Below are 115,343 nucleotides of genomic sequence, written 5' to 3' on the forward strand. Positions count from 1 at the left end.
AGGATGAATATTCAATACGGATAGAAGCATATAACGCTAAAAAAAGTAATCAAAATAAATAATTTATTCGAATGAAACAACTAATAATATATATCCTATTCCTACTGACAGCCACTTCGTGTGGTATGTCAGAGGACTCGGACATAATGCAAGAAGGAGATGTTGAACTTAAATTTGCTCTGGAGGTTCACGAAAATCAACTGGTTACTGCGGGTTTGAGGTCTTATGATGATAATTCGGTTCGCTGTATTGATCTCTTGATATTTAATGAAAACAATCAATTTATAGAAAGAGTCAAGGTCAATAATATTTCAGGAGGCGGAAATACGAAAACTTTTAGTCTTAGAATGAAAGCGACATCTTTATCGCGTACTTTTCATATTATTGCCAATGGCAGAAACGAAAATGATGCTGATATTGTAAACTTTAGCTCTGTTACAACTAATATGTTGGAAAGTGTTGCCATTCCTTCTCTAAAGACTAATATTTTGGCTGCACTAACATCTCCACAATTACCTCTGGTTATGTGGGGAAGAGTTTCTTCACCAAGTATAGCCTCAAATACTACTCTGGGAACAATAAATATGCTTAGAGCAGTTGCAGCTGTCTCTGTTGAATGTATTCCAGGTAATGCAAACAATGGTCTGAATGATTTTACTCTTACAGGTTTTACAATTCTGAAGAGTTCTAATCAGGCAAGAGTTGCTCCTACGGCCTATACAGTTCCCGCTACAACGCCATCAACTGTTAGTCTTATTGCCGGTTCAAGTTATATTGACTATGTAAATACTTCAGGAACGGGTGTTTGGTCATATGCAGCAGGTAGTACCACTCCCGACTTATATTTGTATGAAAGGACAAATATTTTGGATAATACAGGTTTGTCTGTAATTCTCAGAGCTAAATATAAAGGGATTGATGGGTATTATAAGGTTTGGCTGAAGAATGATACAGGGCAAGTTATTCATATAGTTCGTAATCACCGTTACCTTATTCAGATTACCAAAGTATTTGGTGCAGGCTATGACTCTCTGGAGAAAGCTATAACAGCAGATTACTCTGCAAATATTTTTACAGATATTATTGACAATGATAATGATATTGTGGATATGATTGCAGATGGGAAACATGAATTAGGGGTTTCGTCACCTTTTACAATATATGACAGTGGCTCAGCTACTATTGGAACTGTATTGAATACTAATACAGCAGCAACTGTAACAGTTACGGGCGATGTTGCATGGTTAACAAATCTAGCACTTACGGGTTCAGGAAATCGTAGGACAATAACAGGCACATTTGCTACTATTGAACTGCCGACATATAATCGTACAGGAACTATTACGGTCAGAGCCGGTAGTTTAACCCGAAAAATTACAGTGACACAATATCTTAGCTTATTTTAAACCCTCAATATGTTTTGTAGAATAACATAGTTTAATCTTATTGAGTATTGTTACTCGTGTTTCGTAAAAAATAAACAAAAACAGGTTCATGGAGAATATACAACAGATTTTGAAAAACGAAAAGTATAATGATAATCAGATCTACCTATATAAAGAGGATGAATATTGGTATGCATACGAACGTTCGGCATTTTATATGTTTTCGATCTGTTGTGTTGATGGTCTTTTTAAAGTAAAAGATTCAAGGATAGAAAATGTGATGCTTATTGCTGTATTGCTGAAAAGGATTCATAGCATGGAGAATCCTCATCTAACAATTCTTGAAGAATCAGAAAATCGGATGGTTATAAAATGCAGTACAACCTGCAAAGGCTTTTTACATTGGAAAGATCGGTTTTTGCCATTAATTAACCCATTGAAAGAAATGAATGAATATAATGAACATACAAACTATAGTTATGAAAATTAAAACTTTTTTACTTTTAGTCATATTGATCTCTTTAAGCTCTGTCAATGCACAACAATTAGGGGTAAGAGCAGGTGTGAACTTAAGTAATACTCAAGTCGAATTAAATGGGATCGATACAAAGTCATATGTCGGATTTAATATAGGTGCGATATCGGATTTTAATCTGCCGTTTGATGGCTGGAAAATAAATGCAGGGTTGTTGTTCTCTAATCAAGGGTTTGCATTGAAACAAGATTACGGAAATAATAGCGGGCTTACCTATAACTTTATAACTAACACTATTGAGGTACCAGTGAATGTGAGAAAGGAGTTTAATTTGCTTATAGTTAAACAGTATATTCAAGCAGGCCTATATTCCTCCTATGTCTTATCAGGGCGAGTAAAGGATGGAGATACTTCACATTCACTGGATTTCAAAAATAACTCCGATCGTTTTGATACCGGGTTTAGTGTGGGAATCGGTTCTTATCTGACTAAGAATATTCAGATATTAATTAATTACGATCATGGATTTACAAAGAGCGAAATAAATTTCGGAGATCAGGTTATAGCATCGAAGAATCGTAGATGGGGGCTTTCGGCAGGATACATGTTTTAAGTAAAAAAGAAGTAAAATTATAATGTTAGAATAATGTTTAATAAAAAAGCAAAAACAGAAACAATACTGGCAGATCGCACATACAGTGTCCTTTCTCAAGGGTTAACTCTTTCCGGAGAAATAAACACGAAGGATGATTTACGAATTGATGGGACTGTAGATGGCAATATATATTGTGAAGGAAAAGTAATAGTAGGACCCACAGGTTGTGTTACCGGCAATATCGAAAGCGAAAGTATCGAGCTGATGGGTAAAGTTAATGGCAATATAGTTGTACATGATATAATTATGCTCAAATCCTCATCTTACTATGACGGTGACATTACGGCTGTAAGTATCGATATTGAAGCCGGTGCTAATTTCTTCGGAAATTGTAGAATGAGTGATGCTTCGAAGCATGAACCAAAGCCAATACTTATCAACTCATAAGATATTGGTCATATATAAAGATATAGCATAAAATATTGTGCTGAAAAATAAGATCAAGTAGTGAAGAGTAGGGTAATTTAGAGTTTATCCTAGGTAGAGCCATGCCGACTGAGAAGTTAGCATGGCTTGTTTAAACACATAGTAATGTATCATATTAACAAATGGGTCAGAGACCTTAAAATAAGAAAAATGAAATTGTCCGATTTATTTATCCGATTTACCCTTTATATAAAGTTATTAAATAAAATCTCTTTCCAGAGATCATTAGCTATTCTCGTGATCGTTCTTTTGATTGCATCTTCTTGCTCTACATCAGATCATAAGTTTATGACACAGAATTTATTTATGCAAACAAAACGTGCCAATATAGTACTTCCTGATGATCAGATGAACAATAAAAGCAAGTCTTCTATTGCTTCAGAAAGGGTTACTTTTAGAAACTCAGGTTCAAGTGGTATAAATGGAGAGGTTGCTCTTAAAGATGGTCAAAATAAATTAGATACAAGTGCTGTTTATCGCTTGCCCGAAGTGGAAGTGAAAGCTCAGGGACGTTTTACAGCAGAACGTGACGGGCGTATAAATGTCGACTTTAAAATCATTGTACCTAAAGAAATACTATCAGATAACTGGCGTTTAGTTTTAAATCCCAAACTTCTGCATAACGATTCGGTTGTTTCTTTACAGAAAGTAATCCTAAATGGGCGAGGGTTCGTCGATAAGCAAAAACAAGACTATGATGACTATGATAAATTCCTGAAATCTATTGTTGATAAGTCGCAATATGACAGCATCTATCTGGATAGAGATAATATCTCAAGAGACATAAGGAAACGTCAGGAGTATTATTTTAATATCTATAAAAAAGATATGAAAGAGCAGATGGATTATGAGAAGTGGAAAACTAAGCGTGAGGAAGAGGATGCTTACATGGATGCTATGAAAATCAGATATAAAACAGAGCAATATCACCGTTATGCCCGTAAAGCCATAGACCATACTGTGCGAAATATGGTGGAGAATAAAGATACAACAGGCTTACATGCAAAGTATATGAAAGACTATGAACGGAAGACAAAGAAGCATATTTCCAGATATCTGGATGATTTTAGTTTTCACGGAGATAAAGATTCCTTAGAGTCTTTCAAAAAAGAAATGGAGCTGATGCGGGTTCCCAAGAAATACAGGGAATTATATGAAACAAATCGACAGATTGCTGATATTAATAATCATGTGTTTACATTAAAGGATTCTATTGAAATATCTAAGCACAGATATTTTTTTGATGAGATAGTACTCAATGAGCTTGCAGCAACAAGAAAAGATGAAATGTTCGAAAAGATGGTGAAGTTTCCTTATATAGAAAATAAAGCCGAAATCCGTCTGGATACTATAATTCCATCGGGCAGTAATTTTGTTTTTTATTATACACAAGAATATCCCGTAGTTGAAGGATTAAAAAAAATCCGTCTCACCATGGATAGTAAAATACAAGCTATTGATCGGAGTGAATATAAGCTACAAGGTGCCGATACTCTTTCATATTTTATAGCATCTTTGGCACAATTGGCAGATGTATCCCTGATAAGCAAGCGTACCGAACTGCATCGAAATCTATATGACCGTATAAGTGTATATACGAGGTATAAAACCGCTAAATCTGCGATGTTGGTTTATGAAATCGATTATCAGGATAATAGAGCTAATATGGATAAGTTTTTGGACTCATACCGTAAGTATATCAATTCTCCCGAATTTACAATTGACAGTGTTACTCTGATTGTGACAACGTCTCTAGAGGGAGATTATGAAGATAATTATGAGTTGACCTCTAAACGTGCCTTATCTGTAAAAAACTATTTGAAAGGAGCTTTACCCGATTCAGATGTTGAAAGTTTGTTTAAAATTAAACATAAAGGTGAAGATTGGAATACATTATTGGCTCAGATTAGGAAAACAGATGATATTGTAAATAAGGAAGATATTCAGACTATGTTGACAAATGCTGTATATCCCGATCAATGTGAGGAGGATATTAAGAAGCAGTTTCCTGCGGACTATCGAATAATGAAGGATTCTATTTATCCGTTACTGAGAAGAGCTGATTTTGTCATTGATTTGCATCGTACAGGATTAGTTTCGGATACGGTGAAAATTGAATATCGGTCGGATTATGAAGAGGGAATCCGCTTGTTGCAAGACCGCGAGTATTGGAAAGCAATTGAGATACTGGCTAATTATCCGGATTATAATACTGCTTTATGCTTAGTTTGTTTAGGATATAACAGTAAGGCATACGATCTGTTGACTAATTTAACTCCAACAGGTAACACCGAGTATTTACTGGCCATTCTTTGCAGCCGTATGCAGAAAGAGCGGGAGGCAGTAAGTCATTTGTTAAAATCATATGAACTAGATCCATCTAAAATATATCGTTCTAAACTAGATCCCGAAGTCACTGCTTTGATTCGCAAGCATAACTTGCAATCTCATGTAGACCGGATTCTTGAAAAGGAAAATCAGAAGACAGAAACTATCGATATAAAATGATTGATAAGACCAAGTTCCAATTAAAAATTAAGGAGGATACCAATTATTGGTATCCTCCTTAATTTTTAATCGAACTGCATATCTAAAATATAACTAGGATCTTATAAGTAAAAGAAAATATTTAATGACACATTTTAAAGGCATAACAACCTATCGCTGTTTTGCTTGCCAAAGCAATAAATAGTTCTGCGAACTTAGTTTCGAAAGGATTATAAAGTTTGGGCGTAATTTTGCTAATTTTGTATATGGTAAATAACTACCATGTAATAGACAGGTAAAAGCAATGAAACTTCTTCATACGGCAGACTGGCATATAGGACAAAACTTCTTTGGTTACGATCGTAAAGAAGAACATATATTTTTTCTTAACTGGCTCAAAGATCAGGTTAGGGAAACTCAGGCAGATGTTCTTTTGGTGTCGGGTGATGTATTCGATAGCCCCAACCCTTCGGCTGAATCTCAAAAGATATACTATAAATTCCTCCATCAGGTTTCGCTGGCAAATTCACATTTGCAAATTGTAATTGTGGCAGGTAATCACGATTCTGCAGGACGCCTAGAAGCTCCCAGCCCATTATTGGAAGAAATGAATGTTTCCATTAAAGGAATCGTAAAACGAACACCTGAGGGTGAAATAGATTATAATAATCTGTTAGTTCCATTAAAGAAAAACGGTATTACCGAGGCTTGGTGTATTGCTGTGCCTTACTTGCGGCAGGGAGATTATCCGCCTTCGGAGACTTACAGCAAAGGAGTGGCTGCTATGTATGCCGCACTTTATGATGAATTGGTGAAAGTTAAAGAACCCGCTCATCCTGTGATTGCTATGGGGCATTTGCAGGCGACAGGATCGGAGCTATCAGATAATGATCGTTCGGAACGGACTATTATAGGTGGTTTGGAATGTATATCGCCCGAAATTTTTGATAAACAGGATATTGTTTATACTGCTTTGGGACACTTGCATAAAGCACAGCGGGTGTCGGGTCGAGAAAATGTACGTTATGCAGGCAGTCCGTTGCCCATGTCTTTTGCTGAAAAAAATTACAAACAAGGAGTTAACCTGTTGGAATTGAATAATGGAAAACTCGAAAATATAGAAAGGATAGAATTTATTCCTCCTGTGAAACTGCTTAGTTTACCTAAAGAACCCAAATCTTTATCGGAGGTATTGGATGAATTGGAACTTCTGCCCGATGGTGAGATTACATTACAATCGCCTTATCTCGAAATAAAAGTGTCGATCACAGAACCCGAACCCTCGATGCGTCATCAGATAGAAGAATCATTGAAAGGAAAATCGGTTCGTTTGACTCGTATTGCCGCCATCACCACACGGAGAGAACGGGAAAGCCAGATAATGACTTATGAAGAATTACAAGCCGTTAATCCCTTAGAAATGGCACAAGAAGTTTTTCGCAGTCGATATGATAATGAGATGCCCGAAGAAATGGCGAAACTTTTGCAATCGGTAATAAGGGAGGTACAATCATGAAAATACTGGCTATACGAGGAAAAAATCTGGCATCGCTGGAAGGCGAGTTCGAAATAGACTTTGCATCTGATCCCCTAAAATCGGCAGGGATATTTGCCATAACAGGAAGTACAGGAGCAGGAAAATCAACCATTCTGGATGCTCTTTGCCTCTCGCTCTTTGATGATACCCCGCGTACCAACAATGCAGGCGAGAATATTCAGATTAAAGATGTTCAAGATAATACCATTAATCAGAAAGACAGCCGTAATATTTTGCGTAGAGGAACCATAGAAGGGTATGCCGAAGTTGATTTCATGGCTCTCAGTGGCGATAAGTACCGTTCGAAATGGATGGTGCGCCGTGCTCGTGGACGGGCTGACGGTGCTTTGCAAAAGACTGAGGTGCGACTCGAAAATCTATCTACAGGTGTAGAAGAACAAGGAACAAAAACCGAAATTCTTTTGAAAATAGTGGAACTTATCGGACTGAGTTTCGATCAGTTTACCCGTGCCGTTTTATTGGCTCAGGGCGATTTTGCCACTTTCCTGAAAGCTAAGCAAAGCGATAAGGCTGAACTTTTAGAGAAACTTACAGGAACAGAAATCTATTCTAAAATATCATCTCAGATCTATCAACGGACGAAGGAAGCCGAACAGGCTCTGAATCTGCTGAATGAGCGAATTAAAGATGTGAGCTTATTGACTGATGAAGAATTGGAAGCTTTGATTCAGGAGAAAATAATGCTCAATAAAGATTTAATTCCTCTAAAAAGCCAATCGTCAGCTATTGATAAAAAGCTGGCATGGATTAAGCAAGATGAACAGATCAGGCAAGAGGTGCTGCAAGCAGAGAATGAATTGAAAAAAGTGCATAGCCTTATCGAAGAAGCTAAGCCTCGTTACGAGTATATTTCGAAGATTGATCTTTCTCAGGAAATCAGAGATACTTATATTGAACTTTCTAATAAGCAGAAACATCTGGTCTTACAACAGTCTAATCTTTTTGAAAGAGAAAAAGAGCAGGCTGTTATTTCGGATCAATTGAAGCAAGCTGAGCAAAATCTGGCAACTTCGAAAATAGCTTTAGAGGAGCATGAGCAGAAATATACAACCACTAAGCCGGATATAGCAAAAGCAAGGGAATTGGATATTAAGATTCAGTCGGGAAAGGAAAAATTAGTTGAAGCGCAGAAAGAATTTGCAGTACAATCGGAACTGAAAACTAAGTTGGAACACCAGATTCAGGCATTTCAGAAAGATTTGAAAACAGGCGAGCAAATTTTAAATACTCTCACTCAATGGTTCGAGAAACATGACTCATATAAAGAGATTGTACCACGAATAGATTTGATTGTGAATCTGTTGAGTGATGCACAAGTCTCGAAATCACAATCTGTAAAAGCTTCCAATAGTTTGGAGGCGAATCTATCCATACTAAAGACCCGAAAAGAAAAGTTGGAGAAATCGGAAAAAGAATACGAAAGGCTAAACAATCTTTTGCCCGGTGAGATTCTGGCTTTACGTCTGAAATTAGAAGATAATGTACCCTGCCCTGTATGTGGAAGTACTCATCATCCGATGAAAAAGGCAGATTCTGAGAACGATGGTAATCTTCAGGAGAAAGAGTTAGAGCAAGCAAAAAAACTTCTGTTGGAAGCTATTTCTGTGGATAAAGAGCAGATCGAGGTTATACAAAAGGAAATAACTCAGTTAGAAACTTTAATCAAAAATTACAAGTCTCAATACAATGAGGCGGTTTCTAAATTGAGTGGGTATTTGCAGCATGTATCGGATTGGGAAATTAAATTAGAACAAAATAGTTTTCAATCGGAACTTTCGGAGATAGCCAATCAATGGAATCAAAGCAAGGAAAGATTAGATAAGGGCACTAAATACATCGAATCTACCACATTAAAGTTAGAATCTGAAAATAAGAATCTAGTAACCATTGTTGACGAGTTTAGTCGAAGAGAAGAGTTATTCAAGAATGTCACTTTGCTTCAAGAAGAATTAATCAAAGAACGAAGCACACTCTTGGAAGGAAAAAGTGTAGAGGAAGTTGAAACACTTTTTGAAACTTTACAGAAACAATTCTCCTCAAAATATGAGGAGCTGAGAACTCAAAAAGATAAACTGGAATCGGATAACGCCAAGATCGGAGGATTTATATCTCAAATAAAAGGTGAGATACATACCGAATCGGAACAAGTATTGAGTTTACAGGAATCGGTGCAGGATTGGATTAATCATAACGACTATCAGATATCATCTGAAATTCTAAATGACTTGATGGCTAAATCAAGGGAGTGGATTGCACTAGAAAAAGCATCTCTTTCTGATCTTAAAAATCAAGAACTGACGCTTAATGCAACTCTAAAAGAAAGGAATACCCGACAAACTAAACATGGGGAGGAAAAAGATAAACCCGAAGAGGGGCAAAATAAAGAAACTCTGACAGAACAGTTGTCCGAGATTGAAAATAAATCAGTTGCAATAAACAAACGCCTTACTGAGATTGAGGTGGCATTTGCTACCCACAATACAGGGAAAGAGCGTATAAAAGCTTTTGAGAAAGAGCTAAACGAAAAAGCTGCACTCTGCGAAAACTGGAAAAAGCTGAATGTTTTGCTCGGTTCTGCTGACGGAGGCAAATTTAAAGCCATTGCACAGGGTTATACTCTAGATATTCTATTGGTATATGCCAATAAGCATCTGGAGGAATTGAGCAAGCGGTATAAGTTGCAACGTATCCCGGATACTTTGGCTTTGCAGGTGGTAGACAATGATATGTTGGGCGAAATTCGCACGGTGCATTCTTTGTCGGGAGGAGAATCGTTTCTGATTTCTTTATCCTTGGCACTAGGTTTGTCGTCCTTATCGTCTAATCGGATGAAAATAGAATCTTTATTTATTGATGAAGGCTTTGGCTCATTAGATATAGATACTCTGAGTATTGCTATGGATGCTCTGGAAAATTTGCAAACACAAGGGCGAAAAATTGGCGTAATTTCGCACGTTGCAGAAATGACCGAACGAATTACTACACGTGTACAAGTTATAAAATCGGCTAACGGCAGAAGTAAAATAAGTGTGGTAGGGTAAAAGAAAATTCTAAAGGTATTATATAATAAAATCGAGATGCAAAATGATCTATAATAGATGTTTGCATCTTTTTTTTGTTGTGTCTCGTATCTGAAATTTTATTTAAATACTTCGTGTTGATTTGACAAATATAAAATTAATCCTATATTTGTTTATGTATGGGAACTTAGTTTTTATATGTGAATTTATTGGTGTTTCGTTCACATATAGAAACGTGAAAAATCTATTTTATGCGTGAAGAGGAAAAGCAAATTTCGATGATTACAAAATCATTTGAAGTATTGGAATTACTATCAAAGAATCCGTGTGGATTGACTTTGCAGGAGGTTGTCACACAATTGCAATATCCAAAGTCGTCACTTTATAAAATTGTATCTAATCTTCAGGAACTCGGTTATCTGGGGAGGGAGATGGATAGCTCTCGTTATTTTTTGTCTCGTAAACTACTGACTCTGGGGGTAACTGCTTTCAATAGCAGTAATATTATTGAACGTTCCAAAGAATACATGAAACTCTTACGTGATGAGGTGGGCGAGTCGGTAATGATAGGTACTCTTATTGATGACGAAGTTGTCTTGCTGGAACAAATAACAGGATCGCTGGACTTTGTGTTTACATTAAAGCAAGGAATGAAATTCAATCTTTATTCAACAGCACCCGGTAAGGTAATATTGGCTTTTTTAGATAAAAGCAAGCAAAATGAGATAGTCGATAATTTGCAACTCGAAGCGATAAATGAATACACAATCACAGATAAGGAATTACTAAAGCAAGAACTTGAAATTATTCGTCAACAAGGATATGCAGCAGATATCAATGAAACGGTGGAAGGTGTGCATTGTATTGCGGCTCCTATCTGGGATGAAACCAAGAAAGCTATTGCCTGTGTGTGGACGTCGGGGCCTGCGGGGCGTTTGCCAAAGAAAAATATAGAAACGATAGCTCAGCAAATCATAGAATGTGGACTGTCGATTTCGCATAACATTGGATATAGAAAAGTATAATAAATAAACATAACACGTAAAACATGAAAAAGAAAATCGCACTTTTAGGATGCTTAGTTGCATTAGCAGGTCAATCGGTTTTGGCTCAGAGTTTAGACAAAATGCAATGGTTTAATGAGCCTGAAAAATGGGAGGTTAAAAATAATACTCTCAATATGGAGGTAACCCCCAAATCTGATTATTGGAGAGTTTCACATTATGGGTTTACGGTAGACGATGCTCCGTTTTATTATGCAACGTATGGTGGCGAGTTTGAAGTAAAAGTGAAAATTACTGGAAATTATAAAACCCGATTCGATCAAATGGGCTTAATGCTTCGTATCGACAGTGAGAGATGGATTAAAGCAGGAGTTGAATTTGTAGATAATAAATTCAATATAAGTGCTGTGGTTACCGATAAGAAAAGTGATTGGAGTGTTCTTCAATTAGAGAAAACACCTTCGTTTGTTTGGATCAAAGCTGTAAGAAGACTCGATGCAGTAGAGTTTTTCTACTCATTGGATGATAAGAATTACATTATGATACGTAATGCTCCGTTTCAGGATAATATCCCTGTTATGGTTGGTTTAATGGCTGCAAGCCCCGATGGTGATGGCTTCAATGCGAAGTTTGAGAACTTCAAAGTGAATCAATTACCGGATATGCGTCGTCAGGAGTGGTTAAAGAATAATCAATGATTATTTATTGATATAACACGAAAAAAGGTAGAGCATAAAACTCTACCTTTTTCATTTTATATGGATTGAAAATTTACTCTTCTACTGGTACTATCAGATTATCGATATCTACACCCTCTATGGCTAGACTATCAACAGCTGTTGAATCTATCTCTACTCGCTTAGGAGTTTGGCACTGATAATTACGACTTATTGGCTGTTTAGGTTTTGGAAACTGACCTCTGTAAGCTGCCAAGTTTTTATCGGCTAGAACTTTTTCCATAAAATAACCGAATATAGGGAGGGCTGTTCTGCTTCCTTGACCCAAAGCCCCTGTTCTGAAATGGATGCTTCGATGTTCGCCACCTACCCATGCACCGCCCACTAATTTTGGGGTAACACCTACAAACCATGCATCGGAATGATTGGATGAGGTTCCTGTTTTTCCTCCAAAGTCGGTATCGAAGTTAAAGAGATTAAAACCCCATAGAGCTTGCGATGTTCCTCCCGGTTCAGAAAGTCCCGATCTAAGCATTTCTGTCATTAAGAAAGCTGTTTCGTAAGGTAGTGCCTGAGTTTGTTTCGGATCGTATTTATAAATGACTTTTCCGTTTCGATCCTCTATACGGGTAATCAGTACAGGATCGTGTGTCATACCATCGTTTATAACAGTACAATATGAGTTAACCAATTCCAATAGGGAAACATCCGATGCACCCAATGATACGGACGGTGTTTCGTTCAACGGAGTTTTTATACCCATTGCATGAGCTGTTTTAATCACGGCATCTATCCCTACCTCTTTGGCAAGCTGTACGGCAATTGTATTTATCGAACGGGCAAAGGCTGCTTTCAGATACATGGTATCGCCTGTATAGGTTGCATCCGCATTGCGAGGAACCCATTTTGTTGGCTTACCTTTATCTATTACATCCCAATCTGTATATTGATCGATGCGGGTATCACATGGCGAGAGTCCGTTATTGAATGCCGCAGCATATACAAATAGTTTGAATGTAGAACCCGGCTGGCGTTCAGAAGTAACTTTGTCATACTTCCACGATCCGAAATTTATATCGCCTACCCATGCTTTTACAAAACCAGTTTGAGGTTCCATAGCTACAAAGCCTGTGTGCATGAAATGTTCCATATATCGGATAGAGTCCATTGTACTGATGGTAGTATCACGTGTACCTGTTTCATAATCAAATACTTTGAGGCGATGAGGTTTATTCAGATAAAAATCAATAGAATCGGGTTGATTAGGAAACTTTCTTTTCAAATCTTTATAGGCTGATGTTTTCTTGGCAATATTTTCAATGAAACCGGGAATTTCTTTATGATTTTCGTCCTGCCAAGGGTTTTCATTCCCCCAATGACTATTAAAATTACGTTGTATAATACGCATTTGCTTGTCTACAGCTTCCTCTGCATATTGCTGCATCTGGTAGTCAACCGTAGTATATATCTTCAGTCCGTCACCATACAGGTCAACATCGTTCTCTTTACACCAGTCACTCAAGAAACTGGCAACCGCATCCTTAAAGTAAAGAGCCATACCGTTGGTATTTGTTTCCGTATTATTAGCCAGAATAATTGGAATCTGTTTCAACGAGTCGAATTCTACTTTTGTAATATACTTATTCTTTAATAGGTTACTTAGTACCACATTGCGGCGTTCCATACTATTCTCGGGATTTATACGAGGGTTGTATGTGGTGGTTGCTTTCAGTAATCCGACTAATGTGGCTGCTTGTTCTATGGTTATATCCTGAGGCGTAGTGTTGAAATAACTTTTACTCGCCGTCTTTATGCCGTATGTATTACTGCCGAAATCAACGGTATTGAAATACATGGTTAGTATCTCATCTTTGCTATAAAACATTTCCAGCTTTACTGCTAAAATCCATTCCTTGGATTTCATGATCACCATTTTTATTCCCGGTATATATCCTAATAATCCTGTCGAATATTGTGATCTTACCTTGAACATATTCTTTGCAAGCTGCTGAGTTATAGTACTCGCCCCACGAGCATTGCCTTTAAACATATCTTTAACGGCTGCAAATAATCCTTGCACATCTATACCGAAATGACGGTAAAAACGTTCGTCTTCTGTTGAGATTAATGACTCTCTCAGTACCGGAGATATTTCTTCGAACTTAACCGGAGTTCGGTTCTCTCTGAAATATTTACCCAGCAATTTACCGTCGGAACTGTACAATTCCGATGCAACATTTTGTATGGGAGCATTCACCTCCGATAATCCGGGGGATTTACCGAATAACCAAAGGAAGTTTATATCAACTAAAAAGAGGAATCCAAAAAGAGCTGCGATAAATGTAGCAAAGAGGATTGCAATTTTTTTATACCAGCGTGATTTTTTATAATAGGCAATATAATTGGCTACCCATTTTTTGATCTTGCCTTTTGTTGTAGAGAAAATATCTTTCGATATCTTAGTAAGTTTCTGAAAATCAAATTTTTTCATGAATTTTTTGATCGTAGTAATAAGACTGTAAATGTAATAAAATTTACTTCTGTATAATCATGCTTCTCTATTTTCTTGATTATATCAGTAGTTTTTAGATAAACACTTATAAGCGTGATATGTTGTACTTATTGTATCTTTACTCCATATTTTAGGTAGTATGATGTATATTATACTTTACAAAGCAATAAACAGGGTTTGAGACCTTGCTAAACAGTATGATTATGGAATTACGGACGGTTAATGTTACACGATATATTACTCCTTTGCGAGAAGGGGGGTCGTTACCTGCTTTGGCTGAGGCCGATGATGGGTTTAAATACGTTGTCAAATTCAGGGGGGCAGGGCATGGAACAAAGGCGTTGATTTCGGAGCTGATTGGTGGACAGGTTGCACAAACATTGGGTTTCCGTATCCCCGAGCTTGTTTTTGTGAATCTGGATGAAGCTTTTGGACGCAGCGAAGGGGATGAAGAGATTCAAGACCTGCTTCAGAATAGCAAAGGACTTAATCTGGGATTGCATTTTCTTTCGGGAGCATTTACATTTGATCCGGTGGTTACGCACGTTGATCCGAAACTGGCTTCACAAATTGTCTGGATGGATGCTTTCCTTACTAATGTCGATCGTACTGTCCGGAATACCAATATGCTTATCTGGCATAAAGAATTGTGGCTTATCGATCATGGTGCTACTCTGTATTTTCACCATTCTTGGGTCAATTGGGAGAAATATGCGGTAAGTCCTTTCCTTCAGATTAAAGATCATGTACTATTACCCTATGCCAGCCGGTTAGACGAGGTAGATGTTGAATTTAAAAAGATACTGACATCTGAAAAAATAGGTGAGATTGTAGATCTCATTCCAGACGAATGGTTGGAGTGGGGCGATGAAGGCGAAACGCCCGGTGATATAAAAAAGATTTATCTTCAGTTTTTAATTGAAAGGATAAATAATTCTCAAATCTTTGTAAAAGAGGCTCAAAATGCAAGAAAAGCACTTATATGAATATGCTGTAATTCGAGTTTTACCCAAGGTTGAGCGCGAAGAATTTATTAATGTAGGTATTATCTTATTCTCGAAACGAGCTAAGTATATTAAAGTACTTTATAAGATAGATGAGAACAAACTGAAAATGTTTTCGGATGATGTAGATATTGAAGAGATTGACTCTATTCTGAAAGCTTTTGAGAAAATTAGCTCCGGATCGAAGGATGGCGGAGTTATTGCCACATTCGATGTTCCGGAACGATTCAGGTGGTTGACTGCTGTAAGAAGTTCGTGTATTCAGACCTCAAGACCTCATTCGGGTTTTTCGTCCGATTTAGATCAGACGATTCAATGTCTTTTTCAGGAGTTAGTACTGTAAAGAACACTATTATTCCGATTGAGAGCCGATTGATATTGTGCATCTTTTAAGTATAAATCTTTTATAATACCATCTGCTACACCTATTATTGGGGTCTCTATTACTAAAGCTCTCGAAAGTTTCATTATTTTGAGATAAATATGAATGGCAGGCATAATCACTTCAGCTCTATCAAGACTTACTTTCAGGTTGATAACACGTTCCTCGTAACTCATACTGCGTAATTTACGATAGTAAGCTATAAGTTCTTCACGTTTGATGCGACCACAGCGGCGAAGTAACGAGTCGAGCTTGTTTATGTTACCTCCCGATCCTATTAAAGATACTTTCGGGAAATTCTTACAATGCTCCTCCATCCAATCTTTCATCGCATCCCATTCATTTTGCTCCAGTTCCGGTGTTAAAGTTCTTAGCGTTCCTAATCGAAACGATCCTGTAGCTATTTGTTCGTTTTTGTAAAATAAAATCAATTCGGTACTACCACCACCTACATCTGTGAAAATATATGCTCTGTCTTCATCTAAATATTCATCCATATTATTCAGTCTGATGTAGTGTGCTTCTTCTATCGGATCGATAATCTCGATATGTACGCCTGTTTTATTTTCTACATAATTAAGTACCTCTCTTGCATTTTCGGCTTCCCTTATCGCTGAAGTAGCACAGGCTCTCCATACTTCCACATCATTTACCGATATAAGCCCCTGTAAAGACTGCATCAGTACCATTAGCTTTTCTTTTTTCTGATCGCCTATAAATCCGGTCGAAAAAGTGTCTTCTCCTAATTTTAAAGGAATGCGTATCAGTTGATTTTTCTTAAAGTATGGTTTTCCTTTATAATCAATCACATCTGTAATTAAAAGTCGTACGGAATTTGATCCTATATCGATTGCTCCAAAACGTTTTGTATCCATATTTATGTTTTATTTTTTTACAACCGAAAATTACTCTTCTCAGATTACGTTCTAATTACTTTTTGATTGCAAGTATATGAAGTATTGTGCATGAATACGAGCAACGTATATAACGAAAAACAAGCGACTAATCACTAGGCACTTGTTCTTGAAATAAAAGTAGTATTTTATGATCTTATAATAATCTGCGTATCGAAAACCTAAAACAATCTAGGAACTAGTAATTGTAACCATCTGATACAAAAGTCCGGAATAATTATTACAAGCTTCCATCTATACAGTTAATATAAGGTGAAGTATCACTTTTTGATTAGAAAGGATTTTACCTGCTTGAAGCGTCCATCGTTAGGTGCCGGTTGTACACCCAGCAAATGTGCTAAAAGTGGATATATGGCTGTATTGTCGAATGTTTTTCCTTTATAGTTTTCTTTAAAATCGGGCCCGAAAGCAAAAAAGATGACTTGCATATCAGGGTAACTCGGATCGTATCCATGAGCTCCGATATTAGGCGATGGTTTAAAACCGAATTGCCAACCACAAGCAGGAATAACTACAATATCTCCTATATTTGGATTTGTTCCGTATTTGAGATTTTTAGGAACCTTATTCTTTCTATATACTTTTATATGGTCAATTTTAGACAGAGCTTGGAAGATAGAGTCCTGATTTTCTTTACCGGCAAATATAGATGTCGGATTATTTCCTACCGCTCGTTCATACCAAGAAGGCTTTAAATAATCATTGATGTTTATAAATCGCTCTTTCGACACATAAGTCATTCCGTGATCGGCTGTAACTATGAGGTTCACTTTATCGCTGAAAGGCAATTTTTCAATACCCTCAATCAATCTACCGATAAGACTATCTATGTGGTTTACCATCAATTTGGTTTCTTGTCCTGTAGGTCCAAAATGATGTCCCGAAGCATCAGGCTCATCCATATATAAAGTAATTAGACGAGGGCGATCATCTTCCTTTTTATTGAGCATGGCTAAAGCTGTATCAACCCTTTGTTCGAAAGTAAGCCGGGGTTGATCTGCCCATTCTTTGTAATAAGTAGGGTATGAGTTTTTGATATCTATATCCGAACCTACCCAATAAATACTGGCGGCCTTTACTCCTTGTCGCTGAGCCGTTGTCCAGATCGGTTCACCTTTATAATAATCGCGATTGTATCGGGTGAGAGAATCTCCCATACTGTATTGACGTTGGTTTGCTCTGTCCCAGAATACATTATTGACAATACCATTATGATCGGGTACAAGACCCGTAATCAGTGTATAATGATTAGGGAATGTAGAGGCAGGGTAGGATGGGCGCATAACAGCACTTACGCCTTTTTGAGCCATTTTATCGAAATTAGGTGTTCCGTGTATTTGGGGATAATCCCATCTGAAGCCATCCAGAGAGACTATTATTGTATAGTGATCATTGTTCTGAGAGTTAAGATTAGAACTGAAGTTTAAAATAAATAGAGTAATTAATAATGTGAAAAATCTGTTCATGATTTATTTATTTTTATTCGAAGCGATGATGAATTTCTTTTCTGCTGTAATAGGTCTGTTATTGCAAAAGTAATGAATAGAAAAGAACTGCCTTTAAAGAATAAGACAGAAAAAACGAATATTCGATTCTTCTGTCTTATTGATTAAGTATCGAGTATATCTCTTATTAGAAAATATATCTAACTCCTATTTGTGAACGCCAGCGTGAATTATAATCAGAGATGTTGTATAATTTATCGCCTGCTGGTTTTGAGAATTGGAATGTTGGTACCCCTTCTGCACTAACACTAGATACAGTTATAGGAGAGTATGAGTATCCAGGAGAGTTATATATTCCCCAAGCATGATTCAACAGATTTCCAACATTCAAGATGTCGAAGTTTACTTGTAAAGTATGACGTCTTCCAGAAACGTTGATGTAGAAATCTTGTGCAATATGAAAATCAAAGTGGTGTTCGAAAGCACTTCTCAATCCATTTCTTTCTACATAATGTCCTTTTTTATCTCTGATGTCTTTATTACTGTTGATCCATTCGCCTAATGCTGTGCGTTGTTGATCGGCTGAACTGGTAACAGCTCCGTTGGCGGTTATATCTTTAAATTTCATATTTGCCAACTCTGCATCGGTTGGGATGTATAACACGTCGTTACCTGATGCTCCATCGTTATTGATGTTATTTTTGTAAGTTACCGAGTAATTCGATCCCGATTGACCATTGTAGAATAAGCTCACTGTTGTAGCAAAATGTTTTGCATATTCTTTTCTGTATGAAACTGTTCCGATAATACGGTGAGGAGTATCAAAATCAGAATAAGATAATTCAGGGTTATTAGGACCTTGCCAGTTTTCGTTATATTGCCAGTTAGAAAGAGCTTGGCTGGATGTACCGTCATTTATACCTTTAGAGCGTCCGAAGGTATAAGCTACCATTGCATTTAATCCGAAATCAAATTCTTTTTCCAGTTTTCCTGTAATACTGTACGTATATCCTTTACTCGAATTGGTTAGATAAACGATACCTGTATATTCCTTAGTGTATGCTGTATTAGTTGCAGGATTTATGGTCGGTTGATATAAAGGTCTTTGGTCACCACCATTATTTAAGAACTTACCGCTTTCTTCAACAACTAAGTTTTTGTACATTATATTATTCATCGTTTTAGAATACAATCCTTCTATCGAAGCCCTGAATCCTGCACCTAAATTTTGGTCTACAGCTAAATTGACCCGGAATACTTGTGGAAATTTGAAATCTTTATCTACTACATCAATTTCTGACGTTACAGTTTTTGAAGGAGTATATTGCTTAGTCGGGTCTATTTGGAATCTGAACCCGTCTGCCATTGCTGCTGCCATATCTGCCGATTGTAGTCTGGTACGACTATATTCTACTCCTGTATTAGAGAAACTATTTGATATCCAAACAAAAGGCACACGTCCGGTGAAAATACCCAATCCTCCGCGAAGTAGGGTGTGCTTTTCTTCATCAGCATTCCATCTGAAACCTACACGAGGCGAGAACATTACTTGTGTCTTAGGCATTTGGTCTGTTGCTACTCCATATTCTTTGGCAATTGCAGAAGAATTGAAGGCCTCGTTTTTACCCGGTTTATCAAGAAATATAGGTAAATCAATTCTTAAACCATAAGTTAAGTTGAATCTGTCGCTTACAGTCCAGTCGTCTTGTGCGTATAATCCTATCTGTGCAGCACTGAAAGAGGGTGCCCAATTTTTACTTCCGGTAATGTCTTCGCGAGAGAATGAATAGTTATACTCATAAGGAGCCTTTTCGTTAGCAGTACCTACCGATAAGAAGTCTTCCATAGAGTTATATGTATAAGATCCGAAGTTTTCTCTGATGAAAAGGTTCTTCATTTTGAATAACTCATTATGTGTACCGAAGGTAATGGTGTGATTACCTCTATACCAGGTAGTATTATTGGTCAATGTCCATACATCCTGATCTAGTGAATTGGCAGGAGAATAGCGTTCGGTCCCCAGTTCAATACTGCGAGAGTTCTCAAGATTTATTTTTACATAGGGTAATGCCTGACCCGAAAATTCACGGTAATCACGCACACGGGTATATCCTACACGAAATTCATTGAACCATTCTTGAGATAATCTGGAGTTTAATTCGGCTACAAATGAATTTGTTTTGTTATTCATATTGTATCCGTTGTCATTTAAACGAAGTGCATTTGCCGAGTTTGAGAAGTTAAGCTGAGAAGCTTCCAGATAACTGTATCGTATAGTTGCCTTGTGTACTTTATTGATATTCCAATCTAATCTGGCTAATAATTTAGTCGCTTTGGTGTTTATGTCTTGCTGACCATATCCTCCTCCGTTGTATCCGCCTGTCAATGACGATAGTTTTTGAATAACCTGATCCGCTTCCGCTTTAGTAATATTAGAACCTTCTCCTACATTATAAGAAGATGGATAAGTTTTTTCTACTTTTTCAGCATTCGCGAAGATGAATAACTTATCTTTTACGATAGGTCCGCCAACTGTAAAACCATAAGTCTTTTCTGACTGATTAGTTAATTTAGTTCTGTTTTCAACATCTTTTCCGGCAGTTTTACCAACAAGATCCTGATTGTTGAAGTATCCGTAAAGAGATCCGTGTACAGTATTTGTTCCCGATTTTGTGATCGCGTTGATACCGCCCCCTGTAAATCCGCTTTGACGTACATCAAAAGGTGCGATAACGACTTGAATTTCTTCAATTGCATCAAGTGAAATAGGATTTGCACCCGATTGTCCCCCGTTAGTACCGCTTGAAGCAAGTCCGAAAGCATCATTATTAACAGCACCGTCAATCTGAAAACTGTTGTAACGATTGTTACTTCCTGCAAAAGAAAGTCCCGATCCTGATACAACTGCCTGAGGTGTCAGTTTTGCCACATCATATATACTACGAGATACAGTTGGCATGTTTTCGATTTGTTGCCTATTGAAATTGCTTGCTGCTCCTGTTTTGTTTGCGTTAAATTGAGATACCCCTGTAATTACCACCTCATTCAGCAGTTTGCTATCCTGATCAAGTTTTATTTGTACATCGAAGGTTTCTCCCAAGCGTAAATTAATTCCCGATTGAACATACTTATTAAATCCTAGTAATGAAACTTCTAAAGTATATGGCCCGCCTGTTCTCATTCCCTGAATAAGAAAACGTCCATTTTCATTAGCTGTACCATAATAAGTGGTTCCCGAAGGTGTATGAGTTGCAGTTACGACAGCTCCGGGTAAAACGTCTGTTTCATCAAAAACTTTTCCCGATAGAGAAGCTGTTGTTACTTGTGCAGATATAAATGAATTTATACCTGTTAAGAGGATGATGAGTAAAAGAATAAATTTTTTCATACATTAATTTAATTTATACATTTTGTTAGTACAAAAGAATAGCATAACTATTTCGTTAATGCGAACGATTGGTTACGTTCCAGTTAATTAACGTTGTAGTTAGTCTGTCTGTATGAGAAATATTCGGTCCTTATTTACGTAGTTAAGATGCAAAGATCTGTAAAAAAAATGAGTAATATTTAACTTTGATTAGTAAAATATAGGGTAATTTTAAAAATTAAGAATTCAACTTCTTTTGAACTTTTTTGATTCGGAAAAACATATTGACAACCTTCAATTCTGATCGTTTTTAAGATGTTGATTATTAGTATTCTGTGTGACTTTTGAACAATAAGAGTGCTTTTAATATTTTTTGAGCTAATCTCTCATTTGAAATAATTTTCTTTGTAGTGCAATGAATGAAAATGTACTCGAAAAGTTAAAAACGTTAGCCGAATCAGCAAAATACGATGTATCTTGCTCTTCGAGCGGTACTGTCCGTAAAAATATTCCGGGTGGTATTGGAAATACTGTTGGAGGGATGGGCATTTGCCATAGTTTTACCGAAGATGGCAGATGCGTTTCTTTGCTGAAAATAATGTTGACAAATAACTGTATTTACGATTGTGCTTATTGCATCAACCGAAGAAGTAATGATATCAGGCGTGCAACTTTTACAGTACAGGAACTTGTCGATTTGACGATTGAGTTTTATCGTCGTAACTATATAGAAGGGTTGTTTCTCAGTTCGGGAGTTATAAATAATCCAGATTATACCATGGAACGTATGGTGCGTGTTGTAAAAGAACTACGTACTGTTCATCGGTATAATGGATATATCCACATGAAAAGTATTCCCGGAGCCAGTCAAGAATTGGTGAATACTGCCGGTCTGTATGCCGATCGTATGAGCGTTAACATAGAAATTCCCACCGAGACTAATTTGAAATTGCTTGCTCCTGAGAAAGATCACCTGAGTGTATATCAACCCATGCGGTTTATTCAGCAGGGTATGCTTCAGAATATCGAAGATCGTCAAAAATTCCGCTCTGCTCCACGTTTTGTGCCTGCGGGACAGAGTACACAAATGATTGTAGGGGCAACCAACGAAACGGATAAGGATATTCTAATTTTGTCTTCAAAATTATATAAACGTCCTAGTATGAAGCGAGTCTACTATTCGGGTTTCATTCCTGTTAATAGTTATGATAATCGTCTTCCGGCATTAAAGCAAGCACCTCTGGTGCGTGAGAATAGATTATATCAGGCCGATTGGCTGATGCGTTTTTATCAGTTCAGAGCCGACGAAATTGTAGATGATGCTTATCCTGATTTGGATCTTGAAATAGACCCTAAATTATCGTGGGCATTACGCCATCCCGAAATGTTCCCTGTTGATATCAATAAGGCAGACTATGCTTTAATTCTTCGTATTCCGGGAATTGGCGTGAAATCGGCTAAATTGATTGTTACTTCCCGAAGATACGGAAAGCTAAATGCATATCAGTTGAAAAAAATGGGTATAGTAATGAAAAAGGCTCAGTATTTTATCACCTGCAATGAATTGGCGATGCATAATACCATTAATGAAGTGAAGCCCGAATATCTACGGAAAATACTAACAGAACCCAAAAAGAAAAAAGGAGAAGATGACCAGCAGCTTTCTATAATTTTTCCCGATTAAAATTACAGTTCTCTAGATGTTTATTTTATGATTGTATTTTTCTACGATAAAACATTTGAAGGTTTACTTACTGCTGTATTTGATGCTTACAGTAGAAAAACTTTTCCTGATAAAATATTAGGTGAGGGGAGTATTGCTCCTATGTTTTTAGAAGAAAGTTATACCGTGATAACTCAGGATGATAAGTCGACAAGAGTATGGGAATCTCTGCAAAAGAAGTTGTCGAAGATGGCGTGCAATATGCTCAATTACGTATGGCTTTCGGAAGAAGAGGGCAGTGATGATTTATTGTTTCGATATATTCGCAAGGTCTTTGATAATACCTATTCTATTGAGATGAATTTTGGCGATGCTGATGTACTTCAAATTCATCAACTAGCAAAAAAAGTATCTAAAGAGAAGCATTATTTGATTCAGTTTATCCGTTTTCAAAAAGCGGCTGACGGAATCTATTTTGCACCTGTATCTCCTATTTACAATGCCTTACCCTTAACTATAAATCACCTGAAAGACCGTTTTTCCGGTCAAAAATGGGTGGTTTATGATTTGAAACGGAAGTATGGTTATTACTATGACCTGCATACGGTTGTTGAAATAACATTGAGTGACGACGAACATTTGTTAAGTGGAAAGTTGGATGATGCTCTTATGGCAGAAGATGAAAAGCTTTTTCAGGAATTGTGGAAAGGTTATTTCAAGTCTATGACGATCAAAGAGCGGATTAATCCGAAATTACATCGTCAGCATATGCCTAAACGTTTTTGGAAATATCTTACAGAGAAACAATAGACCTTAGAATCAAATAACCGCTCTATTTTATAAGAAATAGGGCGGTTGTTTGCTATTATATATAAACTGAATATTATTATTCAGTTTTTATTTTTTCATTGCAATTGCTGATATCTACATCTCCACGGTAAGCATGTAAATGTTCAGATTCAGATTTTTTTTTGTCGCTGCATAGACCTTCGCTTTTTTTCATTGGAGCTCCTAGTCTACTGTCTAAGTCAGCTTTGGCAGTATAATCTTTTTCTTGAGCCATAACAGTGTTTTTTAGTTAGATGGTAAACGTCTGATTTTTATTCTAAACCGTACCAATTAAAACAAAATAGGAGTGTAAATTGTTTAATAAGAAATGATTATATAGATCAAGTTTCAGCAAATTCGATAGATCTGTATATAAATACTAACTTAAAACTTATGGCTATGATTAAAGGAAATGCATTACAAATATTACAAGATAGGTATAGTGAAATTGAAGAGGATATGACTTTCAGAGAATTTGTAGAACAACAAGCTGATATAGATCCTGATTTTTATAGAACTTTATTTACTGAAAATTCAGGTAGTGCAGCCGGAAGTTCTTTAAACGAGAGACAACTTCAAGCTTATAAAGATTTTCTGGATAGTATATAATTAAATAATCTTTTATACTTGCTAAAAAAAGAAAGCCCTGAAATTTTCATTTACAGGACTCTCTCGGCTTGCGGATATTATGAAATACTACTTTATGCGTCTATCAGTTTTGGATTCCAAGCCAATAGGCTTGCACCCAGAATTACTGCATCTGAGTCCTCTATATTCGAAGTAAGTATCTTTGTTTTTCCGGAATATATTTTCAATACATTTGCTTCAAACGACTCGTTGATAGCTTGTCTGAAAAATTCATTCGATTTGGCAACTTTTCCCGAAAGAATAAAGGCTCTGGGGCTTGAGTAAGCAACCAGATCAGATAATAATTGCCCTAGTAAATCAGCAGTAAAGTGATACACCTCTTTAGCTAACTTATCTTCTTTTAATAAAGCCTCGTATACATTTTCAAATGCTAATTCGTTTTGTGGTATATTGCGTAGGATGCTGTCTTCCTTGCTCGATGCTAATAATTCGAGAGTTGTTGCGACTATTCCGTCCGTAGAGCAATATGCTTCGAGACAATCTTTTTTACCACATTTACAAGCTCTACCTCTATCGTTATGTACATTTATATGTCCTGATTTACCGGTGAAAATTTTGTGGCCGTATACTATCTCACCATTTGCTACAGTTCCTCTGGAAACTTCGTTATCAAGGGATAGAAGAATAAAATCTTTCATTCCCTGGGCTATGCCGTATTCCATTTCTCCCATTGCAGCTGCATTGGCATTATTGGTTAAAGTAATAGGGAGGTGCAGCTTTTTGGTTAGTATCTGAGTAATAGGAGTATTGCCATTCCATTTATGATCAGGAGCAAACTCTACACATCCTGTGAAGTAATTACTTTCGGACGAGGCTAAGCCTATTCCCTTTATATTTTTGACTTCTCCTTGCTGTGCGATTAAAGCCGACAGGTGATCGTATATTGCGTCTATATATTCGGTGATATTCTGATAATCAGAACTAATACTGCTTTTGTTTATAACATTACCTTGTGTATCCACAATACCTATCGAAGTAGTGGTATTGCCCATATCAATGCCTATAGCATATGTTTTACTCATGGTTGAAATATAAAAGTGGTTACTGGTTTTCGGTATTCAGGTTTGTTATTTTTATACTTAGACCATGGTTAACGAACCGCGAGAAAAAAATAACGATCAAAGGTCAAAAATAGTGAGGGAAGAAAAAATGATATATATCAAATAATGATGCTTGAAATCTTAAAAAAAAGGATTGTGTTGTTACCATTGTCCTGATCGAACACGACTTAAAGACTCGGGAGTCATCAGCAGATAAGAGGCAATATGTGCTATGGGTGCACGTTTGGCAGCTTGCGGATATTCTTTGATAAAACGTTCGTAACGTTCACGAACACTTTCGAAACGCCACGAATCGGCTTTTTGCTGCGATAAGATTAAGGTTGCTTCTAAGAAGCGACGGTATAATATACCTATCTCGGGTTCTTTTACGGCTAATACTTCGATCTTATTATATGGGATACAATATAAGATAGTTGGCTCTAAGGCTTCTATTAAGAGACGTGTGGGTTCCTGACGAAAGAAGCTTTCTATACATACCGCAACATTGTTTTCACAAGTAAAATGTTCGGTTACATCGCGTCCGTTTTTGTAATAGAATTGCCTGACTAGTCCTTTGTCAACATATTGTATGTATTTGCTTATTTGACTATCATTAAGAAATAGCTCTCCTTTTGGTAACTCTTTACGTTCAAGTATCGAAGCAAAGCTCTCCAGATCTTTATTGGAAAGCTCATGCTTATACTTTACCGATATTTTTTTAGCTATTTCTATTTGATTTTGCATATATGGGCTATGAGCAATACTTAGTCGTTATAAACCTTGTTCAACATCTCGAGAAATGAATTAGAAGGTTGTGCTCCTGATACTGCATATTTACGATTGAAAACAAAAAAGGGTACACTCGTTATTCCAAATACTCCGGCTTCCTGAATATCTGAAATCACCTTATCTGCAAAATCGTGGTTGTTAAATAGATTTTCGAGCTCTTGTTGGTCTAAGCCTCCATTTATGCCGATCTTTATTAAAGTATCTTTGTCGTTCACATTCTTGCCCTCTGTAAAATAGGCCCTGAAAAGTAATTCTTCTATATCGTTTTGATTCTTTCTGCTTTTACCTTTGGCAAAGTGACTTAATCGGTGTGCATTGATTGTGTTCGCTACTACTACTTTATCCATGTGAAAATCAAGTCCGGTTTGCTTTGCCATGTTAACCACATTTGCAAATAGACCTTCGGCTTGCTGCTTAGACATACCTTTTTCTCTTACAAAAGAATCAATTAAAGATTCTCCGTGTGTATCTTCAGGTACATTAGGATTTAGCTGGTAGGCTTTCCATTCCAATTCGACTTTGTCTTTATGTGCAAATTGTTCAAGAGCTTTTTCGAAATGATGTTTGGCTATATAACAGAATGGACATGCAATGTCGCTCCATACTTCTATATTTATTTTTGCGAGAGTAAATGACATAAAATTATTTTTTACGATTATGATCCTTCAAATAGTATTTGCGATCTTATTGTAAATATAACAAATAAGTGGTGAAAAAGATTCTAGCAATTATAGGAATGATTGTAATCCTTCTAAAAAAATCGAGGAGTCCATTGTAAATAATATTAAAATGATTCTTGATAATTATTTGGAAACCTATTAAGAATATTAAAACTTAATCCAAGTCAAGCTTATTTAATAGCTAAATTGAGCTATAATGGGAAGTAGTATAAATAGAGTAATTTCAATAAGTGTGATTCTGAAAAATACCTTATATGCTTTTTCCATTTTAGCACAATAGAATATCACAGACATTATAAAGCTAAGTATTATTAAAAAGAGTAATAAAATAAATGAGCATATCAAAAAAATAGATAGATCCATACTTTAAGGAATATAACTAAACGACTCCAAGTTTTAACTTGTACAATTCGAGAACGCTTGAGGTAAATATTTCTAGTCCTAAAGAAAGGCTGATTGTTGAGGCTCCTAATGCAACAAGGATTGTTATTGTTAAATGTGAATATTCTCGTGATAATATCCCTTTAATAATAAAAAAGATCCCAGCAATATATCCTAGTGGTATTAATGCACCAAAAAACAAAACAAATATAGTATCAAATGTATGTTCTACTATATAATCCCAATGAGCGGAAAAAAGTCCCACAAATAATAAAAAACTAGAAATAACAGAAGTTGAGAATCCTATTATTGAAAGAGAATAATTGTCAATTTTCATGCGAATAAATGAAATTCTCTGATTTAGACTTTCTTCATAAAGAGGCACCTGAAATCAGATGTGTTTTTAGTCTAACTCAAAGTTAATGGGTATTCTGAGAATTTTCTTTGTATTATAGCTCTTCATTTGTGAAAATATCCAATTATTATTTCTGAATTAGGCGAATCATCGCAGATTCCCCTAATTGTTTATATTTATTTCTTCGAGAAGAATCAGAATCTTAAAATTCAGATGTAAAATGGAAACGTATATTTTTAAAATCCTGCTGAGCCATCATAAGCACATAGTTTGAGTCAGCGAGAAATACGTCTCTACCTTCCTTATCTTTGGCCATATACTGAGCTTTTCTTTTCTTGAAGTTCTCAATTTCCTCTATGTCGTCACTTTCAATCCAACATGCTTTGTATAGGTTGATGGCTTCCCATTTACATTGTGCTCCATATTCATGAAGTAATCGGTATTGAATAACCTCAAATTGAAGCTGTCCTACAGTACCTATAATCTTGCGTCCATTGAATTGATTGGTGAATAGCTGAGCAACACCCTCATCCATCAACTGATCGATACCTTTTTGAAGTTGTTTAGTTTTCATCGGATCAGCATTCTCTATGTATTTGAACATCTCGGGCGAGAAACTTGGTAATCCTTTGAAATGTAGATTTTCTCCCGATGTAAGGGTATCTCCGATCTTAAAATTACCGGTGTCAGGTAAACCGACTATGTCACCTGCATAAGCCTCATCAACAGTTTCCTTCTTTTGAGCCATAAATGCCGTTGGCGATGAAAAACGCATTTGACGATTGAATCGCATATGCTTGTAATTGACATTACGCTCAAATTTCCCGGAGCATATTTTAACGAAAGCAATACATGAGCGGTGGTTTGGATCCATATTGGCATGTATTTTGAAAATAAATCCGGTGAAAGCCTCTTCATTCGGATCTACTTCTCTCTCTACTGCCTCAATGGGGCGTGGAGATGGTGCTATTTGAACAAAGCAGTCTAACAGTTCCTTTACTCCAAAGTTGTTTAGGGCAGATCCGAAAAATACCGGAGCAACCTGTCCTTTCAGATAACGATCCATATCGAGTTCAGGATACACTCCTTCGATAAGTTCTATATCTTCACGAAGTTTTTTTGCTAAAGTATTGCCGATGTGATTTTCCAGTTCGGGATTATTGATGTCACTAAAGGCGATAGACTCTGTTACCGTTTGTTTACTAGGAGTATATAAGTCGAGTTTCTTTTGAAATATATTGTATACACCTTTAAACTGTTGTCCGCTATCTATAGGCCAGCTAAGTGGGCGAACTTTTATTTTAAGTTCTTCCTCCAATTCGTCAAGAAGATCAAACGGGTCTTTACCGTCTCTATCCATCTTGTTTATAAATATCATAACCGGAGTATTGCGCATCCGGCAAACCTCCATAAGCTTGCGTGTTTGTGCTTCCACCCCTTTGGCTACGTCAACAGCAATAATTACACTGTCAACGGCTGTAAGCGTGCGATAGGTATCTTCGGCAAAGTCTTGGTGACCGGGAGTATCTAGAATATTTATTTTATACCCGTCATATTCGAAGCCCATAACAGATGTTGCTACCGAAATACCACGTTGTTTTTCGATCTCCATCCAGTCGGAGGTTGCAGTCTTTTTTATTTTATTCGATTTTACAGCTCCTGCAACGTGTATCGCACCTCCGAATAATAGTAGTTTTTCGGTCAGCGTTGTTTTTCCGGCATCAGGGTGACTGATAATCGCAAATGTACGTCGTCTTTTTATTTCTTTTTCTAATTCGCTCATATAATGATGTCTACTTTCTTCTTTATCGAAAATGTTTTTTGTTGAATATCAGTGAAGTATTCCAATTCAACTGCCAGTAATTAATTGGTTATTACTTTTGTTTGAAAGTGCAAAGATAATATATAAACTAATAGGTAGAAAGCAATTAAATAACTCGTTTTGGGTTTATGTATGATGATACTTTTATTATCGTATTTCCTTACAATAAATAGCGGTTAGGGTTGAACTTCTTAAGTGATTAAAAAGTTTGAGTCCTTAAATTATTTTCCATTAATGAAATATATATAATTTTAAATCCAGATGTGTTAATTAACGCATTCTTTCCTAATCAAAGTTAAATTATGGCTATTTTGTGTAGAATTTACTCTATTTAGTTTTGAAATTAATAATTCATATCTATATTTGCACCGTGTTTTTCATAGTATTAGATTTAAGGTTAATAATTGAGGAGTAGGTTGTCGTGATGACAACCTCTTCTTTTTTGTACCAACTTCATGTTATACAACATATGAACTGCCCTGAAAACAAAGAAAGATGCAAATCTTAATTTGCATCTTTCGAGACTGTTATCGTGACACTCTTATTTATAGATTTCTTTCTTACCTGCAAGAAGTGTATTTCGCATCAAGGAGATAATTGTCATTGGACCGACACCTCCGGGAACAGGAGTAATGAATCCTGCTTTGGCTGCAACTTCATCAAAAGCAACATCACCTTTTAGTTTAAAACCTGATTTGGTTTCGGTTGATGGTACTCTTGTTGTGCCAACGTCTATTACTGTTACCCCTTCTTTTACCATATCTCCTTTCAGAAACTCGGGAGCGCCTAGGGCTGCTATTATAATGTCGGCATTTAAGCATATTTCTTTGATGTTAGGGGTACGACTGTGACATACTGTAACAGTTGCGTCTCCCGGGTAGCCTTTTTGCATCATAAGAGTCGCAACAGGTTTCCCAACTATATTGCTTCGACCTAATACTACACAGTTTTTTCCTTGAGTAGGTATTTCGTAGCGTTTCAGTAATTCAACAATACCTGCAGGTGTTGCAGATACGAAGCAAGGAAGTCCTATTGACATACGACCGACATTGATCGGGTGAAAACCGTCAACATCTTTCCGATAATCAATTGCTTCTATTACTTTTTCTTCTGAAATATGTTTGGGTAAAGGTAATTGTACAATAAAACCATCTATATCTGGATCATTGTTTAACCTTTCGACGCAGGCGAGTATTTCGTCTTCGGTTACATCGTTCTCATATCTGATAAGTGTTGATTTAAAGCCAACCTCTTCACATGTACGAACTTTGTTTGAGACGTAAGTTTCGCTGCCTCCGTCATGACCAACAAGAACGGCAGCCAGATGAGGTGTTTTTCCTCCTTTTGCTTTTATTACACTTACTTCTTCGGCAATCTCTTTTTTTATTTGAGCGGCTATGGCTTTTCCATCAATAAGTTGCATAGATATTATATTTAATTGGGGATAAGATCGCAGACCTTTTTGCTGCTTTGGTGAACAATCCTAAACTAAAGTGAATGGTATTCTGATTTTAAAACTCACAAACTATAAAAGTAATGCGTATTTGAAATTACTGATATTAAAAAGAGGAGCACAATGACTCCTCTTTTCAATTTATTTTATCGCTTCATTCCGGGCATCTTCGACATCAATTTGCCTGCACCTTTCATTTGGGTCATCATTTTCATCATTTTGCGAGTTTCGTCAAACTGTTTGATGAGTTTGTTTACCTCTTGTATGGAGGTTCCGCTTCCTTTGGCTATACGTTGGCGGCGGCTTCCGTTGAGGATTTCAGGACTTACTCTTTCCTTTGGACTCATCGAGTAGATAATTGCTTCGATACTTTTGAAAGCATTGTCGTCAATATCTATATCTTTCATCGCTTTTCCAACACCGGGAATCATAGCAGCCAAATCTTTCAGGTTACCCATTTTTTTGATTTGGTGTATTTGAGATAAGAAATCGTTGAAGTCAAATTGGTTTTTTGCAATTTTCTTTTGAAGTCGACGGGCTTCTTCTTCATCGTATTGCTCTTGGGCACGTTCTACCAGAGAAACAATATCACCCATTCCCAATATACGGTCGGCCATACGTTCGGGGTGGAAAATATCTAGTGCATCCATTTTCTCGCCCATACCTACAAACTTGATCGGTTTGTTTACTATAGAGCGGATAGATAAGGCTGCTCCACCACGTGTGTCACCATCTAATTTGGTAAGGATGACTCCGTCAAAGTTCAGTCTGTCGTTAAATTCTTTGGCAGTATTTACGGCATCCTGTCCTGTCATAGAGTCTACAACGAACAATATTTCGTGAGGTTTAACTGCTGTTTTGATGGCTGCGATTTCGTTCATCATCGCCTCATCAATAGCCAGACGACCTGCTGTATCTATAATTACAACATCGTTGCCATTTGCTTTAGCTTGTTTTATTGCATTCTGAGCAATTTCAACAGGATTTTTATTTCCATCTTCAGAATATACAGGCACATCTATTTGTGTTCCTAATATTCTTAGCTGCTCTATTGCGGCAGGACGGTATATGTCATCTGCAACAAGCAGAGGTTTTTTTCCTTTTTTAGTTTTAAGAAGATTGGCAAGCTTTCCGGAGAAGGTTGTTTTTCCCGACCCTTGTAGTCCGGCCATAAGTATAATGGTAGGATTACCATCCGTACTTATATCTACTGATGTGCCTCCCATTAGCTCTGCAAGCTCATCATGTACTATTTTTACCATCAACTGGCTTGGCTTAACGGCCGTAAGCACGTTTTGTCCTAAAGCTTTTTCCTTTACAGTTTCAGTAAATTGTTTTGCGGTCTTAAAGTTAACGTCGGCATCAAGCAAGGCCCTGCGCACGTCTTTCAATGTTTCGGCGACATTGATTTCCGTTATCTTACCTTCACCTTTTAATAACTTAAACGAGCGGTCTAATCTGTCACTTAAATTTTCAAACATACAATTATGGTGTATTCTTTTGTTATATTTTTTACTTCAATCTGATGAGATGCACAAAGATAATAAAGTTTTTTTGATCTCAATTGTGAATTAAATGATACATGGGTTGTTGTATCTCTGATTACTATATATAAAATTTGAGTAAAATAAGTATCTTTGTTTATCACAGACGAAATTTACAGATATCGGAACTGAAAATGTAAATCTTTTAATAGGGGCATTTTCATGGAAGTATCTACTATTATATAAATGATTAAAAAGAATATGGACAAAGTAATTATTAACTCATTTGAGGAGTTTGAGCAATATGTTGGTAAAGAAATCGGTGTTTCCGATTATTTGAAAATTACACAAGACAGGATTAATTTATTTGCTGATGCAACATTGGATCATCAATGGATACATGTTGATGTCGAAAGAGCTAAGAGTGAAAGTACATTTCATAATACAATTGCTCACGGTTATCTGACTTTATCGTTGCTTCCACACTTATGGTCGCAAATTATTGAGGTTCGTAACCTTAAGATGATGATCAATTATGGTATGGATAAGCTTAAGTTCGGTCAGGCTGTTGTTGTTGATAGTGAAGTGAGGATTCGGGTGAAACTTTTATCTGTCGTAAATCTGCGAGGTACAATAAAAGCTGAAATGAAAGTTACCATGGAGATTAAAGATGCTCCTAAAAACGCTTTTGAGGCAACTGTGTTTTTCTTGTATAATTTCTTGTAAAATAATTTAGATTTAGATTATAATTTGATATGAAAAGAACCCTGCTGTCGGTCTCTATTTGTTTAATGTGCACTCCTGTTTTTAGTCAATGGACTTCAAATGGTAATATTATAAGTACAACGCAAAATGTAGGTATTGGAACAACGGCTCCTGCCTATAAGTTAGATGTGAATGGGGATGTAAGATCAAATAATGTTGTTTTGTCTCCTGGAGGACAATTAAGTCCATTTCTCTCTGATAAATTTGCCTATAAAGAACAAATTATGGGTCAGTATGCTTTAGGATGGATGGCTGATTCTTGGAGTTCAGGCGGAAGAACTTTATGGCAAAGTGGATTTGGTGGTATTAAATTTTTCACAGCAGGTCAATTTCGCATGAGTATTCATGCTTCTGGTTATGTTGGTGTTGGAACCGAAACTCCTGCCTGTAAGTTAGATGTTAATGGTGATGTAAGATCAAATAATGTTGTTTTGTCTCCTGGAGGACTATTAAGTCCATTTCTCTCTGATAAATTTGTTTATAAAGAACAGATTATGGGTCAGTATGCTTTAGGGTGGATGGTTGATTCTTGGGGTTCAGGCGGAAGAACTTTATGGCAAAGTGGATTTGGTGGTATTAAGTTTTTCACAGCAGGTCAATTTCGCATGAGTATTCATGCTTCTGGGAATGTTGGTATCGGAACCGAAACCCCGACACAGAAATTAGATGTAAATGGCAATATAAGAGGTAACCATCTTTATGCTAACGGAACCGTTTTTGCCAATGAAGTAAAAGTTGAAGCAACAAAATGGTCGGATTTTGTGTTTGATAAAGAGTACAAGCTACTGCCTTTAGAGGACGTGAAAGCTCATATCGAAGAACATAAACATCTTCCAGATGTTCCTTCCGAAAAGCAAGTGCTGGAAGAAGGAATCAATGTAGCCGAAATGCAAGCCAAGTTGTTACAAAAGATCGAAGAGTTGACATTATATGTAATTCAACAAGATGCGAAGAATAAAGCTTTGGAGCAAGAGATGAAAGAACTTAAAGCTTCTTTTTCTAAAGAATAAAGTTTTTCTAAAAGACGATTATCATGAAAATAAAAGAAATACTACAAACAATAGAACATCTGGCTCCCCTGCCTTTGCAGGAGAGTTTCGATAATTGTGGAGTGCAGATTGGTGATGTAAGTCACGAAGTAAAGTCCGTACTTTTATGTATAGATGTTACCGAAGATGTAATGGATGAGGCTATCCGTTTGGGATGTAATCTTGTTATATCGCATCATCCCTTGGCTTTTCGTAGTTTTAAATCTTTAACAGGCAAAAATTATGTAGAACGTTGCATGATAAAAGCTTGTAAACATGATATTGTTGTATATGCTGCACATACTAATTTAGATAATGCTGCTGGCGGAGTCAATTATCAATTAGCCAAAATACTCGATTTACAGCAAGTTAAGATTCTTGCACCGCAGAAAAGTAGTCTAGTAAAACTGGTAACATTTGTTCCGGTTGATTATGCTGAAAGTGTCCGTACAGTATTGTTTAATGCCGGAGCGGGAAATATTGGTAACTACGATGCCTGTAGTTATAATATAGCAGGTGAAGGGACTTACAGGGCTGGCGAGAATGCAAATCCATTTTTAGGAGAAAGGGGAGAATTGCATCGTGAAGCCGAAATCCGTATAGAGGTAATCCTTCCGGCCTTTAAGCAAAAAGAAATATTAAATGCTTTACTGGCAATACATCCTTATGAAGAACCTGCGTATGATTTCTATAAGTTAGAAAACTCATGGTCGCAAGCCGGTAGTGGTATTGTGGGAACTCTGCCCGATCCGATGGAAGAAGAAGACTTTCTCTATTATTTAAAAGATACTTTGCATTTGTCAAGCATTCAACATTCCACCTATCGAGGAACTATGATTCATGAGGTAGCTTTGTGTGGAGGAAGCGGAGCTTTTCTTATTCCTCAGGCGATTGGTTACGGAGCAGATATTTTCATAACAGGCGAAGCCAAATACAATGACTTTTACGATGTCGAGGATAAAATCTTATTAGCAACCGTAGGACACTATGAATCAGAAGTATGCACAAAGGATATATTTTATGATTTAATTTCGGCAAAGCATCCCGAAGTAGAATTAAATCTCTCTCAATTTGATGTGAATCCAGTAAAGTATCTGTAATTTAAGTTCGCAGAGCGTTTATTTCTTTAACGGGCAAGTGAGTGATAGATAGTTTATTCTTTAAATATTTTCTTTTGCTTATAGCTGATATTATAATGAAAATATAGTATCTTTGTATTCGAATTGTGATAAGTAAATAACAATTCTGTGTATAGATGTGGTGATATACTCCCTCTGAAATACTGCAATGTAGTAAATAAAGAAGCGAAATGTTGAGCTTTTTGTTTGCTGCATTTTTTTATTCCTGTGCTGTGTAGTAATAACTTAAAAACAAAATATAAAATGGCAAAGAAACAAGCTGAAAAAGAAATTGCAGTAGAAGATAAGCTAAGAACGCTTTATAGTCTGCAAGAAAAATTATCTGAAGTAGATAAAATCAAGATTCTTCGTGGTGAGTTGCCTTTAGAGGTTGCTGACTTAGATGATGAGATTGCAGGTCTTAAAACCCGTGTTGGAAAATACGAGTCGGATCTTAAAGAGTTTGAAGCTGCTGTTACTCAACAAAAACAAAAAATTCAGGATTGTACTTTGAAAATCGAGAAGTATAAAGAACAACTTGATAATGTACGTAACAATCGTGAATACGATCACCTGAGCAAAGAAATAGAATTCGAAACGCTGGAAATCGAATTGTCAGAAAAGCGTATCAAAGAATTTACACAAAATGTAAAGAATTTGAAAGAGCAAATCGAAACAAGCCATACTTTTCTTACTGATCGTTCTGCTGACTTGGCACAAAAGAAAGAAGAATTAGATGAGATCGTTTCGGAAACAAAACAGCAAGAAGAAGTTTTGAGAGAAGAGATAAAAGGAATCGAAGCAGAGGTAGAACCTCGCCTTCTTCAGGCTTTCAAGCGTATTCGTAAAAGTGCACGTAATGGTTTGGCAATTGTTTCTATTGAGCGTGGTGCTTGTGGAGGTTGTTTCAATAAAATACCACCACAAAAACAAATGGACATTAAACTAGGAAAGAAAATCCTGGTATGCGAATATTGTGGACGTATTATGGTAGACACCGAATTGATAAATAATGTAGGTTTCTTACCTTTAGATTTGTAAGAAAATCATACTACAATAAAACAGAGCCCTTTGAATAATTATTCAAGGGGCTCTTTGTTTTTATAAAAGTACTTTTATACCTATTAAAAAGAGTAACTTTTCATTAAAAAAGTATCTTTGTCATTCAGAGTATAATTTCTATAGACTATAGGCGTTATAATTTTAACTCGGTTTTCTCGTTTTTACTTTTTAGGTAAGTGTTATAAGTATAAAAAAATAATAAATGAAGAGATATCATTTTCTACTATTCATTGGAATAATCATTCTTTGTAGTTCGTGTGGAACAACAAAAAAATTCTCATATTTTCAAGATTTAGATGAGTATCTGCAAAAAGAGGTGGCGATGTCCGATTCGGTTCAGGAAATAAGAATAAAACCGAATGATCAGTTGGCAATAGTAGTATCATCCGTAAGCGCTCAAGCTGTAGCACCATTTAATCTACCCACAGCCGCAGCTATGTCTCCTAATGGTTTAAGCCAAAATTCATTACCTTCTTATTTGGTAGATAGTGAGGGCGAAATTAATTTCCCAACTTTAGGTAAGATCAGGTTGGAAGGACTATCATTGGAAGAAGCGGTCGGTTTGTTGCAAATGCGACTGGAGGATTATGTGAAAGACCCGATTGTTAATATTCAGATACTTAATTTCAGAGTGTCTGTGCTTGGCTCGGTTAATGCTCCGGGACCTTTTTATTTTACAGGGCAAAGAGTATCTATATTAGATGCAATAGCTAATGCCCGTGATCTGACTCTTTATGGCAGGCGCGATAATGTATTGTTGATTCGTGAAAATGGAGGAAAAAAAGAGTTTATACGTTTCGATTTGACTAATAGCAATAGTGTATTTTCTTCGAAATATTTCTATCTGCAACAGAATGACATTGTTTATGTAGAGTCTAATAAGGAACATCAGAAAGATTCACAAATGAGTCAGCAGAAACAATTTAATCTGACACTGATAAGTACAGCTATAACAAGTGTTATTGCTACCATATCGTTAATCATAGCAGTGTCTAATAAATAGAGTATAACACTTTTTGATATGAGTGCAAAAAAGAAATCGGAATTTGTTAATGTAGGAGATGTAATCCTCAAATATACACGATATTGGAAGTGGTTCCTTTTGTCGGGAATAACTTGTCTGTTTATCGCTATCGCTTATCTGAAAACGGTAGATCCTACTTATTTAATAGTTTCGAATGTAAAACTAAGAACAGAAGCTGAGGGGGCTAAGATTGCCTCTTCCCTTGTGCGTAGTTTCGGGTTAGGAGGTTTAGCGGATTCGGACAATATTGACGATGAGGCGGCTGTTATGTCCTCACAATCGCATATGCGTGATATGATTTACGAGTTGGGATTATATACGACTTACGACTTGAAGAAATTCCCTTTCGATAAATCCATGTATAATACCTCTCCATTGGTTATTAGTGTCGATAGATCGGTTATGGATACTTTATCGATGCCTATTAAGTTTAAGATTGATGTAAAGGGTAAATCTGTTGAGGTAAAAGCCGAGATTGACGGGGATAAGGTAGGGGAGTTTCAGTTTAACTCATTACCTGCCGATGTTAAGACTCCCTATGGCAGTTTTTCTTTAAACTATTCGGGCAAATCTATTGGTAAAGATAGTTATACGATAGAAGTATTTTTATCAGGTTTAGACTATGCAGCTGAGAAGTTCCGAAGTCGGATTATGATTGGTGCAGCAGGTAATAGTTCGGATATAATCAGCTTGAGCGTTAGAGATGTAAATAGAGAACGGGGCAAAGATATACTGAATAAACTGGTAGAGTTATACAATATCGATGCAAAATCGGATAAGAACAGAGAAGCTGAAAATACTGCCGATTTTATAAAGGAGCGTATCAACCTTTTAGCTTCTGAATTGAACGATTTAGAGAAATATCTTGAAAACTTCAAGAAACAAAATAATATAACAGACATTACGGCTGAATCTACTGTCTTTATTGAGAAATACAATGATCTTCAAGAGAAAAATACGGAGATTGATATTCAATTGAGTATAGCCGATATGTTGGAGAATTTTATTTCTGACCCTAAAAATAAATATGAACTGATTCCGACTAATACGGCTGTTTCGAGTAATGCTTTGGAGGCAATTCGTTCATATAATGCTGCTTTATTGGAAAGGAGCCACTTGTTACAAAATAGTACAGATAAAAATCCTGCTGTTGTTGTAATGAATGAACAAATCGGATTACTGAGAAAGAATGTAGAAACCAGTATTCGCAATGCACGTAAAGATATTAGTATTCGCAAGAAAGATTGGGCAGGGCTTGAAGGAGAGATGCAATCTCGCATGTCAGAAATGCCCAGACAGGAACGTGAATATCTGGAGATTGAACGTCAGAGAAAAGTGAAATCAGACCTTTATATATTCTTGTTGACAAAAATGGAGGAAACTCAATTGACGTTGGCTTCGACTACGCCTAAAGCAAAAGTAATTGATGGAGCGTATAATATATGGAAACCTGTTGCGCCCCGTAAGATGATAACGTTGGGTATTGCTCTGCTTTTTGCGGCAATGATTCCTATTCTGATTATTTATCTGCTGGATATATTTAAAACTAAAATAGCATCGAAAGACGAATTGGAAGAGGCTACATCAGTGCCTGTCTTGGGTGAAATCTGTCTTGATAAAAATGCCGGAAATGTTGCTGTTGCCGAGGGCGTGAGTACTTCTACTGCCGAGTTGTTCAGGTTGGTGAGGACTAACCTTCAATTCCTGATGAAGAAAGATGATAAGGTAATCTTAGTAACATCAAGTGTGAGTGGTGAGGGTAAATCTTTCTTTACAGTCAATTTGGCATTATCGTTTTCATTGATTAAAAATAAAAAAGTGGTATTGGTCGGGCTGGATATTCGTAACCCGAAACTGACCGAATATTTAAGTATAAACAGAAAAGATGGTATGACCTTGTATTTGGCTTCGGATGATATGAAACCCGAAGAGATTATAATACATCGTCCCGATCTGCATCCCAATGTATATGTAGTTCCTGCGGGACCTATCCCCCCCAATCCATCGGAATTATTGCTGAATGATCGCTTGGAGGAAATGTTCACCTATTTGCGTGCGAACTTCGACTATATAATAGTTGATACAGCTCCTGTGGGAATGGTTTCCGATACATTCTGTCTCGATAGGATTTCCGATATAACGGTATACCTGTTTAGAGCAAATTATACAAACAAATCGTATCTGAAATTAGCAGAGTCGATTGTTGAAGAACAGAAATTGAAAAAACTGTCCATCGTAATAAATGGAACCACTACCAAAGCCGCTTATGGTTATGGATATGGTGCAAATACAGGCAAACCAAAATAACACAAGATATTGAGTAAAATAGTTATCACCAGAAAAGATGTTGTATGGGGATATGTAGCTCAAGGCTGTAATATTGGGGCTAATATTTTCATATTGCCTGCTATTTTTCGTTATTTACCATCCAATACGTTGGGTATTTGGTACATTTTTGTCAATCTCGGCATGTTTGCCACACTTATCGGTTTGGTGTTTCAGACCTCTTTTTCCCGCAATATATCTTATGCTTTTGGCGGTGCTACTTCTTTGATTAAAGAGGGTATTGATTCTGATGCCGATGTGTTGGGAGAATCTAATTTTCCACTGATCAAAAGCCTTATACATGCTATGCGTCGCTTTTATGGCTACGTGTCAGCTGTTATGATCGTTTTTCTGATACTGATTGGTTCGTTATATATTCGCCACTTGTCTAGAGATTTGCACGATCAGGATGTTATTATAACTTCTTGGATTCTCTATTCATTGAGTGTTGTAGCCAGTTTTTATTGTCTTTATTTCAGTTGTATACTTCAAGGACGCGGATATATTAAAGAATATAATCAGCTTGTCATCATCAACAGGTTGGTGTACATGGTTTTGGTTTTCGGACTGTTGTATTCGGGATATGGAATCTTAGGAATTGCAATAGCCAATTGTATCTCTACTATTATTAATTTTATTGTAGGAGATATTTTGGCATATAAAGATGGACTAAGACAAACTCTTAAACAAACTAAAATACAGGCTAAAGACCTCATGGGGATTATTTGGCAAAACACCTATAAATTGGGTTTGGCTAATATGGCATTATTTTTTTCCACAAGAGGAAGTCTGTTTTATGCTTCTTTGTTTTTGCCTCTGGCTACTGTAGCAAAATACGGGTTGAGTATACAGGTGGTAAATGTCTTTGGAAGTGTATCTTTACTTTATTACTATAGCTATTCAACTTATATTTCGCAAAGTTGGGTGACTAAAGAACTGGATGTTATTCGTCGTATTTATTCCAAGAGTCTGGTGCTTTTCTTATTCATATATATTGTAGGTTGTATTTCAATATTGCTTTTTGGTGATTGGGCGTTAGATTTTATTGGTAGTGGTACTACGTTTTTACCTACTTTGCCTTTGGCGTTATTATTTGTAGTGTACTTACTGGATTCTAATCAGACATTGGCGTTGAATTTAATATCTTCCGAAAATAAAGTACCTTATCTGGCATCATCTTTATGGTCGGCATTAGGGATTTTCATTCTGATACCTGTTTTTATTCGGTATTTTGATTGGGGAATTGTAGGAGCTATTTTAGCGGTTGGTGTTGTTCAGCTTTGTTATCAGAACTGGAAATGGGTTTTGACTGTTTCCGAAGGGTTTGGTATGAGCTATGTGCAGCAGATTAAGTACGGAGTGTCTAATTGGCTAGGTAAAGAAAGGAGCTGGTAATGAATGAAGTTTTAGAGAAAATAAGACGACCAAGTATATTCATTCTGTTATTGATTCTCAATCTCAGATTCCTGTTTACGGTTGTGTTGGGGGAAAGGCAAGAGATATTGACTATTCTCACTTTTTTCTTTTTCCTTTTGTCGTTCGATTATACAGCCATGCGTCGGGAGTATTTATATTGGTTGGGGATACTTATTATCGTATCTCTGGCACAATTCACACCTTATAAACAGAATGTGCTGACCCCTATTGTTTTGATGCAATGTATATCGACACTTAATCTTAAAACCTATTTACGATACAACATAATTATATTGGGAGGCACAGCCTTGTTAATGCTTCTGTTTGTGGGAACAGGACAGATGATTCAAGCGGAAGCCATCAGTACAATACGCATACGTTACGATTTTGGCTACGGACATCCCAATGCAGCGGCACTTTATTATTGGGGACTGTTTATTTCGATATTGTTATATTGTTATGTCTCCAAGTATCGTAATTTTATATGGATACTCCTGGCCTTTTTGCTTTTAGTATCTACTTATTTGTATGTGGAGACCGACTCACGTAGCTTTATTTTTGCAGTAATAAGCTTTATTCTGGTCTTGTGTTATTTTAGTTTGCGATCAAGATTTAAACGAGATTACAGAATCGGTTATTCCCGATATGTACTATATCTGTTGCCGATCGTATTTGTGGTATTGACTATTTATTTTGCCATAAATGTGAATGATTATCCTGTCTTAAATATACTGTTAAGCAAGAGACTTACTTTATATAAAGAGTTATTGGATGGGTTAACCCCTTTGCAATATCTTTTGGGTACAACGGCATTCGATTATATTATCGTTGATAACTCGTATCTGCATTTGTTATTCGAAGCAGGAGTTTTAGTCTTTGTTTATTTTGTGTGGCTATGGTTCTTTGCGGTAAAAAATATGGTAAAACAGCAGAGTTTTATTTTAATAGCGGTTTTTATCAGCTTTTTGGTATACGGATTGATGGAATCGTTGTTATTATATAGTGTGATAATTGGTAATAATATTTTCTGGGTATTATTATATCGTTATCGATACGAGGAAGATGAGTTATTTGATCCTGAGTCGAAGGTAGATTGAATATAATCATATGTGTTTGAAATAATGAGCGACTATTTTGTTATATAATAATCTGTTGAATTAAAGAACAACTCGAAAAATGAAAATAGTATATTGTCTCATCGATTCATCTCAAGCGGGAGGAATGGAGCGTAGCATCTGTTGCAAGGCTAATTACTTTGCAGATGTTATGGGATATGATGTGACTATAATTGCAACAGATAGGGAATCAAGAGAGAATTTTTTTGACTTCTCTTCTAAAATACATTTTTTCGATTTATGCATAAATTATCGAGAGTTAGATGGACTACCTTTCTTCAAACGACTAAAGAATCAGATACAAAAAAGAAAAGAACATAGACTCCGCTTAGAACAGATTCTGAAAAAAATACAAGCCGATATAGTCGTTTCGACTTGTACGCATGAAGTTTCTATGCTGTGTAAGATGAAAGATGGTAGTCGGAAAATAGCTGAGAGCCATTTATCTAAAGACCATAAAAAAGTAGATGTGAGTTTAAGTAATCAATCGTTATTATCTAAGATTTTTACTTTGATAACTGATTTTCGGAGAAAGCGATTCCTCAAATATTACGATGCTTTGGTAGTACTTTCCGAAAGTGAAAAAAGACTTTGGAAAGGGTTTAATAATCGTATTGTGAGTATTCCTAACTCTTTGCCTTTCTTTTACGATTCCACTACGGACTGTACCCAAAAGAGAGTAATAAGTGTAGGACGTTTGAGTAAAGAAAAGGGTTTTTCATATCTGATTGATGCGTGGCGATCAGTCTCTCAAAAATATTCCGATTGGGAATTAGTAATTTTCGGGAACGGTGTTGAGCTTGAAATCTTACAAAAACAAATTTCAGATTTAGGACTAAAAAATAATATCCGAATACATTCTTCGGTGAAAAATATTTCAGATGAATATCTGAAAAGTTCTCTCTATGTGATGCCTTCAATAAGCGAGGCATTTGGCTTGGTTCTTCCTGAGGCTATGTCTTGCGGATTGCCTTGTATTGCTTTTAAGTGTTCGGATGGATTATCTGAAATCATAAAGGATGATGAGAACGGCTTTTTAGTGGAAACTAGAAATATAGATAAACTGTCTGAGAAAATATCTTTTTTAATTGAGAACGAGCAATTAAGAAAGCAAATGGGGCAAAATGCAAGAGCAAGCATACAGCGTTTTCTCCCTGAGAATATTATGCCTCAATGGATAGACTTATTTTCTAAGATTATAAAACAGTAAATGAAAGTACTTCAGATCAATAAATATCCATCACTAAAAGGGGGAACGGAGACTGTTTTATTTGAGACAATCCGTTTACTTAAAGAGTCTGGATATGAAGTGGTACTCTTATCAACAGATGAGGGAGAGATTACTTATGCACCTACTTATACAATTTCATATCCTGATCGTAATGCTTCGTTAATAAAAAGAGTGTCTAATTTGCCTTCTTTTTTTTATAATAGGTCTGCGGTTAAAGTTTTAGAATCTGTTATCAAAAAAGAAAAGCCAGACATTGTACATATCCATTTATATCACAATAGTTTTTCCAATTCGATAGTACCTGTTCTAAAAAAGCATAATATTCCTGTTGTCATGACTTTACATGAATATCGTCAGATTTGCCCATCTTATTTATTGTTGGATAAAAATCAGCATATTTGCGAGAAATGTATTGATGGAAATTATTTCCATTGTATGTTTACACAATGTGCTAAGGGTAGTTTAATTGAAAGTTCCCTTTTAACGATGGAAATGTTTTATAGGCGAATGTTTTATAAAACAGAAAAGTATGTCGATAAATTTATTTGTCCGAGTGATTTTGTTTATCGGAAGCATTTATCTTTTAATAAAAAAATAGCAGATAAGTCTGTTGTGATTTATAATCCGGTTAAAAAAATTTCTTTAGAGAATATAAATAAAGGTGATTATCTGCTGTATTTTGGGAGATTGTCCCATGAAAAAGGAATTCAGACATTGCTATCAGCTATGAAACAATTGCCGGATGTAAAGTTGAAAATAGCAGGTGTTGGTGATTTACTTTTTAATGATATTCCCCCGAATGTAGAGTTATTAGGATTTAAAAGACAGGAAGAATTAGTGTCAATTATAAGGAAGGCTTTATTTGCTGTTGTTCCTTCTCGAAGCTATGAAACATTTGGGTTGTCGTGTACCGAAAGTTTATCACAAGGTACTCCTGTTATAGCTTCAAATATAGGGGCTATTCCAGAGATTGTAGAGCATCGCAAAAATGGTTTTCTTTTTGACGTAGGGAATGTCAGCAGTTTAGTGAAAACTATTTCAGAGGCAATATCTTTGTCAGATGAAGAATATATCCACATGGCAGAGGCAGGACAGCAGAGTCTGATTAAATTTTCAGCAGATAAGTATATAAAGAGTTTACTGTCTATATACAAAGAATTGATTAGTAAATGAAAATAGCCATATTAGGAACCAGAGGCATCCCCAATAATTATGGAGGATTTGAGCAGTTCGCAGAATACCTGTCTGTCGGATTGGTCGAGCTAGGACATTCTGTGACAGTATATAATGCGCATTTTCATGAATACGATCAGCCGGAGTTCAGATGTGTTACCATCAGAAAGATATATAGTCCTGAGAAGCAAATAGGTGCGGCCGCTAATTTTGTATATGACTACCTGTGTATGAAGGATGCTTTGAAACAGGATTTTGATATTATTTACGAAGCCGGCTACCATAGTAATGCACCCTCTTATTATTTGCTAAAGAAAAATTCGCCCATTGTAATAACCAATATGGATGGGATAGAATGGAAAAGAAGCAAGTGGAATTATTTTACTCGTCAACTGATTAAGAAACTGGAGAAAATAGCAGTTCGTAAATCTGATTATTTAGTTTCCGATAATTCAGCAATCCAAGAATATTATAAGAAAGAGTTTAATGCAGAATCGTTTTGTATTGCTTATGGGGCTGACATAGTTGAACACTTCGATAAGGAGTTGCTATCTCCCTATAATGTGACAGCTAATAATTATTTTCTCGTGATCGCCCGTTTAGAACCTGAGAATAATATCGAAATGATTCTTGATGGATACGTCTTATCGAATGATTCCCGTCCATTTTTGGTAATCGGTAATGCGGGAACAAAATATGGAAGATTTCTTCAAGCAAAATATCGCAATACTAATATTCATTTTCTGGGTGCAGTGTATAAAAAAACGGTATTGGATAGCCTTCGCCATTATTGCACTCTGTATTTTCACGGGCACTCTGTGGGAGGTACCAATCCTTCATTGTTAGAAGCAATGGCTTCTCAAGTGTTGATTGCTTCACATGATAACGAGTTTAACAAAGCGGTGTTGAACATTAATGCTTTATACTTTGTTAAGGATACAGAAGTCGCCTCTGTGATTTGTAATATTAATTCTTTAGGTGACGAAAAAAAGAAGATTTTTATAGAGAGTAATAAAGCACAAATTATCAATAAATATTCGTGGAAGTCAATAGTGTTTCGGTATGAGAGTCTATTCAATGAGATTCTGAAAAAGAAATAGTATTAGATTTAAGGATTCTATATGCAATGTTAACAAATATTTCAGTTTGCAGCATGCTGTATTTATATGTTATGTAGCATTATTTGTGTTTTTTGCAACCTTAAAATCTCGAAAAATTAGATCGTAATTGGTATTCAGTAGATTACTAGATATAAAAAAATTCTATCTGATTTTAATAACTTAAAAGAATGATTCCTTAGATACTATCTCTTATATTTGTAATATGAAAGAATTTACGTCCCATATAGATTACCTGATACAGAAGCATGACTGTGTGATTATACCGGATTTTGGAGGTTTTGTATTGAATCGTGAAGTGGCTAAAATAGCTGCCGATGGTTCTATTACACCACCAAGGGTTACCGTTGGTTTTAACCCCGATCTTAAGTATAACGATGGTTTGTTGGCGGAGTCATATATGAATGCATATTCTATATCATATGATATTGCTTGCAAACGTATCGGAGATGTGGTGAAGAGGTTGAATACGATCCTTGCTTTAAGACAACCCATACAATTAGGATTGTTGGGTAAATTGTCACAAGAAACGGATGGCCGTTTGAGCTTTGAGCCTAATCATAATATCTCAGCCTCTCATTCAGAAACATTTGGATTGTCGGTGCTGGATATTAGAAGATTGGTTGATATTCAGGAAATACAGAAAGTATCTATTGTCAATAATAGACGCTCGATTTATAAAAGAGTATTTGCCGGAGTTGGTGCAACTGCAGCGGCTATTCTGGTCTTTTTTGTCACTTCTACTCCTATTTCTGAGAACGAAAACAATAATGTACAGAAATCAGGATTTTTTACAGATTTGATTTCGGCTTCCGCTAACCATTCAAATTCTATCGAAATTTTATCTGATAGTTCATTAGATATCTCTTCTCTGGAGGAAATTATAAGTGAAACCGATGTTGAAGCTCCGATTACAGAAGTTGAGGTAAAGAAAGAAGAACCTAAAATAGAAAAGGTTGTTCCTGCTGTTACTCAAAAAGCAGAACCTGCAAAGGTTGCCAAAGCTACTACTGTTGCAGAAACTCCTACCGTGAAGAAGGCTGTTGAACCAAAATTCTTTGTTATAATAGGTAGTGCTGGCAGCAAATCAGAAGCACAAAAAGCTCTTAAGACGTTTAAGGATAGAGGATATAAGGATGCTAATATAGTTAATTCAGGAGACCGTAATAGAATATATGTAGCGTCTTTTGAAGACAAAGCTCAAGCTGAGAAATACTTGGCTTCATTTAAGAAGAGTAATCCCAAATTAAACGATGCTTGGGTGTTTACAAAGAGAAATTAATATATCCTATATTATAGAAATAAAAAAGAGCTGTCTGTAAAGGCAGCTCTTCTTATTTGTACATATTACTTTACTTGAAGAGGTATTCCCGAAACCATCAGATATACCTTATTGGCTTTAGATGCAATATATTGATTTATCCACCCTTGCAGATCCATAAATAATCTTTGTGCTTTATTTTCAGACGTTCCTCCTAATCCGATTTCATTACTAACGAAAATAAATTGAGCTTCTTGCTGAATTAGCTTATCAAACTCTTCCTTTATCATAGCTAGAGATAAATCTACATCCGAATTGTTGTCAAAGAAAAAGTTTGTAGCCCATAAAGTAACGCAATCTACCAATACAACCCTGTTTTCAAGCCGATGGTTGCTTAATTGCTTCTCTTCTTCTATATTAGTCCATTCAGTGCCTCTGTCTGCTTTGTGGCGTTCGATACGCTTTTGGTGTTCTTCGTCCCAAATTCGCGAAGTTGCCAGATAGACCGGGTTTTCAGATAATGATAGAGCTATTTGCTGAGCATAGCTGCTTTTTCCGGATCGTTGTCCTCCTGTGATAAATATAATTTCTTTAGCCATTTAGTCATCATTCTTTTTACGTTTATATAAAAAGTCGTGCCAGCGTTCTTCATCTGTTCCTTCTTGAAACATATCGAATCGAGCCATCGTAAAGAAAAGATCAGACAGACGGTTTATAAATTGCAGTATATTTGCCGGAACTTCATCTTGTTTATTCAACGTCCATAAACGGCGTTCGCTTCTTCTTGCAATGGTTCTGGCCAATTGTAAATGAGCTGAAGCAAGTGTTCCTCCCGGTAAAACGAAGGTCTTACTTTCGCCCATTCTGTCAGTCATACTATCCATACATACTTCACAGAATTTGGCAAGATCTTCGGGGAGCTTATTCGGATTCTTTTCCCGCATTTCGGAAGGAGTTGCCACATGAGACATAACCACCATTAATTCGGTTTGAATCTTGAATAATATAGCCTGAAATTCATGTTCTCGTGGAAGGTATGCCCGTACTACACCGATCATCGAATTTAATTCATCTATCGTTCCGTTAGCTTCGATACGAATATCATCTTTATCTACTCGTTGACCTCCATGTATGCCTGTTTTGCCTTTATCGCCACCTTTAGTATATATTTTCATGATCAATTTAATTAAGTAAAGGAAATATATTGGTAATACTCAATACGATGATTATTAAAATCATAAGTATTTCTGTTCGTTGATTTATGTTGACTGCTACCTGCATATCTTCAGTAGTAATAGCTCTGTCTGTAGTTCCTATATAGGGTTTATCCACTAATTGACCAAAATAATAGTTTGGTCCTCCAAACCGGCAATTGAGGATACCTGCTAAAGCTGATTCGGGATATCCTGAATTCGGACTGGCATGTTGTGATCCATATTTAGAAATGAAAGATAGTAAAGACAGCCTACTGCTGACAATGAGCATTAATAGGGCAGTTAATCGGGCAGGAACATAATTGGCAATATCATCGATATGTGCTGCCCAACATCCAAAATCTTTGTACCGTTCGTTTTTGTATCCGATCATCGAATCCAGTGTATTGATCATTTTATAGGCGACCATACCCGGTACTCCTAATAATAGGTACCAGAAGAGTGGTGCTATAACTCCATCGCTCAGATTCTCGGATAAAGTTTCGAGTGCAGCTGTCCGTATTTGCTGGGGCGATAATTGAGATGTATCTCGTCCGACAATTCGGGCGACCTGTTTGCGTCCGTCTTCTGTCGATTTGTCGGTTGCGATGAAAACGTCTCTCACTTCATCTGCAAGAGTTTTTCCTGCCAGACAGAAGAATACCATTATGGCATTGAATCCTATCGCTAAATATGGATTTATAGAGATCAGCCCTTTATTTAGATAGAGGAAAAGAAGAAAGCATCCTACAATCAAAAATATAGAAAAAGCTGCCCCTTTGAATATTTTGGACCTACCTTTATTCAATAATTTTTCTCCCCTTGCTATTATTTTCCCAAAGGCTACAACCGGATGAGGGAGTGACGACGGGTCGCCAAACAACCGATCTGCAATCCATCCAATAATAAGTGGTATTATCAGTAAAAGAATACTACTATTGGTATATTCTAAAGTCATAACAGTCTTTGTTTTTTATACTACCCAATCAATAGAGAGGTCTGAGACCTTGTCCATTCTCTGATCGCTTTTACTAGTAGGTTATTATTTGATTCTTCTTGCACTGCAATGCGAAGGTAGCTTTCATTCAGTCCTCTGAAATTAGCAGCATCTCGAATTAGAAAGCCGTACTTTTCTACTAGATACTTTTTGAGATCAGCAGCCTTGCCTAGTTCTAATTGGCACAGAAAGAAGTGCATTCCCGAAGTATATACTTTGATTCCCGATATTTCCGCCAATTGCTTTTGTACACGTTGAGACTCTTGTAAATAATCAGAGAAATCATACGACACATTGTCTAATAAATATAAACCTGCTAATTGAGCCAATTGATTCACTGACCAAGGCATGCTGTAATGCTTTATCTTGTCTATCTTATTTTTTTGAGCAGTAATATAGCCCAAGCGTAATCCGGGAATTGCATAGCATTTGGTTAAAGAATGAAGCAAAACGACATTGTTGAATTTCAATGCTTGCGAAGCACTCCAAATTATTTGGTTAGTAAATGCTGCATACGATTGATCTATAACAAAGCAAGTGTTCGGATTATTTGATATTATTCTTGCCAGGTATTCTTTGTCGTATATTTCGCCTGTCGGGTTATTCGGATTACACAACCATGCCAATTGTGTGTAGGGCTGAATATCTTCTAATGAATCGATATAGTAGAGATTGTGGTCATGTATCTCGCAAGCATCCTCATATTCTCTGAATGTTGGGATCAGTACCGCAGTTTTACTCTCTCTAAACGCTTGGGCAATGAGGTAGATTGCCTCTGTAGCTCCGTTTGTAACGCCTACTTCATCCTTTGAGATTCCCAACTTTTGTCCGATCAACTTTCTCAATGTCAGTGCATCGGGTTCAGGATAAGAATGTATTGAAGAAATATTTGTCCACAGATACTCTTTCAGGTCTTTCAGATCAAACTTATTGTATACATTAGAGCTGAAATTACTTACAATCTTGTGGTCGAATTGATAGGCGTCATCGCCATGTCCTGTTATCATCTCAGGTCGTCAATATTTTATACACCAAATCCATATTTACATTTTTGCGTACATGGTCGGCCAATTTATTATACTGTTCTTCTTTGTATGCTTTAAAATCGAAAGGTTCACTTGATAATTTTTCAGCATAAGGTTCGAGTAAAAAATCAATGAATGCTCCGTTATCTAAGATACCGTGGATGTATGTGCCGAAGCATTTTCGGTTAAGGTAAAAGCCATCGGTAGTTCCGTCGGTCAAACGATTGAGGGGATTTTCTTTAGCACCTTCAACAGGAACTGTTGTACCCATGTGTATTTCGTAGCCTTCGCATGACGACTCAGAATCAAGAAACGAAAATTGAACTTGCCGTGTCACTTTTTCGCCTTGCATTTCCGTAGAGATAGGCAGAAGTCCTAATCCCGGTAATCGTTCTATTGATCCTTCTACATGCAATGGGTCGCATACTTCCTGTCCCATCATTTGGTAGCCACCGCAAATACCCATCACTGTGGCTCCATCTTTATGGGCTTTGACTATACTTTGGGCAACACCATTGCGTCGTAATTCGTAGAGATCCGAAAGTGTACTTTTACTTCCCGGAATTAGTATTATATCGGCTTTCTCAATTTCATCTGTATTATTAGTATAATATAAATGAACACGGGGATCGCGTTCGAGCATATTGAAATCGGTGAAATTGGACAAGTGCCTGAGCAGTATAACCGCAACATTTACTTTATCGTGCGATGCCTGTAGATTCTTGGTTTGAAGCATTACAGAATCCTCTTCTTCGATGTAAATATCTTTGTAATAAGGCACAACTCCTATGACGGGAATCCCACAAAGGTCTTCTATTATCTTTACACCCGATTCAAAGAGCCTCATGTCGCCTCTGAATTTATTGATAAGAATGCCTTTGGTATGTTTTCGTTCTTCTTCCGTCATAAGCATTATGGAGCCGTAAACACTAGCAAATACTCCGCCACGATCGATATCTGCCACCAGAATAACATCAGCTCCTGCATGTATAGCCATAGGGAGGTTTACAATATCGGTTTCGCGTAGATTTATTTCTGAAACACTTCCTGCACCTTCCATTACGATGGGATTAAACCGCTTTTCTAAACGATCAAATGCATCATTTACTGCATTTCGGAGAACATCACGCCCTTCTTTCTTGAAGTACTGATAAGCACTTTGGTTCCCATATGGTTTTCCGTTTAATACTACTTGAGCTACTTTATCGGTAGTCGGTTTCAGTAGCAACGGGTTCATATCCGTATGGCAAGGAATACCTGCGGCTTCTGCCTGCACGGCTTGTGCCCGTCCTATTTCCAGCCCTTCGGGGGTTGCGAAAGAGTTGAGAGCCATATTTTGAGCTTTAAAAGGTGCGGGATGATAACCATCTTGCAAAAATATGCGACAAAAAGCGGCTGCAATTACGCTTTTGCCAACATCACTGCCTGTTCCGGCAAACATGATTGGTCGGAGTTTCTCCATGAGATCAAATACTAGTCTAAATTTAGATACAAAGGTATGAATTTGCGCTTAAGTAGGAGTCAAGTATTGAATGATATATTTCAGAATTGGAACAATCTCCGGTTGTTATGTTTGTCAAGACAGATAAAAGGTGTGTGCCTTTAAAAGGTACGTGTTTGATCGATTTGTTTCTACAAAAGAATCTGTAATGAATTATGTACCAGCTTAAATTATCACTCTGTATAGTATATCTGACTATGTCATAGTTAAAAGAACAAAAAAGTTCCCATTTGTTCAAAAAACGTTATTCAGTAAAGAAATAAATGTTAATTTTACACCACCTATAAATTCGAAGCCGTAAATACTGATTGAGCCAACATCTCGACTTGCTGTTTACCTGAATTTAATAGTATACTATGAAATAATTTACTGTAATCTATATACGAAAAATAATTATAATTAACCATATAAAAAATATTCCAAAACCATGAAAACTGCTGCAATCCAAGAAAAATTTCAGTCATTATTTGGCGAAGGTGGTGTAATATACACTGCTCCCGGACGTATTAACCTGATTGGTGAACATACCGATTATAACGGTGGATTCGTATTGCCGGGTGCCATAGACAAAGCTATGTATTGTATAATAAAACCCAATGGTACACCTGACAGGGTAAGAGCATATGCTTTAGACCTCGAAGAGATGGACGAATTTGGATTAGATGATATTCCAATCAAACAATGGGGTAAATATATTTATGGAGTATGTCTGGAAATGATCAAGAGAGGAGCCAAGATACAGGGCTTTGATGTTGTGTTTGCAGGAGATGTGCCATTAGGTGCAGGAATGTCTTCTTCGGCAGCACTCGAAAGTTGTTTCGGATTTGCCTTGAATGATATGTATAACTTAGGTTTCGACCGTTTCGAACTAGCTAAAATAGGACAAGCTACCGAGCATAACTATGTAGGTGTAAAATGTGGTATCATGGATCAGTTTGCATCCTGCTTCGGAAAAGAAGGATCGCTTATCCGTCTAGATTGTCGATCATTAGAATACGAATATGTACCTTTCAATCCTAAAGGATATCGATTGGTTTTAATCAATACATGCGTGGAGCATGAGCTGGCATCTTCTGCTTACAACAAGCGTAGAGAGTCGTGTGAAAATGCAGCCTCATATATCCGTAAATATCATCCCGAAGTAGAATTCTTGAGAGATGCTACATTAGATATGTTGAAAGAAGTAGCTAACGAGGTAAGTGCAGAGGATTATATCCGTGCAGAATTTGTGATCGAGGAAATTCAACGACTGTTGGATGCTTGTGAAGCACTAAAGAAAGGTGATTATGAAACTGTCGGCAAAAAAATGTATGAAACTCATATCGGCTTAAGCCGTAAATACGAAGTGAGTTGTCCTGAATTGGATTTCTTAAATGATGTTGCCCGTCAGTGCGGTGTAACTGGCTCTCGTGTTATGGGTGGAGGTTTCGGAGGTTGTACCATTAATCTTGTGAAAGATGAGTTACATGATGGTTTTATCAAGCGTGCAACCGAAAGCTACGAACAAAAATTCAAAATCAAACCTAAGGTTTATGATGTGATAATCAAAGACGGTGCAAGAAAATTGTAAGATAGCCGACCTTTGGATTATTCTGTTAAGTAAAACACATATAGAAAGTTATAATACCAAAATATAGCAATACATATTTTTTGGTACTTATAAAAAATCACAGATAGTCGATAAATTTTATTTATAATTGAGGTTTGACTTATTTAAATAATTGCTACTTTTGTTTTCTAAAGAAAGCTCTTTATGTCTAAAAAAAGTTTTTCATAAAGAGCTTTTCAGCATATAGGTCGTATTTAATATGTATAGCCTTGTTTTCAAGGGGTAACTGTCAAATAGACTTATGCTTACCAAAATAATAAAAGGTCTGAGACCTAAAACTGATTAATTATAAATAAAATTATCCTATGCATAACTGGTTTGAATGCAAAGTTTCCTACGATAAAACGATGGAAAACGGAACGCTGAAGAAAGTAACCGAACCTTATTTAGTGGATGCTTTGTCATTTACAGAAGCCGAAGCTCGTATAATAGAAGAGTTGAAGCCATATATATCCGGAGATTTTACAATTGCTGATATCAAGCGAGCTAAATTAGCTGAATTATTCTTTAACGAAAATGGCGATCGCTATTTTAAAACTAAGATCTATTTTATCACACTGGATGAAAAGAGCGGAACTGAAAAGAAAACAGCAGTGAGTATGTTGGCTCAGGCTTGTGATCTTAAAGAAGCTTTGGCTGTGATTGAAAAAGGAATGGAAGGTACCATGGCTGATTATGTGATTGCATCAATCAATGAAACTATGCTTATGGACGTTTTTCCTTACGAAACAGCAGAGAAGACGAAGATAGAATATCTGAAAGAAGAATAAATATGAGTATAAGTGCAAACCTGGATGCTGTAAAATCTTTACTGCCCGAAGGCGTAAAGTTGGTAGCGGTGTCTAAGTTTCATCCCAAAGAAGCTTTAGAGAAAGCTTATGCAGCAGGGCAACGGGTCTTTGGAGAGAGTCGGGTGCAAGAACTTGATAGTAAGCAGGAGGTTTTACCGAGAGATATCGAGTGGCATTTAATAGGGCACCTACAGACTAATAAAATAAAGACAGTAGTCCCTTATATTCATACAATTCAGAGTATCGATAGTTGGAAAGTATTATCTGAAATCGATAAATCGGCATCCAAAGTAGGTCGCAAAATAAATTGTTTGCTTGAAATCTATATTGCTCAAGAGGATAGTAAGTATGGTTTTACTTTTGATGAGTGTCGAGATTTACTGGAAAATGAAGATTGGAAAGCTCTGAAGAATATTCAGCTTGCAGGTGTAATGGGGATGGCAACCAATACTGATGATGAAAATCAGATTAGGCAAGAATTCAGATCACTAAAGGTGTTCTTTGATGAGCTTAAACAGAAGTATTTTAAGTATGACTCCTGTTTCTGTGAGATATCTATGGGTATGTCGCACGATTATAAGATTGCTATTGAAGAAGGATCAACTATAATCAGAGTAGGGACATCTATTTTTGGAGAAAGAGAATATTAAGGTCTCCGACCTTTTTATTGCTTAGGTAAGTAGATAACCGAAGCATGTTATGACTAAACAATATTGCAGTAATATTTGCTGCCTTTAAATTGATAATATCCATTAGTTAATAATGGTCATTTATTTTATCGCATATGAACATACAACAGTTGGAATACATTATTGCGGTTGACAATCATCGTCATTTTGCAAAAGCTGCCGAGGCATCTTTTGTGACGCAACCCACATTGAGTATGATGATACAGAAACTTGAAGACGAGTTGGGGGTGAAAATCTTTGATCGTAGTCAATTGCCTGTGCAACCGACACCTATCGGGACTCAGATAATAAATCAGGCTCGTGTTATAGTGTCACAAGTGAAGCAGGTGAAAGAAATAATACAAGAGGAAAAAGGAATTGTAAAAGGCGTCTTTAAGTTGGGAATTATTCCGACTATTGCCCCTTACCTTCTTCCTAAACTAATGCTTAGACACGAAGAAAACGGATACGATATAGAGCTCTTTATAGAAGAGACTACAACAGGGCAAATTATTGATGCCCTCCTTAATGGATCATTGGATGGAGCTATTTTGGCAACACCTTTGAAGAATGATAAGATTAAAGAGCATCCTATCTATTACGAACGATTTTATGCTTATGTTTCACCTCGTGAAACTTCTTTGTATGCCAAAAAAGAACTCGAAGAGGATGATCTGAATATTAATCGTTTATGGTTACTTGAAGAAGTTCATTGCTTCCGCAGTCAAATATTGCGTATTTGTAACCTGCGTAAACGTAAGAGTTCTCATTCACTATTTACTTACGAGGCCGGTAGTATCAGTACATTGATAAATATTGTGGATAACAACAGTGGTTTAACCATTATCCCTGAGATGGCTATTGAGCAGCTTAACGATAAGCAAAAGCAAAATATCCGCCCATTGAAAGGTATATCTCCTGTTCGTGAGATTAGTCTTGTTACACGTAAAGAATTCTTACGCGAACGAGTTCTAGGTATTATTATTGACGAAGTAAAAGGGTCAGTACCTCCCGCTTTATTGAATGAGGATTTAAGAAAATTTGTTGTGGATATTTAATCTGCTATATATCGATATACTTAAAAAGGAGGTCAATTCGATCTCCTTTTTTATTTGTGTAAAGAATGTATCGAAAACTTGAAATTGCTATCTTTTCTTATTCTCGTTTTTCGAGGGTCTTCCTGTTCTTTGTCCAAATACGCAATTCTCGGAGAGATAAGAATGAGGCAATTTCTTCTTGTTTGATCTCTATAGTTTGCCTATAAATGCAGTCTCCTGTGGCGTTTAAATAGGCTTTTGTTGACCTATTTTTATGATCTTTTAGCTAGAATAAGTCTTGCTTTTGTCTCAGTTTAAAAGTGTTTTTCTACTCGTTTTAAATTCGTTTTCTTGTTTTTTAATTCTTTGTAATTATAGTAGTATGTCTATCTATAATATTTGCTCATTTTTAATTAATATACTTTTATATAAAAGTGGTTGTGTGTTCTTGGGTGTGTTTGTAATTGCTTGTTTATAATGCGTTTATCTTAGTCTCTTTCTTTCAAATAGTCTTTTCGAGATTGTTTGATAAACAAGGACGCTGAAAAAACAAAGTCCGGATGCAACTAAGAAAAGTACCTCAAAAGAGTATATTCCCGATATGTATCCACCCACTAACATACCTAATGCTAAACCTAAATCGAAGCCTACTAGATATGTAGAATTAGCTGTTCCTCGTTGATTGTTCTCTGCCATGTTTATATAGAGTGTTTGAAGTGCAGGAAACATCATCCCAAAACCTATTCCGATGAATAATCCGGATACACAAAAGGCAACAATATTATGGATTAAGGCAAAGCCTAAAAATGCGATGGCAACAATTCCCATTGCCGAAGTATTAACTAAATGGATGTATCCTTTATCTACCATACGTCCAGAGAAAATGCGGGAGACAATAATCCCTCCGGCCCAGAATAAGAAAAATATACCGGCGTTAGGTATATTTATTTGTTTACCATATTGAGCCACGAACGGTCCGATAGTGCCCCATGCGAAACTCGGAAGCAATTGGTTTAGAAATATGGGCCAGGCAGGGAGTAAAAAGAACCGATCAAAAGATACCTTCTCTCGTTCCAGCTTTGGACGTTCGGGTGCTTTGATAAATGATGCAGCTGCAATCCCGAGGATTCCCATAAAGATGGCACAATACAGCAAAATCTGGAAACTATAGTTCTGATAGATGTGAATCGCAATAAAAGGGCCTATAGCCATAGCTACGTTCATGAAAGTGCCAAAGTATCCTATTCCCTCTGCTCTTCGCTCAGATGGCACTAAATCGATTGCAAGAGTGCTTGACGATACGGTTGATAATCCCCAGGTAATACCATGAAAGAATCTAACGATTACAAATACAAAGATGGTGACCGCATAAAAATACCCGAAAAATATGGCAACATAACAGATAAAGCTAATCAACAGGATTTTTTTTCGGGAATATAAATCGACCAGGTAGCCCGAGAAAGGTCTGATCATCAGAATTGCAATGGCATACGATGCAAGCACAATTCCCGTTTTGGTTTGCGGAACGCCCAGATGTTCGGTGATGTATAGAGGGATGGAAGGCATCAGCAGATTAAAGGAGCATGCCATCAGGAAATTTGCTACGCAAACGTTCAGATAACTTAAAGTCCACAATTTAGGTTTAGAAGACGATTCCATATTTTATTCTTTATTGTCCGAGATTATAGAACGATATAAATTATTTATGACAATCACTAGCTTAAATAGTTAGCGTTAAATATTTAATGCGATATTTCATCAGCATAACTGTCTCTAGTTGTTATACTTGCCAAAGCAATAAAAAGGTCTGTGGCCTTAGTTATACAATAGGGTGACAAGAGTTACAAAAAGTAAACAAAAGTGACCGGTAAATGATGCATAAGTGTCACTTTTGTAGATTTTATAAGTGTTTGTAATTCAGATCCCTATTTTCAAAAAGGTTACAAAGGTTACAAAAGTGACACTTTTTTACGAGTTATATTTTCTCTTGCTCATGCTTGTTACTTTACTTATATTATAGATAAACAATTCAACTTAGTTGATGATTCGCATTATTACTGAAATCATAAATAAGGTCTGAGACCTTAACAAAATCAGCATATATTTTGTTTCTGTTTTGCACAACGAAGTTATAATCTTTTCTTCAAAGAAACAGGAGTTTATAGAAGGGAAAATGCGTATATTTTGTACCAATCAAGAAAAAGGTTTATTTTTGTTTAAATATCAATCTCAGAAAATGCAAGCATCACTTATTCTTATCCCTGTTCCATTAGGCGAAACTCCCATTGAGCAGGTTTTACCTGATTACAATAGAGGACAGATTCTTTCCATAAAGTATTTTATTGTTGAGAACATACGTTCGGCACGTCGTTTCCTGAAAAAGACAGATGCTTCGATAAATATTGATGATCTTACTTTTTATGAGTTGAACAAGCATACGAATCTGGAGCAGATAGAAGCTTATCTTCAACCCATTGCCAATGGCTATTCAGTAGGTGTCATCTCGGAGGCCGGATGCCCGGCTATTGCAGATCCCGGAGCGGATATTGTTGCCATTGCCCAACGCAAAAACATTAAAGTAGTTCCCTTGGTCGGCCCTTCATCAATCTTGATGTCATTGATGGGCTCAGGCTTCAACGGACAAAGTTTTGCTTTTCATGGATATTTGCCCATTGATGCAGGCGAGCGCCTTAAGAAGATCAAGCAACTTGAGCAACGTATATACAATGAGCAGCAGACCCAGTTGTTTATCGAAACGCCTTACCGAAATCATAAACTGGTTGAAGACCTCATTAAAAATTGTACGCCTTCTACTAAGCTTTGCATTGCCATGAATATTACATGTGAAGACGAATATATCAAGACTCTCTCCATTAAAGAGTGGGCAAAGCGATTGCCCGATATGAACAAGAAACCATGTATCTTCTTATTATACAAATAAAGGATTGAAACCTTTTGGCTTTTTTAGCTATACGGTTTCTAATCATATTAAATTACTTACAATCTGATAACTTAAAACGAATATGAAAATCAAAAACATCGGATTAATTTTTCTAATTTCTTTCTTTTGTACAGCATTGTATGCACAACAAGAAAAGTCAGCATCTAATAACGAACCGCTACGTTTAGGAGTTGTAGGATTATCTCATGGACATCTGTGGGAGGTAATAAGCAGGCTCGATCGGAATGATTTTAAAGTCGTAGGAGTTGCCGAAAAAAATACGGCATTGTGGAATAACAAAGCTTTAAAAGAAAAAGTAGCGAGCGATCTGTTTTTTCAGGATCTGGATGAAATGCTTGTAAAAACCAAACCTCAGGCTGTTATTGTTTACGAGAGTATTTACGATCATCTGAGAGTTGTGGAAGCTTGCGCAAAATACGGAGTGCATGTGATGGTCGAAAAACCATTGTCAACGAATGTCAAAGACGCTAAGCGAATGCTCGATCTGGCGAAGGAAAATAATATCTTCCTTTTGACTAATTATGAAACAACTTGGTATCCAACCATACACAAAGCTTATGATATGATACAGGATGGTTTTGTAGGCAATTTATCCAGAATTAATATTTATGACGGGCATGGAGGTCCAATTGAAATAGGCTGTGGTCCCGAATTTACAGACTGGCTGACCGATCCTGTATTGAATGGGGGAGGTGCTGTTATCGATTTCGGATGTTACGGAGCAAATATCAGTACATGGATGATGAAAGGAGAGAAGCCCTTATCGGTCTATGCAGTGTTGAAACAACAGAAACCAAATGTTTACCCCAAAGTTGATGATGATGCAACCATTGTAATCGAATACCCCAAAGTAACTGTAGTTGCTATGGCATCCTGGAATTGGCCTATTTCTCGTAAAGATATGCACATATATGGCGATAAAAGCTACATATATCAGGACAATAAAACTTCGATGCGTGTTTATCAGGATGAAAAAGAGACCCGATTGGATATTCCCGAAATGGTTGCTCCATATAATGATGCCTTCCTTTATTTGAAGGCTGTTGTAAATGGAGATATTTCCGTTAAACCAGATGATCTTTCGGCTCCCGAAAACAATCTTACAGTGGTCGAGATTCTGGAAGCTGCCATTGAGAGCAGCAAGACAGGTAAGGCTGTAAAATTGCAATAAATATTTGTAAATAATGAGCCGGTTATAAGGCTAAAATATAGCTATAAATTTTATTCATTACTAAGATATGAAATTCGATCCTGAATTTAAGAATGCAATTTTGCAATTACCGTCTAAAGAAAAGGACAAACTCCTTTTGCGATTGCTGAAACGAGATGTGATTTTAGCAAACCAATTGCATTTTGAACTGATAAGCGGTGACAGTGTTCAGGATCGAAGAACCAGAATGGAAGCTCATATAAAACAGAAAATAGAGTGGGCAACAAATCGTTTCTCTTCTTTAGACTCTCTGCTGGTTGATATTCGTTCACTGAGTGCAGATATTACCGAAAATGTGAAGATAACTAAAGATAAATACGGCGATGCAAGTCTTAATTTGTTGATGTTAAATGAACTGTTGAAAAACAATAATGGCAGAATAGCAAAGTCGAATCTTAAAAAGACCTCTGCAATAAGCATATATATAATAGCCCGGATTTTTAAAATACTCATATCAATCAAAGCCTTGCATGAAGATTATCTGATTGAGTTTGAAGCGGGATTAAACGAATTAGCACAAGCAATCGAAAAAAATCCGATACTGCTGAACATGGCTATTAATACCGGAGTGGATATTAATTGGCTTGCAGATGCTGAAATTCCGGATAATATAGCAGAAATACATAAAGAAATCCGCTCGAAAGGTCTTTTGAAGCGGAATGTCAAAATGTTCTAATTTGTAGAGACACAGTTGTGTTTAATGATGTATTTTGCTATTTCTTAAATATTCAATTACTGACAGATTCCTCCAGCTCTTTAAATGATATTTCAGATTTATAGTTGAATTCATGGATAGGCCACGATTGAAAAATGGTCTCTACATTCAGGTTGAAATTTCTGATAGCTTCATATAACCCTTTTTGTCTGCTGCTCGCTTTTCGGGTGGGTCTGCCATCGTTGGGTATCCATACCAAATCACCTTCGAAAATTACTTTTTCTGCCGGAAAATAGAATATGAGATAATCTTGGGTGTGGTGTGAATATTTTCCGATATTGATAATTTGCATCGAGTAATTATCATCAGTAATAGTTCTGCTTTCCCCCAGTATATTTATTTTCAGAGTTTTTCTATCCAATTGTAAACTGTCGGGGTTCAATGTACGTGGATTCCTTGCTAAGAAAGATACATAATCAAAGTCGCCCATTGCAGATAGAATGGTTGCCTCGTCGTGAATAAAAGGTCTTACTCCTCCTAAATAATGAGGGTGATGATGCCCGAAAGCGAAAAACCGAATGGGTTTATTAGGGAAATTTTCTTTAATAGTACTGATTATCAAGTTTCCATTCTCACTATTGAGAGGTGCTTCGGCTACTAATACGAAGTCTTTAAATGCTACAACTAAACTTTTGCTGTCGGTATGTTCCGTGTATAAGAAATAGATATGCTCATTGTATCTCTCCAAACTAATTTTACGAGTAACAGGTGTTTCCTCGCTGAGAGAATACCGTGGAGGCATTGTTAGCAATACAGGAAATTTGTCCTCTATCTTAAATGAATGAAGTTGAATAGTATCTCGCAGCTTTCCGTCTATTTTTGAGATTAAAATCTCTTGAGGAATAAATACGGATTGCAGGTTTGTATAGTGATATTCGAAGGTTGAGTTTACATCCCCAAAGAAATCGTCATTTTCCAGAATACTTATTTTATCAACTAAATCAGTCGTTTTATTGATAAAAAGCCGCACTCTCGCTTTGCTGATTGTTTCAAGATAAATATTGTATAGTGAATCCCTGCCTGGCTCTAATCTTGTTTTTCTGTTTTTGAAATATTCCAATAAAAGAGTAGGGGTGTATCTTGCTGTTTGGTACAATTGTCGCTGATGCTGATCTACTGTAACTGTCGATAATGTATCACTTCCATAATCAGAAACCAACATGGTTCGTTGATTGTATTGTAATAAGGAAGATTCAACTTTCCCGTTAATGGATCTCGTCTCTTTTTTATATAAACTTTGAGGTGTGATCCAAATCTTGCCTGTAGTCTCGTACAAAGTTTTATCCCAAGGAGCATAACTGTGTTCTAATTCATTCCTTTTCTCTGTAAATGAAAACGTTACAACCTTATTCCGAATTGGTCTGTTTTGTTTTTCCCACGATCGGTTTAAGTTCCCTTGTCCGTATATGTTTAAAAAGGAGCAAAGGAAAATAGTTATTATATATGATGCGTATTTCATTCTGTATGTTTTATGAATATCAAAGTGTAGCTGTTCTCGCAAATATAGATCAATGTGTTTAAAGTTGATGTTTTCTTTGATCTTTGTTTGAATTTCTTCCCTGAATGTTTCTTTTTGATTTTAATTGTGATTTTATTTTGTCTTTATGTGTTTTGTTTGTATTTTTGTGTGTGCAAATGATTGTTTGTGGTTGGTTATTCTTTCTTTATGTTTGTGTTTTGGGTGAAACCGCATGATATTGAGATTCAAATAAACAAAGAAATACGTTATAAGGGTATACGGAGATATGGAAAACTATAAAAACGAAGTGTTTTTAGGAGAGTTCTATTTATGGTATTGCAAGGTGTGTTTGGCTTCTTTGTAGTTGGATATATTTCCCGTATCCTTTATCTAGGATATGAATTGAGTTTGTAAAATCAGTTTTTTACAGATGTACTGAGTAAAATAAAAGATTTAATGAAACATTTAAAGAATGTAACTATTTAGCGTTGTTTTACTTACCAAAGCAACCAATAGCTCAGCGAACCTAATACTTATTTAATGCTATGAAAAGGAGGCTATTATCAGATGTTTGGTATAGCCTCTTTTACTTTTATCTTTGTTACTTGTTTTTGTTGTATACCACGAATGTGTGTGCATACTTGTTTTTATCATCAGCTTCGTTATTGAGCCGAGAGCTTTCAATCCACTTATTTACATCTATATTCGGAAAAAAGGCGTCTGTGCCTTCGAATGTGTGATGAATGTTGGTAATGTATAGTTTATCAGCAAATTCGATGGCTTTAGCATATACTGTCGCTCCTCCGATAATGAAAACCTCCGACTCCTCTTTGCACAAAGTAATCGCATCTTCTAATGAATCTGCCATCTCACATCTTTCAAGTTGCAAATTCTCATTTCTGCTTAAAACAATATTTCGGCGGTTGGGTAATGCCCCATTGGGTAGAGACTCGTAAGTTTTTCTCCCCATAATCACTGTGTGACCTTGTGTAACGCTTTTGAAATACTTCAGGTCGTTGGGCAAATGGCAAAGCAGCTGATTGTCTTTGCCGATAGCGTTCTTTTCGTCAATTGCTACTATAATGGATATGATAGGCATATGTTCTTATTTTAATAAAAGACTTTATAAAACGATATTCTTAGCTTCGTTCCAAAGAATATCCATCTCTTTGAGTGTCATCTCTTTCAGATTTCGTCCCTGCTTTTTAGCTTCTTGCTCTATATGGTTGAATCTGTGTATAAATTTTTGATTGGTACGTTCTAAAGCATTGTCAGGATTAACTTTGTATAGTCGGGCTGCGTTTATAAGACTAAAAAATAAGTCTCCGAATTCAGCTTCCATCTTATGGGTATCCATAGAGCTTATTTCAGTTTCCAGCTCGTTTATCTCTTCTTTTACTTTAGACCATACATCTTCTTTCTCGTCCCAATCGAAGCCTGCATTGCGAGCTTTATCTTGTATGCGATGTGCTTTGGCTATAGATGGCAGAGAAGCGGGTACACCTTCGAGTACAGTTTTGTTTCCTCCCTTTTCTTTTAGCTTCAATTGTTCCCACGATTGTTCAACCTCGCCTGCTGTTTTTGCAGCGTCATCTCCAAATACATGAGGGTGGCGGTAGATGAGTTTGTCACAAAGCGAATTGCATACATCAGCAACATCAAACTCGCCTTTTTCTTCACCTATTTTCGAATAGAAAACAATATGGAGAAGTACGTCTCCCAGTTCTTTTTTTATCTCCTGATTATCGTCTTTTATAATTGCTTCGCACAATTCGTAAGTCTCTTCAATGGTGTTTGTTCTAAGACTTTCGTTTGTTTGCTTTACATCCCAAGGGCATTTTACGCGTAACTCATCCATAATGTCGAGCAAGCGTCCAAAAGCCTCCATTTTTTGTTCTCTTGTATTCATCGTGATATTAATGAAAGAAAATAGCAGACTTATTACAATCTGCTATCTTCGAAAAGTGTGACTTATTTTTTATAATTATCGACTCCTGTTTTCAAGAAGTTTAAATATTTATCTACATTTTCATCGTATGCATAAGATGGACCGATGGGGTTACCTGCATTGTCTAGCAATACATAATAAGGTTGAGAATTAGTTCCGAATTTATGACGTTGCAAATAGCTCCATTTATCACCGATTGTTTTTAGCTTGGTGGTTTTGCCATTTTCTTCCACTTCTATCACTTCGGGTAGTTTCTCTTTGTCATCCACCATAAGAGTAATCAGTACATAATCGTTTTCCAGCGAATGTTTTACACGAGGATCAGTCCATACCGAAGCCTCCATTTTACGGCAATTTACACAACCGAATCCCGAGAAGTCAATCATAACAGGTTTGTTGTTTTTCTTGGCATACTCCATGCCTGCCTCGTAATCGTCAAACTTAGCATGCACGCTGCCTTCATATAAATTGAAATCCTGAGTGAAATGAGGCGGTGCAAACGCACTTACCGATTTCAGTGGAGCACCCCAAAGTCCGGGAACAAGATATACCGCAAAGGCAAGAGATATGATTGCCATAAACAATCGGGGTACAGATATGTATTTAAGATCGCTGTCGTGAGCAAATTTCAGTTTCCCCAAAAGATACAATCCTAATAATGTGAAAATTACAATCCATAGAACTAAGAATACCTCACGGTCGAGAATTCCCCATTTATAAGCAAGGTCTGCAACCGATAAGAACTTAAGAGCTAATGCAAGTTCTAAGAATCCCAGCACTACTTTTACCGAATTGAGCCATCCGCCCGATTTTGGCATACTTTCCAATAACGAAGGGAATATGGCAAATAAGGCAAAAGGAATAGATAATGCAAAGGCAAATGCAAACATACCTACCGCCGGAGCTATAATATCACCTGAGCTGGCAGCATCTACAAGTAAAGTTCCGATAATTGGACCGGTACAAGAGAATGATACCAAGGCAAGTGTAAATGCCATAAAGAATATGCTGATAATTCCCGTTGTAGAATCGGCTTTGCTATCTATTTTATTAGTCCATGAAGCGGGTAGTACCAACTCAAATGCTCCCAAGAACGAAATCGCAAAGAATACCAGTAAGCCAAAGAATATCAGATTGAATAAGGCACTGGTAGATAGTTCGTTCAATGCACTTGCTCCGAATATAGCCGTGACTAATAATCCTAGCAATACATATATTACGATAATAGACAAACCATATATAATGGCATCTTTAATGGCCTTGCCTCTGTTTTTCTTATTTCTTTTCAAGAAGAAACTTACAGTCATAGGTATCATAGGCCATACACAAGGAGTCATTAAGGCAATAAGCCCTCCAATAAATCCTGCACCGAAAATATACAGAAGCGATCTGTTAGATGTATCGCCTGCCGCACCAAAAGCTTTAACCTCTTCTATGACAGGAGTCCAAAGATTAGCATCTTGAATTTCTGTTGTTTGTGCCTGAGATATACTATCGTTGTTGGCTACAGTAGCTGTGTCAGCAATAGTTTGCGAATCGCTTGTCTGATCTGCAACAGCAGTGGTGCTTACTGTAACACTTGCAGGAAGGTTACCCGAAGTAAAGCTGAAATCAACAGGGATAGGAGGGGTACATTCTCTGTCATTACAAGCTTGTGCCCTGACATCACCTTTCAATACAAATTTGCTTTTGTCGGTTATTTTGAACTTTTGAACAAAAGTGGCTGTTTTTTCATAATACCCTATTTCCATCTCAAAGACTTTATCAAAATCTTTATGGAGTTTCGAGTTCACCGCGTGAAATGATCCCACAGCGACAGCACCTTTAATTTCATCAATGGATATGGATGTCGGAAACGGTCCTCCATCAGGTATTTGTGTGTCGTACAAATGCCATCCTGCAGCGATAGTTGCGTTGGCTACCAATTCTATTTCGCCATTGCCTTTGTCTGCTATACTCATTTTCCAGGACACAGGTCCATCGGCTAAAAGCTTTCCCGAAAAGAAAGACAATATAAATAGCAGAACTAATATTCCTTTTTTCATATATTTTATCTATCTGATTTTTGTAAGAAATACAAAGTTAGTAAAATGTGTATAGGATGATTCTCTGTTTGTCAATTTTTATATTGATTAAGATATATCTCCCGTTTTTTTAGTTTTTTGAGATAATAGGAAGAATCGGTATGAAAAAAATAGCTGACCGGAACCCGATCAGCTATTTATTGTGTATAGGGTATTTTATCCTATATAATATATCGATGTAAGAAAATACCTTTATTTACCGACGATCAGTTCAGTGCTGCGTTTGATGAAATTACTTAGACTTTCGCCCTTCAGCATATTGTTGGATAACAATGCCAGATCGACCAATTGTTTGATTACAGGATTTTCCGAAGCATATTTGCTTGCGGCCTCTGCATCTTTACCATCTACATCAGTAATAATTTGTTTTACCAATGGGTGGTTGGTGTTTATAACCATGGTGAAGTTGTCGGGCATTTCTCCGTAGAACGACATTCCTGTTTGCATGGCAGCCATTTCCTTCATACGACGAGTATACTCGTTTTGCGTAATTTGGATGGGTTGAATGTTTTCTTTCAAAGCTTTGTAATCGAATGAAAATTCTACTTTTTCGATTTTTGGCAATTGAGATTTGAAAGTTTCGTTCAATTCCTCTTTTTGCTTATCAGTCAAATCAGCATCAGCAATATCTTCTTTCTTAATCAGATTATCAACGATGTCACTGTCAACACGAACAAAGCGGCTCTTCTCGAATTTGCTTTCTAACATTCCTGCCAAATGCACATCCAATTGCCCGTCGAGTAGGAGAACATCATACCCATGATCTTTAGCGGCATTAATATATGAATACTGTTCGTCTTTGTTGTTTGTATACAGATATATCACTGTATCTTCTTTGTCGGTTTGGTTACCGGCTATCAAGGTTTTGTATTCTTCGAATGTGAATATTTTACCATCAGTATTCTTTAGTAAACAGAATTTTTGCGCACGGTCATAGAACTTTTCATCGGTAAGCATACCGTATTCAATGAATATTTTGAGGTTATCCCATTTTTCTTCAAACTGAGGGCGGTCATTCTTGAAAATATCTTCCAGACGATCTGCGACTTTTTTAGTGATATGCGAAGATATCTTCTTCACATTGTGATCACTTTGGAGATAGGACCTCGAAACATTCAGAGGGATGTCCGGCGAGTCGATAACGCCATGCATCAAAGTAAGGAATTCGGGAACGATACCTTCCACCGAGTCGGTAATAAATACCTGATTAGAATATAATTGTATCTTGTTCTTGTTTGGGTCTACATTACTCTTCAATTTCGGGAAATAAAGAATACCCGTCAATTTAAAAGGATAATCTACATTCAGGTGTATCCAGAACAAGGGCTCATCCGTAAACGGATATAAATCCTGATAGAATTTTTTATAATCTTCGTCTTTCAGGTCTGCAGGTTTGCGTGTCCATAAAGGCGTAGTGTCATTAATGACATTATCTTCTTCGGTTTCTACCGATTTTCCATCTTTCCATTCAGTCTTCTTGCCGAATACAATTGGAATAGGTAGGAAGCGGCAATATTTCTTAAGTAATTTGTCTATTTCGCCTTGTTCAAGGAAATTTTTATTGTCATCATCTATATATAATATAATGTCGGTACCTCTATCGGTTTTGTCCGATTTGCTTAGCGTAAACTCAGGAGTACCATCGCAGCTCCATTTCACGGCTTCAGCACCTTCCTTGTGAGAAAGGGTTACAATCTCAACTTGTTTTGAAACCATGAAGGCAGAATAAAAACCTAATCCGAAGTGACCGATAATTGCATTCGCATCGTTTTTGTATTTATCCAAAAACTCATTCGCTGATGAAAGAGCAATCTGGTTGATGTATTTGTTTATCTCCTCCTCTGTCATACCTATACCGCGATCCGATATAGTTATTGTGCCTTTTTCTTTATCCAGTGACACTCTTACCGAGATATCTCCCAGTTCACCTTTAAATTCACCCAGAGATGATAATGTTTTAAGCTTTTGTGTAGCATCTACAGCATTTGAAACTAATTCTCTTAAAAAAATTTCGTGATCGCTGTATAAGAATTTTTTAATAATGGGGAATATGTTGTCTGTAGTGACCCCAATATGTCCTTTTCTTTCTTCCATGATGTTATATTTTATATTTTGTTGTAATTCTAAGGAACGTTAAACCAAAAAGGATGCCATCTTGTGAGGGACTGTCATTTTGTCAAATGTTTATGATTAATTTCTATTCGTTAAGTTTGTTCATAGATGAAGTTTATGTCTTATTTTTTCTGAAATTGGTTTATTGTGTCACTATTTATATGTTTGTAAATTAGATTTTTATGATTTTTTTTAAAGGTGATTAATTTTTGTTTAATTAAAAAAACATCATTTTGTTTTCTTACGTCCGAAAAGATTGTATATTTGTGTTATAGGATTATCCGAATATTTTATGTATAATATAACGGTTGGTCTTTTTAACACTAGAAAACATACGGTTATGAAAAATGAAGAAAACAACGCAAACGGCTTCGAAGGCAAATTAATTGCACTTCAAAACAATATGATGAACTTTGCTCTAACCCTTACAACAAATAGAGAAGAGGCTAAAGATTTACTACAAGAAACAACGCTTCGTGCATTAGATAATAAAGAGAAATATTACGAAAATGTAAATTTCAAAGGATGGGTGTTTACAATAATGCACAATATATTTGTAAATAATTATAGACGTATTGTTCGTACGCAAACAGTTGTAGATCAAACAGAAAATCTTTATCATCTTAATTTGCCGCAGGATTCTGGTTTTGATACACCCGAAGGAGCCTATACTATTGCTGAGATAACAAAATCTATCAACAGTTTCTCGGATGAATATAAAGTTCCTTTCACAATGCATGTTTCGGGTTATAAGTATGAAGAAATAGCTCAAACCCTAACTTTACCTATCGGTACTGTTAAGAGTCGTATTTTCTTTGCCCGTAAGAGATTGCAAGAAATGTTGAAGGATTATAAATTCCAAGACAGAGAATAAGATTTTACTCTGTTATTATTAGTATTACCTTTGTAAATAATATAATGAGAGTCACACTTGAGTAATCAATGTGACTCTTTTTAATCAATAAATATCAGTTTATTTAAAATGAAAAAAAGTATTTTTTTAACCGTTTTGCTCTTTTTGTCCGTGGTTATGTTTGCTCAGGATAAAAATGATAATGCAAATAAAATAATTACTCTTACTGCCAAGTCATATGAGCAGGAAGTGTCAAAAGGGCTGGTTCTTGTCGATTATTGGGCTGTATGGTGTGGTCCGTGTCGCAAAATGGAGCCTGTCTTAAAACAAATTGCTGCCGAAACTGATGTAAAGGTAGGGAAGTTAAATGTTGATGATTATAAAGCTTTCGTCAGAACTAAAAATGTGCCGACAATTCCCACGATGATAATTTATAAAGAGGGAAAAGAGGTGCAACGACTTGTAGGAGTGTATACCAAGGAAGAGATACTGAAAGTTCTCGACAATTATAAATGATATAAATAAAAAGAACCGGGGATAATTAATATTATCCCCGGTTCTTTTTATTATTTCTTGATTATTCTCTTACGTAGATCTGTCTTTGGCGTCTTTTTGCTCACTTAATGTCACGAAATGCTCGATGTTACAAAGTTTCCTGTATATTATTAAATACAATCTTCAGCATTGAGCGTACTTGGTTAAGACCTTCCTGATCTATTCCTGCAAAAGCGTATTGCATGGTCTCATTGACAGCTTCATTGGCTTTCTCTTTGATGCTAGCTCCTTTTTCTGTCAAATATATTTGATTCGATCTCCGGTCTGCGGGTGTTGATCTGCGTTCTACTAGCTCTAATTTAGTGAGATTGTCCACTAAACGAGTCATGCTGGGTTTGTCTTTGAACGTTGCATCACATAGTGTTTGTTGAGAAACACCATCCTGACGCCATAAGAATGAAAGAACCGTCCATTGCTCCGGAGTGATATCCAAGCCGTGTTTCCGGAAATTACGGTACATTTTCCGATTAATAGCCATCGAGACCTTTCCGTTGATGATTGGGAAAATATACTCCAATTCTATTAATTCGCTATTTTCGTTCTCTTGATTCATATCTTTTGTTTTTCCCTTAAATTATGTCCAGATGATTCACAAAGGTATAATATCTTTAGATTAGATGAAATATTTAACTCCATATTTTGTTTTTAGAGCATATTATCTTACCTTTGCGGCTCGAAAAACTTTATTGTTTAACAAGTTTATATTAAATTATTTATGAATCATTACGAAACCGTTTTCATTTTGACTCCCGTTTTGTCTGATGTTCAGATGAAGGAAGCGGTAGAAAAATTCAAAGGCATTCTGACTGAGGAAGGTGCTACGATTGTTAGTGAGGAGAATTGGGGGCTAAAGAAATTAGCTTATCCTATTCAAAAAAAATCTACAGGATTTTACGCATTTGTTGAGTTTGATGCAGACCCATCGGTAATTGCTAAGTTGGAACTACAATTTCGTCGTGACGAAAAAGTTATTCGTTTCTTAACTTTCCGTCAGGACAAGTATGCTCATCAGTATGCTGAAAAAAGAAGAAATCTTAGATCAACAACTAAAAAAGAAAATTAATCATGGCACAACAATCAGAAATCAGATATTTGACTCCCCCTTCAGTGGATGTGAAGAAGAAAAAATATTGCCGTTTCAAAAAGAATGGTATCAAGTATATCGATTACAAAGATCCAGAATTCTTGAAAAAATTCTTAAATGAACAAGGTAAAATTTTGCCTCGTCGTATTACTGGAACATCGTTGAAGTTTCAACGTCGTATAGCGCAAGCTGTTAAGAGATCTCGTCACTTAGCATTGCTTCCTTACGTTACTGATATGATGAAATAATTAAAAAAAGGAGGAAAAAGATATGCAAGTTATATTAAAAGAAGACGTTGCCAATCTTGGTTACAAAGACGATGTAATAACTGTAAAAGATGGTTATGGACGTAACTACCTTTTGCCACAGGGGAAAGCTGTGATCGCTACAGGATCTGCTAAAAAGATGTTGGCTGAAAACTTGAAACAACGTGCTCATAAATTAGAGAAAATCAAACAAGATGCGCAAGACCTTGCTGCTAAACTTGAAGGCGTTACTCTATCTATCGGTGCAAAAACAAGTTCTACAGGAACAATCTTCGGATCTGTTACTAATATCCAAATAGCAGAAGCTTTGGAGAAAAAAGGTTATAGTGTTGATCGTAAGGTAATCATTATTAAGGAAGCTGTAAAAGAAGTTGGTTCTTATAAAGCTCTACTTAAACTTCACAAAGAAGTGTCAGTAGAAATTCCTTTCGAAGTAGTTTCGGAATAAGGACCTTTTATATAAAATAAAAATGGGCTGCTCTTTGAAAGGGCAGCCCATTTTGTATTATTAAATAGTGTGTGTTTATTGAATAAATTCGAGAATCAAAGAACATTGATCTACCATATTTGCATTACTGGCACTGGTTTCGTTAGTGCGTACTGTAATATTGTTTCCAGCCGTAAAAGTTAGAATAGATACAAACGTGGGGCTTATTCCCCAATTGTTGCTGTATCCCACAATACTTCCGTTCCATACCGAAGTCCCATTTACATATATATGCGGAGCAACCAGGTAAGGATTGTTACCTACTCTGTTTGTTCCCCAGTGTCCGGTTATAGTAACCCTGTATCTTCCCGAGTACGGAACCTGAATAGTCCCCGTACTGCTATTTGCGCTTCCTTGTAAAGCATTTGAGATTACACTTGTGGTGAAGTTGGTTAATTGGCGAATTGTGGTCGATGTCTGATATGTTATAGGCCAGCTACCGTTGAGTATGGCAAACCATGATCCTATAACCGATCCCCATGTACCTACTCCGTTTGCGTCCGACACGAGCATTTTACCTACTCCCTCTGTAGTGTCTGCTATTCTTATTGCTCCTCCTGCCGATTGGCTGATAATATCCAGCTTCGTTGTAGGGGCTATGGTTCCTATACCTACATTTCCCTGATGTGTTATAACTATATCGTCTGCAGCCTGAGCTGTTGAGATATTGCCTGTTGGAGGGTTTGTAGTTGCAGGAGTCGAAGCACCGTCTATGTGAAGTAGTGTTTTAGGATTTTCGGTGTTGATTCCTATTTGAGCCATGCATATATTGCATATCAATAGTGAAATGTATGTAAGGATTATTTTATTCATGATTTTTTATTTTACAAATTCTACAAAGAGAGTTAGATTTGATACCGCATTTGCATAACCTACCGAATTTTCTATACTGTAAACATCTAATACATCGTTTTGAGACAAGTATGCAAATGAGTAGTAGCTGACGTAAGGCGATGATGATATTTGCGTGTGTCCCAGTGAATGCGGTCCCCAAATGCTGCTGGTGTTTTTTCTGACAGCATAGTATCCGGCTATAAAATATCCGCTGGCTCTGTTCATTAGTGATGTGCCAAATAGGGTGAGTCTGTAAGCGCCTGTGTAGGGTATTGTTATGCTGCCGTTGGCGATGTTGATACTGCCCACACCGGGTTTGGATATGGTTCCACCCGTGAAGTTGATTTTTCGTGAGGCTGTTGTTGTCGTGTAAGGTAGATTTCCTCCTGTGAGCGAAGCATTCCAACTGCCTATTATATTTACCCAGGTAACTGTACCGGTTGAGCTGCTGGTGAGCACTTTTGTAACGCCTTCACTTGTATCTGCTATTCGGATTGCTCCCGGAGTTGAACTTATTATCTCCAGCTTTTTTTGCGGATTTATAGTTCCCACCCCTGTGTTGCCATAATTGTTTACAACAACATCGTCGCTAATATTGAGGCTGCCGTTTGTATCTCCACGGCTATCAATGTGCAGCAATCCCTGCGGGGATTGTGTGTTTATTCCCACTTGAGCTTGCATTAGCCCAATGAAGAATAATCCCATTATCAGTAAAACGATTTTTTTCATTGTTATTATTATATATTTAGTGTGATTTAAAAACAAAAGGCAGTAGCATGTAATCGCTACATACCACTGCCGGACATAGTTGTACCCTGGGTAAACATCATCATCTTCTTCTTGCTGATTTTGAACGACAACAAAAAACAAATCAGTTACATGAAGGTGTGTACCGAAACAACTATTGATATATTTATTGGGGAAATATTCGTAATGCGGTAAGCTTGTGTGCTTATGACGCGCAAACAAAAAAAGACGGAAGAGTCCGCCTAAAATACTTTCATTACTAACCTGCTTGTTGTTAGTTAGTCTCTCTCTCTCTCTCTTTCTAATATTTCAACGCATATATCCAAACCTAAATAGTTAAAATTTAGATCCTTGTAGACTGGTATGTTTGTTAAATTAGATGCCATTGTTTTTGTAAACAGTTATTTTACAGATGCAAATATAGAAAATATTTTTAGAATCAAAATCCTTTTATAAACATTGTAGCTGTATGTGGGTTGTTTTTGTTTTATCAGCACATACTTTTTTAGAATCAAAAAGAAGTCGTACTTTTGTGAAAAACAATAAATATATATAGATGAACTTTGTTGAAGAATTAAGATGGCGTGGTATGATTCAAGAAATTATGCCGGGTACAGAAGAACAGCTACAAAAAGAATTGACCTCGGGATACCTAGGCATCGATCCTACTGCCGATTCATTGCATATTGGTCACCTTGTAGGAGTGATGATTTTGAAACACTTTCAGCGTGCCGGGCACCGTCCTATCGCTTTGATAGGGGGAGCGACAGGTATGATTGGTGATCCATCTATGAAATCGCAAGAGAGAAATTTACTTGACGAGGAAACTTTACGTCACAATCAGGAGAGCATCAAAAAGCAGTTGGCTAAATTTCTGGATTTTGAATCAGATAAACCCAATAAAGCTTTGTTGGTAAACAATTATGATTGGATGAAAGATTTCACTTTTCTTGATTTTATTCGCGATATAGGTAAGCATATTACTGTAAACTATATGATGGCGAAGGATTCGGTAAAGAAAAGATTAAGTGGAGAATCATCCGAAGGAATGTCATTTACCGAATTTTCATATCAATTGTTGCAAGGGTATGATTATTTACATTTATATAGTGAATTAGGCTGCCGTATCCAGATGGGAGGATCGGATCAGTGGGGAAATATAACTACCGGTACCGAGCTGATTCGTCGCAAAACAGGAGGTGAAGCTTTTGCTTTGGTATGCCCTTTGATTACAAAAGCGGATGGAACCAAGTTCGGGAAGACCGAATCTGGTAATGTTTGGCTAGACCGTCGCTATACCTCTCCATACAAGTTCTATCAATTTTGGATGAATGTCAGCGATGAAGATGCTGCACGATATATAAAGATATTTACGTCCTTATCTAAGGATGAGATTGATGCTTTGGTTCTTGCACAGCAAGAAGCGGCTCACCTACGTCCCTTGCAAAAGAGACTAGCTCAGGAATTAACCGTAATGGTTCACTCTCAGCAAGATTATGAGGCTGCAGTAGATGCTTCGGGTATATTGTTTGGAAGTTCTACAGCAGATGCCTTGAAAACATTGGACGAAGAAACTTTGTTGCAGGTCTTTGAAGGTGTTCCTCAATTTGAAGTAAGCAAGGTAGAATTGGAGGATGGAATTTCTGCAATTGATCTATTGACACAGGTAACAACGGTTTTTCCTTCCAAAGGAGAGATGCGTAAGATGGTACAAGCAGGAGGTGTTATGATGAATAAAAATAAATTAGAAAATTCTGATGAAATTATTGATCATTCGTATCTGATTGACGGTAAATATATTTTGGCTCAAAAAGGCAAGAAAAACTACTATTTACTGATTGCAAAATAAAAAAAGTATAGCTTAGGTATTGCATATATCAAATGGATTATATACTTTTGTATCGCTTTAGAAAAGCAAATGTTTGTCTCATGGTGTAATGGTAGCACTGCAGTTTTTGGTACTGCCTGTCTAGGTTCGAATCCTGGTGAGACAACTGATTAAGAAAATAAACGATTGGATATCAATAAAGATATTCAGTCGTTTTTCTTTTTGGGGGAGTTGTTTTGTTCTTTCATAAAACTTAGATCATGCCTAATTGGTTTATCCTCATAGATAGATGAATTTTATTACTCTCAGAACTTTTTTTTATATGTATCGGAGATTTCAATACCTGTATTTTCTAATATTATTATACATTCTGGTTTTTAAGTAACCCAAAAAATAGAGGTATATTGCATTGATATGTGGATTATTTGAGAGTCATGGATAATATTGTGTTCTACGCACTTCTTCTAAATCAAAATTCAATACCTGATAACTCCATGAATACTTTCCCAATCTTCCCAATCTTTGCGTTTTAATTCTGTGGAGTATATAGCCACCCACAACACTTAGTGAAGGATGTTTATGCCAAACTTTTTCTATTGAATTATATTTTTTGCTTGATATGGTTTCAATTGCCATTATGTAGCATTATTTGCATAACAATAGGTTTATTCCATGAAAAAGGTTACAATCTTATATTTTCAAATATCTATATAAGTGTTTGAAAAATAGTATATTCATTATTGAATGCTCTTTTTTAAAACATAATGAAAGTTAGTTTGTTTATAAGAGAAAGTCATAACTAAACTTATATAATTTTCATTAAATACTTATTCATATATGGCAAATATTAAGCAAACAGTAAAATTGGGAGTGTTTACGCTGGCGATAATGAATGTCACAGCGGTTGTGTCTTTAAGAGGTCTCCCTGCTGAAGCTACTTATGGATTAAGCTCAGCATTTTATTATTTATTTGCAGCGTTGGTATTTCTAATACCTACTTCTTTGGTTGCGGCTGAATTAGCTGCGATGTTCAAAAATAAGCAAGGAGGAGTATTCCGTTGGGTCGGCGAGGCTTACGGTAAAAAATGGGGGTTTTTGGCTATTTGGTTACAATGGATAGAAAGTACAATCTGGTTTCCAACAGTATTAACATTCGGAGCAGTGTCTTTAGCATTTATTGGAATGGATTCAGCTCATGATGAAGTTATGGCAAGTAACAAATTTTACACATTAATAGCAGTGCTTGTTATTTATTGGGCAGCTACATTCATTTCGTTGAAAGGAATGGGTTGGGTTGGAAAAGTTGCTAAAGTAGGCGGTTTGGTTGGTACTATTATACCAGCAGGATTGCTCATTGTCTTAGGTATCTATTATTTAGCAACAGGCGGACATTCTAATTTAGACTTTAGCGGAAGCTTTGTTCCCGAATTTAATGGCTTAGGAAGTATCGTGTTGGCATCTAGTATATTTCTTTTTTATGCAGGTATGGAGATGAGTGGTGTCCATGTCTCAGACATGCAAAATCCAGGGAGAGATTATCCTAAAGCTATATTTGTTGGAGCACTAATAACAGTGCTTATTTTTGTGTTAGGAACATTTGCTTTAGGTATTATTATTCCTGAAAAAGATATTAACCTAACTCAGAGCTTACTAGTAGGATTCGATAACTATTTTACCTACATCAGAGCTTCGTGGTTATCTCCGATAATTGCAGTAGCATTGGCATTTGGTGTATTAGCAGGTGTATTGACCTGGGTTTCTGGTCCTTCTAAAGGAGTATTTGCAGTAGGTAAAGCAGGATATTTACCTCCATTTTTTCAAAAAACAAATAATAACGGTGTACAAAAGAACATTTTATTTGTACAAGGCGGTATTGTATCCATACTCGGATTGCTATTTGTGGTAATGCCATCAGTACAAAGCTTTTATCAGATATTATCGCAATTGACGATCTTATTATATCTGATTATGTATATGTTGATGTTTACGGCTGCTATTGTATTAAGGTATAAAATGAAAGATACTGACCGTCCTTTCAAAATCGGTAAAAAAAGTAATGTCTTGATTTGGATAGTAGGGGGAGGAGGTTTCTTAAGTTCATTAATCGCATTTCTCTTAAGCTTTATCAAACCTAGCCAAATGACGAATATAGAACTATCAACGTGGTTAGCTGTTCTTATTGGCGGTGCTTTAGTTGTTGTGATAGTACCATTCTTTATTTATGCATCGCGAAAGGCATCGTGGAAAGATCCGAATACCGATATTGAACCGTTCCACTGGGAAGAGGGAAAATCTACAACCACAGATAATCAATCGAAGTAAAATAGGTTTTGTCAAATTTCAATATTTCGGTAAAGCCTATTTTGTCTCAAATATTTATCTTTTAATGCAATTAAGATATGACAAGAAAAATAACGATAAGTCAAATAAAGGATACCGTTCAAAAAGCTTATGAGCAGGTAAAAAGTAATACTGATGGCAAAAATGCTGATTATATCCCTTATCTGGCAAACGTCGATAAAAACTTATTCGGTATAACTGTCTGTTTACTCGATGGGCAAATAATAGAAGTGGGTGATACTGCATTCCGATTCGGGATAGAATCTGTTTCTAAAGTTCATACTGCCATACTAGCTATGCGCCAATATGGAGCCGATAAAGTGTTGGATATGATTGGTGCTGATGCTACCGGGCTTCCTTTCAACTCTATAGTAGCTATTTTGCTGGAGGCTGATCACCCGTCGACCCCTTTGGTAAATGCAGGCGCAATATCAGCATGTAGTATGGTTAAACCTTTGGGTGATAGTGTCGGAAAATGGAAAGCAATATTAGATAATGTTACCGATTTGTGTGGCGGTGCTCCTGAATTGCTTGAGGAACTTTATAAATCAGAATCAGATACTAATTACAATAACCGATCCATTGCATGGCTACTGAAAAATTACAACAGGATATATGATGATCCGGATATTTCGCTCGACTTATATACTCGTCAATGCTCGCTAGGTATAACAGCTACACAACTGGCAGTGGCAGCAGGAACCATTGCTAATGGCGGAGTTAATCCGGTTACAAAGGAGCAAGTATTCGAGGCTGAACTTTCTCCTAAAATTACATCCATGATTTCTACTGTAGGATTTTACGAACATACCGGCGATTGGCTATATAGTTCCGGAATTCCTGCAAAAACAGGTGTCGGAGGCGGTGTTATGGGGGTATTGCCTGGACAATTCGGTATTTCAGCATTTGCTCCACCTCTCGATGGTTCAGGAAATTCAGTTAAAGCACAATTAGCGATTAAATATATTATGAATGAGTTAAGTCTTAATATATTTAGTGGCGAAAATATAGTGATTTCAGAATAACAAATAAATATAAGGTTGATCTTGTGAAACAATAATAAAAAGCACTGTTTATCTATGATAGACGGTGCTTTTCTTTTTGAGGTTATTCTCCTATATGAATTCTTATTAAGATGTTTGGCTTGGTATTCACATCCTAAATTCAATAGAGTGCTTTCTTTTTTTTCTGTTGTTTGTTTTATCTAAAGTCGTATAAAGTTTTTTACAACACGATATTTCTTTTATAGTATCTTTGAAAAAGGTTATACCAATTTTGTAAATAGATTTATTAAAAGATGAGACAGATAAAAGATATTGAGAATATAGATGATATAAAGAAAATGGTCAATACGTTTTATGCCAAGGTGCAAAAAGACGATCTGATAGGGCCTATATTTAATGATAAGATACAAAACCACTGGCCTGAACATTTAGAAAAATTGTACTCTTTCTGGCAAAGTATCCTGTTGAACGAGAGAACCTATAATGGGCATCCGTTTCCTCCACATGCTCAACTACCAATAGGAAAGGAACATTTCGAACGTTGGCTATCTCTTTTCGTAGAAACCGTAGATAATCTTTTTATCGGAGAAATTGCTAATGAGGCAAAGTCAAGAGCCTATAAAATAGCCGATGTGTTTCAGGGGAAGTTAGCCTATATTCATCGGCGATCAGAAGATCAGTCTTTTGATATAGACTGATTTATATGTGGTTACCATTCACCCGATGATAAACTTTTTATTCGGTTTTTTGTTACATTTACAAACAAAACTAATTGAAATGAGAAATCTGCTTTATATATTATTGACAACATGCTTGTTAGTGTCTTGTTCCAGTAATAACGATTCAACAGTCAATACAAGTATTATTGGAAGGTGGAATTTTGGATATTCGACCCCCTATCAGGTTGAATCTAATAATGTTTATGCAAATCAAACTATAGATTCACATATAAGGAATCGTGCCCCCGAATATATCAGCTTTATTTTCACCGTAGGTGGTAAAATTAGGGTTATAAGAGATATTGACCGAGAAGAAATAGATGGGACGTATACTATTGAAGGAAATAAACTCACCATAAATTACACCGATTTAGATAACGTATCTAAGACTTTGGTGTATGAGTTTGTAGTACATGACAATATTTTTGTCCTAAAGCATGATGATACTGACTTTTATGCCCGTGAAATACCCTATTTACTTCCCGAGATAAGAGATGTGTTGGTCTCGAAGGTATTGGTTGAAGTAACTTATATAAGGGACTTGGGTGCGAATGTAAATTGATTTATCAGGCTGCAGAACTATTGATGGTAGTTTAAAGTAATAAAAAACTCCCTCTAAGACTTTAAATCTAGAGGGAGTTTTTTATTTATACTCTTATAATTTAGAATTTTTCATCTTTAGAAAAAGAGTAGGGGAAGTCATTGACCTCAGTTCCTCTTTCTTTATTAGGTGTCGAAGACATTTTATAATCTATTACAGCCCCGTTTAATAACTGTTCGTGTGTCAAATAGTTTTTACTATAAGGCTGCCCGTTTACAGTCATACTTGAAATATATATATTGTCTTTGTTGTTATTGGGTGCATTTATGATAACCTGTTTTCCGTTTTCCAGATGTAATGTCACCTTTTTAAATAAAGGAGAACCTAAAACATATTCATCTGTTCCCGGACATACGGTATAGAATCCTAAAGCAGAGAATACGTACCATGCGGACGTTTGACCATTGTCTTCATCTCCACAATACCCGTCGGGTGTTGCAGAGTAAAGCTTATCCATAATTTCACGCGTCCAATACTGAGCTTTCCATGGTTCCCCCGAATAATTATAAAGGTATACCATGTGCTGTATAGGTTGATTGCCATGAGCATATTGTCCCATATTCATTATTTGCATTTCACGTATTTCGTGAATTACTGTACCATAATAACTGTCATCAAAAAGAGGAGGCATAATAAATACCGAATCCATCATTGTATTGAATTCCTTTTTTCCTCCCATTAAATTGATTAGCCCCTGAGGATCATGAAATACTGACCAAGTGTAATGCCAGCTATTTCCTTCGGTAAAAGCATCTCCCCATTTCAATGGATTAAAGGGCGATTGAAAAGTTCCGTCTTCATTTCGGCCTCTCATCAGTTTAGTTTCATGGTCGAAAAGATTCTTGTAATTCATTGCTCTTTTGGCAAAAACCTGAATTTCTTTTTCGGGACGATTCAGTTCTTTTCCCAGTTTGTAAATAGTCCAGTCGTTATAAGCATATTCGAGAGTACGTGCAGCACTTTCGTTGATCCCCACATTGTAAGGGACATATCCAAGTTTATTATAAAATTCATGACCTAATCTTCCGGTCGAACCTACTTTCGGATGCACATTTTCGGCACCATGCAAAAGAGCCTTATACAACGTTTCGATATCGTAACCTCTTAAGCCTTTCAGATAAGCATCAGCTACTACAGAAGCCGAGTTATTTCCGACCATACAATCTCTGTGCCCGGGACTTGCCCATTCGGGAAGGAAACCGCTTTCTTTATAAGTATTAACTAATCCTTCTTGCATTTGTGTGTTGATAGAAGGATACATTAAATTTAAAAAAGGAAATAAACTACGGAATGTATCCCAAAATCCTGTATCGGTAAACATATACCCCGGAAGAATTTGTCCGTTATAAGGACTATAATGTATGATTTTTCCATTAGCATCTACTTCATGAAATTTACGAGGGAAAAGAAGAGAACGGTATAAACAAGAATAAAAAGTACGTAGATTATCTATGTTGTTGTCTTCCACATCTATTTTACCCAATACCTCATTCCATGTCTTTTTTCCGTTTGCTTTTACAGTCTCAAAATCATTATTTCCAAGTTCTTTAAGATTCAGTTCTGCTTGTTCTGGGCTAATAAATGATGATGCAATTCTTGCGTGTACTTTCTCGCCTTTTTTAGTCGAGAATCCGATAATTGCTCCCGAATGGTCGGCTTTAGCTTCAGTCTGTTTTTCTAGAATTTTGTTATCGGCTACTGCTGATACATACGTAAATGGCTTGTCGAATATTATAACGAAATAATTTTTGAAATTATCGGGAACCCCACCACTGTTTTTGGTTGTGTATCCTATGATTTTATTTTCTTCCGGAATTACTTTTACGTAAGACCCTTTATCGAAGGCATCTATTGTTACAAATGAATTGTTGCTTTCAGGAAATGTGAATCGGAACATTACAGCCCTTTCGCTAGGTGCAAATTCTGTAACCACATCATAGTCGGCAAGATAAACCCTGTAATAGTAAGGGTTGGCAACCTCAGCTTTGTGAGAGAACCAGCTTGCTCTTTCGTTTTCATTAAATATTGGTTTGCCCGTAGTCGGCATTATTGAAAACTGCCCGTAATCGTTGATCCAAGGACTTGGCTGATGGGTTTGTTTAAATCCCCTTATTTTGTCTGCATCATAGCTGTATGACCAGCCATCACCCATTTTTCCTGTTTGAGGCATCCAGAAATTCATACCCCAAGGCATAGCTATTGCCGGATAGGTATTACCGTTGGATAGTGAATGTTTTGATTGTGTTCCCACCAAAGGGTTGACATAATCAACAGGGCTTTTCGAGTCATTGGCTTTTATCCCAAAGACACAAAGAAATGTAAGAAACAAGTAAATGCTTATTCTCTTCATGATTTATTATTTAGATTGATTTTGCTTTGTATCAATTATTCGCTGCATTAAAAATATCCTTATAGCAGTACGATCTATCCGCTAAAAGTAGAGTTATTTTGATAACAAATCTAGCCATAATTCTGCGAAAAATAAAAGGAAGAGTCTTTATATCTGTTAAATCCTGTCGGATTTGCGACTATTTAATAAATGTACAATATTTATAATTTTGCCAAATTATTAAAAAAAAGTAAAATAAAATTATACACTTTATCTTCTCAAAATTAGATGGTTATCGATTTTGGTTAGTTGTTTGTGCAAACGTTTGCATAACAAAAAGCTTGTTTTATTGTTATCTAATGATAAAATACAAACTCGACATGTCATATTTGTAGTATGATTTAGGCTTGTTAAAAAAGTGAAACAAGTTTTATCCATGAAATTAATAACATATTAATGTTAATCTTAATAATTTGCACATGAAAGAAAAGGTAAGAAAAAGTTGTATGTCAATATTCCTCTTTTGCTTGATGGGAATATTGTCTCTAGCAACATCGTATGCCCAAAGTGGTTCCGTGGGAACTATCAGCGGAAATGTAAAAGACTCACAGGGCGAAGCTATTATTGGAGCTAGTGTTGTTGTAAAAGGAACAACAACTGGTACAGTAACAGATTTTGATGGTAACTTTCAAATTAATGCTTCGGCAGGCAGTACACTTGTTATTTCCTATATTGGATATAAACCACAAGATGTTACAGTCGGTAATCAAAAAAGAATCAACATCGTCATGCAGGACGATACCGAATTACTCGGTGAAGTAGTGGTAATCGGTTATGGTAGCGTAAAAAAGAACGATGCTACAGGATCGGTTGTTGCTGTTAAAATCGATGAAAAAGAGCACGGATTTGCTACGACAGCTCAAGACCTGTTGGCTGGTAAAATTGCCGGGGTAGGAGTTACAACCAGTGGAGGCCGTCCGGGAGATGGAGCTACTATCCGTATTCGTGGAGGTTCTTCTTTAACTGCTACTAACGATCCATTGATTATTATCGATGGTGTTTTTATGAGTAACGACCTTGCAGGATCTTCGAATCCTTTAAGCTTGTTAAATCCGAATGATATTGAAACCTTTACAGTATTAAAGGATGCATCAGCCACAGCTATTTATGGTTCGAGAGCTTCTAATGGAGTTATTTTGATAACAACCAAGAAAGGTACCGGAGGTAAGTTAAAAGTTACGTATGACGGAAACTTCTCATTAAGCACAAGAAGAAACAGCGTTGATGTTTTGAGTGCCGATCAATATCGTAATTTTGTTGATACCCGTTTTACCGGTGATGACAGACATAGCGTAGTAATGTCTAAACTTGGTGAAGCAAATACTAATTGGCAAGATGAGATATTTCAAACTGTTTTTAATACCGATCAAAATGTAAGTGTATATGGATCAATAGGAAAAGCTGTTCCATTCCGCACCTCAGTAGGTTATACAAATGAAGAAGGAATTCTTCGTACTTCAGGTATGGAACGTGTAACGGCCAGTGTTTCTTTAACTCCAACTTTATTTGACGATCATTTAAAATTAAATATTAACGGTAAAGGTATGTATTCTCATACCCGTTTTGCTGATACCGGAGCTATCGGTTCGGCTATAAGTTTCGACCCTACACAACCTGTAATGAATGGCAGTCCATGGGGTGGTTATTTTACTTGGACAAACGATGAAGGCAAACTTGCTTCTATCGCAGGTAAAAACCCTGTGGCTATACTTGAAATGCAAAATAACAGAGCAAATGTTCGAAATTTTGTAGGAAACGTTCAGGCTGATTATAAACTACACTTCTTCCCTGATTTAAGATTAAACTTAAATTTGGGTATGGATATTGCTACAACAGGCGGTACAGATTTTAAAGACCCATTCAATCCTACAGCTTATAGCGAAAACGATCAGCAAAGTGGTCAAAGAAAAAACTTCACTAATTTCAGAAATAATCAGTTAATGGAGTTCTACGGCCAATACATTAAAGATGTAACATCTTTGAAGAGTAAGTTCGATGTAATGGGTGGTTACTCATGGCAACATAATAAGAAAACGAGCGACCAAGGCTTATGGTATGTTTCAAAAGAAGATAACTCAAGTTTAGCTGAGATGAATCCCGGTATAAACTACTATAATTTTAAAGAATATTATTTAATCTCTTTCTTTGGACGTTTCAACTATACATTTAATGATAAATATTTGTTGACAGCTACAGTTCGTCGAGACGGATCATCACGCTTTAGCCCAGATAACCGCTGGAGTGTATTTCCTTCAGTTGCTTTAGCTTGGAAAATGAAAGAAGAATCATTCTTAAGAGATGTATCGGTATTAAGTGATCTCAAACTACGTGTGGGATGGGGTAAAACAGGTCAACAGGATTTAGGTGATGATTATTATTATCCATCTACTCCTTCTTATCAAATTGGACAAGGACAAGCTTATTATCCAATGGGATTAAACCCTGATGGATCGACTAATTGGGTGAAACTAATGAGACCAAATGGGTATAATCCTGATTTGAAATGGGAAACTACCACTACATGGAACTTTGGTGTCGATTATGGATTCTTAAATAACCGTATCAATGGTGCTGTAGATGTATATTTCCGTAAGACAACAGACCTACTAAACAGAGAAGCCCCTGTTATTGCAGGAACAAGTCCGGCTGAAAGATTACCTCAAAATATTGGAGAAATGGACAACAAAGGTATTGAGTTTGCTATTAATGCCCGTCCAATTGTTTCAAAGGAATTTGAGTGGCAATTAGGATTCAATATTGCTTATAATAAAAGTGAAATCACGAAGTTGACAGCTACTCAAGATCCAGGGTTTACAGGTATTGGAACAGGATCTACAGGTGGTGATGGAGGTCAAAATGCTCAGGTATATATGACCGGGTATGCTCCTAAAACATATTATGTATACGAGCAAGTGTATGATAATAACGGAAAACCACTCGAAGGTGTATATGTCGATAGAAATGGAGATGGTGTAATAAATGAAGATGATTTATATTACCATAAGAAACCGGCAGCAGATGTGCTTATGGGATTCAATTCGAAATGGACATATAAAAATTGGGATTTAGGGTTTAACGGACGTGTTTCTTTAGGTAATTATGTTTATAATGCTACAGAGGCAAATAATGCAGATATTAGTTTAGCGTCTATCTATGCTAATAATATCTTCCTTACAAATAGACCAACATCAGCATTAGAAACTAATTTTATGTCGAAACAGGCTTTGTCGGATCACTATATACAAAATGCATCATTCCTTAAAATAGATAATATTACTCTAGGTTATACATTTAGTGACCTGTTTAAAGGTAAAACATCGGCTCGTGTTTATGGAATAGTTCAGAACCCGATTGTAATAACTAAGTACAGAGGCTTGGACCCTGAAGTATATGACGGAATCGATTATAACTTTTATCCAAGACCATTGATATTTATGTTAGGTTTGAATTTGAACTTTTAATAATTGAAGACTTATGAAAGATAGAATAATAAAAAGTAAGAAATTACTATATATAATGTTGTCATTCGCTTTGGCAATACCATTTGCTTCGTGTACTGACGATTTGAATACAGTACCTAAAGGTCCTAATATCGAATTAGATCCTTATGCTGATGCTGATAATTATCCGCTGTTGATAGCAAAAGTATATTCAGGTTTTAGTAAATTGGGAATAACAGGACCCGATAAAGACGGAGATATTCCTTCTTCTGCAGACCAGGGAAAAACCACGTTTCTAAGAACATATTTCAATATACAGGAACTTACCTCTGACGAAGCAAAATGTGCTTGGAGTGATCTAGATGAGAAAAATTATTCTCAAACATTGCTTACTCCGGATAATTATATCGGATATATGCTTTATCAACGCTGTATGTTGAATATTGTATTTGCAAATGAATTTTTGAAGAATACTCAAGTTCCACAGGTCGAAGTTCCTAATCTGGATCGTTCAAGAGCTGAAGTTCGTGTCCTAAGAGCAATGAACTATTACTTCCTTCTTGATGTTTACGGAAATCCGGGTTGGGTTACCGAAGAACAGCCGGTGACATACATACCTCAACAATTGGGACGCGAAGGCATGTTCAATTGGGTGGAAAGCGAATTATTGGATGTTGAAAAAAGCGGTTTATTACTAGATCATTCTGCTTCAACTTATGGATTGATAACTAATCAGGTTGTAGAAACTGTTTTAGCTAAAATGTATATTAATGCAGAAGTTTATACAGGAAAAGCTCGCTGGAACGATGCTTTGACATATGCTAAGAAAGTAACCTCTTATTCAGGATTACAACTTGAAGGCAATTATCAAAATCTTTTCTGTGCAGACAATAACCGATCAAAAGAGATCATATTTACACTTCCTTATGACAATAAACTGGCTACAGATTGGGGCGGAATCGTCTTTGTAATTGCATCTTCGACAAGTGGCGATATGCTTAGCTTATTAGATTTCACTGCATCATGGAGTGGAAACAGAGCGACTCAACAATTGTCGAGCCTATTCGCTAACAATGATAAACGAGCATTATTCTTTAAAACAGACCGTGATCAGAATATGACCGAGCTTGGTAACTTTAACAAAGGTTGGTCAGTAATGAAATTTACAAATAAAGGATGGGATGGTGCTGCAAATGTGAATGGTGCCGGACAATGGGCTGATACCGATTTCCCTCTATTCCGTTTAGCAGATGTAATACTTATACAAGCAGAGGCTGAACTTCGATTGGGTGATGCCAATGCAGTGAATACATATAACAAAGTACATGCTCATCCAAGAACAGGTTTAAGTGCAGCAACATCTGTTACTCTACAAGATATACTTGACGAAAGAGGTCGTGAATTATATTGGGAAGGTCAAAGAAGAACTGACTTGATTCGTTTTGGTAAGTTTACCAAAGGTTACAATTGGGCATGGAAAGGTGGATCGCAACTTGGAACTGATATAGACGATAAATATAATCTTTTCCCGATCAGTACAAAACATCTTACAGGTAACCCTGCTTTGGTACAAAATCCATTATACAAGTAAGATTAATTAATAGTAAGGTATAAGTACAGTACTTCAACAAGTAAATATGATTATCTACTGTACTTATACTTGCCAAAGTAACAAAAAGGTCTGAGACCTTAATAAAGAAAAAGCATTATGAAAATAAAAAATATATTATTCTTAATGGCCGTTATATTTGCTTTTGTCTCATGTAACGACGATACAGATCCTGTTCTTCCTCAATATAAGGCTTCGGAGTTAACTCATCCGGATAATAATACCCTTTATGAATTAAAACAGGCAAATGCAGCAGAAACCATGTTGACATTAGATTGGAAAGCTTATAGACAAAACGATCTGATGGTAGGTGCTGTAACATACTGGATACAAGTTGATACGGTAGGAAATAATTTTGCCAATGCGCAAACATTACAGCAAGTCGCTGCAGTAAATGAGGACGCTGAGTTTACTAATTATACGGCTTCTCTGAATGTTGAAGAGGTAAATAAAATTCTAGTTAATAGCTTAGGCTTTCCTGTAGGAAGTGTATCTAGTCTGGAAATCCGTGTAATAACTCATATTGGTAATATTCTGGTTCCATCATCGGCATCTAATGTCTTTCAGGCAAGAGTTATACCATACAAAGCAGTTGATACATCTTCATTATATATGATTGGTGCAGATTTTGGAAACTGGGACTGGGCATCACCCGGTATTGTTTCAATGGTTCCTGTAAATGGTGTTGATGGAGCATTCTGGTGCATAAACTATTTTACTGCTAAGAATGGATTTAAATGGGCTCCGAAAAAAGCTTGGGGTGATGATTTTGCCGAATTAGCAAGTAAGTCTGGTTATACAGTTGCCGATGGAAATGCCTTTGTACCGGCTGACGGGTTATATATGGTTTATGTTGATTATACAGCAGGAAAGATAACCATTGCACCGGCAAAAGTATATGGCATGGGAGATTGTTTCGGTGGTTGGGATGCAGATAAATTCCTATTTACCAATGATGGAAAAACTACATCTATATTAACTACCGGTGCAGGAGAACTAAGAATGTATGCTGGATTGCCTGAAGGAGTTAAAGGATCTGATTGGTGGACAAGAGAATTCATCATTCTAGATGGTAAAATTTCTTATCGTGGAAGAGGTGGTGACCAAGATCGCGTAAAAGTAGAAGCCGGTAAAACAGTAACTCTTGATTTCAAAGCAGGTAACGGAACTATCAAATAATGATACTTACTATAATCAATTATGTAGTTGAGATAACATATCCTGCTTAAGGGGATAAATTAAATATATTGATTGATGTAGTAATATTGTCAAAATAAAAGAAGGAGTGAGTTAATTTGCTCCTTCTTTTGTTAAAGATGCCTCACAAACTCATTTAATAACGAATACCATGAAGAAAATTATTTATTTTATCCTGCTGCTATTTGTTCCACTGTGGATACAGGCACAGATTATAACAACAAACCCTACTTTTCTTACAGACGATGTTGCAGCAGAAGTCATATTCGATGCATCATCGACTGCACTTAATAATTATACAGGTGATGTATATGCACATACAGGAGTTATTACCGATAAGAGTGCCTCCAGTTCCGATTGGAAATATGCACCCAATTGGTTAGATAACAGTGAAAAATACAAATTAACCTCTATCGGAGGGAATAAGTGGAAATTAGTAATGCCCTCAGGTGCTCGCCTATATTATGGTGTTCCTGCAGGTGAAAAAATAGTGAAGCTAGCCTTTGTATTCCGTAATGCCGACGGATCAAAAGAAGGAAAGGATAATGGCAAAGACATATTAGTAGATGTACACGAAAAAGGTCTATTGGTAACTTTTGAGACACCTCAAACAGAACAATTGCTGGATAAGAATACTTCTTTAGCTATAAAAACTACAAGTTCGGAAATAACTACATTAAAACTTTATTTGAACGATACTCAATTAACAAAAGTAGATAATTCGACATCTTTATCATATACTTATAAATTTTCAACCGAAGGGGCTTTTTGGCTGATAGCAGAAGCAGGAACAAGCCCGTCTACAGTTAGAGACAGTATTTATGTAAATGTGAAGAAAGACCAAGTAAGCCTGCCTTTACCTTCGAATGTAAGAGCAGGGGTTAATTATATAAACGATAATACAGTTACTGTTGTGCTATATGCACCTAAAAAGAGTAACGTATATCTGGTTGGAGACTTTAATGACTGGAAAATCAATAATACCTACATGTTCAATAAAGCAGGCGACTTTTGGTGGTTAACTGTTTCAAACTTAGAAAAAGGAAAAGAATACGGTTTTCAATATTTAATAGACGGAACGTTGAAAGTGGCAGATCCTTATACCGATAAAGTACTCGATCCTTGGAATGATTCTTATATTCCTGCCGCAGTATATCCTAACTTGAAACCTTATCCAAAAGGTAAGACCGAGGGTATCGTTTCAGTTCTTCAAACAGGGCAAACACCATATGCTTGGAAAACAAAGAATTTTACCCCTGCCGAAAAGGAAAAGTTAGTTATCTATGAACTATTGATTCGTGATTTCACTACAGAGCATAGTTTCGAGTCTACTATGCAAAAACTGGACTACCTTCAATCTTTGGGTATAAATGCAATAGAACTGTTACCGGTTAATGAATTTGAAGGAAATAGCAGTTGGGGGTATAACCCTTCATTCTATTTTGCAGTAGATAAATACTATGGAACCAAAGATGCTTTCAAAGCTTTTGTTGACGAATGTCACAATAGAGGAATAGCCGTTATAATCGATATGGTACTGAATCATTCTTACGGACAATCTCCGTTCGTGAAAATGTACTGGGATAATGCTAACAATCGTCCTTCAGCAGATAATCCGTGGTATAATGTAGAGTCTCCAAACAGTTCTTACAGTTGGGGATATGACTTTAACCACGAATCGGATCAAACCAAAGCCTTAGTTGATAGCATCAATAGCTATTGGATGAAAGAATATCAGGTAGACGGTTTCCGCTTCGACTTTACAAAAGGTTTTACCAATAAAGCAGGAGATGGTTGGGCATATGATCAATCACGCATTGATATTCTGAAACGAATGAGTAGCGAAATTTATAAACGCAACCCAAAGGCGATCGTCATAATGGAACATCTGGCTGATAATTCAGAAGAAAAAGTGCTTTCTGATTCCGATATTATGCTTTGGGGAAATATCAATAATAACTATTGTGAAGCAGTAATGGGATATACCGAGAGTAATAAATCGGATTTATCGTGGGCTATATATTCAAAACGAGGCTGGACAAAACCAAATCTGGTAGCTTACATGGAGAGCCATGACGAAGAACGAGCTGTATTTAAAGCCAAAGCATATGGAAATGCTTCGGGAACATACAATATTAAAAATGAGGCAACAGCATTGAAGCGAGCCGAACTTGCTGCAGCATTCTATCTGACTTTACCCGGACCTAAAATGATATGGCAATTTGGAGAATTAGGCTACGACTACTCGATAAACACCTGTAGCGATGGTACTACTATTTCGAACGATTGCCGTGTTGCCGAAAAACCAATCAGGTGGGACTATTATGACAATAAAGAGCGTAAAGACCTTTACTCTGTTTATTCGAAACTGATCAATCTGAAAACCGAAAATAAAGTATTCGAGTCAACAGATATAAACTATTCATTAGAAGGAAAACAAAAATATATCGTTTGGAAAGGCACGGATATCAATGCTTTTGTTGTGGGTAATTTTGATGTGGTAAGTGCGACTGCTTCCGTAACCTTACCTCGCAGTGGCGAATGGTATGATGCTTTGACAGGTGCCGCTGTAACTATCCCTTCAACAAGTTATTCGGTGACATTAGCTCCGGGAGAATATAAATTTTACGTAGATAAAGGGAGTGTTGCCTCTATCGAAGATATGTATGCAGATAATCAAACTGTAACAATTCTTGACGATCGTATTGAGTATACCGATGGCATAGCAAAATCGATAACTATTTATGATTTATCGGGAGTTGCTCTTTTGAACAAATCAAATACCCAGTCTATCGAAACAACATCGTTATCGAAAGGTATCTATATCGTAAAACTGAAATTAGACGGGAAAGCCGTTTCTCAAAAGTTTATAAAAAAATAAGGATGATTAATTTCTAAAATAAATAACCCCGAACAATATAGCTCGGGGTTATTTTATCTTAAGAACAATCTTTAAGCAAAATCTTTCCTCTAAATACCGGTAATGACAATATTTTCTATTGCGATTTTTGCTCCACTAGCATATTCATTGCCTTCGGTAGAAAATTCGAGTTTGTTTATTTGTGTCCAATTAAACAACCCCGCTGGAGTATGCCAGGTATTACCATCCATGGTTCCTATTTCCTTGAATGAGGAGAGTGGTATTGTTATTTCAAACCATTCATTATCTGTTCGGATATTATCTTTTTTAGTCAAAATATATGTAGTTCGCCAAGGTATGGAATTGGTTTGATATTGAATAAGTCGGATATGCAAGTTGTCAATACCTACATTGGTTTTCATATCAAATTGAAGATGATAACCTGCATTAAGATGCTTAGATAAATCAATCACCGGCCATATTTCAACCGCCATTGATGACCATTTCTTTTCAATTGTCCATCCGATAGAATTTTTCCCTTTGTATGGATAAGTGGTGTCATGGAAGTTTATATTTGTTTTATTCTCAGAACTAACACCGTGCATTCCCCAATAGAAATCATCCGAGTAAAAAGGAATGTCAGGAATGAAATCTTCGCTATAAGAACGAGGAGCTGTAAAACCCAAAGCTTTAATTAAGCCGAAGTTAAGGTCGGTTTCAAACCTTTCATCACTACCTTTTGTAAATAAGCCAAAGGAGTTGTGATAGTCCCACATTGTCCAAGCAATGTTATTTTCTTCGAGATATTCCCGAACCATTTTATACCAGGAGCATCTCTGGTCGTTGTTTGCGTAAGTCATTAAGACACCAAACTCGCCACAAAACAGTTTTATATTCTTGTCCTTGGCAAAAGCTAACCAATTGTTCAGATTATTCTTTATATATTCTTCTGTACTTGTTTTACTGTAGTTGGTGTATAAGCTTGGGTCGGTTATCGATTCGGGACATTCGGGCATACTTTTACTATCGTATGGAAACGGAATATTTCTTGCATTCAAAATAGACGTCTTGGCAGCACCTTGGTGGGTAAATAAAAATGGATCATACATATGAAATGTATAAATGAGCTTATCATCGTTATAATCGGGGAGGTCTTTCAATGCCGGCGTGCTGGTTGCCGATACTATAATATAATGTTTTGAATCGATGGCACGTATTGCCTTAATCATCCGACCTTGCATCTCTGGCCAGTTTTCTTTTAGATATTGTCCATCGGGTTCATTCATCAGTTCATAATAAACATTCAACCGTCGATCTTTACAATGTTTGGCAACTTGCTCCCATACCTTTGTCATTTGAGCCTCTCCATATGCTTTTGGAAACGTATTATAGCCAAAATAAGAATGATTATCAATGATAATATTGACTCCTACTTCTTCAGCTAAATTCAGTGCATAATCAAGCTTTTCCCAAAAATCATTTTTGATTTTATATTCGGGGGCATCTCCCGTCATTTTATAAAATCGAATAGGTAGTCTTATAATATCTACACCTAAGCTTTTTGCCTGTTCGAAATCGGGCTTTTTGTATAATGTTTTCAATATTCCATCTATGGAATCAGCTAAAAACCAACCGGAGAAATTTACTCCTTTGGTAAATTTAATTTCATCAATATCAATTGTTTTTGCCGGAGCCTCCTCTTCGTTTATTATAGGGTCGTCATTGCATGATATATTAGTCAGTGACAATGAAATGAATATCAAATAGGGTAGTAGTTTGCATAAGTTTTTCATAATTTAATGTGTCTGTTTCTTTCTGAGAAATTAAAAATCGCATCAAAATTAGTAACAATTACCTCGCTAAAAAGGCTCTGATCAGAATTCAGAATAAATCGACTTTTTTGTAGGGAGTTATACACAAAATCATTTACTCTCTTGTCTTAGTTCGCAGGTTGCAAACGTTTGCAACCTTTTATTGTCAGTTAGGCACTATCGCTCAGTGTAAATCAGACTTAAATAAGCTTTTTTTGTATCACCGAAAATAGGTCTGTTACCTAATATATCATGAGATACAAATTCAAAAATAATAGATATGTTTAAAAAATCCCTTTTACTTATTGGCTTGTGTTTCCTCTGTGGAATTATACAAGCTCAGGAGCTAAAGTCGCCGGATGGAAATTTGGTCCTGAATTTTCAGTTGACCGATCAGGGCGTTCCTACCTATAATCTTACTTACAAAAATAAAGATGTCATTAAAGACAGTAAGTTAGGATTCGCTATTGCTTCAGGTACAGGACAACTCGATAAAGACTTTAAAGTTGTAGATGTAAAGTATACCTCAGAAGATTCTACTTGGAAACCTGTTTGGGGCGAACAAAGTGAAATTCGAACCAATTATAACGAAATGTTAGTAAATCTGACTCAGGATAATAGATCTATAGATATCAGATTCAGATTGTTTGATGATGGTTTAGGATTCAGATATGAATTCCCGAAACAAAAGGACTTATTTACTTTTGTCATAAAAGAAGAGCTTACAGAGTTCAACATGGCTGGAGATAATAAAACTTTTTGGATTCCAGGAGACTATGATACCAATGAATATGCCTATACTACAACTAAAATTACAGGTATATCAGGAGCTATGAAAGAGGCTACCCACCATGTATTGGATCAATCTCCGATCAAAACATTGGCAGTACAAACCCCGTTGATGATGAAGTCCGATAATGGGTTGTATATCAATATACACGAGGCGGCATTAGTTGATTATCCTGCTATGCAATTGAATGTAGACGATAAAAAACTGGGATTCAGTGCACACCTTGTACCAGATGTATATGGAAATAAAGGAGATATGAATACTCCCGCTCAAACACCTTGGCGTACCATCGTTGTAAGTGACGATGCACGTAATATACTTGCTTCGAAAATGATTGTAAATCTGAACGAACCATGTACTTACGAAGATGTTTCGTGGATTAAGCCTACAAAATACATCGGTGTATGGTGGCAAATGTTTACAGGCAGAGGCTCATGGGCTTATTCGGACGATAACAACATTAAATTGGGTGTGACCGACTTTTCCAAATTGACTCCTAACGGAAGACATGCAGCTAATACTGCGAATGTGAAAAAATATATTGACTTTGCTGCAGCAAACGGATTCGATCAGGTATTGGTTGAAGGATGGAATATTGGTTGGGAAGACTGGATTAATCCTGTAAGAGAATACCTATTTGATTTTGTAACGCCATATCCTGATTTCGACGTAAAAGAATTGCAACGTTATGCCGCTTCGAAAGGTGTAAAAGTAATGATGCACCATGAAACAGGAGGTTCTGTAGCCAATTACGAGCGTCACCAGAAAGACGCATTCCAATTTATGGCAGACAATGGTTACAATGCTGTAAAAACGGGTTATGTGAGCAGAATCAGACCAAAAGGAGAGCATCACGACGGACAGTCGATGGTAAACCACTATATCAATACTGCAAAACTTGCAGCTAAATATAAGATAATGGTAAACTCGCACGAAGCAGTACGTCCAACAGGATTGTATCGTACCTATCCTAACTGGTTGGCTCAAGAGTCGGCACGCGGAACAGAGTTTGAATCTATGGGCGGATTGCCACCTGAGCATACAACTATTCTACCATTTACACGTATGATGGGTGGTCCTATGGATTATACTCCCGGTATATTCCAAACCGATTTTACATATTACAGCCCGGATAATCATAACAGAGTACGTACAACATTGGTTAAACAGTTGGCTCTTTATCTAACGATGTACAGTCCTCTGCAAATGGCAGCCGATCTGCCCGAAAACTACGAACGTTTTCCCGATGCATTTCAATTCATCAAAGATGTAGCTGTAGATTGGGACAATACCTATATATTGGAAGCCGAGCCGGGTGACTATGTAACTATCGCCCGTAAAGCTAAAGGCAAAAATGAATGGTTTATCGGTGGGGTGACCGACGAAAATGCACGTGAAGCATTAATCGACTTCAGTTTCTTACCCGAAGGTGTTAAATATACAGCAACAGTGTATGCTGATGGTAAAGATGCAGATTGGGAAAAGAACCCACAAAGTTATACAATCAAAAGTATTCCGGTAACCAGCAAAACCAAATTAAAACAAAGGTTAGCTCCCGGAGGAGGACTTGCAATCAGTATAAAATAATGAATAGAGAGTAGTTCTTTTTTTTCATGGCGAGAAGGGGGAGTATATGGTTTCATATGCTTTCCCTTCTTTCGTATATAAGGTAATTTAATTCTATAATTGCTCTTGTTGCACATTCTATATTTTAGAGGTTATCTGTGCGATGAGTCCAAATAAGTCTATTTAAAAGCGAATCTAACTACGAGTTTATGCAAACTATGCCTATTTGCAAACGTTTGCAACCGAGTATTACCTTTTTGTATTTGTTTTATCCTAATTATGAAATGCTAATATCTTTTCTTTGTATATAAGAAAGTGTAAATCTTAATTAACAGTAAGTATTCGATTTAAAATGATTGAATAATAATTGTTGGTTAGCTTATACTTTTCGAAGTAACAAAAGGATTTAAAAACAGAATCCGATAAAGAAATTACTAGTAAAACTAACAAAAAGGTCTATGGCCTTAATCTTAAAATGAAAAGATATAAACCATGAGAAAATTAATCATTTTGATGTGTTTGTGTATTGTCAGTCATTGGGCTGTAGCACAAGAGTTGAAATCTCCAAATGGCGATTTAACGTTAAAGTTTTGGCTTCAAAGTAATGGAGAGCCTACTTATAGCTTGACTTATAAGGGTAAAGATGTAATTAAGCCTAGTAAGCTCGGACTTGAACTTAAAGCTCAAAAAACGCTTAATAATTTTGACGATTTTTCAGTTAAAGAAACAAATGGAGAAGGAAACCTGTACAGTGGTTTTTCAGTAGTTAATACTGAAACTGCAACAGTTGATGAAACATGGAAACCTGTTTGGGGAGAAGTGAAAGAAATTCGAGATAATTACAATGAACTAGCTGTAACGCTAAATCAAAAAGCAACAGATAGAACTATAGTGATCCGTTTCCGTTTGTTTAATGATGGATTAGGTTTCAGATATGAATTTCCGGAGCAAAAGAATCTTACTTACTTTGTTATCAAAGAAGAAAAGACTCAGTTTGCAATGGCAGGAGATCACACTGCCTATTGGATTCCCGGTGACTATGATACTCAGGAGTACGATTATACAACCTCTAAACTCTCTGAAATCAGAGGCTTAATGGAAAAATCGGTAACAGCTAACGTTTCTCAAACCTCATTCTCAAATACAGGTGTACAAACAGCTTTGATGATGAAAACTGCTGACGGGTTGTATATCAATCTTCACGAAGCAGCCTTGATCGATTATTCTTGTATGCACTTAAATCTGGACGACAAAAACATGATTTTCGAATCGTGGTTAACTCCCGATGCAAAAGGAGATAAAGGCTATATACAAGCACCCAGCCAATCGCCTTGGCGTACAGTTATTGTAAGTGACGATGCTCGTGATATCTTAGCTTCACATATTACATTAAACTTAAATGAACCAAGTAAAATCGAAGATACTTCATGGATCAAACCTGTGAAATATGTAGGTGTTTGGTGGGAAATGATTACAGGTAAAAGCACATGGGCATATACCGACGAATTACCAACAGTACAATTGGGGATAACCGATTATTCGAAAGTAAAACCTAATGGCAAGCACGGTGCTACTACCGAAAACGTGAAGAAATACATCGATTTTGCTGCTAAGCACGGTTTTGACGGAGTTTTAGTAGAAGGATGGAACGAAGGATGGGAAGACTGGTTTGGTAACTCTAAAGACTATGTATTTGATTTTGTAACTCCGTATCCGGATTTCGATGTAGTAGCTATCCGTGAATATGCAAAAAGCAAAGGTGTAAAAATGATTATGCACCACGAAACATCAGCCTCTGTTCGTAACTATGAGCGTCATATGGATGAAGCCTATAAATTTATGAAAGATAATGGCTATGATGCTGTAAAAAGCGGATATGTAGGAAATATTCTGCCTCGTGGCGAAAATCACTATAGCCAATGGCTTGTAAACCATTATCAGTATGCAATAGAAAAAGCAGCAGACTATAAGATTATGGTAAATGCTCACGAAGCAGTACGCCCTACAGGAGTGGGTCGTACATGGCCTAACCTTATCGGAAATGAGTCGGCTCGTGGAACAGAATATCAAGCATTTGGTGGCAGTAAGCCAAATCATACAACAGTACTTCCATTTACACGTCTGATTGGTGGTCCGATGGATTATACTCCCGGTATTTTCGAAATGGATATAGAGAAAATAAATCCCGATAACAAATCACATGTAAATACAACAATTGCTAATCAATTGGCACTGTATGTTACTATGTATAGTCCATTACAAATGGCAGCTGATTTCCCAGAAACATATGAGAAATATATGGATGCTTTCCAGTTTATCAAAGATGTAGCCGTAGATTGGGATGACAGCAAATACCTTGAAGCAGAACCCGGAGATCATGTAACTGTAGCTCGTAAGGCAAAAGGAACAAATAACTGGTTTATTGGTAGCGTATGTGGTGAAAACGGTTATACATCTAATATCACATTCGATTTCTTAGATGCAGGTAAAGAATATGTAGCTACTATCTATGCCGATGCAAAAGATGCTAACTACAAAACAAACCCACAGGCTTACGAAATTCGTAAAGTAGTGGTGAATAACAAATCTAAATTATCTCAACGTTTAGCACCCGGAGGAGGTCTTGCTATCAGCGTAATCGAAGCTGATAAAGCAGCCACTAAAGGATTGAAAAAGCTATAAGTAAGTAGATTCTGATTCTAAAAATTATCCCCGAATAAGTAAAAGTCTTATTCGGGGATAATTTTTGTGAGGTTTAGCAGAAGAATGGGTGATCGCAACGCTGGAAAGAAAAGTTATATCTTTGTTTTATGTAGAGGGCTGTTTTTTTATGAAATATTAATCTTACTATAAATTGTAAAAGCCAAAGATATAATTAATTATGAAAGACTTAAATAAAGAGTTTGTTAACAGAAAGCACCACTATTTAGAAACCGATAATTATAAAAGTAATTTAGAATTTCTAATTGAGGGTATTGAATATTCAATAAATCGAATAGTTCAATATAATAAAGAAGCTCCCGATGGACTTCTGGATTTGGAGATAGAACTAGAAGGTGCATATGGTTTAGCATTAATTGCAATGCAGAATTACATCAATCTAACTCTTGTTGATTGTTTTATTGCTAGTAATATTAAATGGGATACTCCTAAGGAAGAATTGGAAAAGCTTACCGACAAAAAATTACTCACTTTTTCGCAAGGAGCTTACAAAAATGATTATATGTATGAGTCTGGAAAAACTAAAGTTCAATTAATTGTTTCATTGGCAAATTCATATAAACACCGCAATGATTTGGAATTATATATCGACAAGATTTACTTAAATAAAGAATTAACTCTTAGTGAAAGTGAAAAGGATAAAAAGGGATATAACCCAAATACATCAGATGTTTTGAATTCTTTTAATCTTTTAGAATCAGATGATTGGGGAATATATCCAGTAATAAAGGGGATGAAAATATTGGATAAAGATTTTAATTTACAGAATATTATAAATCACCTTTTTAATTCGTGGAGACCGAGAATGTGGGAGCAAGTATATGAATCATTAAAAAATAATCCTACTTCTTTACCGGATCATTTATAAACACAACAGAAACAGCACCGATAAGAAGCGAAACACCCGATACAAGGAACATGGCGAAAGGCTTACCTTCTGCAACATTTGTAAAGAGGAAATTTCCGAATAAACCACCTGCTATCTGAGGAATTACTATCGTGATATTAAGAAGACCCATGTACAACCCCATTTTGTTGGGAGGCACTACATTAGCAAGTATCGAAAAAGGCATGGTGAGTATCATAGCCCAAGCAATACCAATGAAAAGCATAGGCAATAAGATGAGGTATTGATCGTGAATAAAAAACATCGACAGCATACCAATCCCTCCTAATACAAGAGAAAATGCATAGAAGTTTTTTCTTCCGAATTTATCAGTAACCTTAGCTAAGAAAATCGAAAATATAGCAGCAATAATACTATATACTCCCGTTAATATTCCAAACCAATTACCCGCATCATTGTATTCTTTACTCAGAGGATCACTCGTATTCCATATTGTGCTGGCGATACCATCTGTAGCATATACCCAAATATAATAAAATGCAAACCACGAAAATAGTTGTACAATAGATAATTGAAGTATCGTGATTATAGTTTTTTTATTGTCCGTAGAAGCAGTATCAGTTATGCTTTTATGAGCAGTTTCGCTTTTGTTGTATTCTGCAAACTGTTGGGGGGGATATTCTTTAACCGTGAAGCAAGTCCATAAAGTTGTGACTATCAGAAATCCGATGCCGATATAAAACGCCCATGATACGGATGGAGCTATTCCTCCTTCCGAAGCCTGATTGCTGAAACCGATATAAGCAAGTAAAAAGGGTAGGCACGAACCTACAATAGCTCCCAGATTGGAAACTATCGTTTGTACCGAATATCCAAGATTACTCTGCTCACTATTTACCATATCTCCAACGAGCGAGCGATAAGGCTGCATACTAACATTGAAGGCACTTTGCATAAGAAACAATATACATACTCCTGCCAGTACGGGAGGCATAATACGCGATACGATGTACGAATTGGGCATCAGGAACATCATAATTGCCGAAACTACAAGTCCAATAAGTATATACGGTATTCTTCGCCCCAGCTTCGTCCATGTTCTGTCACTGAAATAGCCAATCAAAGGCTGCATAAAAAGTCCGGCTAAAGGAGCAGCAAGCCAAAGAAAAGCCAATTCGTTAGTATCTGCACCCAATGCCGATAGTATTCGGCTGGTATTAGTCATAACAAGAGTAAAACAAATCTGTGTACCCAAAAAACCGAAGTTTATATTCCAGATTTGTCGATAGGCGAGAGTGGGTTTATTCAGCATAAAGTATCAATTTCGGTATTTTTTTGGTACAGTTAACAATTTATTACTCCAACTTAAATTACAGGCGTTTATTTTGTATCTTGAGTAATAAACGAATGAAGGACTTAAGCTTGCTTTAAATGATCGGGTAGAGGCCGTGTGGTTTCTCTTATTACCAAGCTGGTTTTTACTATTTTGTTTTTTTTCTCGTTACTTTCCGGGTTTTTGACTTTCTCCAAAATCAGATTCATAGCCTCTTCACCTACTTTTTGGGGATGTTGGTCTACTGTTGTAAGCATAGGATCAGTATCCTGAGAAATATTGGAATTAGAGAATCCGCAGATCGAAACATCTTCGGGTACTCTTAATTTTAGTGTTTTAGCTGCAAGTAAAATACCTGAAGCTGTATAATCGTTCATTGCCATGAAAGCATCCGGGCGTTTTTCAGTCTGAAGAAGTTCCATAGCTCTTTCATATCCAAGTTGCTTGTTATCTGCTATCCGGATAAGATCTTCATCAATAGCGAAATGATGCTTTCTTAAAGCATCCAGATAGCCGTTTTTTCTGTTTTTAGATATCTCAAGATGAGGAGGTGCACCAAAGAATGCAATATGTTCGCATCCGGTTTGAATCATATAATCTACAGCATGAAGAGTTCCCGAATAATCGTCAACCACTACTTTGCCGGAATCGATGCCGGTGCAAATGCGGTCGAAAAAAACTACAGGTATATTGTTATCTATTAACTCTTTAAAGTGGTCGTATTTGATAGTTGTCTTCGATTGGGAAATAAGCATCCCGCATACACGTGCCTCTATCAATGTCTGCACATTGCGTATTTCTTTTGTATATTCTTCTGACGATTGACACACAATTACATGATAATCATGATCCTCTGCGATAGTCTCCATTCCCGATAATACGGATGAGAAGAAATGATTGGCAAGCTCAGGAACGATTACCCCTATAATATTTGAATGATTATTACGAAGGCTTAAAGCAAGAGAATTCGGTTTGTACTTGTGTTCATTTGCATAGTCTTGTACCAGTTTTCTGGTTTCCGGGCTGATATCAGGATTGTTGTTAAGAGCTCTGGAAACAGTCGATGCGGAAATATTCAGATTCTTGGCAATGTCTTTTATCGTTATACGTCCTTTTTTCATTGTATGGAAAATAATTAACTATTGTAACGTTTTTATTACCATATTGTTTGGTCTTATATGTTTTGTTTATGAGCTCTCCAAAACTATAAAACGGGCTTATGATATTCAGGGATTACTGTCCGAAATGTAAAAATAGCTAAAAAAGAGATTCCCGTCAATTTTTCTTTCAGATAATATTTCTTAGAATCTCTTAGATAAGATCTCAAGCCGACTCTTTTCAATGTGAAAAGTAGGGGTAAAAGATGGTTATAATTGAATTGTACTATACAAAATTCTTATATCACCTAAGGTTTGAGGGTGATATAATATGAACTTCTTGTTTATCTCGCAGCTCTGCCTTTTCCTCTTTCTTTGCCTTTAGTATCCGTTTTTGGCTTAGGTTTAGGTTTGTTGGCTGCCATTTTTTGTTTTCCAACCCTTAAACCGCTCGAAGGTTTTCCTTTTGTTTTGGGTTTAGGCTTCTCCTCCGTATTCTCATATGGTGCCGAGCTTTTTTTCGGCTTTTCGGAATTTACCCTGTCTGCCTTCTTTGCATTTAAGCTGGCTTTACGGTAATTTGTTTTTATGTCATGCTCCTCAAGAGCTCTGTTAAATGACTTGTTACTGTTTGAGGGAGCTTTTCCTCCACTTGTTTTCTCCGAATCTTCAAGCATATCAAATAAGCCTTCCATTTCCGAAGCAGTAAGGTTGCGCCAGTTTCCTTGTCCTAATTTATCAAGCTTGATATTCATTATCTGAATACGTTCGAGCTTAAGCACATCATAATTAAAATATTCGCACATGCGTCTTATCTGTCTGTTAAGACCTTGTATCAGCGATATTTTGAATGTATAAGGATTAATTTTCTCAATCTCACATCTGCGTGTAACTCTATCTAAAATAGGTACACCTTGCGACATGCGAGTCAGAAAATCGGATGTTATCGGTCTGTTTACAGTTACAATATAATCTTTTTTGTGATTATTGCCTGCACGTAATATTTTATTGACGATATCTCCGTCATTGGTCAGTAGTATTAATCCCTGAGAATCCTTATCCAACCTGCCGATGGGAAATATACGTTGTTCATGTCTGATAAATTCGATGATATTATCACGTTCCAATGGATTGGTCGAACTTACAACACCTACAGGTTTATTGAAAGCAATGTATACAGGCTCTATTTTATTCTCAATCAATTCACCGTTTACCTTTACCTTTTGTCCGGGCAAAACACGTGAACCTATCGTGGCCTTCTTACCATTTACGGTAACATTTCCACTTTCTATATATTTATCAGCCTCTCTTCGAGAACAATATCCTGATGCACTGATGTATTTATTTAAACGATATTCCATTTTATATACGTAAATGAAGCTATTTAATAATCTGTTTCAGAATTATAATTGCTTGTCGTATGTTTACTACAGCAATAAAAACTCCGTGAGCTTAAGTATAAAGAACTAATCTAATAATGCGTTTTGCTATTTATTTAGATTTTTCATACCCTCCTGTTTTCTTCAAAAAATCAATCATTCAATTGATTTATTGTCAAGCTAATAGGTGTATAGCAAAAAAAGACACTTCATTATCTGTAAGTGTCTGGTCTTTAAGCGGAGAAGAAGGGATTCGAACCCCCGATACAGTTACCCGTATACTTGCTTTCCAAGCAAGCGCCATCGTCCACTCGGCCACCTCTCCATAGAATATATTCCTTATAATGGCGACAAAGATAAAATATATTTCTCGTATAACAATAAACTAAGTGAAAGTTAGAGTTATATTTACCATAAATAAGGTCTGCGACTTTTATCAGTCTATCGAAAATAGTTTTTTTGCATTGTTGGTTGTTATTTCTCCTACTTTCTGGGGAGTAACACCATATATCTCAGATAGCTTGTTTGCAATATGAATGGTATAAGAAGGCTCATTTCTTTTCCCTCTGTAAGGCACAGGCGGTAGATAAGGTGCGTCTGTCTCTATAATGAGCCGAGAGAGGTCAGTTGCCGTTAAAACCTGTGGAAGTGTAGAGTTTTTGTAAGTTACTGTTCCGTTTATACCCAGATAAAAGTTTTGAAGAGCTAATACACTTTGCAATTCTTCAGCATTTCCGCCGAAACTATGAAATGCTCCTCTCAACTTCGATGCTCCTACATTTTTTATGCATTCAACAGATTCACTTATTGCGTTTCTGCAATGTATGGATACAGGCAAATTAAATTCGATACTCCATCTTAGCTGTTCTTCAAAAGCAGCTTTCTGTTCCTTCTCTAGGGACTTGTCCCAATAAAGATCTATCCCTATCTCACCGACAGCAATGTATTTATGTAGAAAAAATTGTTCTTTGATTTTGTTCAAATCCGATTGCCAGTTTGCAGTTACACTTGTCGGATGTAGTCCCATCATAGGTAAACAATATTGTGGATAGCTTTCAGCAAGCCGATTAACCTGCTCTATAGACTCTATGTCTACATTTGGAAGCAGAATATGGCTTATCCCCGCTTGTTTAGCTCTGGATATAACATCTTGTATGTCGTTTTCGAAGCTTTCGTCGTATGTGTGCGAATGCGTATCTATGATGGTCATTGAAATTCTATATTATCCAACAGCTAAGCATTTGATTCACTATTGGATATAAATGCTTACTTGTATTTTTTTTAGTGACAGGCAGACCTGCTTCTTATGAATTACGAGTCAATAAACTTTCAGCTAATTCTCTTAGCTCTTTTTTCTTAGCATAATCAACACTTACTAAATCGAGGAAGGAGATTCCTTTTTCATAATAAGCGTGAATGATGTCTGCCGATGTTTGTTTTAAGTTCAGTTCATTGTATATGGTTGTTACCGCTTTAATTTTCTCCGTTTCCTCAAAGTCAGTTTTATTTATCCAGTCCAGTAATTTAGCTTTACTGCCTTCGTGTTGAAGAGCTGTAATTTGTAAAAAGGTTTTTTTGTTACAAAGAATATCTCCTCCTATTCGTTTGCCGAAGGTAGCCGGATCTCCATAAACATCAAGTAGATCATCCATTAATTGAAATGCTAAACCTATATTGATCCCGAAATTATATAGAGCTTCTGCATCTTCTTGTCCGGCTCCGGCAGCAATAGCCCCGCATTTTAGAGCACAGCCTAATAGTACAGCTGTTTTTAAACGTATCATTTCGAGGTATTCAGCAATGGATACATCCAGGCGTTTCTCGAATTCCATATCCAATTGCTGTCCACAGCATATTTCGGTTGCAGTAGTTGAAAATAGAGACAAGACTTCCGGCAAATGTGCTTTATCAGTCTTTGCAATTTCTTTATAAGACTCAATCAACATTGCATCACCTGATAAAACGGCTGTGTTATCATCCCACTTTATATGTACGGTAGGTTTACCCCGGCGTTTATCGGCTCGATCCATTAAGTCGTCATGTAGCAAGGTGAAATTGTGAAAAATCTCAATACCCAATGCAATAGGAATTGACTTCTCTATATCGTCTTTGTATAAGTTATAAGCCATTACAGCAAGTACGGGGCGAACACGCTTACCTCCAAGTTCGAGGATGTAATCTATCGGTGCAAATAACGATTCGGGTTTACCTTCAAACTTAAGGGTGCTTACTTCGTTATTAATCTTGTTGAGTATGTCGGAAAATGTATACAGCATAATTCTATATTTGATACCCAAAAGTACATATTTTATGCTGAAATTAAAAGCTGAAGATATTTAATTAGAGTAAATCAACTATAGCCAGATAGCTATAACGGTTAATATTGCTGCAACTACAAGTACTAATATGGCTCCGAGTATTATTTTTTTTATAGTTAGCTTAGGCGGTAAATTAGGATCGTTTTCTTCAAATGCTATTATATCATCATTTAATTCACCGGCTTTTATCCCTCGGATTAAATCTCCAACGGTTAAATCTGTGCGTGTATTGCTAAGGAGGTCTTGGCTATCTGCGGATGGGAAATATTTAGCGAAATCAAACGAGGAAATGTCAATGTTGAATTGTTCCGAGTAGGCTTGGATGAAGTCAAAAGCAGCTTCGCTCTTAATATTCAAGTCTCTAGAAATAGAAGTGTTGTCATATATAGTATTGCTATATCCCGAGTATTGCAGGATGAATTGATCCAAATCTTTATTTTCTATCATCGTTTTGCTTCCTTATTTATTTCTAGATATTGCAAATATATAAAGAAAAAAATACTATTTAGTAATGGTCGTATTAATCTTTAGGTGTATGTTAACACTCCTTTGTTTCGAATTGATAAGTGATTTGTGAGAAAAATGGTTTTATGTTTTTGTATTAGATTGTCAGTAGGGTATCTATTGATATATTATAAATGTAGGTGAGGTTTATGTATTATGAAATAAATGGAAGTGGTTGTGTTTTGATGTTCTCATTTTTAATGATATACTTTCGGGAGTTCATCATTGTATTGTGTGAAGATTGATCGGTTTAAATATTGTAAATATTCTTTTCGATATTTAAGGAGGCTTTAGTAAGCCGAAGAATAGTCTGTTTAACAGTCTTCATGATAGGGTTGTATTTAGCTTTATCTTGTTTGGTTAATTAGTTTTTCTCTTTCTTTTATAACAAAGTACTCTTTTTTCTCACTTTTTTTGGATTTAACATTTTTATTTTCCTCTGTTTTTTTAGTCAAAAAATAGGCTTTGTTTTTCTAGTCTAATCGTGTCTATCTATCGCATAATTAGAGCGTTTTATGATTTTTGTTTTTTGTTAAATTAGGTTAAAATGCGGGATGGGGATAAGCAAAGGTGTTCTAAAACTGAACTAAATGATTATCTTTGGCGTTTAAATACGGAACTCTCTAGGATATTGTTTTTAAATGTTATAATCTCCGAGCCGCCAAATGTTATTCGTTTTTGGTTTTTGTTGGTTGGTAATGAGATAGTTGAGACTAAAAAGGATTAAATAGAACAAAAATAAGATATGAAAATAAAACTACTCTTGCTTGTAGGAATTGGATTTGCGCCGTTTGTATTAGTGGCTCAGACTGCTTTTTTATATAATAAAGGAGTTATGTCAGTTAAATCAACGAATGTTAATAATACAACCTTGTATATTAATGGCGATTTCATAGCCGGTCATGATGCAACTGCAGCGTGTAATATTACGTTGGATAACTCAAGAACGGTTCTTACCGGAGATTTTATTCACGACTTAAATGGTGGCGCTTCAGCCTTTAGTAATGTTTTTAATTATGCTACAGGTGATAATTCTCGTTTTGTCTTTAATGGTACAACTGCACAAACTATTAAATTAGCTTCAGGGTTGACTTATAACCATTATCTGAAGGGAGAGAATTATATTAAATTCCCTACTCTAGTTATTCAAAATAGTAATCACGTAACGCTTGTTCCCGAATTGGCAGCACAAGCCTCTGGTTTGTCATTAAATACAGGACGATTGATTCTGGATTCAAGAAGAGCTATTGATACAGATTTTATAGGACCTATTTTTAATACTTTTCAAAATGCTTCAACTTCTAGCATGTTGGCACATTTTATGGTTGCCTCAAGCAGTCCGACAGCAATTTCTACACCGAATAATAATCCGACTTTTGCAGCTACTGCTACTAGTAATAACCAATTTGGAGCAGTACAGGTAAATCTTCAATTAGATAATCCTCTTGACTATAATGTAGGAGGTACCGGCGGCAAAATAGATGAAAGATACGGTCGTAGTCTTATTGGTATGGGGATTCCTTATAAAGAAATGAAATCTGATTACTTCTTTTGGAATTTCTTGATGATACCTAAAAATGAAAGTATAATCGGAGGAACTCCGGGTAATACAATGACAGATCCTCAACGTACATTAAAAGCGGGCGAAGGTTTTGTTATTGGTATAGATTTAAGAGGAACTAATCCTGCTAATTATGAATATGATTTGCATCCCTTATATCAAATTAATCCCAATAGACCTCAATTCGATCAGCGTGTAACAGAGAAATATCAATTTAGCCGTTTCGGTCCATTTTTTAATAACTCCAATAATGTTAGGCAAGCTAATGGTTGGGGGGGACATGCAACTGTGCCAAATGCTCCAGTAATGGCTGCACCGGGAGCAGGAGCAAATGGTATAAACGATGTTTCTTATGCAAATGAAGTGCTTAATTATCAGGATATAACAGGTCTTACTATTTCTCAAGGATATAATTATTATGCAAACCCTTATACTGTGCCTCTTGATCTTTCACCTCTAGTGAATGGGACAGGAACTGCTGATTGGAATAATGTTATTTTTGCTGGCCCTGGCGTAACTCCACGTGACTTTACAAATAAAGTATGGGTTTTAGATCCTTCGTCAGTCGGATCTGGTTCTTACGATATTTTAAATCCGGGTGGCATTGGTCCGGGTAATAAGTGGGTCATGGTTAATGCGAAGTATCGGGTTATGAAGGACGTTGCTGCAACAGTTAATCCTTATGATCCGGCAACTGATAGTCCTCGAGAGATACTTGCTCCTCTGCAGATGTTTGTTTTATATTCTCCTAGTGGAAGTGCTAAGACTTTGACAATACCTGCATCAGCCAGAGCTATTACATATAATGCTCTTTTTTTAAGGTCAACCTCTAAACCGAATAAATTAGTTGATGACTTTTTATTTGAGATTAAAGACGAGAAGATTAAATCTTCCGATAGAACGGCAATTGCTATCAGAACGCCTCAGGATATTATGACTAATCCCGACTATGAAGGGACTAAGAAATTAGTTACTCTAATTACTTCCGACAAGACAACAACACGCTCTACTACAGAAGAAGGTGCTGTTACTCAAACCAATATGAGTACAGTTTATACTAAGAGTGATGGCGGAATTGCTTTAGAATCTAATATATTGGGTGTGCCTCAGTCTGCCCAAAGCGAAACAGTTACATTATATGTGACTCCAAGTCTTACAGCTCAGAATATAAGTATAAGAGCAGGGCGTTTGGAAACAGCTTACAGAGTAAAAGGTATAATGCTAAAAGATAAAGTAACAAATAAAGAATTTGATTTATTTGGCGGTAAAACTTATACAACTGCTTCTAAAGCAACCGATGCTGTTGACAGATTTTCTCTAAGGTTTATATTTGATACCTCGGGTATTGAAGATGGTGATAATGGTTCGGAATCTAAATCTATAACATCTTATTATCTAAACGGAACATTAACTGTTACAGGATTTGATGATGCAGATTTTGGAAGTGTAATTTCTGTATATGATATACAAGGAAGAATGGCTGCTCAGGCTAAGGTGAATGATACGACTGTAGAAATTACTCAACCATTCTCTCCGGGAGCTTATATCGTGAAAGTTGTAGGTAATAAATCATATGCTGCTAAATTTTTGGTAAAATGAGAAAGTTTTTAGGTTTTATAATATTGGGAACACTATTTTGTGTAAGTGGCATTGTGCAAGCTCAGGATTTATTGCCCTCTGATTCTTACTATAAAGATAATATTGCAGTAAATGAAGTGCAAGCAGAAGCACCTTCACTACGGGTTCCGGGTGACGATGGTGATTTGGGACCTGGAGATGGTAATCCTGAATGGGGAGGCGGAGGTTTCGTCGGTTCTCCCGTAGGAGATGCTGTATTGCCTATCGTAATAGCAGGATTGATCTATGGATCAGTTTTGTTCCTAAGAAGACGTAAAAGTTCTATTTAAGAACAGTAATTTATAACTAATAAAAAAGAGCAGATATTTTAATATCTGCTCTTTTTTATTTATATCTGTTATTTGTGGTAGTGTTAGAGAAGTGTATAGCCTAAGGTGGCAATTTATCTTTTGTAGTAATCAAATAAAAAGAAAAAAGTGTGAAGTAAGACTTCACACTTTAAATTTGCTATTAGTAATAACTATTTATTCCCATGGAGTTCCTTTGAATATATCTTGAGTATCTGTTGCGTTTGATAAATCGAGTTGAGGTTTGCTAGTAAGTGATGAACAGTCTCGAAACATACGATTAAAATTTTTCCCTTTTGATGTATTTAAAAGTGGAATATTGATTAGGGATTTGCAATTGCTAAACATCTGCCCAAAATCTTCTCCCATAGATGTGTCTAATAGGGGAATGCTAGTTAAAGATATACAGCTACTAAACATACTTTCAAAATTAGTTCCCTTAGATGTGTCTAAAAGAGGAATTGATTCTAAAGAGCTACAATAGTCAAACATCCTTGAGAAATTAATTCCTTCAGAAGTATTTAAAAGAGGAATTGTCTTTAAAGAGCCACATTCAGAAAACATGTATTTAAAACTAGTTCCTTTAGAGGTATCTAGGGGAGGAATCGAATTTAGAGAGATACAGTTTCTAAACATATTTTCAAAATTAGTTCCTTCAGAGGTATTTAAAAGAGGGATCGTGTTTAAAGAGCTACATCCAGAAAACATTAAACCAAACTCAGTTCCTTTAGAAGTATCTAAAAGAGGAATCGTGTTTAGAGAGTTACATCCAAAAAACATTGCGCCAAAGTTTGTAATATTGGAGGAATTAAATTTAGGAGCTTTTTTTATTTTAGATGCATTCCATGAAAAGTTTGCAAACATTGCAAGAGCACTCGTCAATTGCTCACCATCTGAAACATCCGGTAAATATTCTTGCTTTGCTCCGAGTTCAGTAATTCTCAATGCAGTTTTAGTAGCGTCAGTCCAAGTGAAATAACCTGCATCAACCCAAGCTTCTTGGATAGTAGGCAATGTAACAGCCGTTTTAGGGTATAAGCGTGCAATAAAGGCCTTGTCTCCTTCCGATAGTTCATAGTTCGCCAGTAGCTTAGTTGTTTGCTTACGGTTGTAATAAGGCCATGCCATTACCGAAAGTTCATCAATTTCCTTTGTTTCTAATAATTGATTGGCAGTTGCTTCTGTTAGAGGTTCAAATACGTATTGGCGTATCTGGCTCCAATCCATACTGTAACCTTCGAACTGATCTTCCCAATAAGCTTGTAATTGAGAAGCATCCTTCCAGTAGCCGTTTTTACTCCATTCTTGGTGACGTTGTTCATATTCCAGACCTAGTATTTGCCCGAATAAGCGAAGTACATCTCCCTTAAACTCTGTGTCATCCAAGTACTCTATGCCTCCAAAAACAGCCGTAGGCTGGCTTTGGTCAATCACCAATTTGGCATCGTTCCCGGTGTAAGACCAAGTCAGCCAATCGTTGTTGTTCCAGTCGAAAGCGATACGTACATCCGCTTTTTTGTCTTGTTCGACGAAATGGAGTTTAATACCCGCATACTCTTCCCATTCAGCAGCTGTTTGTTTTACCCTGTCGATGATTGTCTGGTCAGCAGGAGTATTGATAAACTTAATGTAAATCCCCGCATCCTGATTCCAGCGTTTCGAGCCATCGGCAACACCTCTGGTTTGTACTCCTTTGGATAACTTGGTCCCGTACCAGCGAATTTTGTTTGATTGTGCATTTTTCCCTCCGGATGCATAGTCCTGATCAAGTTCGTTTTGACTGCAACCTGCTAATAAGAGAAGCAGGCAACTTAAAAATAATAATGTTTTCTTCATTTTGTTGTTTTAAATTTGTGAATAATTAATGTGTAGAAATACGATTTTGCGTAAATCTCGAATTGTATTTGTTTGCTATTATGATGGATCGGTAATTATTAACATTTTGAGATTGTGTTTGTAATAAATAGTTTCTAGTAGTGCTATACAAATATACATTAAATCAGATGACTAAAAAAGTATGTTAAAAAGATTTTTCTTATTTTTTCGGACTACAAAAAACAAAGAAGGATATCCGTAATGGATATCCTTCTTTTCTATATTAGAGAATAATGTATGTTTATATTTAATCTCTTTTTGTTATTCAGGAAGATTTTTAGTTTCATTGAAACTATCGAAAGTTCCCGCAGCCAGACGTTTGTAGCTTTTCCAACGCCAAGTAGCATTGTTTTGAGCTGCTTCATATAGACTGGTTGCCTCTGTCGGATTCGATTTTTGAAGCGAAGTATAACGTACTTCATCCCCAAGGAATGCTTGGAACTTACTCCAGTCCGGATCTTTACTATCCATAATGAATGGGTTCTTGCCTTCTTCTTCCAACATTGGGTTGTAACGCCACAAGTGCCAGTATCCGCATTCTACAGCTGCTTTTTCTTCATCCTGAGCTTGTCCCATACCTTTACGTAATCCGTGGCTGATACATGGAGAATAAGCGATAATTAAAGATGGTCCTTTGTATTCTTCAGCTTCTTTGAATGCTTTCAAACATTGCATTTGATTTGCTCCCATTGCTACCTGAGCAACGTATACATAACCATAAGTTGTCGCAATCATACCAAGGTCTTTCTTACGAATCTTTTTACCTGCAGCAGCAAATTTAGCAACAGCAGCAACCGGTGTCGATTTCGAAGATTGTCCTCCTGTGTTTGAATAAACTTCAGTATCCAGAACCAAAATATTTACGTCTTCACCCGAAGCAAGTACGTGGTCAAGTCCACCAAAACCTATATCATAAGCCCATCCGTCACCACCAAAGATCCAGATCGAACGTTTGATAATATATTGTTTCAGAGATAGTAGTTCTTTGCAAATCTCACATTTGTCAGCACCAGCTTCTATGATAGCTAAGATTTGAGGATGTAACTCCTTAGTTCTCTCAGCCTCTTGTTTATTATCAATCCATGCTTGGAATACAGTCTTAGTATTTTCTGAAGTATCAGCCATCGAAATAGCTTGCTTCATCAATCTTTCGATTCTGTCACGCATAGTGATATTAGCCAAAGCATATCCTAAACCGAACTCAGCATTATCTTCGAATAAAGAGTTAGCCCAAGCCGGACCTTTGCCCTCTTCGTTTTTACGATATGGAGTAGAGGGAGCCGATCCACCATAGATAGATGTACAACCGGTGGCATTTGCGATCAACATTCTGTCACCATACAATTGAGTTACAAGTTTGATATATGGAGTTTCTCCACAACCCGAGCATGCACCTGAGAACTCAAACAATGGAGTTGCAAACTGTGAGTTTTTAACGTTTTGTTTGATGTCTACCAAGTGAGCTTTGCTGGTTACGTTTTTCACCATAAAGTCCCAATTGTTTTGCTCTGGGTATTGAGTACCAATCTCAACCATTTCAAGAGCACTTTGTCCCTTTTTACCAGGACATACATCAACACAGTTACCACAACCAAGGCAGTCTAAAACGTCTACCTGGATACGGAATCCCATGCCATCGAATTGTTTACCTTGAGCCTTAAGCAAAGATGCACTTTCTGGAGAATGTGCTTGCTCGTTAGCGTCCAATACGAAAGGACGTATTGTTGCGTGAGGACATACGTAAGCACATTGGTTACATTGTATACAATTATCCATGTGCCATACCGGAACGAATGCAGCTACACCACGTTTTTCGTATTCGGTAGTACCATTATCCCAAGTACCGTCTTCACGACCTTTAAATGCTGATACCGGTAGATCATATCCACGTTGAGCATTTACCGGACGAACTACATTCTTGATGAAATCAGGAGCATCGTCTTCTGCTACTGGAGCACCAATCGTAATGTTGGCCCATTCAGCAGGAACATCAACTTTTTCTATTTCAATACCACGATCAACAGCAGCATAATTCTTATTAATTACATCTTCTCCCTTACGCCCGTAAGATTTAACGATGAATTTCTTCATTTGCTCTACAGCCAAATCGTAAGGTACTACACCTGAGATTTTGAAGAATGCAGATTGAAGAATCGTATTTGTACGTCCACCAAGACCTATTTCAGTTGCAATTTTTGTTGCATTGATGATATAGAAATTGATGTTATTAACAGCCAGATATTTCTTTACGTTATCAGGAAGATAATTACCTACTTCGTTTTTATCCCATACTGAGTTAAGAAGGAAGGTACCATTCTTTTTCAATCCTTTAGTTACATCATAAAGATGAAGGTAAGCAGGTACATGGCACGCTACAAAGTTTGGAGTATTTACCAAATAAGTAGAACGGATAGGTTTGTCTCCGAAACGAAGGTGAGATGCCGTGAAACCTCCCGATTTTTTAGAGTCATAAGCAAAATATGCCTGACAATATTTATTTGTGTTTTCACCAATAATCTTCACTGAGTTTTTGTTTGCTCCTACAGTACCGTCAGAACCTAATCCGTAAAATTTAGCTTCGTAGTTGTTATCATCAACCGAAACTTCTTCTTTCATTGGAAGAGATTTGAAAGTTACATCATCTACGATACCGATAGTGAAATCGTTTTTAGGCAATTTCATGGCAAGGTTCTCATAAACCGACATAATTTGAGAAGGAGTAGTATCTTTTGACGAAAGACCATAAATACCACCAACGATAGTTGGAGCATCTTCAGCTCCATAGAAACAATCTTTAACATCAAGATAAAGAGGTTGTCCCGGAGCACCAGGTTCTTTAGTACGGTCAAGAACTGCAATTCTTTTCGCTGTTTTAGGTATCAAAGCCATGAAAGCTTCAGCTTTAAACGGACGATATAAGTGTACAGATACAAGACCTACTTTTTCACCTTTAGCATTCAAGAAATCGATAGTTTCTTTAATCGCTTCGGTTACAGATCCCATAGCAATGATTACTCTGTCTGCATCTTCTGCTCCATAATAATCGAATAAGCCATATTTACGACCTGTTATTTTATAAATTTCTTCCAGATATTTTTCAACGATACCGGGTACTTTATCGTAGAATGGATTAGATGCTTCACGAGATTGGAAGTAGATATCATCATTCTGAGCAGTACCACGTGTTACAGGGCTTTCAGGATTTAGAGCTCTGTTACGGAATGCTTTAAGACCTTCTTGATCGATAAGAGGAATAAGGTCTTCTTGGTTCATTAATTCTACTTTTTGAATTTCGTGAGATGTACGGAATCCATCAAATATATTCATGAAAGGTATGCGAGATTCTATTGTAGCCAAATGAGGTACAGCAGAAAGATCCATTACTTCTTGAACCGATCCCGAGAAGAACATTGCAAAACCTGTTTGGCGAGCAGCCATTACGTCTTGGTGGTCTCCGAAGATAGATAAAGCCTGTGCAGCTAATGCACGAGCCGAAACATGAAATACACAAGGAAGAAGCTCCCCTGCAATTTTATACATGTTAGGTACCATCAATAAAAGACCTTGCGATGCAGTGTATGTCGTAGTCATTGCACCAGCCTGAAGCGATCCGTGAAGAGCTCCTGCAGCACCGGCCTCAGATTGCATTTCCTGTACTTTAAGTATTTCGCCGAAAATGTTTTTTCGTCCGGCAGCAGCCCATTCATCAACATACTCTGCCATTGTTGATGATGGTGTGATTGGATAGATCGATGCTACTTCGCTGAACATATATGATATGTGAGCTGCAGCTTGATTACCATCACAGGTTAAAAATTTTTTCTCTTTTGCCATACTCTGTAATAGTTGATTATTTAGTTGTTTATCGAACCGTTTTAAATACAAGGATTAAGCTTGAAAGAGAATAGATTATTTTTATTAATCAGTGGTCTTATGCTTAAATCCTTAATTTGATTTGACTGATATTATTTATTTAAAATTTATATTACACTGAATATACTGTTATCTCTTAAAACTGTAACCGTTCTTAAGAGCTCAATATAGAAATCCAAAAAGCCATAGCGGAATTGTATTACCTTCGCCTACTTCCATCATTTCGGCCGTATTATAGATATCCGACTTTTTGTTCCCTTTGGTTTTTAAATTATCTACTTTGAATATATAATTTTCGTTTTCGTCTTCTACAAGGAAAATACCTGCCTTGCTTCCCTTTTTTAATTTCGAGTTATTGTGATGTAATTGATTATAGAAAAAAGTTTCTCTCAATGTCTGATCATTCGCGACCCCCGGTTTCATGGCGAATATAAGATTGGTATTATGCATGTATACCAAATCGGGTTTCTTGGGAAATTCTTCTCCTTCGCGATATAATAGATTTATTAAACGGGCACTTTTAAGATAA

The 115,343-nt window shown here is 36.5% G+C and carries 90 protein-coding genes, 1 tRNA gene and 1 pseudogene (2 of these 92 running past the window's edge); 53 read left to right on the forward strand and 39 right to left on the reverse strand.

What is annotated here, in order from left to right; genetic code table 11:
• The 10 genes from G7050_RS10075 to G7050_RS10120 form a co-directional block, all read left to right on the forward strand.
• Positions 1-62, forward strand: the final stretch of a protein-coding gene (locus tag G7050_RS10075; protein ID WP_166114763.1) for a BACON domain-containing protein. The gene continues 2,482 nt to the left of window position 1, outside the view; only the last 62 of its 2,544 coding nucleotides appear in the window; the start codon falls outside the window, past its left edge; the stop codon is at positions 60-62.
• A gap of 9 nt (positions 63-71) precedes the next feature.
• The gene (locus G7050_RS10080) at positions 72-1,406 is read left to right on the forward strand and encodes a FimB/Mfa2 family fimbrial subunit (protein WP_166114766.1); all 1,335 of its coding nucleotides are present in this window, start codon (positions 72-74) and stop codon (positions 1,404-1,406) included.
• 88 nt (positions 1,407-1,494) lie between these two features.
• Positions 1,495-1,875, forward strand: coding sequence for a hypothetical protein (locus G7050_RS10085; protein WP_166114769.1), 381 nt, complete (start codon positions 1,495-1,497; stop codon positions 1,873-1,875).
• Entirely contained in the window at positions 1,865-2,473 is a 609-nt protein-coding gene (locus G7050_RS10090) for a porin family protein (RefSeq protein ID WP_166114772.1), read from the forward strand. The genes G7050_RS10085 and G7050_RS10090 overlap by 11 nt, the downstream gene beginning before the upstream one ends.
• A gap of 33 nt (positions 2,474-2,506) precedes the next feature.
• Positions 2,507-2,902, forward strand: a complete 396-nt coding sequence (locus tag G7050_RS10095) for a polymer-forming cytoskeletal protein (protein WP_166114780.1) — start codon at positions 2,507-2,509, stop codon at positions 2,900-2,902.
• Positions 2,903-3,229: 327 nt separating this feature from the next.
• On the forward strand, positions 3,230-5,449 hold the full coding sequence (locus G7050_RS10100; protein WP_166114783.1) for a hypothetical protein: 2,220 nt from the start codon (positions 3,230-3,232) through the stop codon (positions 5,447-5,449).
• Between the two features lie 283 nt (positions 5,450-5,732).
• Positions 5,733-6,944: an exonuclease SbcCD subunit D C-terminal domain-containing protein gene (locus G7050_RS10105; protein ID WP_166114786.1), complete on the forward strand. Its 1,212-nt coding sequence runs from the start codon at positions 5,733-5,735 to the stop codon at positions 6,942-6,944.
• Positions 6,941-10,027, forward strand: a complete 3,087-nt coding sequence (locus G7050_RS10110; protein ID WP_166114789.1) for an SbcC/MukB-like Walker B domain-containing protein — start codon at positions 6,941-6,943, stop codon at positions 10,025-10,027. Before G7050_RS10105 ends, G7050_RS10110 begins: the two co-directional genes overlap by 4 nt.
• 230 nt (positions 10,028-10,257) lie before the next feature.
• Complete coding sequence (locus G7050_RS10115; protein ID WP_166114792.1) at positions 10,258-11,031, forward strand: IclR family transcriptional regulator; 774 nt, start codon at positions 10,258-10,260, stop codon at positions 11,029-11,031.
• Positions 11,032-11,054: 23 nt separating this feature from the next.
• Positions 11,055-11,708: a DUF1349 domain-containing protein gene (locus tag G7050_RS10120; protein WP_166114795.1), complete on the forward strand. Its 654-nt coding sequence runs from the start codon at positions 11,055-11,057 to the stop codon at positions 11,706-11,708.
• 73 nt (positions 11,709-11,781) lie between these two features.
• On the opposite strand, the gene G7050_RS10125 is transcribed toward G7050_RS10120, so the two are convergent.
• Positions 11,782-14,178: a transglycosylase domain-containing protein gene (locus G7050_RS10125; protein WP_166114797.1), complete on the reverse strand. Its 2,397-nt coding sequence runs from the start codon at positions 14,176-14,178 to the stop codon at positions 11,782-11,784.
• 224 nt (positions 14,179-14,402) lie between these two features.
• On the opposite strand from G7050_RS10125, the gene G7050_RS10130 reads away from it, so the two are divergent.
• Both G7050_RS10130 and G7050_RS10135 read left to right on the forward strand, forming a co-directional pair.
• Entirely contained in the window at positions 14,403-15,185 is a 783-nt protein-coding gene (locus G7050_RS10130; protein WP_166114799.1) for a HipA family kinase, read from the forward strand.
• Complete coding sequence (locus G7050_RS10135; RefSeq protein ID WP_166114801.1) at positions 15,163-15,546, forward strand: DUF3037 domain-containing protein; 384 nt, start codon at positions 15,163-15,165, stop codon at positions 15,544-15,546. The genes G7050_RS10130 and G7050_RS10135 overlap by 23 nt, the downstream gene beginning before the upstream one ends.
• Here the strand turns inward: G7050_RS10135 and G7050_RS10140 are convergent.
• The 3 genes from G7050_RS10140 to G7050_RS10150 form a co-directional block, all read right to left on the reverse strand.
• The gene (locus G7050_RS10140) at positions 15,528-16,460 is read right to left on the reverse strand and encodes a hypothetical protein (RefSeq protein WP_166114803.1); all 933 of its coding nucleotides are present in this window, start codon (positions 16,458-16,460) and stop codon (positions 15,528-15,530) included. The two genes, G7050_RS10135 and G7050_RS10140, sit on opposite strands and share 19 nt — an antisense overlap.
• A gap of 299 nt (positions 16,461-16,759) precedes the next feature.
• A complete protein-coding gene (locus G7050_RS10145; RefSeq protein WP_166114805.1) occupies positions 16,760-17,965 on the reverse strand; it encodes an ectonucleotide pyrophosphatase/phosphodiesterase in 1,206 nt (401 codons plus the stop codon).
• A gap of 166 nt (positions 17,966-18,131) precedes the next feature.
• Positions 18,132-21,332: a TonB-dependent receptor domain-containing protein gene (locus tag G7050_RS10150; protein ID WP_166114807.1), complete on the reverse strand. Its 3,201-nt coding sequence runs from the start codon at positions 21,330-21,332 to the stop codon at positions 18,132-18,134.
• A 394-nt stretch (positions 21,333-21,726) separates the two neighbouring features.
• Between G7050_RS10150 and G7050_RS10155 the strand changes: the two genes are divergently transcribed.
• Together G7050_RS10155 and G7050_RS10160 are read left to right on the forward strand one after the other, a co-directional pair.
• Complete coding sequence (locus G7050_RS10155) at positions 21,727-22,995, forward strand: putative DNA modification/repair radical SAM protein (protein WP_166114809.1); 1,269 nt, start codon at positions 21,727-21,729, stop codon at positions 22,993-22,995.
• A gap of 27 nt (positions 22,996-23,022) precedes the next feature.
• Entirely contained in the window at positions 23,023-23,784 is a 762-nt protein-coding gene (locus G7050_RS10160) for a TIGR03915 family putative DNA repair protein (RefSeq protein ID WP_166114810.1), read from the forward strand.
• 76 nt (positions 23,785-23,860) lie between these two features.
• On the opposite strand, the gene G7050_RS10165 is transcribed toward G7050_RS10160, so the two are convergent.
• Positions 23,861-24,037, reverse strand: a complete 177-nt coding sequence (locus G7050_RS10165; RefSeq protein ID WP_166114812.1) for a hypothetical protein — start codon at positions 24,035-24,037, stop codon at positions 23,861-23,863.
• 158 nt (positions 24,038-24,195) lie between these two features.
• Between G7050_RS10165 and G7050_RS10170 the strand changes: the two genes are divergently transcribed.
• Positions 24,196-24,411 (forward strand): hypothetical protein, encoded by a 216-nt coding sequence (locus G7050_RS10170; RefSeq protein WP_166114814.1) that lies wholly within the window; start codon positions 24,196-24,198, stop codon positions 24,409-24,411.
• A 92-nt stretch (positions 24,412-24,503) separates the two neighbouring features.
• Here G7050_RS10170 and G7050_RS10175 read toward each other — a convergent pair whose 3' ends face one another.
• From G7050_RS10175 to ffh, 7 genes are all read right to left on the reverse strand, one after another.
• On the reverse strand, positions 24,504-25,472 hold the full coding sequence (locus G7050_RS10175) for an ROK family protein (protein ID WP_166114816.1): 969 nt from the start codon (positions 25,470-25,472) through the stop codon (positions 24,504-24,506).
• A 180-nt stretch (positions 25,473-25,652) separates the two neighbouring features.
• Positions 25,653-26,234, reverse strand: coding sequence for a Crp/Fnr family transcriptional regulator (locus G7050_RS10180; RefSeq protein ID WP_166114819.1), 582 nt, complete (start codon positions 26,232-26,234; stop codon positions 25,653-25,655).
• A 20-nt stretch (positions 26,235-26,254) separates the two neighbouring features.
• On the reverse strand, positions 26,255-26,917 hold the full coding sequence (locus G7050_RS10185; RefSeq protein ID WP_221412796.1) for a DsbA family oxidoreductase: 663 nt from the start codon (positions 26,915-26,917) through the stop codon (positions 26,255-26,257).
• A gap of 421 nt (positions 26,918-27,338) precedes the next feature.
• Positions 27,339-27,677 carry a hypothetical protein gene (locus tag G7050_RS10190; RefSeq protein ID WP_166114822.1) on the reverse strand — a complete coding sequence of 113 codons (339 nt, stop codon included), beginning with the start codon at positions 27,675-27,677 and terminating at the stop codon, positions 27,339-27,341.
• A 220-nt stretch (positions 27,678-27,897) separates the two neighbouring features.
• Positions 27,898-29,478, reverse strand: a complete 1,581-nt coding sequence (locus G7050_RS10195; protein ID WP_166114825.1) for a peptide chain release factor 3 — start codon at positions 29,476-29,478, stop codon at positions 27,898-27,900.
• Between the two features lie 580 nt (positions 29,479-30,058).
• Positions 30,059-30,940: a bifunctional methylenetetrahydrofolate dehydrogenase/methenyltetrahydrofolate cyclohydrolase FolD gene (folD, locus tag G7050_RS10200; protein ID WP_166114828.1), complete on the reverse strand. Its 882-nt coding sequence runs from the start codon at positions 30,938-30,940 to the stop codon at positions 30,059-30,061.
• Positions 30,941-31,116: 176 nt separating this feature from the next.
• Positions 31,117-32,451 (reverse strand): signal recognition particle protein, encoded by a 1,335-nt coding sequence (ffh, locus tag G7050_RS10205; protein ID WP_166114831.1) that lies wholly within the window; start codon positions 32,449-32,451, stop codon positions 31,117-31,119.
• Positions 32,452-32,715: 264 nt separating this feature from the next.
• On the opposite strand from ffh, the gene G7050_RS10210 reads away from it, so the two are divergent.
• From G7050_RS10210 to G7050_RS10265, 12 genes are all read left to right on the forward strand, one after another.
• Positions 32,716-33,180, forward strand: a complete 465-nt coding sequence (locus tag G7050_RS10210; RefSeq protein WP_166114838.1) for a MaoC family dehydratase — start codon at positions 32,716-32,718, stop codon at positions 33,178-33,180.
• 29 nt (positions 33,181-33,209) lie between these two features.
• On the forward strand, positions 33,210-34,229 hold the full coding sequence (locus G7050_RS10215) for a hypothetical protein (RefSeq protein WP_166114842.1): 1,020 nt from the start codon (positions 33,210-33,212) through the stop codon (positions 34,227-34,229).
• A gap of 20 nt (positions 34,230-34,249) precedes the next feature.
• A complete protein-coding gene (locus tag G7050_RS10220; RefSeq protein WP_166117697.1) occupies positions 34,250-35,347 on the forward strand; it encodes a Nif3-like dinuclear metal center hexameric protein in 1,098 nt (365 codons plus the stop codon).
• Positions 35,348-35,629: 282 nt separating this feature from the next.
• Positions 35,630-36,406 carry a zinc ribbon domain-containing protein gene (locus tag G7050_RS10225; RefSeq protein WP_166114844.1) on the forward strand — a complete coding sequence of 259 codons (777 nt, stop codon included), beginning with the start codon at positions 35,630-35,632 and terminating at the stop codon, positions 36,404-36,406.
• A 223-nt stretch (positions 36,407-36,629) separates the two neighbouring features.
• Complete coding sequence (locus G7050_RS10230; RefSeq protein ID WP_166114846.1) at positions 36,630-37,430, forward strand: polysaccharide biosynthesis/export family protein; 801 nt, start codon at positions 36,630-36,632, stop codon at positions 37,428-37,430.
• An 18-nt stretch (positions 37,431-37,448) separates the two neighbouring features.
• Positions 37,449-39,758 (forward strand): polysaccharide biosynthesis tyrosine autokinase, encoded by a 2,310-nt coding sequence (locus tag G7050_RS10235; protein WP_166114849.1) that lies wholly within the window; start codon positions 37,449-37,451, stop codon positions 39,756-39,758.
• Positions 39,759-39,767: 9 nt separating this feature from the next.
• The gene (gene wzx, locus G7050_RS10240) at positions 39,768-41,171 is read left to right on the forward strand and encodes an O-unit flippase-like protein (protein WP_166114852.1); all 1,404 of its coding nucleotides are present in this window, start codon (positions 39,768-39,770) and stop codon (positions 41,169-41,171) included.
• Positions 41,171-42,289, forward strand: coding sequence for an O-antigen ligase (locus G7050_RS10245; protein WP_166114854.1), 1,119 nt, complete (start codon positions 41,171-41,173; stop codon positions 42,287-42,289). Before wzx ends, G7050_RS10245 begins: the two co-directional genes overlap by 1 nt.
• 79 nt (positions 42,290-42,368) lie before the next feature.
• On the forward strand, positions 42,369-43,517 hold the full coding sequence (locus G7050_RS10250; protein WP_166114857.1) for a glycosyltransferase family 4 protein: 1,149 nt from the start codon (positions 42,369-42,371) through the stop codon (positions 43,515-43,517).
• Entirely contained in the window at positions 43,518-44,711 is a 1,194-nt protein-coding gene (locus G7050_RS10255; protein WP_166114859.1) for a glycosyltransferase family 4 protein, read from the forward strand.
• Positions 44,708-45,811, forward strand: coding sequence for a DUF1972 domain-containing protein (locus G7050_RS10260; RefSeq protein WP_166114861.1), 1,104 nt, complete (start codon positions 44,708-44,710; stop codon positions 45,809-45,811). The genes G7050_RS10255 and G7050_RS10260 overlap by 4 nt, the downstream gene beginning before the upstream one ends.
• A 223-nt stretch (positions 45,812-46,034) precedes the next feature.
• Positions 46,035-47,111 (forward strand): SPOR domain-containing protein, encoded by a 1,077-nt coding sequence (locus tag G7050_RS10265; protein WP_166114863.1) that lies wholly within the window; start codon positions 46,035-46,037, stop codon positions 47,109-47,111.
• A gap of 65 nt (positions 47,112-47,176) precedes the next feature.
• On the opposite strand, the gene cobU is transcribed toward G7050_RS10265, so the two are convergent.
• The 5 genes from cobU to G7050_RS10290 are packed head-to-tail and all read right to left on the reverse strand — an operon-like array spanning position 47,177 to position 51,767.
• Positions 47,177-47,689, reverse strand: a complete 513-nt coding sequence (cobU, locus tag G7050_RS10270; protein ID WP_166114866.1) for a bifunctional adenosylcobinamide kinase/adenosylcobinamide-phosphate guanylyltransferase — start codon at positions 47,687-47,689, stop codon at positions 47,177-47,179.
• Complete coding sequence (locus tag G7050_RS10275; RefSeq protein ID WP_166114869.1) at positions 47,690-48,265, reverse strand: cob(I)yrinic acid a,c-diamide adenosyltransferase; 576 nt, start codon at positions 48,263-48,265, stop codon at positions 47,690-47,692. It abuts the gene before it with no gap.
• Between the two features lie 7 nt (positions 48,266-48,272).
• Positions 48,273-49,241, reverse strand: a complete 969-nt coding sequence (gene cbiB, locus G7050_RS10280; RefSeq protein ID WP_166114873.1) for an adenosylcobinamide-phosphate synthase CbiB — start codon at positions 49,239-49,241, stop codon at positions 48,273-48,275.
• A gap of 20 nt (positions 49,242-49,261) precedes the next feature.
• A complete protein-coding gene (locus tag G7050_RS10285) occupies positions 49,262-50,287 on the reverse strand; it encodes an aminotransferase class I/II-fold pyridoxal phosphate-dependent enzyme (RefSeq protein WP_166114876.1) in 1,026 nt (341 codons plus the stop codon).
• A 1-nt stretch (position 50,288) separates the two neighbouring features.
• Positions 50,289-51,767, reverse strand: coding sequence for a cobyric acid synthase (locus G7050_RS10290; protein WP_166114879.1), 1,479 nt, complete (start codon positions 51,765-51,767; stop codon positions 50,289-50,291).
• Between the two features lie 466 nt (positions 51,768-52,233).
• Here G7050_RS10290 and galK point away from each other — a divergent pair, with 466 nt between their 5' ends.
• The 4 genes from galK (at position 52,234) to G7050_RS10310 (ending at position 55,932) form a co-directional block, all read left to right on the forward strand.
• The gene (gene galK, locus G7050_RS10295; RefSeq protein ID WP_166114882.1) at positions 52,234-53,376 is read left to right on the forward strand and encodes a galactokinase; all 1,143 of its coding nucleotides are present in this window, start codon (positions 52,234-52,236) and stop codon (positions 53,374-53,376) included.
• 344 nt (positions 53,377-53,720) lie between these two features.
• Positions 53,721-54,185 (forward strand): DUF4494 domain-containing protein, encoded by a 465-nt coding sequence (locus G7050_RS10300; RefSeq protein ID WP_166114885.1) that lies wholly within the window; start codon positions 53,721-53,723, stop codon positions 54,183-54,185.
• Positions 54,186-54,187: 2 nt separating this feature from the next.
• Positions 54,188-54,856: a YggS family pyridoxal phosphate-dependent enzyme gene (locus tag G7050_RS10305; RefSeq protein ID WP_166114888.1), complete on the forward strand. Its 669-nt coding sequence runs from the start codon at positions 54,188-54,190 to the stop codon at positions 54,854-54,856.
• 134 nt (positions 54,857-54,990) lie between these two features.
• Entirely contained in the window at positions 54,991-55,932 is a 942-nt protein-coding gene (locus G7050_RS10310) for a hydrogen peroxide-inducible genes activator (protein ID WP_166114891.1), read from the forward strand.
• 462 nt (positions 55,933-56,394) lie between these two features.
• Here the strand turns inward: G7050_RS10310 and G7050_RS10315 are convergent, their stop codons facing one another.
• Entirely contained in the window at positions 56,395-57,570 is a 1,176-nt protein-coding gene (locus tag G7050_RS10315; protein WP_166114894.1) for an MFS transporter, read from the reverse strand.
• A 577-nt stretch (positions 57,571-58,147) separates the two neighbouring features.
• Between G7050_RS10315 and G7050_RS10320 the strand changes: the two genes are divergently transcribed.
• From G7050_RS10320 to G7050_RS10330, 3 genes are all read left to right on the forward strand, one after another.
• Positions 58,148-58,852, forward strand: a complete 705-nt coding sequence (locus G7050_RS10320; RefSeq protein ID WP_166117698.1) for an SAM-dependent methyltransferase — start codon at positions 58,148-58,150, stop codon at positions 58,850-58,852.
• 82 nt (positions 58,853-58,934) lie between these two features.
• A complete protein-coding gene (locus G7050_RS10325; protein WP_166114897.1) occupies positions 58,935-60,044 on the forward strand; it encodes a Gfo/Idh/MocA family protein in 1,110 nt (369 codons plus the stop codon).
• 67 nt (positions 60,045-60,111) lie between these two features.
• Positions 60,112-60,759 carry a hypothetical protein gene (locus G7050_RS10330; protein ID WP_166114900.1) on the forward strand — a complete coding sequence of 216 codons (648 nt, stop codon included), beginning with the start codon at positions 60,112-60,114 and terminating at the stop codon, positions 60,757-60,759.
• Positions 60,760-60,811: 52 nt separating this feature from the next.
• Here the strand turns inward: G7050_RS10330 and G7050_RS10335 are convergent, their stop codons facing one another.
• The 5 genes from G7050_RS10335 to htpG form a co-directional block, all read right to left on the reverse strand.
• The gene (locus G7050_RS10335) at positions 60,812-62,257 is read right to left on the reverse strand and encodes a hypothetical protein (RefSeq protein ID WP_166114901.1); all 1,446 of its coding nucleotides are present in this window, start codon (positions 62,255-62,257) and stop codon (positions 60,812-60,814) included.
• A gap of 601 nt (positions 62,258-62,858) precedes the next feature.
• A complete protein-coding gene (locus tag G7050_RS10340; protein ID WP_166114903.1) occupies positions 62,859-63,356 on the reverse strand; it encodes a dihydrofolate reductase in 498 nt (165 codons plus the stop codon).
• Between the two features lie 24 nt (positions 63,357-63,380).
• Positions 63,381-64,166 (reverse strand): nucleoside triphosphate pyrophosphohydrolase, encoded by a 786-nt coding sequence (gene mazG, locus G7050_RS10345; RefSeq protein ID WP_166114906.1) that lies wholly within the window; start codon positions 64,164-64,166, stop codon positions 63,381-63,383.
• 62 nt (positions 64,167-64,228) lie between these two features.
• Positions 64,229-66,250, reverse strand: a complete 2,022-nt coding sequence (locus G7050_RS10350; RefSeq protein ID WP_166114910.1) for a cytochrome c biogenesis protein CcdA — start codon at positions 66,248-66,250, stop codon at positions 64,229-64,231.
• 231 nt (positions 66,251-66,481) lie between these two features.
• Complete coding sequence (gene htpG, locus G7050_RS10355) at positions 66,482-68,383, reverse strand: molecular chaperone HtpG (RefSeq protein WP_166114912.1); 1,902 nt, start codon at positions 68,381-68,383, stop codon at positions 66,482-66,484.
• Positions 68,384-68,741: 358 nt separating this feature from the next.
• On the opposite strand from htpG, the gene G7050_RS10360 reads away from it, so the two are divergent.
• Positions 68,742-69,275, forward strand: a complete 534-nt coding sequence (locus G7050_RS10360) for an RNA polymerase sigma factor (RefSeq protein WP_166114916.1) — start codon at positions 68,742-68,744, stop codon at positions 69,273-69,275.
• 108 nt (positions 69,276-69,383) lie between these two features.
• Positions 69,384-69,770, forward strand: coding sequence for a co-chaperone YbbN (locus tag G7050_RS10365; protein ID WP_221412797.1), 387 nt, complete (start codon positions 69,384-69,386; stop codon positions 69,768-69,770).
• Between the two features lie 127 nt (positions 69,771-69,897).
• Here G7050_RS10365 and G7050_RS10370 read toward each other — a convergent pair whose 3' ends face one another.
• Positions 69,898-70,362, reverse strand: coding sequence for a MarR family winged helix-turn-helix transcriptional regulator (locus G7050_RS10370; RefSeq protein WP_166114919.1), 465 nt, complete (start codon positions 70,360-70,362; stop codon positions 69,898-69,900).
• Positions 70,363-70,524: 162 nt separating this feature from the next.
• Here G7050_RS10370 and rpsF point away from each other — a divergent pair, with 162 nt between their 5' ends.
• Genes rpsF through rplI form a run of 3 tightly spaced genes read left to right on the forward strand, consistent with a single transcriptional unit; the run spans position 70,525 to position 71,607 of the window.
• Positions 70,525-70,872, forward strand: coding sequence for a 30S ribosomal protein S6 (gene rpsF / locus G7050_RS10375; RefSeq protein WP_166114924.1), 348 nt, complete (start codon positions 70,525-70,527; stop codon positions 70,870-70,872).
• Positions 70,872-71,141, forward strand: a complete 270-nt coding sequence (gene rpsR, locus G7050_RS10380; protein ID WP_185099960.1) for a 30S ribosomal protein S18 — start codon at positions 70,872-70,874, stop codon at positions 71,139-71,141. The genes rpsF and rpsR overlap by 1 nt, the downstream gene beginning before the upstream one ends.
• Before the next feature lie 22 nt (positions 71,142-71,163).
• Positions 71,164-71,607, forward strand: a complete 444-nt coding sequence (gene rplI, locus G7050_RS10385; RefSeq protein WP_166114927.1) for a 50S ribosomal protein L9 — start codon at positions 71,164-71,166, stop codon at positions 71,605-71,607.
• Positions 71,608-71,682: 75 nt separating this feature from the next.
• Here rplI and G7050_RS10390 read toward each other — a convergent pair whose 3' ends face one another.
• Complete coding sequence (locus G7050_RS10390) at positions 71,683-72,459, reverse strand: hypothetical protein (RefSeq protein WP_166114930.1); 777 nt, start codon at positions 72,457-72,459, stop codon at positions 71,683-71,685.
• 6 nt (positions 72,460-72,465) lie between these two features.
• Positions 72,466-73,209 carry a hypothetical protein gene (locus G7050_RS10395; RefSeq protein ID WP_166114932.1) on the reverse strand — a complete coding sequence of 248 codons (744 nt, stop codon included), beginning with the start codon at positions 73,207-73,209 and terminating at the stop codon, positions 72,466-72,468.
• A gap of 574 nt (positions 73,210-73,783) precedes the next feature.
• Between G7050_RS10395 and tyrS the strand changes: the two genes are divergently transcribed.
• The 5 genes and pseudogenes from tyrS (at position 73,784) to G7050_RS10420 (ending at position 79,680) form a co-directional block, all read left to right on the forward strand.
• Positions 73,784-75,076, forward strand: a complete 1,293-nt coding sequence (gene tyrS / locus G7050_RS10400; protein WP_166114935.1) for a tyrosine--tRNA ligase — start codon at positions 73,784-73,786, stop codon at positions 75,074-75,076.
• A gap of 816 nt (positions 75,077-75,892) precedes the next feature.
• A pseudogene (gene gadC, locus G7050_RS10405) lies at positions 75,893-77,341 on the forward strand (putative glutamine/gamma-aminobutyrate antiporter GadC); the annotation flags it as partial.
• Positions 77,342-77,454: 113 nt separating this feature from the next.
• Positions 77,455-78,420 (forward strand): glutaminase A, encoded by a 966-nt coding sequence (gene glsA / locus G7050_RS10410; protein ID WP_166114942.1) that lies wholly within the window; start codon positions 77,455-77,457, stop codon positions 78,418-78,420.
• 272 nt (positions 78,421-78,692) lie between these two features.
• A complete protein-coding gene (locus G7050_RS10415) occupies positions 78,693-79,097 on the forward strand; it encodes a group III truncated hemoglobin (protein ID WP_166114944.1) in 405 nt (134 codons plus the stop codon).
• A gap of 79 nt (positions 79,098-79,176) precedes the next feature.
• The gene (locus G7050_RS10420; protein WP_166114947.1) at positions 79,177-79,680 is read left to right on the forward strand and encodes a hypothetical protein; all 504 of its coding nucleotides are present in this window, start codon (positions 79,177-79,179) and stop codon (positions 79,678-79,680) included.
• Between the two features lie 100 nt (positions 79,681-79,780).
• On the opposite strand, the gene G7050_RS10425 is transcribed toward G7050_RS10420, so the two are convergent.
• Positions 79,781-82,069, reverse strand: a complete 2,289-nt coding sequence (locus G7050_RS10425) for a GH92 family glycosyl hydrolase (protein WP_166114950.1) — start codon at positions 82,067-82,069, stop codon at positions 79,781-79,783.
• A 458-nt stretch (positions 82,070-82,527) separates the two neighbouring features.
• On the opposite strand from G7050_RS10425, the gene G7050_RS10430 reads away from it, so the two are divergent.
• From G7050_RS10430 to G7050_RS10440, 3 genes are all read left to right on the forward strand, one after another.
• Positions 82,528-85,569 (forward strand): TonB-dependent receptor, encoded by a 3,042-nt coding sequence (locus G7050_RS10430; protein WP_166114953.1) that lies wholly within the window; start codon positions 82,528-82,530, stop codon positions 85,567-85,569.
• Between the two features lie 13 nt (positions 85,570-85,582).
• Positions 85,583-87,139, forward strand: coding sequence for a RagB/SusD family nutrient uptake outer membrane protein (locus G7050_RS10435; protein ID WP_166114956.1), 1,557 nt, complete (start codon positions 85,583-85,585; stop codon positions 87,137-87,139).
• 117 nt (positions 87,140-87,256) lie between these two features.
• Positions 87,257-88,336: a SusF/SusE family outer membrane protein gene (locus G7050_RS10440; RefSeq protein WP_166114959.1), complete on the forward strand. Its 1,080-nt coding sequence runs from the start codon at positions 87,257-87,259 to the stop codon at positions 88,334-88,336.
• A gap of 769 nt (positions 88,337-89,105) precedes the next feature.
• On the opposite strand, the gene G7050_RS18015 is transcribed toward G7050_RS10440, so the two are convergent.
• Positions 89,106-89,198, reverse strand: a complete 93-nt coding sequence (locus G7050_RS18015) for an AgrD family cyclic lactone autoinducer peptide (RefSeq protein WP_370521960.1) — start codon at positions 89,196-89,198, stop codon at positions 89,106-89,108.
• Between G7050_RS18015 and G7050_RS10445 the strand changes: the two genes are divergently transcribed.
• Complete coding sequence (locus G7050_RS10445) at positions 89,184-91,235, forward strand: alpha-amylase family glycosyl hydrolase (RefSeq protein WP_370521962.1); 2,052 nt, start codon at positions 89,184-89,186, stop codon at positions 91,233-91,235. The genes G7050_RS18015 and G7050_RS10445 overlap by 15 nt on opposite strands.
• A gap of 89 nt (positions 91,236-91,324) precedes the next feature.
• Here G7050_RS10445 and G7050_RS10450 read toward each other — a convergent pair whose 3' ends face one another.
• Positions 91,325-93,007 carry a glycoside hydrolase family 5 protein gene (locus G7050_RS10450; RefSeq protein ID WP_166114967.1) on the reverse strand — a complete coding sequence of 561 codons (1,683 nt, stop codon included), beginning with the start codon at positions 93,005-93,007 and terminating at the stop codon, positions 91,325-91,327.
• Between the two features lie 298 nt (positions 93,008-93,305).
• On the opposite strand from G7050_RS10450, the gene G7050_RS10455 reads away from it, so the two are divergent.
• From G7050_RS10455 to G7050_RS10465, 3 genes are all read left to right on the forward strand, one after another.
• Positions 93,306-95,402 (forward strand): glycoside hydrolase family 97 protein, encoded by a 2,097-nt coding sequence (locus tag G7050_RS10455; protein WP_166114970.1) that lies wholly within the window; start codon positions 93,306-93,308, stop codon positions 95,400-95,402.
• 471 nt (positions 95,403-95,873) lie between these two features.
• Positions 95,874-98,063: a glycoside hydrolase family 97 protein gene (locus G7050_RS10460; RefSeq protein ID WP_166114973.1), complete on the forward strand. Its 2,190-nt coding sequence runs from the start codon at positions 95,874-95,876 to the stop codon at positions 98,061-98,063.
• Positions 98,064-98,262: 199 nt separating this feature from the next.
• Complete coding sequence (locus tag G7050_RS10465; protein WP_166114976.1) at positions 98,263-98,970, forward strand: hypothetical protein; 708 nt, start codon at positions 98,263-98,265, stop codon at positions 98,968-98,970.
• Here G7050_RS10465 and G7050_RS10470 read toward each other — a convergent pair.
• From G7050_RS10470 to G7050_RS10500, 7 genes are all read right to left on the reverse strand, one after another.
• The gene (locus tag G7050_RS10470) at positions 98,945-100,261 is read right to left on the reverse strand and encodes an MFS transporter (RefSeq protein ID WP_166114979.1); all 1,317 of its coding nucleotides are present in this window, start codon (positions 100,259-100,261) and stop codon (positions 98,945-98,947) included. The genes G7050_RS10465 and G7050_RS10470 overlap by 26 nt on opposite strands.
• A gap of 104 nt (positions 100,262-100,365) precedes the next feature.
• Positions 100,366-101,403 (reverse strand): LacI family DNA-binding transcriptional regulator, encoded by a 1,038-nt coding sequence (locus G7050_RS10475; protein ID WP_166114980.1) that lies wholly within the window; start codon positions 101,401-101,403, stop codon positions 100,366-100,368.
• Between the two features lie 320 nt (positions 101,404-101,723).
• Positions 101,724-102,740 (reverse strand): 23S rRNA pseudouridine(2604) synthase RluF, encoded by a 1,017-nt coding sequence (rluF, locus tag G7050_RS10480; protein ID WP_166114984.1) that lies wholly within the window; start codon positions 102,738-102,740, stop codon positions 101,724-101,726.
• A 256-nt stretch (positions 102,741-102,996) separates the two neighbouring features.
• A tRNA-Ser gene (locus G7050_RS10485) sits at positions 102,997-103,083 on the reverse strand.
• Positions 103,084-103,194: 111 nt separating this feature from the next.
• On the reverse strand, positions 103,195-103,968 hold the full coding sequence (locus tag G7050_RS10490; protein ID WP_166114987.1) for a TatD family hydrolase: 774 nt from the start codon (positions 103,966-103,968) through the stop codon (positions 103,195-103,197).
• Positions 103,969-104,062: 94 nt separating this feature from the next.
• Positions 104,063-105,031 (reverse strand): polyprenyl synthetase family protein, encoded by a 969-nt coding sequence (locus G7050_RS10495; RefSeq protein ID WP_166117700.1) that lies wholly within the window; start codon positions 105,029-105,031, stop codon positions 104,063-104,065.
• 81 nt (positions 105,032-105,112) lie between these two features.
• The gene (locus tag G7050_RS10500; protein WP_166114990.1) at positions 105,113-105,505 is read right to left on the reverse strand and encodes a DUF1493 family protein; all 393 of its coding nucleotides are present in this window, start codon (positions 105,503-105,505) and stop codon (positions 105,113-105,115) included.
• 820 nt (positions 105,506-106,325) lie between these two features.
• Between G7050_RS10500 and G7050_RS10505 the strand changes: the two genes are divergently transcribed.
• The gene (locus G7050_RS10505) at positions 106,326-108,740 is read left to right on the forward strand and encodes a T9SS type A sorting domain-containing protein (RefSeq protein ID WP_166114992.1); all 2,415 of its coding nucleotides are present in this window, start codon (positions 106,326-106,328) and stop codon (positions 108,738-108,740) included.
• Entirely contained in the window at positions 108,737-109,048 is a 312-nt protein-coding gene (locus tag G7050_RS10510; protein WP_166114995.1) for a hypothetical protein, read from the forward strand. The genes G7050_RS10505 and G7050_RS10510 overlap by 4 nt, the downstream gene beginning before the upstream one ends.
• Positions 109,049-109,243: 195 nt before the next feature.
• Here G7050_RS10510 and G7050_RS10515 read toward each other — a convergent pair whose 3' ends face one another.
• The 3 genes from G7050_RS10515 to G7050_RS10525 all read right to left on the reverse strand — a co-directional run.
• Entirely contained in the window at positions 109,244-110,902 is a 1,659-nt protein-coding gene (locus G7050_RS10515) for a BspA family leucine-rich repeat surface protein (protein WP_166114998.1), read from the reverse strand.
• A gap of 300 nt (positions 110,903-111,202) precedes the next feature.
• Positions 111,203-114,775, reverse strand: a complete 3,573-nt coding sequence (nifJ, locus tag G7050_RS10520) for a pyruvate:ferredoxin (flavodoxin) oxidoreductase (protein WP_166115001.1) — start codon at positions 114,773-114,775, stop codon at positions 111,203-111,205.
• A gap of 201 nt (positions 114,776-114,976) precedes the next feature.
• Positions 114,977-115,343 carry the final stretch of an ATP-binding protein gene (locus G7050_RS10525; RefSeq protein ID WP_185154963.1) on the reverse strand. 824 nt of this gene lie beyond the right edge of the window, so only the last 367 of its 1,191 coding nucleotides appear in the window; its start codon lies beyond the right edge, outside the window — the gene reads right to left on this strand; the stop codon is at positions 114,977-114,979.

Origin of the sequence: Dysgonomonas sp. HDW5A (assembly GCF_011299555.1) — a bacterium.
Taxonomy (GTDB): domain Bacteria; phylum Bacteroidota; class Bacteroidia; order Bacteroidales; family Dysgonomonadaceae; genus Dysgonomonas_A.

Bases quoted from the DNA above. Each gene is read 5' to 3' on its own strand.
- G7050_RS10080 (WP_166114766.1), top strand. From the start codon at position 72: ATGAAACAACTAATAATATATATCCTATTCCTACTGACAGCCACTTCG.
- G7050_RS10085 (WP_166114769.1), top strand. From the start codon at position 1,495: ATGGAGAATATACAACAGATTTTGAAAAACGAAAAGTATAATGATAAT.
- G7050_RS10090 (WP_166114772.1), top strand. From the start codon at position 1,865: ATGAAAATTAAAACTTTTTTACTTTTAGTCATATTGATCTCTTTAAGC.
- G7050_RS10095 (WP_166114780.1), top strand. From the start codon at position 2,507: ATGTTTAATAAAAAAGCAAAAACAGAAACAATACTGGCAGATCGCACA.
- G7050_RS10100 (WP_166114783.1), top strand. From the start codon at position 3,230: ATGACACAGAATTTATTTATGCAAACAAAACGTGCCAATATAGTACTT.
- G7050_RS10105 (WP_166114786.1), top strand. From the start codon at position 5,733: ATGAAACTTCTTCATACGGCAGACTGGCATATAGGACAAAACTTCTTT.
- G7050_RS10110 (WP_166114789.1), top strand. From the start codon at position 6,941: ATGAAAATACTGGCTATACGAGGAAAAAATCTGGCATCGCTGGAAGGC.
- G7050_RS10115 (WP_166114792.1), top strand. From the start codon at position 10,258: ATGCGTGAAGAGGAAAAGCAAATTTCGATGATTACAAAATCATTTGAA.
- G7050_RS10120 (WP_166114795.1), top strand. From the start codon at position 11,055: ATGAAAAAGAAAATCGCACTTTTAGGATGCTTAGTTGCATTAGCAGGT.
- G7050_RS10125 (WP_166114797.1), bottom strand. From the start codon at position 14,178: ATGAAAAAATTTGATTTTCAGAAACTTACTAAGATATCGAAAGATATT.
- G7050_RS10130 (WP_166114799.1), top strand. From the start codon at position 14,403: ATGGAATTACGGACGGTTAATGTTACACGATATATTACTCCTTTGCGA.
- G7050_RS10135 (WP_166114801.1), top strand. From the start codon at position 15,163: ATGCAAGAAAAGCACTTATATGAATATGCTGTAATTCGAGTTTTACCC.
- G7050_RS10140 (WP_166114803.1), bottom strand. From the start codon at position 16,460: ATGGATACAAAACGTTTTGGAGCAATCGATATAGGATCAAATTCCGTA.
- G7050_RS10145 (WP_166114805.1), bottom strand. From the start codon at position 17,965: ATGAACAGATTTTTCACATTATTAATTACTCTATTTATTTTAAACTTC.
- G7050_RS10150 (WP_166114807.1), bottom strand. From the start codon at position 21,332: ATGAAAAAATTTATTCTTTTACTCATCATCCTCTTAACAGGTATAAAT.
- G7050_RS10155 (WP_166114809.1), top strand. From the start codon at position 21,727: ATGAATGAAAATGTACTCGAAAAGTTAAAAACGTTAGCCGAATCAGCA.
- G7050_RS10160 (WP_166114810.1), top strand. From the start codon at position 23,023: ATGATTGTATTTTTCTACGATAAAACATTTGAAGGTTTACTTACTGCT.
- G7050_RS10165 (WP_166114812.1), bottom strand. From the start codon at position 24,037: ATGGCTCAAGAAAAAGATTATACTGCCAAAGCTGACTTAGACAGTAGA.
- G7050_RS10170 (WP_166114814.1), top strand. From the start codon at position 24,196: ATGGCTATGATTAAAGGAAATGCATTACAAATATTACAAGATAGGTAT.
- G7050_RS10175 (WP_166114816.1), bottom strand. From the start codon at position 25,472: ATGAGTAAAACATATGCTATAGGCATTGATATGGGCAATACCACTACT.
- G7050_RS10180 (WP_166114819.1), bottom strand. From the start codon at position 26,234: ATGCAAAATCAAATAGAAATAGCTAAAAAAATATCGGTAAAGTATAAG.
- G7050_RS10185 (WP_221412796.1), bottom strand. From the start codon at position 26,917: ATGTCATTTACTCTCGCAAAAATAAATATAGAAGTATGGAGCGACATT.
- G7050_RS10190 (WP_166114822.1), bottom strand. From the start codon at position 27,677: ATGAAAATTGACAATTATTCTCTTTCAATAATAGGATTCTCAACTTCT.
- G7050_RS10195 (WP_166114825.1), bottom strand. From the start codon at position 29,478: ATGAGCGAATTAGAAAAAGAAATAAAAAGACGACGTACATTTGCGATT.
- folD (WP_166114828.1), bottom strand. From the start codon at position 30,940: ATGCAACTTATTGATGGAAAAGCCATAGCCGCTCAAATAAAAAAAGAG.
- ffh (WP_166114831.1), bottom strand. From the start codon at position 32,451: ATGTTTGAAAATTTAAGTGACAGATTAGACCGCTCGTTTAAGTTATTA.
- G7050_RS10210 (WP_166114838.1), top strand. From the start codon at position 32,716: ATGGACAAAGTAATTATTAACTCATTTGAGGAGTTTGAGCAATATGTT.
- G7050_RS10215 (WP_166114842.1), top strand. From the start codon at position 33,210: ATGAAAAGAACCCTGCTGTCGGTCTCTATTTGTTTAATGTGCACTCCT.
- G7050_RS10225 (WP_166114844.1), top strand. From the start codon at position 35,630: ATGGCAAAGAAACAAGCTGAAAAAGAAATTGCAGTAGAAGATAAGCTA.
- G7050_RS10230 (WP_166114846.1), top strand. From the start codon at position 36,630: ATGAAGAGATATCATTTTCTACTATTCATTGGAATAATCATTCTTTGT.
- G7050_RS10235 (WP_166114849.1), top strand. From the start codon at position 37,449: ATGAGTGCAAAAAAGAAATCGGAATTTGTTAATGTAGGAGATGTAATC.
- G7050_RS10245 (WP_166114854.1), top strand. From the start codon at position 41,171: ATGAATGAAGTTTTAGAGAAAATAAGACGACCAAGTATATTCATTCTG.
- G7050_RS10250 (WP_166114857.1), top strand. From the start codon at position 42,369: ATGAAAATAGTATATTGTCTCATCGATTCATCTCAAGCGGGAGGAATG.
- G7050_RS10255 (WP_166114859.1), top strand. From the start codon at position 43,518: ATGAAAGTACTTCAGATCAATAAATATCCATCACTAAAAGGGGGAACG.
- G7050_RS10260 (WP_166114861.1), top strand. From the start codon at position 44,708: ATGAAAATAGCCATATTAGGAACCAGAGGCATCCCCAATAATTATGGA.
- G7050_RS10265 (WP_166114863.1), top strand. From the start codon at position 46,035: ATGAAAGAATTTACGTCCCATATAGATTACCTGATACAGAAGCATGAC.
- cobU (WP_166114866.1), bottom strand. From the start codon at position 47,689: ATGGCTAAAGAAATTATATTTATCACAGGAGGACAACGATCCGGAAAA.
- G7050_RS10275 (WP_166114869.1), bottom strand. From the start codon at position 48,265: ATGAAAATATATACTAAAGGTGGCGATAAAGGCAAAACAGGCATACAT.
- cbiB (WP_166114873.1), bottom strand. From the start codon at position 49,241: ATGACTTTAGAATATACCAATAGTAGTATTCTTTTACTGATAATACCA.
- G7050_RS10285 (WP_166114876.1), bottom strand. From the start codon at position 50,287: ATGATAACAGGACATGGCGATGACGCCTATCAATTCGACCACAAGATT.
- G7050_RS10290 (WP_166114879.1), bottom strand. From the start codon at position 51,767: ATGGAGAAACTCCGACCAATCATGTTTGCCGGAACAGGCAGTGATGTT.
- galK (WP_166114882.1), top strand. From the start codon at position 52,234: ATGAAAACTGCTGCAATCCAAGAAAAATTTCAGTCATTATTTGGCGAA.
- G7050_RS10300 (WP_166114885.1), top strand. From the start codon at position 53,721: ATGCATAACTGGTTTGAATGCAAAGTTTCCTACGATAAAACGATGGAA.
- G7050_RS10305 (WP_166114888.1), top strand. From the start codon at position 54,188: ATGAGTATAAGTGCAAACCTGGATGCTGTAAAATCTTTACTGCCCGAA.
- G7050_RS10310 (WP_166114891.1), top strand. From the start codon at position 54,991: ATGAACATACAACAGTTGGAATACATTATTGCGGTTGACAATCATCGT.
- G7050_RS10315 (WP_166114894.1), bottom strand. From the start codon at position 57,570: ATGGAATCGTCTTCTAAACCTAAATTGTGGACTTTAAGTTATCTGAAC.
- G7050_RS10320 (WP_166117698.1), top strand. From the start codon at position 58,148: ATGCAAGCATCACTTATTCTTATCCCTGTTCCATTAGGCGAAACTCCC.
- G7050_RS10325 (WP_166114897.1), top strand. From the start codon at position 58,935: ATGAAAATCAAAAACATCGGATTAATTTTTCTAATTTCTTTCTTTTGT.
- G7050_RS10330 (WP_166114900.1), top strand. From the start codon at position 60,112: ATGAAATTCGATCCTGAATTTAAGAATGCAATTTTGCAATTACCGTCT.
- G7050_RS10335 (WP_166114901.1), bottom strand. From the start codon at position 62,257: ATGAAATACGCATCATATATAATAACTATTTTCCTTTGCTCCTTTTTA.
- G7050_RS10340 (WP_166114903.1), bottom strand. From the start codon at position 63,356: ATGCCTATCATATCCATTATAGTAGCAATTGACGAAAAGAACGCTATC.
- mazG (WP_166114906.1), bottom strand. From the start codon at position 64,166: ATGAATACAAGAGAACAAAAAATGGAGGCTTTTGGACGCTTGCTCGAC.
- G7050_RS10350 (WP_166114910.1), bottom strand. From the start codon at position 66,250: ATGAAAAAAGGAATATTAGTTCTGCTATTTATATTGTCTTTCTTTTCG.
- htpG (WP_166114912.1), bottom strand. From the start codon at position 68,383: ATGGAAGAAAGAAAAGGACATATTGGGGTCACTACAGACAACATATTC.
- G7050_RS10360 (WP_166114916.1), top strand. From the start codon at position 68,742: ATGAAAAATGAAGAAAACAACGCAAACGGCTTCGAAGGCAAATTAATT.
- G7050_RS10365 (WP_221412797.1), top strand. From the start codon at position 69,384: ATGAAAAAAAGTATTTTTTTAACCGTTTTGCTCTTTTTGTCCGTGGTT.
- G7050_RS10370 (WP_166114919.1), bottom strand. From the start codon at position 70,362: ATGAATCAAGAGAACGAAAATAGCGAATTAATAGAATTGGAGTATATT.
- rpsF (WP_166114924.1), top strand. From the start codon at position 70,525: ATGAATCATTACGAAACCGTTTTCATTTTGACTCCCGTTTTGTCTGAT.
- rplI (WP_166114927.1), top strand. From the start codon at position 71,164: ATGCAAGTTATATTAAAAGAAGACGTTGCCAATCTTGGTTACAAAGAC.
- G7050_RS10390 (WP_166114930.1), bottom strand. From the start codon at position 72,459: ATGAATAAAATAATCCTTACATACATTTCACTATTGATATGCAATATA.
- G7050_RS10395 (WP_166114932.1), bottom strand. From the start codon at position 73,209: ATGAAAAAAATCGTTTTACTGATAATGGGATTATTCTTCATTGGGCTA.
- tyrS (WP_166114935.1), top strand. From the start codon at position 73,784: ATGAACTTTGTTGAAGAATTAAGATGGCGTGGTATGATTCAAGAAATT.
- glsA (WP_166114942.1), top strand. From the start codon at position 77,455: ATGACAAGAAAAATAACGATAAGTCAAATAAAGGATACCGTTCAAAAA.
- G7050_RS10415 (WP_166114944.1), top strand. From the start codon at position 78,693: ATGAGACAGATAAAAGATATTGAGAATATAGATGATATAAAGAAAATG.
- G7050_RS10420 (WP_166114947.1), top strand. From the start codon at position 79,177: ATGAGAAATCTGCTTTATATATTATTGACAACATGCTTGTTAGTGTCT.
- G7050_RS10425 (WP_166114950.1), bottom strand. From the start codon at position 82,069: ATGAAGAGAATAAGCATTTACTTGTTTCTTACATTTCTTTGTGTCTTT.
- G7050_RS10430 (WP_166114953.1), top strand. From the start codon at position 82,528: ATGAAAGAAAAGGTAAGAAAAAGTTGTATGTCAATATTCCTCTTTTGC.
- G7050_RS10435 (WP_166114956.1), top strand. From the start codon at position 85,583: ATGAAAGATAGAATAATAAAAAGTAAGAAATTACTATATATAATGTTG.
- G7050_RS10440 (WP_166114959.1), top strand. From the start codon at position 87,257: ATGAAAATAAAAAATATATTATTCTTAATGGCCGTTATATTTGCTTTT.
- G7050_RS10450 (WP_166114967.1), bottom strand. From the start codon at position 93,007: ATGAAAAACTTATGCAAACTACTACCCTATTTGATATTCATTTCATTG.
- G7050_RS10455 (WP_166114970.1), top strand. From the start codon at position 93,306: ATGTTTAAAAAATCCCTTTTACTTATTGGCTTGTGTTTCCTCTGTGGA.
- G7050_RS10460 (WP_166114973.1), top strand. From the start codon at position 95,874: ATGAGAAAATTAATCATTTTGATGTGTTTGTGTATTGTCAGTCATTGG.
- G7050_RS10465 (WP_166114976.1), top strand. From the start codon at position 98,263: ATGAAAGACTTAAATAAAGAGTTTGTTAACAGAAAGCACCACTATTTA.
- G7050_RS10470 (WP_166114979.1), bottom strand. From the start codon at position 100,261: ATGCTGAATAAACCCACTCTCGCCTATCGACAAATCTGGAATATAAAC.
- G7050_RS10475 (WP_166114980.1), bottom strand. From the start codon at position 101,403: ATGAAAAAAGGACGTATAACGATAAAAGACATTGCCAAGAATCTGAAT.
- rluF (WP_166114984.1), bottom strand. From the start codon at position 102,740: ATGGAATATCGTTTAAATAAATACATCAGTGCATCAGGATATTGTTCT.
- G7050_RS10490 (WP_166114987.1), bottom strand. From the start codon at position 103,968: ATGACCATCATAGATACGCATTCGCACACATACGACGAAAGCTTCGAA.
- G7050_RS10505 (WP_166114992.1), top strand. From the start codon at position 106,326: ATGAAAATAAAACTACTCTTGCTTGTAGGAATTGGATTTGCGCCGTTT.
- G7050_RS10510 (WP_166114995.1), top strand. From the start codon at position 108,737: ATGAGAAAGTTTTTAGGTTTTATAATATTGGGAACACTATTTTGTGTA.
- G7050_RS10515 (WP_166114998.1), bottom strand. From the start codon at position 110,902: ATGAAGAAAACATTATTATTTTTAAGTTGCCTGCTTCTCTTATTAGCA.
- nifJ (WP_166115001.1), bottom strand. From the start codon at position 114,775: ATGGCAAAAGAGAAAAAATTTTTAACCTGTGATGGTAATCAAGCTGCA.